The following is an 85,469-nucleotide window of genomic DNA, read 5'->3' on the forward strand; positions in this document are numbered from 1 at the left end:
GGCGACCGTCTGAGGGGATGAGTCGCCGCCGCCCGCCGTCACCCCGACGGCCAGGGCGGTGAGGAGGACACCGGCGGTGATGCCCGCGACGACCGGGGACGGGCGGTGGGACCGGAGAATCGTCGCGACCGCCAGCAGGACGAACGCGGTCAGCGTGGCGAGGACGACGATCCATCCGGCCCGGTCCGCCCATTCGGGCACCGGGAGGACGAGCAGCGGCACCGCGACGTTGATCGCCGCCACGCGGACCGGCCAGCCGCGTTCGATCAGGGCGGCGTTGGCCTTCAGCGCGGCCGGTCCGCCGCCCAGGACGACGGGCAGCAGGAACGTCAGGGCACCGACCAGGATCTGCCCCACGAACCCCACCAGGATGAGCGGAAGCAGCCCGGTCAGGCTCTGCCGGGACGCGTCCGCGACCAGGGTGACGGCGAACCAGGCCGTTCCGGCGGCGAGCATCCAGGACGCGGCCGTGTGCGGGCGGCGCCGCCTGAGCGTCCGGACGAAGGGCACGAGGGCCAGCGCGGCGGCACCGGCGTACACCAGGAGACCGGCGGCGACGGCCCACCGCGACTCGGTGAGCAGGCCGCCGACCGCGAGTCCCAGTCCCGGCACGGCGGCGCGGAGGGACCAGCGCGCGATCCGGCCCGTCCCGTCCACCATCCGGGTGCGCAGGACGGTCGGCCAGAGCGTGAACAGCGTGCCGAGCACGGCCAGCCCGATCCAGCCCAGGATGTTGACCTGCTCGTGGGCGGCGTGCATCGGCTCGTGCCGGCCGGGCGGGACGCGGCCGGAGGCCATCAGCCCGCCCAGCGTCCCGCCGATGATCAGCGCGACGCCGGCCCACAGGTACCAGGCGATGACGTGCGCGAACCGTCCGCTCAGGGCGCCCCGCCCGCGCAGCGCCAGCACGGTGATGTGCGCGGCGACGGCGGCGACGACCGTCACGGCGCCGCCGGCGGCGAGCGCCGGGAACCCTTCGGAAACGCCGCACAGCACCGCGGCGATCCCCGCGTTCAGCACCGCCAGCCGGGTCAGCGGCCACCAGTGCGGGGCCGCCGGGACGCGCAGCAGCGCGGCGGCGAAGTGCTCGGTCCAGGTCACGATGGCGTTGGTCACCGCGCCCAGCAGGAACACGTGGATCAGCAGCCACCGCGGCGCGGGCAGTTCGTGCCGGGCGAGGGCGGCGGCGACGGTCAGCGCCAGCCAGCCGAGCACCACCCCGTTGGCGACGGCGTGCCACACCGACCGCGAGCGGCGCGGTGCGGGGGACGGGCCCACCTTCGGGCGGGTGCCGATGGACGTCATGACCGTTCCCTTCCGGCCAGGCGGGTCGCCGCCACGGCGCAGCCACCGAAGAGCAGGAGCGACACCTCGCCGAGCACGCCCCCGGTCGCCCGCGCGGGGGTCACGCCGGACAGGTCGCCCGCGACCCGGAGCAGAAGCGAGGCGTGCAGCAGGACGAGCGGCGCGTACAGGACGGGGTGGTACGGAAACCGGATGCGCAGGACGGCGGGCAGGATCACCGGCGCGTGCCCGAAGACCATCGACATCACGAAGCCGAGGAACACCGCGTGCAGGGCGGCGTCGTAGGCGCCGGTCGCGGACGGGCGTCCGGCGGCGAGCCAGATCGTCCCGGCGGTGGCGAGCCAGGCGTATCCGGTGAGGAGGCAGGCGGCGGCGAAGCGGGGCAGGCCCGTCCCGCGGATCGTGCGGCGCGCGACGTCGTGGCGGGCGAGCCAGCCGGCGAGCGCGACCATGCCGAGGCCGGTGAGGCGCCAGCCCGGTTCCGGCCACCAGACGGAGACGGCCGCGCCGGCGGCCAGGACGGCCGCCGCGGCGACCAGGCCGTCGGAGGCGCGGCGGCCGAGGAAGGCGACGCGGGCGAGTTCGAGGCGTTCACCGGCGATCGTGAGGATGAGGAACGCGGCGAGCCAGGGAACGATGTCGCCGACCGTCCGGCCGCCGATCCACAGCATTCCGCCGGTGTACCAGGCGATGGCGCCCGCGATCTGGACGGTGAGGTCGCGTCCCGTCCGGCGGCCGAGAACCGTGATGTATATCGCGATGAGCCAGCCGCCGGCGGCGGTGAGGAGCAGGCGTCCGGGGACGGTGAGGCCGGCGGCGGTGACGAGGGCGCCGAGGCCGGCGAGGGCGGGGGACGCGTAGGCCCAGGGGCGCCCGAGGGCGACGGCGCGTTCCAGCGCGATCAGCGTGCCGAGGAAGCCGAGGGCCATCAGCGGGCCGTGCTGCTGGGCGAACGACGTGCGCGGCAGCGGGACGGCGAGGTCCAGCAGGCCGAGCGCGCCCCACAGCCCGGCGACGAGGGAGAGCAGCGCGCCGACCACGAGCGGAAGTCGGCGCGCCGCCGGGCGGGGCACGGCCCGGGGGCTTCGGCCGCGTACCCCGGTGACCTGATTCTCCATGTCAGCTATTATAAATACAAGTAGTGTTGTGAAAAACAGTCCGGCACGAGGAGTGCAGTGCTCATGACCACATCGACCGCGGACCCGCAGCAGGAGACGGTGCGGGCCATCCTGGACCATCACGAGCGGCTCGGCCGGGCCCTGGCCGACCACACGCTCACCATCGCCCGCGCCGCCGACCAGCTCGCCGCCCCCTTCGAGCGGCGCGACAAGCTCGTCGCGTTCCTGAAGGAGGAGATCGTCCCCCACGCCGCGGCCGAGGAGGAGACGCTCTACAAGGCGGCGCAGGACGTGCCGGAGGCCCGGCTCCTGCTGCGCGCGATGCTGCGCGAGCACGTCGTTCTGCGCGAGAAGGTCGCCGAACTGGAGGCGGCCCGGACGCCCGCGGAGGCGGTCGGCGCCTCGGCCACCGTGAACGCCCTGTTCCAGACGCACCTGGAGAAGGAGAACGAGCTGATCCTGCCGGCGCTCGTGGGCGCGGGCGTCGACCTCGGCGCGCTGCTCGCCGGGATGCACGACATCCTCGGCGAGGGGGCGTCCCACGGCGAGGCGTCCCCGGGCGAGGGGCACCAGTGCACCTGCGGCGGCCACGACGAGGCCGGCGAGCCGGGCGGCACCGCCGAGGTGACGGACGGGGAACTGGACGTGCGGGTCATCGCCCACGGGCAGCGGCACCCGCAGATCTTCGCGACGTTCGAGGCGCTGACCGCCGGGACGTCGTTCGTCCTCGTCAACGACCACGACCCGAAGCCGCTCTACTACCAGTTCGCCTCCCAGTACCCCGGCGAGTTCAGCTGGGACTACGAGGAGTCGGGCCCGGAGGTCTGGCGCGTCCGCATCGGCCGCCCCTGACCTCGCGCGAAGACACGCCTGACGGCCGCGGCGCGGTGGCCGTCAGGCGTTTTCTCCGTTACGCGGGTCTCCGTTACGCGGGGTCGTAGGCGAGGTTGGGGGCGAGCCAGCGCTCGACCTCGGCGACGGGCAGGTCGCAGCGGCGCGCGTAGTCCTCGATCTGGTCCCTGCCGACGCGCCCGACCGTGAAGTAGCGGGACGCGGGGTGGGCGAAGATCAGGCCGCTGACGCTGGCGGCGGGCGCCATCGCGTACGACTCGGTGAGCTTCATGCCGAGGCGGCCGGCGTCCAGCAGGTCGAACAGCGCCCGCTTCAGGCTGTGGTCGGGGCTCGCCGGGTAGCCGAGCGCGGGACGGATGCCGCGGAACCGCTCGGCGTGCAGGTCCGCCAGCGCGGGGTCGGCGTCCGGCTCGAACCAGGCGCGGCGGGCCTCCAGGTGCGCGTACTCGGCGAACGCCTCCGCCATCCGGTCGGCGAGCGCCTTCACCATGATGGCCTTGTAGTCGTCGTGCTCCGCTTCGAACTTCGCGGCGAGGTCCTCGGCGCCGAGGATCGTCACCGCGAAACCGCCGAGGTGGTCGCCGGACGGGGCCACGTAGTCGGCGAGGCAGCGGTTCGGGCGGCCCTCCGGCTTGGCCGTCTGCTGCCGCAGCATCGGGAAGCGCGGCCCGCCCTCCAGGACGATGTCGTCGCCCTCGGAGTGCGCGGGCCAGAAGCCGTAGGCGCCGCACGCCTCGAACGCGCCGTCCGCGATGATCTGGTCGAGCAGCCTGTTGCCGTCGTCGAAGAGTTCGCGGGCGACCGGCTGGTCCAGGATCGCGGGGTACTTGCCCTTCAGCTCCCAGGCCAGGAAGAAGAACTGCCAGTCGACCATCTCGCGGATCGCGGTCAGGTCCGGCCGGATGACCCGGACGCCCTCGAACGCGGGCGCCGGCAGGTCGCCGAAGTCGACCCGCTCCCGGTTCTCCCGCGCCTGCCCGATGGTGAGCAGCGGGCGGCGCTGCTTCTTCTCGTGCTGCTCGCGCAGGCGGGCCTGCTCCTCGCGGTTGGCCTGGGCGAGGGCGGCGGCGCGGCCCTCGTCCAGCAGGTCGGAGACGACGCCGACGACGCGGGAGGCGTCCAGGACGTGCACGGTCGTCGCCTCGTAGGCCGGGGCGATCTTCACCGCGGTGTGCTGGCGGGACGTGGTGGCGCCGCCGATGAGCAGTGGCAGCCGCATGCCGCGGCGCTCCATCTCGGCGGCGACGGAGACCATCTCGTCCAGCGACGGGGTGATCAGCCCGGACAGCCCGACCGCGTCGGCGTTCTCCGCGATCGCGGTGTCGAGGATCTTGGCGGCCGGGACCATCACGCCGAGGTCCACGACGTCGTAGTTGTTGCAGCCGAGGACGACGCCGACGATGTTCTTGCCGATGTCGTGCACGTCGCCCTTCACCGTCGCGAGGACGATCTTGCCCTGGCCGCGGTCCTGCTGGACGCGCCCGGCGCGCAGGGCCTCCTCCTTCTCCTTCTCCATGAAGGGCTCCAGGTAGGCGACGGAGCGCTTCATCGCGCGGGCGCTCTTCACCACCTGCGGCAGGAACATCTTGCCGGACCCGAACAGGTCGCCGACGATCTTCATCCCGTCCATCAGCGGGCCCTCGATGACGTCGAGGGGGCGGGCGGCCTTGCGCCGGGCCTCCTCGGTGTCCTCCTCGATGAAGTCGACGATGCCGTGGACGAGCGCGTGCGACAGCCGCTGCTCGACCGGCGCGTCCCGCCAGGACAGGTCCACCTCGCGGACCGTGCCCCCGCCCTTGACGTTCTCGGCGAACGCCACGAGCCGGTCGGTCGCGTCCGGGCGGCGGTCGAACAGGACGTCCTCGACGAGTTCGAGCAGGTCGGCGGGAATGTCCTCGTAGACGGCGAGCTGCCCGGCGTTCACGATGCCCATGTCGAGTCCATTGCGGACGGCATGGAACAGGAACGCCGAGTGCATCGCCTCACGGACGACCTCGTTGCCCCGGAACGAGAACGACAGGTTGGAGATGCCGCCGCTGGTGCGGGCACCGGGGCAGCGCTCCTTGATGAGGGGCAGCGCGTCGATGAACGCCTTCGCGTACCCGTTGTGCTCGGCGATGCCGGTCGCGACGGCGAGGACGTTCGGGTCGAACACGATGTCCTCGGCGGGGAACCCGGCCTTCCGCGTGAGCAGGTCGTAGGCGCGCCCGCAGATCTCGACCTTGCGCTCGGTCGTGTCGGCCTGCCCCGTCTCGTCGAACGCCATGACGACGACGCCCGCACCGAAGTCACGGATGCGGCGGGCCTGCTCGAGGAACGGCTCCTCGCCCTCCTTGAGGGAGATCGAGTTGACGACGCCCTTGCCCTGGACGGTCTTGAGCCCGGCCTCCAGCACGCTCCAGCGCGAACTGTCCACCATGATCGGGATGCGGGCCACCTCGGGCTCCGTCGCGATCAGGTTCAGGAACGTCGTCATCTCCCGCTCGCTGTCGAGCAGGTCGGCGTCCATGTTCACGTCGAGGAGGTTCGCGCCGCCGCGCACCTGCTCCAGCGCCACGTCCACCGCGGCCTGGTGGTCGCCCGCCTCGATGAGCTTGCGGAACCGCTTGGAGCCGGTGACGTTCGTCCGCTCACCGATCATGATGAAGCCGGTGTCGGGGCCGATCTCGAACGGCTCCAGGCCGCTGAACCGGCTGGCCTTCGCGGGCCGCACGACCTCGCGGGGCGCCATGCCCCGGACGGCCGCGGCGATCTCGGCGATGTGCGCGGGACTCGTCCCGCAGCAGCCGCCGACCAGGTTGACCATGCCGGCCGCGGCGAAGTCGCGCAGATGGCCGCTCGTCTGCGCGGGCGTCTCGTCGTAGCCGCCGAACGCGTTCGGCAGGCCCGCGTTCGGGTGGCAGGCGGTGTAGGTGCCGGCGATCCGCGCCAGTTCCTCCACGTGGGGCCGCATCTCCTCGGCGCCCAGCGCGCAGTTCACCCCGACGACCAGCGGCTCGGCATGCTCGATCGACCGCCAGAACGCCCCGACGGTCTGCCCGGACAGCGTCCGCCCGGACAGGTCGACGATCGTCACCGAGATCCACAGCGGCAGGTGCGGGGCGACCTCGCGGGCCGCGGCGATCGCGGCCTTGGCGTTCAGCGTGTCGAAGATCGTCTCGATCAGCAGCAGGTCGACGCCGCCCTCCGCCAGCCCGGCGATCTGCTCGGCGTAGGCGTCCTTGACCTGGTCGAAGGTGACGGCGCGGTAGGCCGGGTCCTCGACACGGGGCGACAGCGACAGGGTCACGTTGAGCGGCCCGACGGAGCCGGCGACGAACCGTCCCCCGTACTCGTCGGCCGCCTGCCGGGCCAGCCGGGCGCCCTGCACGTTCATCTCGTGCACCAGGTTCTCAAGGCCGTAGTCGGCCTGGCCGATGCTCGTCGCGGTGAACGTGTTGGTCGTGGTGATGTCGGCGCCGGCGTCGAGGTACTGCCGGTGGACGTCCAGGACCACGTCCGGCTTGGTCAGGTTCAGCAGGTCGGGGTCGCCGGTGACGTCCTTGGAGTGGTCGCCGCCGACGCGGTCGCCGCGGTAGTCCTCCGGGGTGAGCCCCGCGCCCTGGAGCATCGTGCCCCAGGCGCCGTCGAGCACCGCGATCCGCCGGTCCAGAAGCTCGCGCAGATTGTTCTGAGTCATATTTCTTCGAGCACCTCCCATTCGCGTGGGAGGCGCCCTTGCGGAAGTCGGTGTCGGGGGCCGAGCGTGGCGGGCTCTCGCCCGTTGCAGCGCCTCTCGGCCTCGCACCGAGGTTACCTTCCCCGGCTCCGCGATGTCAGTCATGTCCCACCATGCGGACCGAAACGCCTTGCCCGTAAGGCTTTCCGGCGGCGCAGCCGCCGGACGGGTCAGTGCTTTCGATGCGGGTCATTTCGCATCGAGCCGGGCGGTCGCCGTGCGGCCTTTCCATACGCCGCCGCGGCCGGTGTGGTGCCTGCGCGCGGAGTCGACCGTCATGGCGGCGTAGAGCAGCGCCACGAGCGGCAGACCCAGAGCGCGCAGGGGCGACAGGGCGTAGAAGCGGAGCATGGGGACGTAGGTGAGCGTCATGAGCCCCCAGGCGAGGGCGCCCGCCGCGAGGGCGATCGGGTCGCGGCCGATGAGGCCGGTGAGGGTCGCGGCGGGCGGTATCGCGTAGAGGAGGAGCAGGCCGAGGACGGTGCCCGCCAGCAGGACGGGCGAGTAGCGAAGCTGGTGGTAGGCGCTGCGGACGATCATCATCCACAGGTCGGCGAGGCGGGGGTAGGGGCGGCGGCTGAGCACGTCCCGGCCGAGGTCGAGACGGCAGCGTCCGCCGGCGCGCTTGATGAGGCGCCCCATCGCGACGTCGTCGATCAGCGCGTCGCGGATCGCGGCGACGCCGCCCGCCTTTTCGAGGGTGGTGCGGCGGACCAGCATGCAGCCGCCGGCCGCGGCGGCGGTGCGCGTCCCGTCCCGGGTGACCCGGCGGAACGGGTAGAGCTGCGCGAAGAAGTACACGAACGCGGGGACGATCACGCGTTCCCAGCGGGTCCGGGTGCGGAGCGTCGCCATCTGCGACACGAGGTCGCGCCGGCCGGTCACGGCCTCTGCGACCAGCCTTTTCAGGGTTCCGGGCCGGTAGGCGACATCGGCGTCGGTGAAGAGGAGGAAGTCGGGCCGGCCGGCGGCCCTGACGCCCTCCGCCATCGCCCAGACCTTGCCCGCCCATCCCCCGGGACGCTCTCTCGCGGATATGACCTGCGTGTCCTTGGCGAGGCCGGTGGCCGTTTCGGCGGTGCCGTCGGTACTGCCGTCGTCCACGAGGACCACGCGGAATTCACCCGGATACTCCTGGCCGAGCAGCGTCGGCAGGGTCTCCGGGAGGACGGCCGCCTCGTCACGGGCCGGGATCACGGCCACGACGTCGGGCCATCCGGGCGGCTCCCGGCCGTCCGGGAGGCCGGGCCCGGTCCGCCAGAAACCGCCGTGGGCGAGGGCCAGGTAGAGCCATCCCGCCAGTGCCACCAGCGCCAGGACGTCCATGACCACCATGGTTCGCAGGGTCGCACCGCGCCGTGCGGTCCGTCCACGGGACGCGTCGCTGGGCTAGAGTCTCGCGGCGTCGAGCGTGAGGGGGCAGGCGATGAAGGAGGTTCTCTGGAAGGCCGCCGACAAGCTGCGGGGGTCGGTCGACGCGGGCCAGTACAGGGACTTCGTTCTGGGGCTGGTGTTCCTCAAATACGTGTCGGACTCGTCCGGCGGAGGGGCTTTCCAGGTACCGGACGGGGCGCGGTGGGAGGATCTCACCGCGGCGCCCGGGTCCCTCGGTGAGCGGATCGACTCGGCCATGGACGCGGTCATGCGGGCCAATCCGCCGCTCGACGGCGCCCTTCCGAAGATCTTCAGCGGGGTCGACCAGCGGCGGCTCGGCGAACTCGTCCAACTGATCGGCCAGGTTCGTTTCGGCGGAAAGGCCGCGCGGGACGTGCTGGGCGAGGTCTACGAGTACTTCCTGGAGAAGTTCGCTCGCGCGGAGGGAAAACGCGGCGGCGAGTTCTACACGCCGCCCAGCGTGGTGCGGCTGCTCGTCGAGATCCTGGAGCCGTACAAGGGCCGGGTGTACGACCCGTGCTGCGGTTCCGGCGGCATGTTCGTGCAGGCGGAGAAGTTCGTCCTGAGCCACCGGGGACGGCTGGGCGACATCGCGGTCCACGGGCAGGAGGCGAACGAGCGGACGTGGCGGCTGGCCAAGATGAACCTCGCCGTTCACGAGATCGCCGGGGATCTGCGCTGCTCGGACACCTTCCATGCGGACGCCCATCCCGGACTCCGGGCCGATTACGTGCTGGCCAATCCCCCGTTCAACATGTCGGACTGGTATCGCGACCCCGGCGACCCGCGCTGGAGATACGGCGTCCCGCCGGCCGGGAACGCCAATTTCGCCTGGATCCAGCACATCCTCTCCAAGCTCGGCCCGGACGGCCGCGCGGGCGTCGTGATGGCGAACGGGTCGATGTCGTCCCGCCTGTCGGGGGAGGGCGGGATCCGCGCGGCCCTGGTGGAGGCGGGCCTTGTGTCGTGCATGGTGGCGCTGCCGGACCGGCTCTTCCGCAGCACCCCGATTCCCGCGTGCCTCTGGTTCCTCGACCGGGCCCCGCGGGACCGTGTGCTCTTCGTCGACGCCCGGAGCATGGGGACGATGATCGACCGCACCGAGCGCGTCCTCACCGAGGACGACATCGCCCGGATCGCCGGCGCGTACCGTTCCCGGCGCGGCTCCGGCCATGCGGACGTCCCCGGGTTCTGCCGCTCCGCCGGCCTGGACGAGATCCGGTCCCACGACCATGTCCTCACGCCGGGCCGGTATGTCGGCGCGGCCCGGACGAGCCCCGACGGCGAGCCCATGGCCGACAGGGTCGAGCGCCTCACGAAGGAACTCTTCGCGCATTTCGAGGAGTCGGCGCGGCTCGACCGGGTCGTCCGGGACGAACTGGGGCGCCTGGATGGCTGACGTGACGCTCGGCGAGATCGTCACCTTCTCGAACGGGCGGTCACGCCCCGCCGAGGGCTCCGCCTACCGGACGTACGGCGCGAACGGCGTCATCGGGACGGCCGGTGACTTCAACGCCGGCCCCCACAGCACCATCGTCGGACGCGTGGGGTCTTACTGCGGCGCCGTCCACTACAGCGCCGAACCGTCCTGGGTCACCGACAACGCCATCATCGCCGCCCCGAAAGAGGGGGTGAACCCGCGCTACGTCTACTACCTGCTCACAAGGCTCGACCTGAACCGGTACCGCATCGGGTCGGGGCAGCCGCTGCTCACCCACGGGATCCTGAACCGCCTCACCACCGGGCGCCTGACCCGGGCGCGGCAGGACGCGGCGGCGTCCGTCCTCGGGGCCCTCGACGACAAGATCGCCGTGAACGACCGCATCGCCGCGTGCGGCGACGAACTGATCCGCGCCCGCTACGCATCGTCCGGCGCCCGGGGCGCGATACGGATCGGTGCACTCGGGGATCTCGTCCGGGCCGGCGTTCCGGCCGGCCGGATCGGCCACGGCGAGAACTACATCGCGCTGGAGCACATGCCGAAACGGCACATGTGGCTCTCGACATGGTCCGACGCGTCCGGCGTCACCAGCGCGAAGAGACGCTTCGCATCCGGCGACATCCTCTTCGGCAAGCTCCGCCCCTATTTCCACAAGGTCGGCCTGGCCTTCGTGGACGGTGTCGCGTCAACGGACATCCTCGTCGTCCGCCCGAAGGACCCCGCCCACCGGGGCTGGCTGCTCGCGGCCCTGGCGAGCGACGAGGTGGTCGCCCACGCGTCCGCCATCGGCGACGGCACCCGGATGCCCCGCGCGAAATGGCCGGACATCGCCGCCTTCCAGATCCCCTGGCCCGGCACCACCCGCGCCCGCGCCTTCAACGACTTCGTGACCCCCCTGGCCGCCCGCGTCCAGGCCGCCACCTCCGAAACCAGGGCCCTGACCGCCCTCCGAGACACCCTCCTCCCCCACCTGATCCCCTGACCAGGTGAGACCGGTGCCCGGCTTCACCGTCCGCTGTGTTCGCGAGCAAATCCGCGTTCAGTGACAACCTGAGGGCACAGAGCAATGGTGCGCAGGTCGCGGTAAGGCTCTTGCATGCGCGCAAGCCTTGGTGACTCCGCTGCGGGCACTGCGTCAGAGTGTGTGTTGTTTCACTTCCACGTCCGACTTCGACCAGGCCGAAGAGCACATGTTCGCTTACAGCCCGACACGGAGACGTGAAGCCGACGCCGCCATGAACCCATCAGACGCGTGGTGCGGGTCGCCCGCGCTATTGCCCGCTCCCTCACTCGAACTTGGAATCCCGTCCGCCTGGCCCAACGGCAAGTCGTCCGGACGGCTCATCGGAGAGATCGAACTCGCCGCCACGGCACCGGCCGTGCGGCTCGCCCGGTCCTACGTCCGGGAACTGGTCGGCCAGCACTTCGTCGCCGACCGGTCCGAACTCGTCGACCTCGAACTGCTGACCAGCGAGGCCATGACCGACTCGGTGCTGCACGCGCGGCCGCGCCGGGACGGGACGATCATGCTGGCCGTCCTGCACCTCGACCGGTACGTCCAGGTCGAGATCACCGACGGCGGCGCCGCGCCCGGGCAGCCGCGCCCCGCGGACGGGGCGCTGCCCCTGCACGGGCGGGGGCTCTCCCTGATGAAGGCGCTCGCCACCGACTTCGGCACCCGCGAGGGCAGGAACGGGACGTCCACGTTCTGGTTCGGGGTGGGCGTCCCGGAAGGATGGCGGCTGCCGTGACGCCGGGGTCGACCCTGAGCCCGGCCCCGCGGGCGGAACCGCCCGCGGCCGGGACCGGGACGTCGGCCCCGAACATCGCGAGGATGTGCGACTACCTGCTCGGCGGCAAGGACAACTACGCCGCGGACCGGGAGTCCGCTGAACGGGCACTGCGCAGGTGCCCGATCGTGCCGCGGCTCGTCCAGGCGAACAGGGGCTTCCTGGACCACGCCGCCGCACGGCTCGCCGGGGACGCCGGGCTGCGCCAGTTCGCCGACATCGGCTGCGGGCTGCCCGCGTCCGTCAACGTCGGTGACGTGGTCCGGCGAACCGACCCTGCCTGCCGCGTCGCCTACCTCGACAACGACCCGATGGTGCTCGTGCACGCGCGGGCCCTGCTCGCCGTCGACGAGAACACGGGCGTGGTCGAGGCGGACGTCCGCGATCCCGCCGCGCTGCTCGCCGACCCGGCACTGCGGCGGCTGATCGACCTCGCCGAGCCCGTGGGGGTGTTCCTGCTCGGCGTGCTGGACTTCGTCGCCGACGAGGACGACCCGCGCGGCATCGTGGACGCGCTGGCCGGCGGCCTCGCGCCCGGCAGCCACATCGTGATCAGCCACACGGAGCGGTCGCCGGAACTGGACCCGATCTCCCGGCCGCACCCGCGGCTCGGCACCCCGTTCCGGCCGCGGAGCATGGAGGAGATCACCGGCATCTGCCGCGGCCTGCGGTTGATCGAGCCGTATCCCGTCCGGCTGCCCCACGCCTCGCACGTCACCCGCCCGATGCCGCTGATCGGCTGCATCGGGCGCGTGCCGGGGTGACGCGCGGCCATGCCCACCGCAACGCTCGCCGCCATCGGTGACGGGACGGACACATCCGCGGATCGTCCGGCTCGGGCGTTCGGCGCTTCGCTAAGATCAAGGCGTCGACGACTGCCGCATCGAGGGCGAGTGATGACAGCGGACGGTGAGCCGAAGTCTCTCTCCGACATCACCAGGGACATGGGCCTGAACATGTCCGACGTCGCGGCCTTCTCCGGGCTCGACGAGAGCACGATCTTCCGGTTGTGGGACAACGTCGAATGGCTCGACCGGGTCAGCGGACGGTCGCTGCAGAGCCTGATGTCGTCCGTTCCGGGGATCGCCGAGTACTCGATGGCGCACGCCGTCCGCAAGAGACGCGACGGGCTCGTCGACAACCTGCACCGCGAAGGGCTGGCCGTCGACCTGGGCGCCCTGGAGAACTCGACCGTCCCGCAGCAGCACCTGCTGAACGCCCTTGAGGCGGCGCTGCACATCGTCCGCGGGCAGGCGACGCAGAAGACGTCCTCCTTCATCGCCCGGTTCTGGGGACGCGACCAGGACCGCGCGCTCTCCGCGCTCTACTCCACCGACGCCGGCCACGGCCTGCTGGTGGACCCGCAGAAACTCTTCGACTCCTCGGTCGACCTGGCCCCCCGCCTGAACCGCAAGACGTACTCGTTCCACTCGATCCTGGCGCTCAACATCCTCACGCACCAGGTCAGCAAGGTGACCGGGACGCTGGAGACCGACCTCGGCTTCGAAGTGCCCGGACGGCAGGCCGCGTTCATGATGCGCGGCGTCGTGATGGGAACCCTGATCGGCTCGAACGACTTCGAACTCGCCGAGCGGTACCGCAGGGAACTCGACGCCACGCCCGTGTACGCGGCACTGGAGGAATGGGCGTTCCCGACCTACACCAGAGACGGCCGCATCAGCAGCGACTTCACCTTGCCGAGCTCCCTGTCGCTGCGCAACACGGCGACCGAGGTGCTGCGCGAGATAGCGGTCTACAACGACGCCTACCTGTACTACCTGGTGTCGACGTACATTCCGCTGGCGTTGAAGCGCGACCCCGCGTTCGGTGGCAAGATCACCGAGTTGATCCAGGCGCTGGAACTGCGCGGGGCCGACTGCCAGGACAGAAGGACACGACAGGCCTGTAACACGCTGGTGCGGCGGCTGAAGGTCAGCGCCTGAACCGGTGTGGGACACGGCCGCACGGAGAAATGGGGAGCCGGTGGAGGACACGGCGCAGGCCATCGCGAATCTGACCCGCGAAAGGTGGGAGGCCAACGCGCAGTATTGGGTCAAGGTGATCCGGGAGCGCCGCGACCGGTACCGGACCGAACTGACCGACGCCGCCGTCCTCGACGCCGTCGGCCCCTGCGCGGGGCTGCGCGTCCTGGACGCCGGATGCGGCGAAGGCTACCTCTCCCGCACGCTCGCCTCCATGGGCGCGGACGTCACCGGCGTGGACGCCGCGCAAGGGCTGGTCGACGCGGCCTCGTCCCATCCGTCGCCCGGCGCCGAATTCCTCCGCGCCAGTGTCGAGGACCTGCCCCTGGACGACGATCAGTACGACCTCGTCCTCTGCAACCACCTGTTCAGCCACCTGCAGGACCCGTCCCGCGCCATCGGCGAGTTCGCACGCGTCCTGAAGAGCGGCGGGCGGCTGATCCTGCTGACCCTGCACCCGTGCTTCTACGTCGAGAACTCCGAGCAGGGCGCGATGAACAGCGTCCCGGCGGCGCAGTACTTCGCCCCGCGCGGCATCGACCAGCGGTTCATGGTGGACGGCATGGAATCCCCTTCGATGATCACAAGCTGGCTCCGGCCGCTGGAGTACTACGCTGGAACGCTCCGAGACGCCGGATTCGTCATCGCGGACCTCCGCGAACCGCATCCAACGGAAGAGCAACTGCGGGACGACCCGTGGTGGCGCAAGGGCTTCCCCATGGCGATGTTCCTGCTCCTGATCGCGGAGCGCCGCTAGGGTCCTCCCCCTGGCCGCTAGGGTCCTCCCTATGGAGGACGTGCCATCCGGGCTGGCCGGGCATCCGGACAGGCTCCGGTGGAACAGCAAGTACGAGGCCGCGCCCGGCCTGTCACCCGTCCATCCGCTGGCGGAACGGGCGCTGGCGCTGCCGATGCCGGACGGCGGGGTGCTCGACCTCGCCTCCGGGCCGTCCGGCAGCGCGCTGCTGGCCGCCGCCGCGGGACGGCACGTGACGGCCGTCGACATCTCCGAGATCGCGCTCGGGCGGCTCGGCGCGCAGGCCCGGCGGCGCGGCCTCGGCTCGCTGATCACGCTCGTCCAGGCCGACCTCGGCGGCTGGCGGCCGGAGCCGCCGGGATACGCGCTCGTCCTGTGCACCGGGTTCTGGGACCGCGCCGTGTTCGGGCGCGCGGCCGGCGCCGTCCTGCCGGGCGGGCTGCTGGCCTGGGAGGCGTTCACCGAGGACGCCCGCCGCGACCGGCCGCGGATGCCCGCCGAATGGTGTCTCGCGGCCGGCGAGCCCGCCTCTCTCCTGCCCGGCGGCTACACCGTCCTCTCCCAGGCCGACGACCCGGCCACCGCCAAACGGCACCTCCTGGCCCGGCGTCACTCCGGGCCGGCGCGTTAATCCAGATCGACCACCACGGGGGCATGGTCGGACGGCCCCTTGCCCTTGCGGGCCTCCCGGTCGACGTAGGCGGAGCCGACCCGCTCGGCCACGGGGGCGCTCGCATAGAACAGGTCGATGCGCATACCGAGGTTCTTGTGGAACATCCCGGCCCGATAATCCCAGTACGTGTAGGGGTGGGGGCCCTTCATCGGGGTGGGGACGACGTCGTCCAGGCCCAGGGCGCGCAGGTCGGCGAGTACCCGGCGCTCGGCGGGCGTGACGTGGGTGGAGCCGGCGAACGCGGCCGGGTCCCAGACGTCGTCGTCGGTGGGCGCCACGTTGTAGTCGCCGCACGCGACCAGCGGCGTCCCGCCGGCCAGTTCGGCGGCCAGCGCGTCGCGGAGGGCCGCGAACCAGTCGAGCTTGTAGGCGTAGTGGGCCGACTCCGGGGTGCGGCCGTTCGGCGCGTAAAGCGACCAGATCCGTATCCCGCCGCAGGTGGCGCCGATCGCGCGGGCCTCCGGAGTCAGCAGGACCGGCTCGGTCAGCTTCGTCTGCTCCTCCGCCTCGCCCTCGTACACGGGTTCGCCGGGAAAGCCGTTGGAGACGTCCTCGATGCCGACCCGGGAAAGAATCGCCACCCCGTTCCACCGGCCGTCGCCGTGCGCGGCGGTGGTGTAGCCGAGTTCCGCGACATCGGCGGACGGGAACATGTCCGCGGGGCACTTGGTCTCCTGCAGGCAGAGGACGTCCGGCTTGGTCTCGTCCAGCCAGGAGAGAAGGCGCGGCAGCCGGGCCTTGACCGAGTTGACGTTCCACGTCGCGAGTCGCATCCCCCCAGCCTGCCATCCGGCGGCGCTATCCTGGCGGCTTCCCCTGTCCCCTGCCGGACGGCACCGTAGACGTCGCGTGACCGGTAGATTGCGGGTCGGCCTCCTTTACACGGTTTTCACGCTGTGCTTAGCCCGGCCCTGGAAGGGTGGTCACGTTCTTGATGTCGTCAAACCCGGAGCAAGTGAGGAACCATGTCCGAGGATGACAAGCCCCGGGGCAAGCCGGCGGTCAAGGCGAAGGCGAAGATCCCGAACGCCCAGAGCATCCGCAGCCCCGAGTTCACCCCCCACGGCATCAGCGCGGGCCGCGGCAGCGGGCTGAACCGGCCGTCCGCGCTGACCGCCAAGCAGGCGCGCAAGCGGCGGCTGATGATGATCGCCGGAATCGTCGTGGCCGCGCTGGCGATCTCCGGGGGCGTGGCGTGGTGGGTCACCCGCCCCGGCCCCAGGCTTGAGGTGAGCGGCAAGTTCGGGGCCGAGCCGAAGGTGGAGATCCCCACCAAGCTGGAGCCGGCCAAGACCCTCAAGGTGACCACCCCCATCCGGGGCACCGGTCGCGCGCTCGCCGACGGCGACACCGTCTACGTCCAGTTCGCCACCTACAAGTGGGCCAAGGACAAGGACGAGGAGAACTCGCGCGTCAAGAGCAGCAGCGAGAAGGTCAGCTCCACCTATGAGCAGCAGGCGCAGCAGCCGAGCGGCCCGCGGCCCCTCGTCGTCGGCAAGAGCGGCCTGAAGGACATCGACAAGAACCTGGTCGGCAAGACCGTCGGCAGCCGGGTCGTCCTGCAGCTCCCGCCGTCCAAGGACCTCAGCCAGCTGAGCCCGCAGCAGATCGGCAAGACCGACGCGGTCATATTCATCCTGGACATCCAGGCCGCCGTGCCGAAGGACCCGCAGCCGCAGGGCACCGAGAAGAAGCTGGACGACAAGAACCTGCCCAAGGTCGAGGACAAGGGCGCCGGCAAGGAGCCCAAGGTCACGATCCCGGGCCGGGACGCGCCGGACAAGCTCCAGGTCAAGACCCTCGTCGAGGGCACCGGGCCCGCGCTCGCCAAGGGCGACGACGCCATCGTGCACTACGTGGGCAAGATCTGGAAGAGCGGCGACAAGTTCGACTCCAGCTGGGACAACAAGCAGCCGGCGAACTTCCCGATCGGCACCGGCGCGACCATCCCCGGCTTCGACAAGGGCCTCACGGGCGCGAAGGTCGGCAGCCGCGTGCTGCTCGTCCTGCCGCCCGCCGACGGCTACGGCAAGCAGGGCAGCCCGCCCAAGATCAAGGGCGACGACACCCTGGTGTTCGTCGTGGACATCCTCGCCAAGATCCAGAAGTAGGCGGGGGCGCGGCACGGCCGCGGGCGGACTCGCCGGAGAACGGGAGAGCGGCGGGGGACCCGATCGGGACCCCGCCGCTCGGCGTTTGCGAAAAGTCGCGTTGCGACATCCGTCACGACAACCGGCGGAGCCGATCGCCCGTCTCCCTATTGGGAGGCCATGGGTTGCGCATTGGGCGGCCGGCGCACGGATCCCCTCCAGGTATCGTCCGGTGAAAGAATTGATCACGGGGGGCTTGTGAGCGACAGCGGAAAGACCCCGGAGGGCGGCGCGCCCACCGGGCCCGGCGAGGCGGACCTGCCCGACACCCAGGTCGGGGCGCCGGCCGGGGCGGACGGTCCGGCGATCGGCACGCTGACCGCGCAGACCGAAGAAGCCGCCCAGAAGCCGGAATTCCCGGCCGAGGACGACATATCTCAGAACGGCGGCAAGGACCGCGAAGCGCGCGAGTCCGCCGGGGACGCGGCCGAATCGTCCGGCACCGAAACGGCGCACGAAGCATCCGGCGGCAAAGCGCCCGAGGCCGAAGCGACCGACGCCGAAACGGCCGGAACCGAAACGGATGAGGCGGGTGAAGCCGCGCCCGCCGGGGTTGAGGCACCGAGCACGGGTGATACCAAGGCCATGCCTGCCGCCTCGTCCAAGCACGGCTCCGAGCACGGCTCCGAGCACGGCGGGCCGCCGCCCGGAAGCGGCGGGCCCGGCGGTGGCGGCGGACGGGGCCGGGGGCCGCGCAAGCCGCGCAGCCGCAAGGCGCGGTTCCTGCGCCGGACGCTGTTCCTGCTGTTCGGGCTCATCGGGTTCTGCATCGCCGCGTTCGTCCTCGCCTACGTGTTCACCCCCGTGCCGTCCCCGCAGGAGAAGGCGATCGCGCAGGGGCCGACGTTCTACTACTCCGACGGCAGGACGGAGATCGCGAAGACCGGCATCAACCGGGACGCGGTCAAGCTCGACCGGATCCCGAAGAGCACCCGCAACGCGGTCATCGCCGCGGAGAACGGCAGCTTCTACGACGACCCGGGCGTGTCGGTGGCGGGCACGGCGCGGGCCTTCTGGTCCACGGTGACCGGACGGCAGTTGCAGGGCGGGTCGACGATCACGCAGCAGATGGTCCGCAACTACTACGGCGGCATCGGCAAGGAGCGGTCGCTCACCCGCAAGCTCAAAGAGATCATGGTCGCGCTGAAGGTGGACCGGGAGAAGCCCAAGGACTGGATCCTGGAGCAGTACCTCAACACGATCTACTTCGGGCGCAACGCCTACGGGGTGCAGGCCGCCGCCCACGCCTACTACGACAAGGACGTCTCGGACCTGACGCCCGCCGAGGGCGCCTACCTCGCCGCCGCCATCCAGCAGCCGAGCAACTTCTCCGACCCGACCGGCGACCAGCGCGTCCGCGCCGAGCAGCGGTGGCGCGCCGTCCTCGGCAACATGGTCCGGGACGGGTTCCTGACGTCCGCCGACGCCGCGTCGATGAAGTTCCCCCTGCCGGTCAAGCAGAAGATCACCGACGTCCTCAAGGGCCAGAAGGGCTACATGGTCAACGTGGCCAAGAAGGAGCTCACCGAGCGCCGCGGCTACAGCGAGGACGAGATCAACCGCAGCGGGCTGAAGATCACCACGACGTTCGACAAGCGGCTGATGGACGCGATGAAGCAGGCCGTGGCGGGCAACACCCCGGACGGGATGAGCAAGAAGATCCGCACCGGGGCGGTGTCGGTCGATCCGTCCACCGGGCAGGTGCTCGCCTTCTACGGCGGCCGCGGCTATCTGGAGGAGGCGCTGAGCAGCGCCTTCGGCGACCACGCGCAGGCCGGGTCGGGGTTCAAGCCGATCGCGCTCGCCGCCGCGCTGCAGGACGGCCGGTCGCTCGACGACACCTACGACGGCAGCTCACCGCAGACGTTCGGCGGCTCGCCCATCCACAACGACAGCGACGAGAACTTCGGGATGGTGGACCTCGTCACCGCCACCCAGCACTCGATCAACACCGCCTACGTCAACCTCGGCCAGGACATCGGCAACGAGAAGATCGCCGAGATGGCCGAGAAGATGGGCATCCCCCGGTCGCAGATGACCGCCGACCAGCGCCACGCCGCGACGTTCCCGCTCGGCATCGTGTCGCTGCATCCCGTCCAGCAGGCGGGCGTGTACGCGACGTTCGCGTCCGAGGGCCTGCACCGGACGCCGTTCGTGGTGAAGTCCGTCACCGGCGGCGAGAACGAGAAGCGCACGTTCACCGAGGAGGGGGAGCGGGCGCTCAGCGTGCAGAACGCGCGGGACGCGACGTATGCGATGCAGCAGGTCGTCCAGGGCGGTACCGGGACGAACGCGCAGCTTCCCGACGGCCGTGAGGTCGCGGGCAAGACCGGCACCACCGACGAGGGCCGGGCGATCTGGTTCAACGGGTTCATCCCGCAGATGGCGACGTCGGTCGCGATGTTCCGCAGCGACGGCAAGCCGCTGAACATCCCCGGCTACGGCGCGTACGGCGGGCAACTGCCCGCACAGATCTGGCGCTCCTACATGTCGGACGCCGTCAACATCAAGGACTACGCGCCCAAGTCGTTCGGGTCGCCGTCCACCACCCCGGGCGGCGGCTACGACACGCCGCCCCCGCAGGACTCGCCCGGCACGCCGGAGCCGCCGCCCACGACCGTGCCGTCCGAGCCGCCGCCGACCACCGAGGAACCCGACATCCCGCTGCCGCCCACGCCGACCGTGCCGCCGACCATCGTCCCGCCCGAGCCCGGCGGAGGCGGCGGGGGCGGCGACCAGCCCGGCGGCGGAGGCGGTGACGGCGGGGGCGGCGGCACCGGCGGTGGAGGCACCGGCGGAGCCGGCCCGGTCTCCTCCAGGTAGCAAGCCCGGTCGCGGGCCGGCTCAGTCGCAGGCCGCGCCGATACTGGCCGGTGTCTCCTTCATCACCGTGTTGAGCTGGGAGACGTCGCCGGTGCCGACGGCGGGCGCGGCGGCGCGCAGCCTGTCCGCCTCCGCCGTCAGCGCCTTCCGCAGCGCACTGTCGTCGGCCTTCTTCGCCAGCCCGTCGACCCGTCCGGCGAGCTGCTCGGTCGCCTGCCGCCACTGCACGGGCTCGGCCGCCGGAATGCTCCTGACCTGGGTGATGTACTGCTGGAACACCTTCTTGGCGTCGGTGCACACCTGGCCGGAGTTGCCGCCCAGCATCCCGCACCCGCTCAGGGCGCCGAGCATCACCACGCCTCCGGCCAGCGCCCGAACCACCCCGTACCGCATCGCACCCTCCCGCTTGATCCCCGACCGGACCCGCATATGATTCCGCACGAGGTCATGAGCGCCAGTGTCAAGCCCCGGCTTGCCGGCCGGCAAGCCTTCGCCCGCGACGGAGTGCCCCGGGTGAGGACCTGGCCGGACGCGGCACCGCGTCCCGGCAAGCGCGGATCCCGACCTTCGCCCGGGGTCCCTGACCCCGGAAGGATCCGGCATGCCCACGCTGCTCGCCCATTCCCTCATCACGCCTGCTGTGACGCACCCCGAGGGGGTCCGGGTTCGCCGCATCCCCCGCGTTGTCGGGGCGGGCCTCCCCGTCCCCCTGCGGGCCGCCGCCCCCTGTCCGAGGGGTGGCGGGGCCGGCGCATCGGCCGGCTCGACGACGCGGTGGGCGGCGTCCGCCGAGCAGCGGCACGAGGCCGGGTCGCCGAACGTCCTCGGCGCGATCGCGCTCGCCGGGCCGGCGGCCCGCTGACCTGCGAACCACCGCGGACAGTCAGGTGAATATGCTTTTTGGTCCTGTTCGCCCATGTAGCGTAAGCAGTCGCGCGGGGACGAGCACGGAGGAAACAGGGGGTGGCGACCGTGGCCGACGCGTGGCGACCCACGTCGGAGCTTGAGCACCGGTTGCAGGAGACCGTACGGGCCGGGGACCAGGAGGGCTACTTCCGCCTCCTCGCGGACAGCGAACTCGTCGTCCCCGTCGCGCCCGATCTGGTGGACGGTGTCCTCGCCAACGAGACGCAGCCGCCATGGCCGACCCAGGAGGAGGACGGCCGTGTCCACGTCCTCGCCTACACCTCGGCGTCGGCGATGCGCGCCTGCCTCGGACCGTCCTACCGGCACTTCATGACGCTCCGGTTCGGCGACCTCGCGGAGACCTGGCCGGACGCCCGCTGGTGGCTCGCCGTGGACGCGCCCGCCCACGGCGCCGGCACCGTCCTGCCCATCGAGGCGCGGCTGCCGGCCTGGTTCGTCCGCCAGGTCGCCGAGGGCGACGGCCGCCCGCCCCGGGTCGGCCGCGCGCCCGCCCCCTGGGAGGAACTCCGCGACCAGCACCGCGACCTGCCCCGCCGGTCGCCGCGCCCCGAGTTCCAGCCCGCCAACGACGTCGAACGCGAACTGCTGCGGGCCGCCGCGAACAACGACCACGACCTGTTCCTGCAGACGCTCGCCGACACCGACGTCCTGCTGCCCGTCCCGGACGACATGGACTACGCGCTGCGTCCGGGCCGTCCCGGTTTCCCCTGGCAGACCCGGGAGGTGGACGGCGCCACGGTCGTGCCGGTCTTCACCTCCCCCGAACGCCTCACCGAGGCGTCCGGCCCGGGCGCCGAGTACATCAAGCTGCCGTTCACCGTCGCCCTGCGCTACTGGCCGAACCACGACTGGCTGCTCGCCATCAACTCCGGCTCCCCCGCCGGCGGGACCGTCCACGCCCAGCAGCTTCCCGGCCTCGCGACCTGGGCCGACCAGCGCGCCGCCCAGCGCATGACGGACCGCTTCGAACCGCAGAACGACATCGAACAGCGCCTCTTCGAGGTCGCCCGCCGACGCGACACCGACACCTTCTACACGCTCCTTCTCGGCGCCCAGGTCCTGGTGCCCGCCGACGCGGACACCCCGTGGGGCATCGTCCCCGGCGACCCCGACTTCCCGTGGCGCCCCGTCCCCGTCCACGGGCGGACGTCGATCCAGGTCTTCACGTCCCTGCGGTGGATGAACGAGGCCATCGGCTCGTCCCGCTTCATCATGCCGAGCCTGCACGAGATGATCGCCGCCTGGCCGGACACGGACTGGACGCTCGTCCTCAACCCCGGGACCCCGATCGACGCGTCCATGCCGGGTGACCAGATCCGCACCCTGCGCGGCCCGGCGACCCCGCCGTCGGCGTCCACGCCCCCGCCCCCGGAGACCCCGGCGGTCCCGGTGGCCCCCGCCGTCCCCTCGGCCGGCGAAGAGCTGCACGGCACCCTGGGACGCCACGCGGGCACGCCGCACGAGGACGCTCCGGGCGATGCGGGCCCGCCCCCCGTACCGAGCAGCTCGGGTCCAGCCGGCGGGCCGGGCCTTGAGCCCACGACGCCTCCGGGCGGAGTGCCCCAGGCGGAACACCGCGCGCCCGACCTGCCCGGCCCGGCCCGGCCCGGCCGCCACGCTGGCCTCCCCGCCGAAGAAGCACTGGGCAGTGGTACACCCGATGGCCCCGCCCCAGCGGAGCCCGGTCTCCCGCCGGCCGGCGCCGAGGGCGTTTCCAGCGAGCCGATCGATCTCGCAAACCCCGGTTCAGGCGATGAGCCTGCGGCAGGACGTGAACCCACGGCCCACCCCACCCCGCAAGCGTCCGGCGGGCCGCAGAACAGCGCCCCACCTGTCGAAACGGAAGATCCCACCGGTACCACCGGTGAGCCCTCCAGCCTCCCCCCAAGCACTCCTCACGACCCCGCTTCGGGCGGCACAGGCACATTCCACACGCAGGGCCTCGCCAGTGAGCCCGATAGCGTCCCGAACGCCGCTCCAGGCGGGGAGCCTGGAACGAGCCCTGAACCCACGGCCCACCGCGACCCCCGCCCGTCCGGCATGTCCGGCGCCCCGGAAGAACCAGGCCGCCACACGGGCATGCCCGGCCGACCGCATGGCAGCGCCGCACCCGCCGGAACGGGCGACCCCACCGGCGAACTCTCCGCCCCGGGCACAGCCCACGAAGCCGCTCCGGGCGGCGCAGGCGCGTCCAGCCCGCCGCAGGATCTTGCGGGCGGCGCGAACACCGGTCCGGACGTCCGGCCCGGCACGAGCCCGGAAGCCGCGGCGCACGACGCGCCTCTGGCGCCTGACCCGTCCAGTACGACGGAAGACATCGGCATACCGGGCGTTCCCCAGGAAGGCGTGCCGATCAGCGTTATCGCCACCGAGGCGGCGGGCGGGCACGGCGCAGCAGACCTCGGAGGCCGGCACGGAAGTGAGCCGGGCGGTTCGGGCGCGTCCCCCACGCAGGACATCGGCGGCGAGCCGGGCGCGGGACGTGGACCGGTGCCGCACACCGGCCCTCGCGCGCCTGACACACCGGGAGCGCCGGAGCCGCCCGCGGGCATGCCCGGCTCGCCGCGCACAGGTGCGCAGGGCAGCATCGCCGGCACGCCCACCGGCCCCGGCACGGAGGACCTCAGCCGCCGCCCGGGCTCAGCACACGAGCCCGCTCCGGGCGGCGCGGGCGCGGCCGGGACGGGGGACGTTGACGCCGATCCCGACGGTGAGCCCGGTGCGGTCCTGGAAGCCCCGGCACAGGACGCCCCACGCACGCCCAGTGCGCCGCACGAAGGCCCGCAACCCGGCGAGGCCGGTGAACGCGGCACGGACGAGTTCGGCCGGCACCCGGGCGCACTCCATGACAGCGGACCCGGCGACGGCGCGGGCAACGCGCGGAGCGTTGGCGGGGCCGGCACCGAACATCCCGGCGAGGCCCGGCGGGAGGGGGCCGCGGCCGTGCCCGGCCCGCGGGCCCTGCGGGCCGTCGAGGAGCCGGAGCCGGTGTTCGAGCCGGGCAACCGGGTCGACCAGGAACTCTACGAGGCCGCGCTGAGCGGGGACCCCGACGCGTTCCTGCGGGTGCTGCTCAACGCGAACGTGCTCGTGCCGATTCCGGATGAGGCGCCGCTCGAAGTGACGCCGATGCAGCGGGAGTTCCGGTGGGACGCGGCGCTGCGCGGGGAGTCGGCGGTCCAGGTGTTCACGTCGCTGGTGCGGCTGCGCGAGGTGCTGCCGCAGTCCCGGTTCGTCTACGCGGACTTCCGGGAGCTGATCGGCGCATGGCCCCGGGACGACTGGGCGATGCTGCTCAACCCGGGGACGCGCATCGGGGCGTCGCTGCAGGGCGACCAGGTGCGGGCGCTCAGCGAGTGGGCGATGCGGATCGGGCTCGTCCCGGCGCGGCCCGAAGTGCCGCTCCCGCCGCCGCGGCCGGAGCCGTCCGCGGCGCAGCTGCCGTCCGACCCCGACGACCGCGTCTCGGCCCCGACGATCATGCAGAAGGTCGTCCCGCACGGGCACGTCGCCTGGTACCTGGAGCAGGGCTACGACCGGGTCGGCGGCTTCGTCCACTCGACCGCGGACGTCGCCGAGCTGCAGACGCCCGTCCAGTTGTACGAGGCACTGGGGCTGCTCTACGCCGACTCGTCGTTCTCACTGGCCGACGAGGGCGTGTACGTCATCCGGTGGCCCGCGTACTGCCCTGATCTGTACCGGGTTCCGTTCGGCGGACAGGACGAGGCGGAGATGGCCGCCTGGGGCGAGGCCGGCTGGGTCATCGAGCGGCCGCCGTTCCTGGGCGGCGGCTTCGCGCCGGGAAGCGCCGGGTCGATCCGCGAATACAAGGTCGACAGCGTCCGGCTGCCGTACGGCGCGGAGATGTACTACCTCGGCCGCGACCGTTCCGAGCGGTTCGTGGCGATGTACGACCCCGACCGGCTCGCCTGGCTGCGGCCGGAGCCGAGTCCGGAGGTCCGGGACGGGTGGACGGAGGCCACGCAGTGATCCGGGACGGGTACGTCGCGCGCTGGCTCGGACGCGACTTCGAGGCCGCGCCGGGCGCCGACGGCGAGGTCAGGCTGTACGCGCCCGGCCCGACGGACGGGTTCGAGGAACTGCGGCCCGGACGCTTCCGCCGCATCGTCCCCGCGTCCGAGGTCGAGGACCTCCGGTACGTCCGGACGACGTGCCGCTGGCGCGGTGAGCGGTTCGTCATCGTCGGCGAGCACGAGACCTGGGTGCGCGTCGAATACATGGGCGGGCGGGCCCCGGTCGCCGAGGCTCTCGGGCTCGACCGCGTCGACCAGGGCATCTGGCAGGCGTGGGCCCCCGGCGCGGAGATCGAGGACGTCCGGGAAGAGTTCATCTGACCCCGGATGGACTTGATTTGCCCCGGTGATCCGTGTTCGCATGATTCCCGAGGCGATCCCTCAGTAGTGAATATCTGGCACAGGCGCTCAACGGCGAGGCGACGGAGGTGCTACGGCAGTGCTCTGCCGATCGGCGGTCAAACCGGTGTTCATCGGTCTCGGTGCGGCGGCCGTCCTCGCCGCCGGCGGCACATCAGCCATAGCCGCACCCCCGTCCCCCTCAGGCTCGGCCTCACCGTCCGCCTCCCGGCCGGCCACCACGGGCAGGCTCGCGGTGAGCATCAGCCCGCATGCTTCCGAGGCGGGCCCCGGTGACAGGGTGACGTTGCGGACGCACATCGAGGCCGTGGACGGCAGAGTCTCCGGCATCAAGGTCGAGCGCATCGTGGCGACCCCGCAGTCGGCGGACGCGACGGTCGAGAGCAGGTGCCTCTCTCCGTTCCAGGCCTCCGACTGCACCATCGAGAAGCTCAAGAGCGGCGAGTCCGCGAACGTCGAGTCGACGGTGTCCGTCCCCAAGTCCACGAAGAAAACGGTGACGGTGACGGTCACCGTGATCGTGAGTGCGACCGGGCTGAAGGACTCGACTCCGACCGCCACCGTCACCTACGTCGTGCCGGAGCAGTCCCCGACCCCGACCCCGACCAAGTCGCCCACCGCCTCACCGACGAAGAAGCCGACGCCGACCAAGAAGCCGGCCAAGCCGTCACCCAGTCACACGTCGTCGTCCGGGACGTCCCACGGGGGCTCGGGTGGCGGCGGCGGGTCCTCGTCCAGTGGCGGGTCGTCGTCCAGTGGCGGGTCGTCGTCCACCGGGACGGGGACCAGCACGAGCGGATACGTTCCGCCGACACCGAACTCCTCATTCGACGCCAAGCCCCCCGAGGTGGCGTTGCCGCAGATCCAGGCGCCCAGCCCGTCGGTCGCACCGAGCCCGGTGCCCGGGTCGGGGACACCGCAGAGCCGGTTGCAGGGCAACAAGGCGCCCGTCGCGCAGGACCTCACGTTCGAGCGGATGGCGAGCACGCAGATCGCCTGGCTCGCCGCCCTGCTGGTCGCGTTCTCGCTCCTGCTCACCCAACTGCGGCTCGGGCGGCGGCACACGCCGGCCGCCGCCGCGAAACGCGTGCGGGGAACCCACCGCCGCCCCCGCCGCGGCATGTTCGGCAAGTAACCGCACCGCGTCACGTTCGCACCGTTACCTGGCCCATCCGTCACGGGAGTCCCGGGTACACACAGGAATGACGACCGGCCCACGACGATGGTCTCTTCACCGTTGTCAAGCAATGCCAATCCAGCCAGACCAATTTCTCGGGTGGACAGGAAAGGCCGGGGCCACGCAAATCGCCTTGCGGGTCTTCGGGGGCGGTCCAGGAGAGTCAAGCCGCGGGCGCGGACACGGGTGTTCCCGGTGCTGGTCACCCACCCCTCCATCAGGGCGAAATGACTGGTGGATGCGCCCGGCCGGCCGGGCGGAGAACGGAGCGAGTGCGTATTATCCGCTTTTCAAAAATGCTCTCAGTTGATCAATCTTTGGTGAGGGTGTAGCAGGCTATTGCGGCGGCGGCCACGACATTGAGGGAATCGACGCCGCGGGCCAGGGCCGTTTCTTTCATGGGAATGCGGACGCGGTGATCGGCCTCGTTCAGCCAGCGGGACGAAAGACCGTCCCCCTCGGCGCCCAGGAGCAGCGCCCGGCGATCGGCCGTTTTCACCTCGTCGATGGGTTCCGCGTCCGGGGACGGAGTCAGGGCGAGGAGTTGGAACCCGGCGGCGCGGATCAGGGCCAGGTCGTTGTGCCAGTCGGTCATGCGGGCGTACGGGAGGGCGAAGACGGCGCCCATGGAGACCTTGACCGCGCGGCGGTAGAGGGGATCGGCGCAGCGGGGGGCGAGGACTGCGGCGTCGACGCCGAGGGCCGCCGCGCAGCGGAAGATCGCGCCGATGTTGGTGTGGTCGACGATGTCCTCGCAGATGATGAGGCTGCGGGCGGTGGTGAGGACGGTGCTCAGCGGGGGCAGCGGGAGGCGTTCGAGGGACGCCAGGGCGCCGCGGTGCACCTGGAAGCCGGTGATCGACTCCATGGTGGCGTCGTCCGCGACGTAGACGGGGGCGTCCAGGCCGTCCAGGACGTCCGCGAGAGGGGCGGCCCAGCGGCGCGCCATCAGCAGGGACCGGACGGGGTGGCCGGCACCGATCGCGCGGCGGATCACCTTCTCGCCCTCCGCGACGAACAGGCCGTGCTCGGCCTCCAGGCTCTTGCGGAGGTTCACGTCGCGGAGCCGTACATAGTCGGCGATCCGCGGGTCGGCGGGGTCGGAGACGGGGATCAGATCGGCCATGCCCCCAGTCTGCCGCCGCCGGGCCACCGGACGGTTCGTACCAGCTTGATCGCAGGATGTGAGAGCTGAGAGTAATGCCAGGATCGTCAGGCCATACGGTGATGACCTGCGTCATTATCACTTTTGATCTCTTTGTAACCTCTGGTTCGTACTACTACAGTGCCGGGGAGCATCGGCGGGTTTCGGGTGAATCGAGGGCAGGGCATGAGCGGACGTCATCGCAATGACTTCCCCGAGGGGATGGACGGCGGCTACGACCCGTCCAGACCCGTCTTCGGCCCGGCCAACGATGGGTCGTCCGACTGGTTCGGACCGCGGGACGGCCAGAGCGGGCCGCTCTCCCAGCCCCCGGCCGGGCCGCAGGGCGCGCCGCCCGGCGCGCCGGGTGAGGCGCCGGAGTGGTTCACGCCGCGCCAGTCGTCCGAGGAGCCGGTCTACGGTTCCGGCGGCACCTCCGATGCGGGCGGCTACGGGCTCGGACGGTCCGGTGGACACCCCCAGGGTGAACCGCGCTCCGCGTCCCCGCAGGGCCCCCCGCCCGAATCCTCGCCGCTCGCCGGCACCGGGTACAGCGAGTACGACTCGATCCGGAGTTCGGACGGCGGCCCGCCCGGTGCCTTCGGCGGTGGTTCGGGCGGCTCCGGCGGTTACGGCGGCGGTCCCGGTGGTCCGGGGCGTTCCGGCGGCTATGGCGGGGGCGGTTCGGGCGGCTATGGCGGGGGCGGTTCGGGCGGCTACGAGTACGGGCGCCGCAGGCGCAAGCGCAGCGCGACCGCGCTGATCGGGCCGATGGCCGGGGCGGTGGGTCTCGCGGTGCTGCTCGGCGTCGGCGTCTACGCGTTCGCCGAGAGCGGCGGCGGCTGCTCCGGCGACGACGCGATGAACCTGTCCGTCGCGGCGGCGCCCGACATCGCGCCGGCCGTGGAGAAGGCCGCCGGACGCTTCAACGACACCAAGCACAAGGTCGACGGCAAGTGCGTCAAGGCGACGGTGAAGAAGACCGAGTCGTCGGCGGTGACGACCCTGCTGTCCGGGCAGGCCGTGACGAACGAGCGCCCGGACGTGTGGATCCCCGACTCGTCCATGTGGATCTCGCTGGCCCAGTCGAACGCCGAGAAGGGCGCCGACCAGGGCGGCGTCGTCTCCACCAAGACCTCCGTCGCGACGAGCCCGATCGTCATCGGGCTGCCGCGGTCGCTTGCGATGCAGTTGAAGCAGCAGGGCATCACCGCCAGCCCGTCCTGGGACAACCTGCTGAAGGCCGCCGGCGGTGTCGCGGGCGGCGCGGTGACCAAGAACCAGATGATCCCGGCCGGTTCGGTGCGGCTGGTCGTGCCCGACCCGATGAGGAACGCGGCGGGCATGGGCTCGCTCATGGTCACGAGCACGCTGCTGGCGAACGACCCCAACCGCGACTCGATCTTCACCGGCATCGTCCGGACGGTCCGGGAGAGCACCGTCCCCACGGTGGAGGCGGAGTTCGCGGCGTTCCGCAAGGAGGGCGGCGGCAAGAAGCCGATCTCGCTGTCGTCCGAGCAGTCGCTCTTCCAGTACAACAGGACGAAGCCGGACGAGCCGGCGGTGGCGCTGTACCCGATCGAGGGCACGCTGTCGATGGACTACCCGTTCGCCGTCACCAGCAAGGATTCCGGCAAGCAGAAGGGCGCCCGCCTGCTGGAGCAGGCGATGACCACCGAGGCCACCCGCAAGGACGTCCACGAGCTGGGCTTCCGCACCCCGGACGGCAAGGCGCCGACCGGCTTCACCCAGGCGGCCGGGGTCAGCCCGGCCAGGCCGCGGCAGTTGCCCGCGCCGAAGCGCGAGGACGTAGCGAAGGTCATGCAGGCGTGGGCGAAGCTGTCGCTCGGGCTGCGCATGGTGACGCTGGTCGACGTGTCCGGCTCGATGGCGGAGAAGGTCGGCCCGAACGTCGACCGGCTGCAGGCCATCGCGCAGGTGTCGCAGGGCGGCCTCAGCATGATGTCGAACGACACCGAACTCGGCCTGTGGCTGTTCTCCACGAACATGAACGGCGACCTGCCGTACAAGGTGGCGGTGCCGATCGGCTCGCTCGGTGAGCGGATCGGGTCCAACACCCGGCGCGGCCTCGTCCTGTCGGCGCTCAACCAGATGCGGCCGAAGGCGACCGGCGACACCGGCCTGTACCGGACGATGCTGGCCGCGTACAAGGAGATGAACAAGACCTACAAGCCGGAGTTCGGCAACTCGATCCTGCTGCTGACGGACGGCAAGAACGACGACGACGGCGGTCCCACGCTGGCGGAGACGCTGAAGCAGCTGAAGGCCATGCAGGACCCGAACAAGCCGATCCAGGTCAACATGATCGGGTTCGGCAAGGGCGTGGACCGGGGCGAGCTGGAGCAGATCGCCGCGGCGACGAACGGCAACGTCCAGGTCGCGCAGACCCGGCAGGAGATCTCCAGGATCTTCCTGAAGATGCTGTCCCGCCGGATCCAATGATCACTCTCCGGTGATCTTACGGATGCGTCAGGTAGTTTCTGAATTTTTCCTGCCGGTCGCTGTGAACCCGGCACGGGAGTCGATCGTCAATCTAGTGGAGGCCCGACGGGGAGCGGGGCCGTCGGGCCTCCGACCTACTTTCCCACCCGGCTCGTCACGGGGAAGTGGCCGCCGGTGCGGCGGCGGGAAAGTCTTGTCGCTCCCTTTTCTTGGATCTTCCAGCCCGTCCCTGATGATGCGGACGCGGAATCCGAACACAGCCCGCGGGAGGACCTTGTGTCCGGTTGGCCCACTCTCGATCGCGCGGACGACGAACGCCTGGCACGGTCGCTGGCCGCAGGCGATCCCAGCGCGCTCATCCAGGTCATGGACCGCTACGCGGCGCGCCTGTACGACTACTGTCACGCGCTGCTGCGCGACCAGGAACAGGCGGCCGGCGCGCTGCACGACGCGCTCATCGCCGCCTACGCGCACGTGCCCGTCCTGCGCGAACCCGAGCGTTTCCGCGGTTGGGTGTACGCGCTCGTCCGTAACGAGTGCATGCGGCGGCTGCGCGACCCGGACCGTCCCCCGACGCGGCACGAGGCGCCCGAGGTCGAGGACGGCTTCCTGGACGAGGCCGAACGCGCCCGGCGGGAGGACGCCCGCCGGCTCGTGCACGGCGCCCTGTCGGGGCTGCGCGGCCGCGAGCGCGAGTCGCTCGACCTCATGCTGCGGCACGGCCTGGACGTCCTCGAAATCGGCGGCGTCCTCGGCCTCGGCGCGCAGGAGGCCGCGGATCTGACCGAGGCGGCCCACGCCCGCCTCGACGACGCGCTCGCCGCCGCCTACATCGCCCGCGCGGGGCAGGACTCCTGCCCCGCCGTCACCGCGATCGCCGGCGGCGGGGAGTGGCCGCTGCCGCCGCAGGTCGTGCGCGACCTCGTCCAGCACATCGAGTCCTGCCCGGCATGCGGGGCGCTGCGCGACCGGTCGGTGTCGGCGGCACGGCTGCTGCAGGTGCTGCCGGTCGCGATGATGCCGACCGACCTGCGCGGGCACGTCATGGCCACCGCCACCGATGCCGCGCTGGCCGCGGACATGGCCCACATCGCGAACCGTGCCGGGCCTCTGGACGAGTGGGGCTGGCCCTACACCGCCGACCGGACACCCGCCCAGGAGCCTTCCGAACGGCGCACTCCGCGCGCGCTCTGGCCGGCGCTGGCCGCCGCCGCCGCGGTCATCGTGGTCGTGGCGGGGGCCTTTTATGTGATGTCGGGCTCGCCCAGTAGAGGGGCGAGCGCGCAGGGGCCGACCGACAGGACGTCGGCGACGGTGCTCGACCCGTCCTCGCCGCCCGAGTCCGAGGAACCGTCGGATACGCCGACGCCCACGAAGAGCGCCACCCCCACGCCCACACCCACGACGACCTCCCCGACCCCGACGCCGACGGTGTCGCGCACACCGTCGTCCCGCCCGCCCGAGCCGCGCCCGACCCGGACCACGAAGAGGCCTTCGGCGGGGACCCTGTCGGTGGGAACTTGCACGGTGTCCCGGACGGGAGACAAATGCCCCATGAGCGTGACCGCGAGCGGCGGACCTGTGACCTGGGCGGTTACGGGGTACTCGGCCAACGTCAGGGCCGGTGGGAGCGGCACCCTTCCGAGCGGCGGCTCCACGCGCGTCCTGGTCGAACTCACTGGGCCGTGCACACCGGGCGGCTCCGGGACGGTGTATTTCTCTCCGGGCGGTAAGGCGGGCACCGTTACGTTCGACTGTGAGTCGGGCAACGGGAACGGCAACGGCAACAACTGGTGATCAAGTGTGGCCTAGATCACTTTTGAGCGGGCGAGTGCCGTCCGACTAGGAGAGACAGACACGCCGCGTACCGGATCCATCACGGAAACCCGCCCATCAGGGAGAAATTCCAGAAACTTGGTGGCAAGATCAGGCAACCAGAGTCGGCCGACAGGCGTCGGGGCTCACCAGGGGCATGATCGACAACACCACCGAATTCGACTGGGAGGGTTCCCGTGGCCGGTGAGCCAGGGGCCGGGCGGAACGACGACCTCAGGCTGGCGGAGGCGCTGCGAGCCGGGGACGTCATCGCCCTGACCGAGGTCTACGACACCTACGCGCCGTTCCTCTACGACTACTGTCACGGCCTGCTCCGCGACCGGGTCGAGGCGACCGGCGCGCTGCGCAACGTCATCATCGCCGCCCGCGAGCACGTGGAACGGCTCACCGAGCCGGACCGGCTGCGTGGCTGGCTGTACGCGATCGCGCGCAAGGAGTGCATGCGGCGCCGCGACAGCCCGAACCGGCACACCGGCCAGGAGGCGCCGGAGGCCGACGACGACCTGACGCCCGAGCAGCTGGCCCGCCGCGAGGAGCGCCGGCTGCTCGCCTACAGCGCGGTCGCCGCGCTGAACGGCCGGCAGCGCGAGGCGATCGACCTGTCCGCCCGGCATGAGCTGGACGAGGTCGACCTGTGCGGCGTCTTCGGGATCCCGCTGGAGGAGACGCTCGCGCTCGTCGAGAAGGCCCGCGCGGACCTCGCCACCGCGCTGCGCGCCGCCATCATCGCGCAGAACCACTGGAAGGACTGCCCCACCGTCGCGTCGCTGGCCGAGTCGTGGCCGCTGTCTCCGCAGACGGCCGCGTCGCTCGTCCGGCATGTGGCGAGTTGCCCGGTGTGCGAGCGGCAGGAGACGCCGCCGCTGCCGCCGGACCGGCTGCTGACCGTGCTGCCGATCGCGGCGATCCCCACCGACCTGCGGCTGGACGTGCTGACCGCCGCGACCGCCGAGGACCGCGCCGGCAACCGCCGCGCGATCGCCGCGTGGATCGAGCCGTTCGACGAGTACGGCTGGCCGCTCCCCTACGAGCCGACCGCCCCGCGCGCCCGCGACCGGGCGCCCCGGCGGCGCGCGCCGCTGCTCGCGGCCGCCGCCGTGGGCGTCGGGCTCCTGGTGCTGTTCGGCGGCGCGATGTCCTGGCTGAACAGCGGCAACAACGGGTCGAACGCCGCGGCGACCGGTCCGCGGACACCCGGGGACAGCGGCTCGCCCGAGGACTCGCGCGTGCCCGAGGAGACACCGACCGACCCGTCCCCCACGGTCACGTCCCCGTCCCCGACCGAGTCGAAGACGCCGTCGAAGTCCCCGTCGCCGTCGAAGTCCCCGTCCAAGACGCCGTCGACCAGCCCCCCGGCCTCACCGACGACGCGGGCGCCGAAGCCCTCGAAGCCGGGCACCCTGCGGGTGACGGGGTGCGACATGGACGACGAGGACTCCTGCACGGTCAGGTTCACCGCGGTCGGAGGCCCGGTGAACTGGCGGGTGACCGGCACGTCCGGGCCCGTCCGGGCGGGAGGCGCCGGTCATCTCGACGCCGGGGAGACGGGCGGCGTGTCAGTGTCGCGTTCGTCCGGCTTCTGCCTCGGCCGCCAGAGCGGTTCCGTGACGGTCTCGCCCGGCGGATCCGTGACGGTGTCCTACAGGTGCTGACGGGCCGCTAGGAGAAGGCGCCCGCGTCCAGGGTCCGGTGGGCACGGTCCAGCAGGAGGGGAACGGCGCCGCCGATCTGGTCGAACCCCTCGCCGACCGTCGCGTTCTGCAGGAAGCGGGCGTGGATGCCCTCCAGGATGACCGCGAGCTTGAAACACGCGAACGCGACATAGAAGTCGAGGCCGGCGAGGTCGAAGCCGCTCAGCGCCGCGTACCGGTCGGCGAACTCGCGGCGGGTGAAGAAGCCCGGCGCCGAGGTGATCGTCGCGCCGACCGGCAGTTCCTCGGCGTCGGTGGCCTCGGCCCAGTAGACGAGCGTCAGCCCGAGATCGGACAGTGGGTCGCCCAGGGTCGACATCTCCCAGTCGACGACGGCCGCGATCTCGGGACGCGGCTCCAGCCGGGCGAGCGCGTTGTCGAGCCGGAAGTCGCCGTGGACGAGCCGGGCCGGGGAGTCCGCCGGCAGCCGTTCGGCGAGCCGCGTGCCCGCTCGGGCGTGATGTCCGCGGCGTCCTCGCGGGTGCGCAGGACGCGGCCCTCGACGAAGTCCATGAGGTGGAAGCGGGCGCCGATGACGTCCTCGTCGTCGCAGAACGCCAGCGTCGCCGGCACCGGCACGGCCGTCCCGCCGCCGAGCGCGGACAGCACCCGGTACTCGCGCCCCATGTCGTGCGCCGTCGGGAGGACGTGCCCGAGCGGCGGCCTGCGGAGCACGATGCGGCGGCCGCCGTCCAGGGTGATCCCGTACGTCAGGTTCGAACGTCCGCCCGCGATCAGGTCGACCGCGGTGATCCGTCCCGTACCGGGCAGTTCCCGGGCCAGCCAGGCCGCGAGGCGGGGGACGTCGATACCGGGGACCCCGGCCGGGAGTTCTGCGTCAGCGGTCATGACGTCCTATTAGAACGCCGCTCGGTCCGGCTGTGAACCCCGCACGTGCACCTGCGGTCCCGGCCGGTGCGCACGCTCCCCCCGGCCACTTCCGGCCGACTTTCAGGAAGGCTTCACCCTGTCTCCAGGGACGCGATTGACCTGCGTGAACATCGCGACGTCCGGACCTGGGCGCCCGATTCGCCGAAACTTCCAGAGGAAAAAGGTGACACAAGGTGGAATCCTCGTACACCACGGGTATGCGTCTGCGGCGACACCTTCCGCAGGGCGGGGCTCAACCTGTCCGGTGTCGGCAGCCGTCATCCCGGCCCGTGAGACGGCAGGCTGGACTTATGAGTCTCGCTGGGCTAAGAGAATAGGACTAGACCATTCGGGACTAGATCGCCCGATTTGGGGGGACACACCGTGGCAGACGCATGGCTGCCGGGAGCCGGCCGCATGCCGGCGCGACAGGACGGCGGAGCGTTGCAAGGAGGTGCTCCCCGCGCCGTCTGGTGTACCGGAGAACACGATCCGCGTACCGTCTCCGCACGCTCCGTCGCCGCCGACCTCGTCAAGGAGGACCGGCCGGCGCACCTGGTGTGGCATCCCGGCACCGGCGAGATCGTCCAGCTCGTCCCGATCACCCGCGCGGCCCGGCTGCTCGGCCGCGTCGGCCGGGAGGGCCGCGTCTGCGCGCAGATCATGGTGATCGGCCAGGCCCGGACGCCGTTCACCGGCTCCCTGCTCAGCGGCGTCGACGCGATCGTCCAGTGGCTGGACGCGTGGGACGTCGCACGCCGCTGGCCCGCCGGCCCCCCGCTGCCGTCGCCGCAGTCCTACCACGCGCTCCGCGTGCGCAGGGACTGGGCGCGCGGCGGGCACTACGGTGCCTCCCAGGTGCCGACGCTCGACCGCCCCGACCCGGGCGGCATCGACATCCGGCGCATCACCGGGCCCGACACCCCCGTCGCCCCCATCCCGAAGCCGCGCGCGCCGAACGCTCCCGGCGGGGCCCGGCTGCTGCCGCCGCGCCCGCGCACGCCCGACGACGTCCGGTCGCCGCACGACCCGACGCCCGTGCCGTTGCGGCCCGCCTCCGAGCCCGTGACGGTCGGCCAGTCCGCCATGTCGCGCTGAGCGCGTCAGGCGCCGAGGCTCCGCACGATCTCGCAGCCCCTGCGCAGCTGGGCGGGGGTCGCGGCCGAGCCGTAGCCGATCACCAGGCCGGACGCACGGTTCTGCCCCATATGGTGGCGTTCCAGGGTCTCCACGAGCACGCCCCGTTCGGCGGCCTCCGCCGAGATCCGCCGGGCGTCGGACGCCGGGACCTCGACCACGAGATGGAGGCCGGCCGTCTCGCCGCGCAGCGCGAGCCCGTCCAGCGCCCGCACCACCACGGCGCGGCGGCGGGCGTACTCGGCGCGCATCCGGCGGACATACCGGTCGAGATCGCCTCGTTCCAGGAGGAGCCGCAGCGCGTCCTGCGGGACGGCGGCCGTGCGGTCGTTCAGCTCCTCCCGGCGCAGCGCGACCTCGCCGACCAGGCCGGGCCGGCCCACCAGCCAGCCGACGCCCATGTCCATGGTGAGGATCTTCGCCGTCGTGCCGAGATAAACGACGACCTCCGGGTCGAGGCCGTACAGGGCAGGCAGCGGGGCGACATCGAACCGGAACTCGCCGTCGTAGTCGTCCTCGGCGATGAGCGTCCCGGTGCGCCTCGCCCACGCCAGCAGGGCCTGCCGGCGCGGAACGGGCAGGACGCCGCCCATCGGGTACTGGTGCGACGGCGTCGCGTAGACGATGCGGAGATCGTCGGGAAGACCGTCGACGATGAGGCCGTGCTCGTCGACAGGGCACGGCACAAGCTCCGCACCACGTCCCTTCAGAACGGCGCGTGCCCTTCCGTAGCCGGGTTCCTCCAACCCTACGCGGTCACCTGGGCGAAGCACGGTCGCGGCCAGCAGATCAAGCCCGTTCGTCGCCCCGCGCGTGATGAGGAGGCCGTCCGCAGGGCAACTCACGCCGCGGCTACGTCTGATGTAGTCGGCGAGCGCCTCTCTCAGGCCCGGGAGACCATGAGGATCTTGGCGCTGCTGAGGAGGCATTCCCGCCGCCAGCCGCCAGGCCCTCCGCCACGCGGGCGTGTCCAAGGCCCCGATCCAGGCGAGCCCCGGCCTCAGATCGATCTCATGTGGGGCCGCCGCCCTTCGCGCCGGTCTCGTCTTCGTCTTCTGCGGTCTCGGCGTAGGTGCAGCGGCCACACCTTCGGTTACGTACGTGCCGGACCCGTGCCGTCCTTCCAGCCAGCCCTCCGCATAGAGCTGCTCGTAAGCCTCCGTCACCACCGTCCGGCTGACGCCCAGCAGACCCGCCAGCGCCCTGCTGGACGGAAGCCGTTCGCCCGCGGCGAGTCGCCCCTCCCCCATCGCCTCCCGCAACTGGCCCACGAGCTGGGCGCTCATCGGCTCCTTGGCATCACGGTCAACGACGAGAGGAAGCTCGATCGGCAAAGTGGTCTCCGGCTATACGCGCCAAGTGGCCATACCGACCAGGCCACTTTCCTCCTAGCGTAAACGGACATGACCCCACTCTCTTCGACCACCCGCACGCGCCTGGGCCGGCACGCCGAACGCTCCAGCACCGACCGTTCCGTCCTGTACGAGATCCTCGACGCCGGCATGATCTGCCACCTCGGCCTCATCCTGGACGGCACACCACGCGTCATCCCCACCGGCTACGGCCGCTTGGACGACACCCTCTACATCCACGGCTCGACCGGTGCGAGCAGCCTCCTGGCAGGGCCGTCCCAAGAGGTCTGCGTGACCGTGACCCACCTGGACGGGATCGTCCTAGCCCGCTCCGTGTACCACCACTCCATCAACTACCGCAGTGCGGTCATCTACGGGACGCCCCAGGCAGTGACCGACCCCGACGCGAAGCTGACCGGACTCCGCGTCATCACCGAGCAACTGGCCCCCGGCCAGTGGGACGTGGCCCGTGAACCCACCCGCAAGGAACTCGCCGCAGTGGCCGTACTGGCGATCCCCCTGTCCGAGGCGTCCGTCAAGATCCGCCAGGGTCCGCCCAGCGACGAGGACTCCGACTACGCCCTGGACGTCTGGGCAGGCGTCCTCCCCGTCCAGCAGACGTTCGGCCCCCCGTCCCCCGATCCGCTGCTGCGCCCCGGCATCCCCGTCCCGGGACATATCGCCCATCGCGTGACCTCCTAAATCGAACGGACTCCATGCCCCGCACAGTCGTTCATGGTCGTAGGGTGAAGCCATGAACGAGCGGCTGGTCTGGATCGACTGCGAGATGACAGGACTCGACCTGCGCAACGACGCGCTCATCGAGATAGCCGCACTGGTCACCGACAGCGAGCTCAACATCCTCGACGAGGGCGTCGACGTCATCATCAAACCGCCGCCCGAGACGGTGACCCAGATGTCCAAGGTCGTCCGGGACATGCACACCACGTCCGGCCTCCTGGAGGCCCTGCCCGGCGGCATCACCCTCGCCGAGGCCGAGGACATCGTCCTGACCTACGTCCGGAGCCACGTGAAGGACGCCAAGAAGGCGCCCCTCTGCGGCAACTCCATCGCCACCGACCGGTCGTTCCTCGCCCGCGACATGCCCGCACTCGACGACCACCTCCACTACCGCATGGTGGACGTCTCGTCCATCAAAGAGCTGGCCCGCCGCTGGTACCCGCGCGTCTACTTCGCCAGCCCGGAGAAGAAGGGCGGCCACCGCGCCCTCGCCGACATCACCGAGAGCATCCAGGAACTGCGCTACTACCGCGCCGCCGTCTTCGTGGCGCAGCCCGGACCCGACTCCGACACGGCCCGCGCCATCGCCGCCAAAGTGTCCTCCGGCTGACCCACCCGCTCGGAGCCGCTACACTACTGGGAGCCGGGAGCGATTCCGGCCGTGGTGGGTGTAGCTCAGCTGGCAGAGCACTTGGTTGTGGTCCAAGATGTCGGGGGTTCAAGTCCCCTCACTCACCCCAGTGCAAGGCCCCGGTCACTCGGCCGGGGCCTTCGTCATGTGCGGCGCGGTCCATCGACTCTCGGAGATCGGCCGGTTATGCTCCGTTCCTATAAATGTCAACGACACGCCAAGGGCAACGGATGAGTGTCGACGAGAGGGCCCCGCTGCGCGTCCTCGTGGTGGACGATGATCCCCGCGTCCGCGCGGACGTGATCTCCCTGCTGGACGCCAGCGACGAACTCCAGGTCGTCGCCGACACCCCCGACCCCGCGGCCGCCGTCACGCTGGCCGAGCGCCTGCGCCCCGACATCGTCCTGCTGGACGCCGCCTCCGCCGGCCACACGCGCCCCCTCAGCGGCACGTCCCGCGTCTTCCTCCTCTCCGACGACCCGGCCGCCGCCGAGACCGCCCTGCGCGCCGGCGCCTGCGGCCACCTCGCCCCGGGCTCCTTCACCGTCCCCGAACTCATCCGCCGCGTCCGCGACGCGTCCCGCACCACGCTCGGCCTGTCCGCCCGCGAATCGGAGGTCATGGACCTCATCGCCACCGGCCGCTCCAACGGCGAGATCGCCCGCCAGCTCTTCCTCAGCGAGAAGACGGTGAAGAACCACGTCAACCGCATCTACGCCAAGCTCGGCGTCAGCTCCCGCGCCACCGCCATCGCCCTCTGGCGCGGCATGGTGAGTGTCCTCCCCGTCCGGGACTAACCGATTCGCACTGCTCCGCAGGTCCTGATACTGTTCTTCCTGTCGCAAGGGACCCCGGCCCCGGCCGGGTGCCCCACAGACAGGCGCCGTTAGCTCAATTGGCAGAGCAGCGGACTCTTAATCCGCGGGTTCGGGGTTCAAGTCCCTGACGGCGCACCCCACAACCAGCAGCGACGGTATCCTTCGGGGCCGTCGCTGTCGCCTTTCGGGCAACACGCCGCATCACTCCGCACCCGGCGTCATGCGGGGACGCTCACTGCGGGTCGTCGTGCGGGGCGCATTCGAGAAGACAGACACCGTCCGGGTTGCGGCTCGCGGAGAGCATGCGCATTCCGGCGGCGTGGATCACACTCTCGAACTGGTGCACGGTGCGCGCCCGCCCGCCGACGAGCAGCAGGATGCGCAGGTCCTCGTCGGCCGCGGCGGCCCCGTCGGGGGCTCGCTGCTCGGCGATGACGACACGGCCGGCCGGCCCCGCCGCCTCGGCACAGCGGCGCAGGATCGCGGTGGCGTCGTCGTCGCTCCAGCCGATGAGGACGCCGCTGAGCATGTAGACGTCGCCTCCCGGCGGGAGCGGGTCGAAGAAACTCCCCGGAACCACCTCCGCACGATCCTCGACACCGGCGCCGGCCAGGGCCTGCACGCCGCCGGATTCGGCGGGGACCCGCGGTTGCGGCCGACCATCGACTGGATCAAGTCATCGCAGCGCCGGGAGCCGCTCTTCGCGACGGGCTGCCCCGCGGGCGGCTGGGGCTGGGCGATGCCCTCGTCCTGGCCGGACGTCGACGACACCTCGCTGGCCGTGGCCACCCTGGCCCGGTTCGGCGTCCCCGCGGACGATCCGCATCTCCGCGACGGCGTGTCCTGGCTGCACGCGATGCGGAACGGCAACGGCTCCTGGGGCTGCTTCATCCGCAACGGCCGGACCATGTTCGACGCACCCTGCTCGGCGCTGACGGCGCACGCCATGCTGGCCCTGGACGCCGTCGGCGGGCGGGAGCACCGGCTGGACCGGGCGGTGCGCTGGCTGGGGCGGCGGCAACGGCCGGACGGCTCGCTGTCCTGCGTCTGGTTCCGTGACACCGTGGCGGGCACGGCTCACGTGCTGGAAGCCCTTGGGGAAATGGGGCTGAACGACCATCCGGTCGCCCTGGGCTGCGCCCGCTGGCTGCTCGATCACCAGTCGCCCGACGGCGGATGGGGCAACGGGCACGGGGCCGCGTCGTCGGCGGAGGAGACGGCCTGGGCACTGCTCGGACTGGTCTCGGCGGGGATCACCGGCGAACCGGCCGCGGCGGCCGCACGCTGGCTGGCCGGTCACCAGCGTGAGGACGGGCTGTGGAACGGCGGCCAGGTCGGCTACTACTACAACGGGCTGACGTACTGGTGCGACGCCATGGCCAACGGCTACGCCCTGCGGGCCTTGGCCGCCTACCAGACCCGATAGCCGATACGAGGCACCGCCAGGGGGCGGACGGGGCGGGCGGATCCGAGCGGGACCGGATGGGACGCGACCCGAGCGCACTGGAGCGGCCTGGGCTCACCGAATAGACTCGCTGCGTCGACATCGCATGGACGAAGACATCGATCAGCCGCAGTGCAGGAGTGACGCCGCTGATCGGGCCTGTGGAAGGATCCACACGTCATGGAGCTGTGGTCGGTGGTGCGCCCGGTCCGCGCGGCGATGTTCGCCACGACCTGCACCGGGCTCGCAGCCGGCGGCCACCTGGCCGCGGGCGGGACGGTGGAACCGCTCATTCTGGTCGCCTGTTTCGTCATGATGTTCGTCCCGGCGCTGGCGCTGACCCACCGTGAGCACTCGATCGTCACGATTCTGCCCGCCGTCGCTTCTTGCCAGGTGGTCCTGCACCTTGTGCTGTCCCGATGCTGCGTCATGCATGGGATGAGCACAGCCCCGGACACCGTGGCAGCGCATGGCGCTCTCCCAGGTGAGATGGCCGCGCACGGCATGCCCGCCGAAGCGGATGGTTCGCCGGGTTTCAGCATGTTGCTGATGCATGCGGTCGCGGTACTGATCACCTCATGGTGGCTCGAACGCGGTGAAGCGGCGCTGTGCGCCTTCGTCTCCTGCGTGGCCTCCTGGGCGCTGCGATCGCTGGTCTGGCTGCGGCCCGCCGCCGCGCACGGCCCCGCGCGGCCCAGGCCGGTCCTCTGGGCGCGCCACCCTCTTCCCGCCCAGGTGCTGCAGCACGTCATGGTGCGCCGGGGGCCTCCAGCGGTGACCGGCACCCTCGTCTCGGTCTGACCACGGCCCGATCCTCTTGGAGCGCGCACGCCGTGCCCGTGAAGGCACGGGTACCTGTACGGCGCTCGATCATGGCCGGTATCTCGATCTCTTCGATGGTCAGGGCGCTCCGATGCCCCGATGAGGATGCATCACGCCACCGGCCGGCCTCGCCACCCGGCCGTCCGCCGTGTCCCTTTTCCTGGAGCCGTTGATATTTCCCTTGCCTGCCCGCCGCCGTGGCGGCGCCCTCATGGGGCGGTCCTTCCGTGCCGATGAGATCGGGCGATACCCGCAGATCTGCAGCAGAGGGTCCAGGCGAGCCCGGGGTGCGGATGGAGCCGGGCGCGCAGGTGACGCCAGTGGCGGGCCGCACGCCACTTGCGCACCGGGCGGTCCCGCCGGTGATCCCCGCCGTTCCCGGCCGGTTCGCGGGGCCTCCTTCCCGGCCCCGGCATCCGGCCGTGCCGATCCCGCAAAGGAACGAACAGCATGAAGTCCGTCATCGACGACCAGCAGCTCACCCGGCTCGCCCTGGCCGCGCGCCAAGGGGCGCCCGCGGACGTGGAAGCGTTCACCCGAGCCGTCTACGCCCACGTACAGCGCTTCATCTCCTTTCTGGACGGCGCCCACCGGGCGGAGGACCTCACCCAGGAGACCTTCGTGCGCGTGCTGCGCAGCCTGCCCGCGTTCGCCGGGCGCTCCTCTGCCCGCACCTGGCTGCTGTCCATCGCCCGGCGGGTCGTCATCGACCAGCACCGGTCGGCCGCCCGCCGGCCGGCGATCACCGACCTCGACAACTGGCAGCGGACCGTAGAACTACGTCAGCCCGGAGTGCCTCCCGGCTGGGAGGAGGGCGTCGCGTTGACCGCCCTCCTGGCGGAGGTTCCGTGGGAACGGCGCGCTCCCTTCGTACTCACCCAGGTCTTGGGGCTGTCCTACGCCGAGACCGCCGACGCCCTGCAATGCCCGATCGGAACGGTCCGCTCCCGCGTGGCCCGGGCCCGCGCCCAGCTGGTCGGTACCATCCGCGCGGCCGAGCGGTCGGCCTGACCGCGGTCTCCCGGGCGCATCCCTGGTCAGGGTGACATGACGCCGGGACGCTCTCCTATGGCCTTGGTGACTCAAATGAGGCCACGGCGATGTGGGGCCGCCCGGTGATCGGGTGGTCACCGATGTGCGCGCGGACGCCGAAGACTTCGCCGACGAACTCGGGGGTGAGCACCTCCAGCGGCGCGCCCGCGGCCCTGACCCGTCCGGCCTGCAGCACGACCAGGTGGTCACAGTAGGCGACCGCGTGGTCCAGGTCGTGCAGCGCCGCCAGAAGGGTCAGGCCAAGTGACCGGATCAGGTCGAGCAGCCCGAGCTGCGTCCGCACGTCCAGGTGGTTGGTCGGCTCGTCCAGCACCAGAAGCGGCGCTTCCTGGGCGAGCGCGCGGGCCACCAGGACACGCTGGCGTTCGCCGCCTGACAGCGTGGAGAAGAGCCGGTCGGCCGCCCAGAGCATGTCCACGCGTTTGAGGGATTCGTCGATGACGGCGCGGTCGGCGGCGTCATCGCGGTCGAACAGGCCCTTGTGCGGGGCGCGGCCCATCGCCACGACCTCGCCGACCGAGAACTCGGCGCCCAGGTCGCCGTGCTGGGTCAGGACGGCACGGTGCCGGGCGGCCTGCTTGGCGGGCATCCGCCACAGGTCCCGCCCGTCCAGGGACACCACCCCCGTGGACGGCCGCAGTGCCCTGTAGACGGTACGGAGCAGCGTCGACTTACCGCTCCCGTTGGGGCCGACGAGCCCGACGAACTGGCCGGGTTCGGCGGTCAGGTCCACGTCGGAGATGATGGGCTTGGCGTCGATCTTGGCCGTCAGGCCCGCGATGTCCAGCCGCATCAGGAGCCTCCCGTCGCACGCCGCCGCAGCAGCCACAGGAAGAACGGCACGCCGAGGGCGGTGGTGAAGATGCCCACCGGCAGCTCGTTCGGCCGGTCCACGGTGCGGGTGGCGATGTCCACGGCGACCAGGAACACCGCCCCGAGCAGCATCGCCACCGGCAGCACCCGCCGATGGTCGCCGCCGACGAGGAACCGCGTCGCGTGCGGCACCATCAGCCCGACGAACCCGATCCCGCCGACCACGCTCACCGCCGTCGCGGTGAGCAGCGATCCGACCACCAGCAGCGCGATCCGCAGTGCCCGCACCGAGGTGCCGAGCCCGGCCGCCGCGTCGTCGCCGGCCATCAGGGCGTTCATGTTCCGGCCCTGCAGCAGCAGGAACGCCGTGCAGACCGCGATGACGGCGGCCGGGACGCCCACGTCCGACCATGTGGCGCCCGCGATGCTGCCCATCAGCCAGAACATCAGCCCGTGCAGTTCGGTCGGACTCACCCGGAGCTGGATGTAGCTGGTGGCGGCCGAGGCCAGATAGCCGACGGCGACCCCGGCCAGGACCAGCCGCGAGTCCAGCAGCCGGCCGCCGCGCTGCGCGAGCACGTACACCAGCAGCACGCTCAGCACCGCCGTCAGGAACGCCGCGCCCGTCACGCCGAGGCCCCCCAAGGCGGTCGCTCCGAACGCCACGGTGAGCACGGCGCCAAGGGAGGCCCCCGAGGAGATGCCGAGGATGTACGGGTCGGCGAGCGGATTGCGCACCAGCGCCTGGAGGGTCACGCCCGCCACGCTCAGCCCGGCGCCGACCACCGCCGCCACCAGCACGCGCGGTGTACGGATGTCCCACACGACCTGCTCGCGCAGCGGGTCGCCGGAAGCGGAGCCGGTGAGCCGCGCGCCGACCACGTTCCAGACCGACCCGACCGGCAGGTTCACCGAACCGATCGAGATCGCCGCCATCGAGACCACGATCAGGGCCACGACGAGGCCCGCGACGAGGAACCAGGTCATCGTGCCGGACACCATGTGCGGGCCGGGCCTTCGCAGGGTGTGACGGTCAGGCATCCGGCTGCACCACCCTGGCGAGCTTCTCGGCGGCGACGGCGTTCAGCGGCCCGAGGAAGACTCCCTCGGCCACCGTGGCGTAGGTCCGGGTCTTGGACGCCCGCCATTGCGGGTAGCCGGCGAACAGCCCGCGAGCCGCGGCCGCCGGGTCCTCGTTCGGCTGGAACACGCCCACCACCAGCACGTCCACCTGGGCGGCCGCGAGCTGCTCCTTGTTGATCGTGTTGACCGCGTCCGGGGATCGGCCCTCGAACGCGTTGACACCGCCGGCCGCGCGGACGACCTGGTCGGCGACCCGCCCGGTCCAGACCGCGGGCAGGCCGTTCGCGTTCATCGCGGACATGCCGGGATAGGCGATCAGCACCCTCTTCGGGGGCCGTCCCGCCGTGCGCGCCCGCACCGCGTCAAGGCGGCGCCGCAGGTCGGTGGTGACCTGCGCGGCCCTGTGCTGGACGTCGAAGATCCGGCCGAGCAGCCGCAGGAACTCGAACGACGACTCGATCGACTTCTTCTCGTAGGCGCGCTTCTCCCCGGGCGTGGCCTCCGGTTTCCCATAGGCGCAGTTCACCGGGTTGACCAGCGTATTGATCCCGGCCGCGGCCAACTGCTCGCGCGTGGCCAGTCCCTTCCTGGCGTCGAACCCGCCCGACCAGTGCGAGACCACCAGGTCGGGCTTGGCGGCCAGCACCTGCTCGGCGGGCACCTCGAAGTTCCGGTTCGGTTTCAGGCCCCCGGTGGGGAGCGCCTTGATGGCCGACGCCATCGCGGGGTCGTCGGACACCCCGTACGACTGCGCGTTGGCGAGGATGTGCCGCTGCAGGCCGAGCATGATGAAGCTTTCGACCTCACCGACCGAGGTTCCGTTGAGGATGAGCACCCGCCGCGGGGGCCTGGTGAAGGCCACCTTCTGGCCGCAGTTGTCCAAGGTGAGCGGATACGACGTCTTGCCGGGCGTGGCGTCGGCTTCGACTCGTGTCGGCCCGGCGGCGGTGGTGCCGCACCCTGTGGCCGCCAGAGCGAAGACGGCGGCGCTGACCGTGGGCAGCATGAACTCGCGATCGAACATGGGAGACTTCCCTGTTTCCGGTGGTGGTCAAGGAGTGCGCGAAGGCACACCGGGCCCGCCCACCGGCTCACGGTGGGATCAGGCGGCGGCGTGCGGTCGCACCACCGGAGGCCCGCGGCGCCGTACGGCGCGGGCCAGCACGCTGCCCGACCGGGGCGTGACGGCGTCGGCCACCACGGGAGCCCACGGCGGCCGATGGGCCGAACCGGTCCGCAGGAGCGGCCAGCCGAACGCGATCGCGAAGATCGCGCCGAGCAGCCACCACAGGGCCCGCTCGGCACCCGCCAGGAGCACGGCCGCCGCGACCGCCGCCAACGCGTGGGCGAGCAGCATCGCCGGGCCGAGACTCGGCGCGGCCGCGGGCGCGGGGGCCGCGCCCATGTGGTGAGCCGTGCCGGAGGCCGTCATCGTGAAGGAGAGATGGAAGGCCGCCTGCGCCCAGCCGAGCACGATGAGGATCTTCCAGAACGAGAGCATCCGGTTCGCCAACGCGATGCTCAGGCCGCCCACGACGGCGCCTGTCAGTACCACGGCCCAGAGCGGTGGCAGGTGAGCGGGCGCCCCGCCCCCGCCCAGCGCGTGACCGGCGAGCGCGAGCGCCGTGCATGCGGCCGCGAGGAAACCGCCTCGCGCGCATTGCAGCATCACCGCATCCGGACCGATCACGGGGTAAGCCTAAATGGTGGTCACCGAAGACCCTCCGGCGATACCGGCCGTTGATCACGCCGCGACCGCGATCCAACCTTCCGAATGACGAAATCGAAGATACCGTCGCACGCGCGCTTGCGATTCGTGCGTTTCCGCGGGGACAGGCGTCCGACCCGGGCCATACCAAGGTTGCCGAGATCTGTGTGAGTGCTGTGGGTATCATTCGTTCTCGTGTGAGCAGGGCCCAGGCAAGAGATAGCGAGAGCCCCGCACCAGGCGGTGCCGTCCCATATCTTCTGAGAAGACGAACCTATGAGTGAACGTATCCGCGTGTTCTCGGCGGCAAAGCCGAGCGCAGCGATTAAGGTCGGCGCTTTCGTACTGGTCTTGACGGCCGTCTTCACCTCGTCCTTCTGGACCGGCCGCACGGTCGGACCGATCGGCCGGGTCGCGGGCACCTACGACGGGGACCCGGCGCCGGCGGGTTCGGCACCCTCGATCCCCTCGGGTCTGCAGATCTCGGAAGACGGCTACACCCTCGCCCGGACGATGTCCGAGATCACCCCGGGCGAGCGGACCGATTTCCGGTTCGCGATGATCGGACCGGACGGCCGGCCGGTGTCCCGCTACAGCCCGGTGGACGGGGCGCGGCTCCACCTCCTCGTGCTGCGCCGGGACCTGACCGGCTTCCAGCACCTGTATCCGGCCTACGCCGGCGGAGGGCAGTGGTCCGCCAAGCTCACCCTGGCCGAGGCCGGGACCTACCGGTTCCTCGTCCACGCCAGGCCCGAGGCGGCCGCGCGGCCGCTGACCCTCGGGACCGACGTCTTCGCACCGGGAACCGCCCGGGCCCACCCGTTGCCGCGACCCGAACCGGTCGCTCGCGTGGCCGGCTACGAAGTCCGGTTGACCGGATCAATGGCCGCCGGACGGGCGCGGACGCTCACGTTCTCGATCTCCGAACACGGCCGCCCCGTCACCGGCCTGCAGCGCCATCGCGGAGGGCTGGCGGTGCTGCGCGCGGGCGACCTCGCCCTGTTGCGCACGCGGCGCGGACAGGCGCTCGGCGAGGACCGGGGCGGCACGGGCCCGGACCTCCGCTTTCGCATCGCGCCCCCCAGCCCCGGGGCTTATCGGGTCTACCTGGAGTTCCGGCACCGCGATGTGAACCGCACCGCGGAGTTCACCATCCCCGCGGAGCAGGCCGCCTCCAGCTCACCGGACGGCCCGCTCCCCGGGGAAGACGCCCCTCACGACCACTGATCGCGGCGGTGACGGGGTGACGACGCCGCGGCCAGTCTCGTAACACGGTGACCAGTCCCGGAACGCCGAGCCTCGCGTGTCATCTCTGGGGCAGCGGAACCCGCAGGACCAGCCGGGTGCCGACGTCCACGCGCACGCGGACCGCCCCAGGCGCGCTGTCCCGCCCCTCGCCGTCCGAGACGCCGCCGGTGACGAGCGCCAGCCCCCCGCTCGTGATCAGCACTCTCTCGATCTGCAGACGCCGCTGAGGGAGCGGCTGCAACGCCAGCAGCGGGCTCAGCCGGGCCAGGATCCGGGCCGCGGCCGAATGGGTCACGGCGAACAGCGAGGCAAGTCGCCGGACGGTCGCGTCCGTCCGGTAATAGCAGGCGACCAGCAGTACGCGGTCCGCCAGCGGCAGAGACCACTGCCGGCCCGGCAGGCCATCGGCGACCTCCTCGCCGGCGCCGTGTTCCAAGTCGGCCATGAGCTCGGAGAACTCATCGCCGGACAATCCGGTGAAGAGCTCGATCGCCTGAGGGTTCGCTGCGCTGACCAGATGCATATAAAGAGGGTCGGCCGCAGGTCACGCCTAGTTCCCGACCCGCGGGAATCCTGCCGAAGGACGTTCCCAGCAGGCACCCATCAGATTCCGGTCGGCATGCAATTCCTCGTTGCGAGACAAGCCGTTGAGGTGCCTTGACACCGTCTTACTGCTCCTGTTTTGATCACCTTCGTGGCATCTCATTGCCAATCAATACGATTCATCCAGGGCCCGTTTCGGGGGTGGGTTTGTGGCCAGTGCGGGGGCGATCGAGCAAGATTCGCGTGATCCGGGAACCTTCCAACCGGGGAAACGAAGCCGCGAACGGGCGGCGGTGTTGTGCGGGGTGGGCGCCTATATTCCGCCGTCCGTGGTCACGAACGCGGACCTGACCGTCCGTTTCGATACCTCGGACGAGTGGATCCGGACTCGGACGGGCATCGTCAAGCGGCATGTCGTGGACCGGGGAACGGCCACCTCCGATCTCGCCGAACGCGCGGGAGCCGCAGCGCTCAAGGCGGCGGGCGTGCGGACCGTGGACGCGGTCGTCCTCGCCACGACCACGCCCGATCACCCCTGCCCGGGAACCGCTCCCATGGTCGCCGAGCGGCTCGGGATGAGCGGCACGCCCGCATACGATGTCAACGCCGTCTGTTCCGGCTTCGTCTACGGCATGGCCACCGCCGCCGGCCTCATCGCGGCGGGAGTGGCCGACGATCTGCTGCTGATAGGCGCGGACTCCTTCACCACACTGCTCAATCCCCATGATCGCGACACCGTCACGATCTTCGGAGACGGAGCCGGCGCGGTGGTGCTGCGCTCCGGTGGGCCCGATGAGCCGGGGGCGGTACACGCATTCGATCTGGGCAGCGACGGTGCTCTCGCCGACCTCATCATGGTGCCGGCGGGCGGCTCCCGGCGCCCGCCGCGCGCCATGGCGCACGGCGCCGACGACGCTCGGAGCAGCGCATACGACGATGCCTGGTTCTCCATGCAGGGCAGGGCCGTCTACCGGCACGCGGTCCGCCGGATGACCGGCTCCTCAAGGACCGCACTGCGCCGGGCCGGCTGGACGGCTGATGACGTGGATCTGTTCGTCGGCCATCAGGCCAACGTCCGCATCCTGCAAGCCGTGGCGGGCGAGTTGGGGATTCCGGACGACCGCGTCTGCGTCAACGTCGATCAGGTGGGCAACACCGCCGCCGCCTCGATCCCTCTCGCCCTGGCGCACGCGGTCTCGTCCGGTCAGCTGCGAGAAGGCGACAAGGTCCTGCTCACGGCATTCGGTGGCGGTGCAACGTGGGGATCGTGCGCGCTGACGTGGCCGAAGACCGATCCCCCGTCCGAAGGCCCGACGTCCTTCTGAGACCTGTCACATCCAGGCGCCGACCCCGGAGGGGACCGACGTGGACAAGAACCATGTGCTTTCGATCGTGACCAAGCTGATCCGCCGGGAGGCCCCGGAGATAACCGCCCCCATCCCGCCGGCGGCGAGTTTCGAGGCGCTCGGCGTGGACTCGATGACGGTAATGGACATCGTCACGACCGTGGAAAACGAACTCGGCATCCAGATCCCCGACGACGAACTGGCCCTGCTCTCAACCGTCGAGGTGCTGGTGGATCTGGCGCTCGCGGAGCTGCCGGCGGAGCGCCCCTCCACCACTTGAACCGTTCCAAACGTCCGCCCGAAGGAGCGATCTTGATCATCGAAGCGCAAGAGGGAAAGAAGCTCGGCATGGTGGTCCGGGGGTTCACCGCCGGCACCGCGTCCGACGACGACATCGCGCGGCTCAAGGAGATCGTCTACCGCGAGAAGATCCTTCTGCTGAAGGGCCAGGATCTGAGCCCCCGGGCGTTTCTCGAACTGGGCCGCCGGTTCGGGCGTCCCGAGCCCTATTACCAGCCCATGTATCACCACCCGGAGGTCAGGGAAGTCTTCGTCTCCTCCAACATCGAGGAGCAGGGGCAGCAGATCGGTGTTCCGAAGACGGGGAAGTTCTGGCACTCCGACTACCAGTTCATGCCGCGGCCGTTCGACATCACGCTGATCTACCCGCAGGTCGTCCCGTCGAAGAACCGCGGCACGTACTTCATCAACATGGCCCAGGCGTACGAACGCCTGAGCGACGATCTGCAGAAGGCCGTCGAGGGCACACGGGCGCGGCACAGCGTGCGGCGCTACTTCAAGATCCGCCCTTCGGACGTCTACCGCCCGCTGTCGGAGGTCGAGGCGGAGGTGGAGAAGGAGACGCCCCCCTCGACCCATCCGACGGTGCTCACCCACCGGTTCACCGGCGAGCGGGTGCTCTATGTCAGCGAAGGCTTCACCTATGCCGTCGAGAACGGTGATGGCGCGGCGCGCCCCGAGCTGCTTCAGGATCTTTTCGCGGCCACCGGGCAGCTCGACCTGACCTTCGAACACGACAACATCCATCTGCAGACCTTCGACAAGGGAGACATGCTGATCTGGGACAACCAGAGTCTCGTGCATCGTGCGCTGCACACCGCCACCCCGGAACCCGCCGTTTCCCATCGCGTGACCGTCTATGACGACTGAGCAGGGCGGTTCCCCGCGGCCCGTACCTGGAGCCGCGACGAAGCGGGGGCGTACAGAATGACGACACTGACCCATTCGATATACGGCGGAGACGTCGACCACGACTGTGATCACGTCATCTTGACCGAGGCACTTCGCTGCTACAAACCGCATTGCCGATACGTCACCTCGATCACCACCCGGGTGCGCGACGGCCGGCTGTCGGCAATCGCGGAGCTGCGGATCCCTGAATCCTGCTATATCGATGACACCGGCCACCTCAACGCGGTAGAGGTCAACATCTGCTACAACCAGATGCTCTACTACGTCATCGCCAAGTGCATCAAGGAGGGGCTGGTCCCGGAGTTCGGCGGCTGGACACTGCCGGACTACTGGAAGCGTCGGCTCGGCGCGGTCCTGATCGTGCGGCTGCAGAGCGCCTTCCAGCGGCCCATCGATCCGCGGCATTTCTTCGGCGAGTTCTCGCTCGGCCGCGTCCGAAGATTCCGGCCGCCCGGGCGGGCAGCCGGGGGAGACGAGAAATTGATCTCCATGGACACGTCCTTCCACTACTGGGATGAGAACAACGGCCGCTGCACGGGTCAGGTCAAGGTCTCGGTGATCGAGTCCTGACGCCCGGACCGGCGCTGCCGCCCGAAGGCTTCGAGACCCGCGGCGGTCTGGAGCCTTCGGGCGGGTCGAAGGGAGATTCCGTGTACTTCCCGCAATTGCGGACAGTGACGACCGCCATCGAATTTCATGCCGGGCGCATCCCCGATCATCCGGCGATCGTATGCGCGGGCCGGCGGCTCAGCTATGCCCGGCTATATCGAGAAGCCTGCCGGATCGCCCATGGCCTCCGCGCCGAGGGGCTGGGGACCCGCGCACGCGTCGCCTATCTGGGGCAGGAGTCCGTCCACTATTACGAGGCGTTCTTCGGGTGCGCGTTGAGCGGAACCGTCCTGGTTCCCATCAACTGGCGGCTGACCCCGGTCGAAGTCGAGCACATTCTGCGCGATTCCGGCAGCGAACTGCTGTTCGTCGACCGCGCCCTGCTGAGAACGGCCGGCAAGGTCGCGGCCGCGTCTCCGCAACTGCGCACGGTGGTGGTCTTGGACGGCACCGCCGGCGGCCGGGACGAAGACGCCGAGCAGGGCTTCGGCGGCGTCCAGGACTTCGGCGCCTGGAAGGCGGCGCAACCGGAGGGCGCTCCAGAAACCGTCACCGGTTCCGAGGATCCGATCGTGCAGCTCTACACGAGCGGCACGACAGGACTGCCCAAGGGTGTCGTGCTGGCGCAGCGCAGTCTTTTCAAGATCCGGGACGCGCTGGCCGAGGAGGGGCTGGACTGGATCGACTGGCGCCCCGGGGACGTGAGCCTGATCGGGATCCCCGGCTTTCACGTCGGCGGGATCTGGTGGGCGATGCAGGGGTTCAGCGCCGGTGTCACCAACGTGGCCATGCCGCGCTTCGACAGCAGGCGCGCGGTCGGTCTCATCCGGGATCTGGGCGTCACCACCGCGTGCATGGTCCCGTCCATGCTCCGGCTGCTCCTGGGAGAGCCGGCCGGCGGCCCGGACGCCTTCCGCGCGCTACGCAAGATCGTTTATGGCGGCTCCCCGATCTCCGAGACGCTGCTGGCCGAGTGCCTGGAGGTCTTCGGCTGCGAGATGGCCCAGATCTACGGCCTCACCGAGACCGGCAACACCGCGGTCTGCCTCCCGCCGGCCGATCACGTCCCGGGCAACCCGCGGATGCGCGCCGCCGGCCGCCCCTACCCCGGCGTCCAGCTCAAGATCATCGACTCCGGCGGGGCCCCGGTTCCCACGGGAACGGTCGGTGAGGTCTGCCTGAACAGTCCCGCGAACATGCTGGAGTACTGGCGGCGGCCGGAGGCCACGGCCGAGACGCTGGTCGACGGGTGGATCCACACCGGGGACGCGGGCTATCTCGACGCGGACGGCTACCTGTTCATCCAGGACCGGATCAAGGACCTCATCATCGTCACCGGGGAGAACATCTATCCCGCGGAGATCGAGAACGTCCTGGTCAAGCATCCCGCCGTCGCCGACGCGGCGGTCGTGGGCGTGCCCGACGACCGCTTCGGCGAGGCGGTGCACGCCTTCGTCGCGCTGCGTCCCGGCGCTCAGGCGGGGCCGCGGGACATGCTGGAGTTCCTGCGGGACAGGATCGCCAGTTTCAAGATCCCCAGCCGATTCGAGTTCGTCGACCGGGTGCCGCGCAATCCCAGCGGAAAGATCCTGCGCCGCGAGCTGCGCGACCGGCACTGGCGCGGCCGTGACCGCAGGGTGAACTGAGAAGGGTGGATCGTGGCTCAGAGCATGGACGCGGCGGACCTGCGTCGCGACGTGGCGGAACTGCTCTACCTGTCGCCGGACGAGCTCGCCGAAGATCAGGACCTGTTCGCCATGGGCCTCGATTCGGTCCGGCTGCTGGCACTCGTCGAACGCTGGCGCGAACACGGGGTGGACGTCAGCCTCATCGACCTGGCCGAGCGCCCCACCCTCGCGGCATGGTCGCGGCTGATCACCGGAACCCGGAGGGAGGCAGGCCGGGAACCCGACCGGGGCGGCGACGCGCGGTGGCCGCTGACCGAGGCCCAGCTGGGAATCTGGACGGGCCAGCAACTCGATCCGGCCAGTCCGGCCTACAACACGGCGGAGTACGCCGAGATCCGCGGGCCCGTGGAGGCACCGGTCTTCGAGGCGGCGGTCCGCCGCGTGGTGGGTGAGACCGAGGCGTTGAGCGCCGGTCTCACCGCCGATGACGAGGGACGGCCGTGGCTGGTGCCGGGCGAGGCTCCGGCCTGGCCGTTTCACGTGCTGGATCTCAGCGGCGAAGGCGACCCGATGGCCGCGGCGCGGGCATGGATGAACGAGGACGTGGCCACGCCGATCGACCTGACCGCGGATTCCCTCTTCGGCCATGCCCTCCTGAAACTCGCCCCTGACAGGTACGTCTGGTACCACCGGGTGCATCACATCGCGCTCGACGGCTTCGGCCTGGCGCTCGTCGCCCGGCGGGTCGCGGCCGTCTACACGGCCCTGGCCGGTAGAGAGCCCCCCGGCGAGGCGGACTTCGGTTCCCTGCGCGCCGTGGTCGAGGAGGACACCGCCTACCAGTCGTCGAGCCGGCGGGAACTCGACCGCGCGCACTGGCTGGAGCGCTGTTCCGGCGCACCGGAGCCGGTGACGCTCGCCGGCCGGCCGGCCAAGCAGTCGGCGACCTTCCTGCGCACGGTCTTCGACATCGCCCCGGCCACCGCGGAGAGCATGCGCACCCTGGCCCATGCGGCCTCGGTGGCCTGGTCCGATGTGTTCCTCGCGGCCTGCGCGGCCTACACCCACCGCTTGACGGGCGCGCGGGAGGTGGCGCTGGGCCTGCCGGTCATGGGCAGGCTCGCGTCGGCATCGCTGCGCGTGCCGGGCATGGTGCTCAACATCGTTCCCCTGCGCGTGCCGGTGGATCCCCAGGCCGGCCTGCGGGAACTCGCCGCGGCGGTCGCCTCCCGCATACGGGAGGACCGGCCGCATCACCGCTACAGGTACGAGCATCTCCGGCAGGACCTGGGGCTCAGCGGTGAACGGGGCAGGCTCTACGGCCCGGCCGTGAACATCATGCCGTTCGACTACGGCCTGGATTTCGCCGGCAACCGGGCCACCGTCCACAACGTTTCCGCAGGACCGGTGGAGGACGTCTCCATCAACGTCTACGACCGGGCGGACGGCACCGGCCTGCGGATCGCCATGGACGGCAATCCCGCATGCCTCGACGAAGCGGAACTGGCCGCGCACGGCAGCCGGCTGCTGGCGTTCTTGGGCTCTGCTCTCGCCGAGCCGGAGCGTCCGCTCCGCGATCTGGACCTCCTCCTGGCCGATGAACGGCACCGGTTGCTGGTGGAGTGGAACGACACCGCACGGGATGTGCCGCCCGAGACCGTCACGGAACTGTTCGAGCGGCAGGCCGCCCTCACCCCCGAGGCGATCGCTCTGGTCTGCGGTGAGGTCGCGCTCTCCTACCGGGAGGTCAACACGCGAGCGAACCGGCTGGCCCGTCTGCTCGTCGAGTACGGCGCGGGGCCGGAGCAGTACGTCGCCCTGCTGCTGCCCCGTTCGGCGGAACTCGTGATCGCGGTCCTCGCCGTCCTGAAGGCCGGAGCCGCCTATCTCCCCCTCGATCCCGGGCTCCCCGCGCGGCGGCTGCGCTACATGCTCGACGACGCCCGGCCCGCGCTGTTGCTCGCGCCCCGGGACATGGCCTCGGACGTGGCGGAGCCGGACGCCGTGCGCACGGTACTCCTGGACGACCCAGCGGTCAGGGCGGCCCTCGACGGCCGCGCCTCCCGTCGCCCCTGTTCCGCCCGCCCGGAACTCGACCTCACCGATGAGGATCGACGCGCCCCGCTGCGTCCGGCCGGTCCCGCTTATCTCATCTACACGTCGGGCTCGACCGGGCGTCCCAAGGGAGTGGTCGTTCAGCATGACGGTCTGAGCAGCCTCTACCACCACCACCGCCGGGAGATCTATCTCCGGGAGACCGCCGCGGCGGGAGCGGACCGCGTCCGGGCCGCGCTCACGGCGCCCCTGTCGTTCGACACCTCATGGGAGGGCCTGTTCTGGATGGTCGCGGGGCACGAGCTGCATCTCATCGAGGACGAGGTGCGGCGGGACCCGGAAGCGATGGTGCGCTATGCCGCCGACCACGCCATCGGTTTCCTGGACGTGACGCCGTCGTACGCCGAGGAGCTCATCGCGGCGGGCCTGCTCACGCCGGGGCGCCGGGCGCCGAAGGTGGTCGCGCTCGGCGGGGAGGCCGTCGGCAGAGCCCTGTGGGATCGGCTGCGCTCCACGCCGGGGACCGTGGGATACAACCTGTACGGCCCCACAGAGTGCACCATCGACACACTCTGGTGCCGCCTGGAGGAAAGCACCACGCCCATCGTGGGCAGGCCGGTCGCCAACACGCGCGCCCACGTGCTGGACGCCTCCCTGCGCCTGCTTCCGCCGGGTGCCGCCGGCGAGCTGTACCTGTCCGGGATCGCGCTCGCCCGCGGCTATCACGGCAGGCCGGAGCTGACCGCCGACCGGTTCGTCGCCGATCCCTACGGCCCGCCGGGCTCAAGGATGTACCGGACGGGGGATCTGGCCCGCAGGCGGTTCGACGGAACCCTCGAATATCTCGGCCGCGCCGACGAGCAGGTGCAGATCCGGGGGTTCCGCGTCGAACCCGGCGAGATCGAGGCCGTCCTCCTGGAGCATCCCGGCGTTTCCCAGGCCGCCGTCGTGGTGCGGGAGGACACGCCGGGTCTCGCCCGCCTGGTCGCCTACACGGCTTCCACGGACGACCTGGATCCGGCGGCGCTGCGCGCCCATGCGGCCGACCGGCTCCCGAGCTACATGGTGCCGGCGGCGTTCGTGAACCTGCCCAAACTGCCGCTGAACGCCAACGGCAAACTCGACCGCAAGGCCCTGCCGAAGCCGGACCACGCTCTCGACACGCCCAGACGACGCCCCCGCACCCCCCTGGAACAGCGTCTGTGCGAACTGTTCGCGGAGACCTTGGGGCTCGCCGAAATCGGCATCGACGACGACTTCTTCGACATGGGCGGTCACTCGTTGCTGGTGACCCGCCTGGCGGGCCGAATCCGGCGGGAACTGGGCGTCGACCTCCGCGCCGGGGCGGTGTTCGACAGACCCACCGCCTGCCGCCTGGCAGAACTGCTGGCCGACGGGCGTACCGAGGCGGAACCTCCCGTCCCCGCGGATCTGGAGGCCGAAGCCGTCCTCGATCCCGCCATCAGGGCCGGCGGCACGACGCCCGGCGGCCCCCTCGCGGCGGGCGGCGTACAACGCGTCCTGCTGACCGGGGCGACCGGCTTCCTCGGCGCCTTCCTGCTCCACGAACTCCTCGAACGGACAACGGCCGAGGTCTGGTGCCTGGTACGCGCGGCGACCCCGGGCGAGGCCCGCGAGAGGATTCACCGGGCGCTCCGGCGCTACCGTCTGACGGACGCTCCCGCGGCCCCGAACCGGATCATCGCGGTGCCGGGCGACCTGGAACGCCCACGGCTCGGCCTCGACGAGCCGGCCTTCGAGCGGATGGCCGAGCAGATCGACGTCATCGTGCACAACGGCGCCACGGTGAACCACCTCGCCCCCTATTCGCGCCTCAAGGCGGCGAACGTCGCCGGCACCCAGGAGATCCTGCGGCTCGCCGCCTCCACCCGGACAAAGCCCGTGCATCACCTGTCCACCTGCGACGTCGCGGCCGACGCGAACGGCGGCCCGCGGACGCTGCCCGAGGACCGGCTCGCTCCCGCCCCGGCCGTCCTGCCCAACGGCTACGTGGCCAGCAAGTGGGTGGCGGAGCGGCTGGTGCGGGCGGCGCGCGACCGCGGCCTGCCCACCTCGATCTACCGGCCGAGCCGGGTCGGCGGCCACAGCCGCACCGGGGCCGGGGGAACCGAGGACGCGCTCTGGAACCTCATCCGCGCAATGATCGTGCTCGGCGCCGTCCCCGCCGAGTTCATGGCGGACACGGCCTTCACCGTCGACCTCGTCCCCGCCGACTATGTGGCCGGCGCCGTGGTCCATCTGGCGCTGCGGGCGCCCGGCGGCCGCAGCTACCACCTGACCCATCCGCGGCCGGCGAGCATCGCGGCGGTCGTCGGCCGGCTCCGGGATCTCGGGTACGACCTGCCGCCCGTCTCACGACGGGAGTGGGATCGCAGGCTCGCCGAAAGCGCCGAGCGGGGAGCGCTTGCGGGTGACTACTCCCTGGCCCGAGCCTCGCTGACCAGCGCGAACTTCGGCGGGGCGCCATCGCGACGTCATTTCGTCCGCGCCAATGTGCGCAACGGCCTGGCCGGGTCCGACATAACCTGTCCCCCGATCGACGGCATGCTCCTGGGGCGGTACGTCGACTTTTTCGTGGAATCGGGATTCCTTCCGCCCGCCGCGAAGGGCCTCGGCGAGGCGCATGCCCCATCCGACGGGCGGACGACCGGCGACACCGGCGCGTCTGAGGGACAGTCCCCCGCATGACGAGCAGGACGGGCTCCGCGGAAGACGCCGTCGACGCCGGTGATGCGCGCCGGCGCGCGGTGCGCGCCTGGGTGACCATCGTCGCGCTGTCGTTCGGCTCGTTCCTGTTCGTGACCTCTGAGACGTTGCCGATCGGGCTGCTTTCGGAACTGTCGGCCGATCTGCGGGTCAGCGAAAGCGCGGCCGGGCAGCTGGTGACGGCCTACGCGTTCTGCGTCGCCGTCGGCGCCCTCCCGCTGACGATGCTGCTGTCTCCCCTGAACCGCCGATCGTCGCTGCCGGCCGTGCTGACGGTCTTCGTCGTGGGCACCGCCCTGTCGGCATGGTCGCCGGGCTTTGAGTTCCTGCTGCTGGCCCGCACGGTGGTCGCGATGGCCCAGGCGGCGTTCTGGGCCCTGGCGGTCTCCCTCGCCGCGCGGCTGGCGCCGTCCGGCCGGCAGGGGAAGGCGATCGCCATGGTGTACGCCGGCATCTCCTTCGCCCAGCTTCTCGGCGTACCGGGAGCAGCCGCCCTCGGTCACTGGCTGGGCTGGCGCAACGCGGTGCTGGTCCTGGCGCTGGCCGGGCTGCTGACACTGCTGGTGCTGGCGGTGAGCACTCCTTCGCTGGAAGGGCAGCCCGCCGTCAGACCACGGCAGGTGGCCGGACTGGCAACGCAGGGCCACGTCAGCGCAGCGGTCATCGCCATGGGGGTCTCCTTCACGGGAGCCTATGTGGCCTTCACTTATCTCAGCCCGCTCCTCCAGCGCATCGGCGGCGTCGAGGCCGGCATGATCTCCCTGTTCCTGCTCCTCTTCGGGATCGCGGGCGTCGCAGGCAACGCGCTGGCCGGGATGCTGGTGGACCGGCGGCTGAACTGGGCGATCTTCCTGGCCGTGGGCGGCCTGTTCGGCACGCTCGCGCTCTTCGGCCTGGCCGCGCGGTGGCTGCCCGTCGCCGTCATCTCGGTCGCCCTGTGGGGGCTGTGCGGATCGGCCATGCCGACGACCTTCACGGCATGGGCCCTCCGGCTCGCACCGGCCGACCATGAGGCGATGACCGCGCTCCTGGTGATCGCCGTGAACGCCGGCCTCGGTACCGGCGCCCTCCTCGGCGGCCGGATCCTGGCGGGGCCGGGCGCACACGCGGTCGTCTGGGGGGCCACCGCGCTGCTCGGGACAGCGCTCGTCGCCGTGACGCTCGTGATGCGGTGTGAAAGAACGCCGGGGGGCCGCTCTGCCGCGGGGCCGCATGATTGACGGTTCCCCGCCGCTGCTCACCGAACACCGGGCCGGTTCCTCATGCCCGGTGTTCGGTGAGCAGCGGCGGGCGGATCAGAGCAGGAACACGCCCATGCCGAGGACCACCGCTATCGCCACGAGGCCCTGCACGAGGGTCGCCGCGGTCTGGGCACGGTAGGCCGTCGAGATGCTCATGCCGGAGAACTGGGTGACGACCCAGAAGTAGGAGTCGTTGACGTGGCTGACCACCATGGCGCCCGCACCGATCGCCATGACCGCGAGGACCTGGCCCATGGGAATCCCGCCGAGCATGGTGTCCAGGCCGAGCGCCGGCAGCAGGGGCTGCGCCAGCGTGGAGGTGATGATGAGCGAGGCGGTGGTGCTGCCCTGCGCGGTCTTCAGCAGCGCGGCCAGCGCGAACAGCACCAGGAGCGCGAGGGGCCCGGCGACCGAGGAGCCGTCGCCGATGAGGCTCTTGACGTAGTCCGCGATGGGCGTCTCCTTGATCACCGAACCGAACGCGCCGCCCGCTCCGGTGATCACCAGGATGATGGCGGCGTCCGACAGGCCCTCGCCCACCCAGGTCGTCAGCGTCTGCGCGTCCCAGCGCGCCGGCAGCAGGGCCAGGGCGAGGACGACACCGATCAGCAGGGCGTTGACCGGCGAGCCGAGATCGGTGAGGACGTCGCCCAGCATGCCGCTCACCAGAGTGCCGTCACCGGAGGGGAACGCCGCGACCGACCCGATCGCCATCAGCACGATCGGCACCACGATCGGCGTGAGCGCGCGGCCGAGACCGGGGATGCGCTCGAACTGGGCCTTGTACTCCTCGAACGTTTCCTCGGCCTTGTCCAGGCCGCTCTCCAGGTGCGCTGTGCGACGCAGCGCCCAGACAAGGCCGGCGCCGGCCGCGGCCAGCGAGACCGGAATGCCGAACAGGATCACCCAGATCAGGCCGTTCGCGCCGATCCCGATGTTCCCGGCGGCGGCGATCGGGCCCGGTGTCGGGGGCACGAAGGTGTGCGAGGCGTACAGGCCGGTGGCGAGCGCGGTGCCGAGGACGACCGGGTTCTTGCCGGTCTTGCGGGCGATCGACCGCTGCAGCGGCGAAAGGACCACATAGCCCGAGTCGCAGAAGACCGGGATCGAGACGACCCAGCCCATCAGCGACATCGCGATCGCCGGATGCCGGCGGCCGACGAGCTTGAGCACCGCGTCGGCCAGCGTGACGGCGGCGCCGGTGCGCTCCAGCACCTTGCCGATCACCGTCCCGAAGACGATCACCAGCCCGATGCTCTTCAGGATGGTCCCGAATCCCTCGGCGATCGTCCCCCCGAGGTCGTCGACATAGGGCTTGTCGGATCCGGCGATGGCCCCGATGCCCATCGCCGCCAGCCCGAACGCGTAGGTGGACAGGACGATCGCCAGGAACGGGTGCAGCTTGAACCGGCCGCTCAGCAGGATGATCAGGCCGATGCTCGCGGCGAGCGCGAGCAGCAGGAAGGGACCGGAGGTTTCCATGGGTCTCCTTGACTTTCGTCAACCGGGGGTGGGATGGCGCTGCCGCTCGGGACGGCACGCACCGTTGGGGCCGGTCAGGACGTGCGCAAGCGCACGACGTGCCCGGCGAGATCGGCCAGCAGGGGACCGGCCGAGCCGATCAGCTCATCGAGTGTCCGAGGGCCGTCGGCGATGCTGAACGCGGCGGTCAGCCCGAGGTCGTACAGGTCGTCCAGCGGGGGCAGGACGGAGCCCGCGAGCGCCACGACCGGCAGGCCGCGCCGCCGGGCCAGCTCGGCGACCACGGACACGACCTTGCCGCCCGCGCTCTGGCCGTCCAGCCGCCCCTCCCCGGTGATCACCAGATCGGCGTCCGCCAGCGCCGCCGGCAGTTCGACCAGGTCGGCGACCAGGACGGCGCCGCGGGCGGGTTCGCCCCCCAGCGCGGCGACCAGGCCCCCGCAGGTGCCGCCGGCCGCACCGGCTCCGGGCAGGTCGTGGACCCGGACGCCGTAGTGGTCCGCCAGGACGTCGGCGAACCGGGCGAGTGCTGCGTCCAGCTCCCGCACCTGGCCCGGGGTCGCGCCCTTCTGCGGCCCGAACACCGTGGCCGCGCCGGACGGCCCGATGAACGGATTGGTGACATCGCAGGCGACGCGGAACCGGGTCCGGCGCACCGCGTCCGGGATCCCGGAGTCGTCGATCGCGGCCACCTCGGCGAGCGCGCCGCCTCCGGGCGGCAGCGCCACGCCGTCCGCGTCGAGGAACCGCATCCCCAGCGCGCGCAGCAGACCGGACCCGCCATCGGTGGTCGCGCTGCCGCCAAGGCAGACCAGCACGTCGCGGGCACCGCGCCCGATGGCGTCGGCGATCAGCTCACCGGTCCCGTAGGTGTCGGCCCGCGTCGCCGCCCGCTCCCCCTCGGCCAGCAGCGGCAGCCCGGACGCCGCCGCCAGCTCCACCACCGCCGACCGCCCGTCATCGGCGATCGCGTACCGGGCCTCGACCGGCCTTCCCAGCGGGTCCGCGACCGTGCGGACGATCTCGGAGCCGCCGCGGGCGCGCAGGAAGCAGTCCACCGTGCCCTCACCGCCGTCGGCCATCGGCACCGCGGTCACCGTCGCGCCGGAGACCGCGCTGTGGACGCCCGATTCCACGGCCGCGCAGACGGCGGCCGCGCTGAGGCAGCCCTTGAACGAGTCGGGTGCGACGACGATGCGCACGGGTCGTCCTCCTATGGTCTTCGCTGGTCACAATGGGTGTGGGGAGACCATAGGAGCGGCGGGCCGGGCCGATCATCGGCTGGACGACCAAAGTCCGCCCGGTGCGGGGCCCGCATTTTTGTGCGGGCCGCCAACCGTCCCGCCGGGAGGCGCGGGACGATCGTCAGCGAAGGTCCGACAGGTACAGCGCGACCCGGAGCACGACCGCGTCCTCGAATCTGCGCGGATCCCGCCCGGTCAGCTCGGTGATCCGGCCGAGCCGGTAGATCAGGGTGTTGCGGTGCACGTTCAGCTCCCGCGCGGCCTCGGTGGCATGCCGGTCGTGGGCGAAGTAGGCCGCCAGGGTCCGGCGCAGTTCGCCCGGCAGCCGCCCGAGGATGCGGTCCACGGCCGCACCGCCCACCTCGCGCGGGACCTCGGCCAGCAGGACGCTCACCTCCTCCTCGGGCAGGGTCGTCTCCGGCGGCAGCGTCCGGCGCCGCAGCGCGAGCCGGCCGAGCCGCACCTTCTCCAGCAACGCGTCGAAGTCGGTGGCGACACCGGCGTTCAGGAGACATGCGCCGGGCAGGTCCCGGCGCAGCTCCAGCAGCGGCCCGCGCAACGACGTGGCCGCCGGCGCCCCGGCGACCGCCCACAGGGTCCCGGTGACGTCGGGCGCCGCCAGCACCTGTTCCGCGGCGCGCCCCAGCTGCCGGTAGAGCAGGTCGGCGGCCCCCATCACCTCGGGGGAGGTCTCGTGTCCCAGGCGGAGCGCGAACACCGAGTACGGGGCCGCCGGCCGCACCCCGGCGAGGCGCAGGCGCTGCTGCCACTGCGCGGCGGTGAGGCGGCCCGCGAGAAGGTCGGCGACGATCTGGACGCGGGCGCGGGCGCGCCACTCGGCCTCGGCCCGCATCGCCTGCTGGGTGATCATCAGCTCGGTCATCAGGGCGACGGCGCCGGCCATGTCCCCGACCTCGCCGGGTTCCCCCGTCACGCCCACCACGCCGACGATCTCCGCGCCGATCCGGACCGGCAGGTTGACCCCGGCGCGGGTTCCTCGCATGCGGCGAGCCTCGGCGCCGGTCACCGCGAGCGGCGTCCTGCTGCGCAGCACCTGCACCGCGCCGTCGTGCGTCTCCCCGATCCGGCTCCGGTCCCCGCTGGCGATGATCACGCCCTTGCCGTCCATCAGGTTGACGTTCCGGCCCAGCCTCCGCATGATCTCGTCCACGATCGCCTGGGCGTCGGCGCTGACGATCACGACACCATCCTCAACGGCTCCCGCCACAGGTGACCCCCAGTCCGGCATCCTGCCCGCCGACCAGCCCGATGGAGGCAGGCTAGTGTCCCGATGCCGGCGGAGCGGGTGCTACGCGGTGATCCGGTGAGCCGTTCGCGGCGGACGATGCCCCCGATGGCGAGACTCCGCCGGGTGGGCGGGCGCGGCGCTTCACCGGCGCGGTTGGCGGTGGGAGCGGTATCCGGCCAGGTAGTCGGGGTGGCTCCAGCGGTCCAGGAAACGCGCGGCGGCCTCGCGGCCGGCGGCGTAGAGGCGGTCGCGGGTCTGCGCGTCGAGATCGAAGTCGGTCGCCAGGACACCGTCGGTGCGGGCGAACATCGTGCGGGCCACGATGGACGGCTCGTCCATCTGCACCCGGTCGGGCGCCTCCGCCATCGTCGAGACCAGCGCCCGCCCATACCCGACGGGGCCGCGGACGGCGCGCCACTGGCGGAACACGCCGTCGGACGCCGGAGGCCCGGACAGCTTCACGCCGAACGTCGGCCAGCGGGGCTCGCGGTCCTCCCGGTCGAAGATGGTGATCGGGTAGTTGGACAGCATTCCGCCGTCCACCTGCACGCATCTGCGGCCGTCCTTGCGGCATATGCGGCGCGGGCGGAAGAAGACCGGGATGGACGCCGAGGCGCGCACGGCATCGGCCACGGACTGGTCGTCGGCGTTCAGGCCGTAACGGTGGTACTCCCATGGCAGGCGCACCATGCGCCCGCTGCTGATGTCCGAGACGACGACCACCAATGCGTACGAATGCTCGGGCGGCAGCGCGGAATCCGGGTCGTGCAGTTTGAGCTGCCCGAACGTCTCGACACCGCATTCGCGGAGCCGCGCGGAGATCCAGCGGTGCAGGGCGTCGCCCTTGTGCAGGCCGAGGGTGGTGAGGAGCGACAGGCCGCGGACGACCGCGAACCGGGATCCGTCCTGGAAGGAGCGGTAGTCCAGCGCGCGCATCACCCGGACCATCTCGGGGACCGGCATGCCGGCCGCGAGGAGCGCCCCGACGATCGCGCCCGCGGACGTCCCGGCGATACGGGCGGGCGCGCCCATCCGGTAGCCCCGCGCCTCCATTTCCGCGATCGCGCCGACCAGCGCGATTCCCTTTACTCCCCCGCCTTCCAGGACGAGGTCCGCACAGCCGTTCATGGTCATTTCACCTCCGCCGATGGCGCACGGTTATTCGGCAGAGGAACGAGACGACCCCCAGGCATATGTTCCGCTTGCCTTCCTACTAGATGCCCACTGCACGCCCACGGCAAAAGACCTGCCGGAAAATTCTGACGGCCGGGATGGAGATCCACTATCACGAGTGGCCGGAGTAAACAGAAAATCATCCGCCGGGGGCACGTTCCGGCGCTCTCGGGCGGCCTGGGCACGCGGCGCCGGGGCGGCCACGACGGCCGGTGGATCGAGGCGACCGGCGTGTCCCGGCTCGTGCTCGCACGCGGCGCACCACGCCTCGTACGGGCTCGTGCGCTGGACGGGGATCGCCGGCCGCCGAGGGCGGACGTGGACGCGGGCGGACTCAACCTCGACATCACGCTGGACGAGTGACCACAATCGGACCGCACAAAAAAACCATCCGCAATAAAGGCGAATAAGTCGGGGCAAGGTGGACGGGTCCCGCAGGTGAATGAAGGAAAAGCCGTGCGCGGGATCGGGCTCTGCGGCCAAGATGCGGGCATGACCTTCGCGTTGATGCGCGGGTACGACCACATCAACGTGGCGTCCTGCCCCGATCCGGTCGCGGCGGTCCGCGACCGGGAACTCGCCGAGCGGATTCTGCGCTATCCAAAGATCTTCCCCACCGGATCCCCCGATTTCGGTCACGCGGTGCAATTCGGAGAAGAATGGCGTATCGGGTCACTGGGGGCGGACGACCCGTCCTCGGCCCGGTACGGCCTCGCCATGGACCTGCGGACGGCCGCCGCCGGCGAGCCGGACCCGGCCACCGCCGAGGCGATGCTGAGGGCGGCCGCCCGGCTCGACCCGGAGGACGGCGAGCAGCTCGCCAAGGACGAGTGGGAGATCGGCGACCGCCGGTACCGGATCATCCGGGTCACGAAGTACATCCAGTGCGGGGACCGGGTACTGGAGCCGCCCCGGTCGACCGACGCCGGCCTCGCCGGGGACGGCCTGCTGCGCGGCCACCTGATCGACCCGTCGGCGCCGTGCGGGCGGTGGGAGGCGCAACTGCGGCTGAACCTCGTCGGTTTCCTGGCGGTCGCCGAGGACGTTCCCGGCATCGTCCGGACCGAGGCGCGGCACGCGCTCCAGGCGCACCCCGGCGTCGTGCTGCTTCCGCCGACGTTCATGGTGGTGGAACTCGACGGCGACTCCTGGGGGCCGCTCGTCTGCGGGGACGATCCCGACGACGCCCGCAAGCGGCTGGCGCGGCACTTCACCGGCCTGCTGCCCCGGATGCGGAAGCTCCATGGCGATCCCCCGTCCGCCGAGGAGTGCGCCGAGTGGACGGCGATGGCGGAGGGGATTTTGGCCACGCCCGGCCACTCGTTCAGCGTCCGGGGCCGCGAGTTCCGCACCGTCCGGGTGTCGCGCATGCTGCGCCTCGGCCGCGACGGCCCGGAGGCGTCCCGCCCGTCCGACCAGGAGCGCTACGACCTCACGACGGGCCGCTGAAACATTCCCTTTCCCGGTGACGGGCAATAACTGACACCCTTATTTGACCAACTTCGTCACAAGTATCCGCTCTTATTTCGCATGCCCGGCGCGGGTAGGTTGAGAGGTGAATCAGGGCGTGTTCTGCGCCCGCCACCGTATCGATGGAATGGATGGATCGTGCAGTCTCCCGACGAACGGGACGGGTGGATCAATGAACTGTCCGGGACGATAGCAGGATCCAGCGTCCAGGCCAGGTCCATTGCGGGAGGCGTACATATCAACATGCCGCGGCAGCCGCCGCTTCCCGCCCCCGCACAACTCCCGGCGCCCGGCCTGTTCGTCGATCGCCGCGGTGAATTGGCGGAATTGCAGACACTCACGGAACGGACGGGGCTCGTGGTGCTCACGGGACCGGCGGGCATCGGAAAGACCACCCTCGCGCTGCACTGGCTGCACCGGCTGAAGGACGGCTTCGAAGGCCAGCTCTTCGTCGACCTGCGCGGGTTCTCCGGGACCGGGCCGCTCCCGCCGGACGAGCCGCTGGAACGTTTCCTGCGGGCGCTCGGGACCGGCGCGGAGAGCATCCCGCCCGGCGCCGACGAGCAGGCCGCGCTGTTCCGGTCGATGACCACCGGGCGCCGGCTGATCGTCATGCTCGACAACGCGGTCTCGGCGGCGCAGGTCCGGCCGCTGCTGCCCGGGGCGGGGGCGTCGCTGGTCGTGGTGACCTCGCGGCTGCGGCTGTCCGGGCTGGTGCTGGACGGGGCGCGTTTCCTGGACGTCCCGCCGCTCGGGGAGCCGGGAGCGCTGGAGCTGCTGGAGCACCTGGTCGGCCCCGACCGGATCGGGGCGGAGCGCGAGCACGCCCTGGCCCTGGTGGCGCTGTGCGGGACGCTGCCGCTCGCGATCTGCGCGTCCGGCGCCCGCCTCGCCGCCAGGCGGCGCTGGCCGATCGCCCGCGCGGTGGCCGAACTCGACGACGAGGCGCGCAGGCTCGCGGCCCTGCGCACCGGGGAAGGGGACATTTCGGTGGACGCCGTGTTCAACGCCTCCTATCAGGCGCTCGCCGACGCCCATGCGCGGGCCTACCGGCTGCTCGGCGTCCATCCGGGACCCGACTTCGACCTCGGCGCGGCGGCGTCCCTCCTCGAAACCGGCGAGGAGCGGGCCGGGGAGCTGGTGCACGCCCTGGTGGACGCGAGCCTGCTGCTGGAGGATGCGGACGAGCGCTACCGGTTCCACGATCTGGTCCGGCTGCACGCGCGCGACAAGGCCGCGCATCCGCGGTTCGAGGCCGATCGAAGACCGGCGCTCACCCGGCTGGCCGACCGGTACCTCAGCACCGCCGTCGCCGCGGACCTCGTCCTGATGCCGGGGCGGTGGCGGCTCGGCGACCGGCACACGACCGTGCGCGGGGCGGACGTGTTCGACGGCCGGTCGGCGGCGCTGGCCTGGCTCGACCGGGAGCGCGACAACCTGACGGCGGTGGTGCGGGAGGCCCACGGCACCGGGCTGCACGCCGTCGCCTGGCAGTTGTGCGAGGCGATGTGGCCGCTGTTCCTGCAGCGCAAGCACTACGCGTCGTGGATCAGGACGTACGAGCTGGGGCTCGCCGCCGCCGAGAGCGACGCCGACCCGCGCGCCCAGGCGCGGATGCTGGAGGGGCTCGGCGTGGCCCATCTCAACCTGGAGGACTTCGGCACGGCCCGCGAACGGTACGAGGCCGCGCTCGTCCTGGAGCGGCGGTCCGGTCACCGGCTGGGCGAGGCGGCGGCGCTGGAGGGGCTCGGCAGCGTCGCGCTCGGCGGCGGCGACCTGTCCCGGGCGATCGACCTGTTCGGCGCGGCGCGGGACGTGCACGCCGTGCTCGGCCGTCCGCGCGGGGTGGCGCTGATGGAACGGCACCTCGGCGACGCGCTCAGCGCGGCGGGTCGGCACGCCGAGGCGGACGCCGCGCTGTCCGGCGTTCTGGAGACGTTCAGGCACCTCGATGAGCCGTACCACCTGGCGCGCACCCTGACGTGCCTGGGACGGGCCCGGCTGCGGGCGGGACGTCTGGACGAGGCCGCCGCCGCCCTGCGGGAGTCCCGCCGCGTCGCGCACGACACCGGCGCGCCCCACGTGGAGGCGGGCGCGCTGGACGAACTGGCCCGCGTGGCGGCGCGGCGGGGCGACCCGGACGGCGAGCGCCACCACCTGGAGCAGGCGCTCGCCATCTACACCCGGCTGGGCTCCCCGCAGGCGGCGCCGGTCAGGGAACGGCTCGCCGCGGCCAGTCCCGCGCCGTCTCCCGATCCTGGACCCTGACCCGGGCCACCGTGTTCGCCCGGACGAGGGTGAGCCGGGTGAACGCGGTGAGCGGGCGTCCCGCCACCAGCCAGGCGTGCACGGCCGACGCGTACACCGCCGCGTCGTCGTCCGCGCACGTCCCGCCGAGGACGGGGACGAGCCGCACCGCGCGGTCGCCGGCCGCCACCAGGCATCCCCGCCGGGTGTTCACCGCGATGACGAGGCATCCCGGATGGTCCGCCCGGAGCCGGGCCGGTTCCCCGCCGCGGCGGACGATCACGTCCGCGCAGGAGAGCCGGGCCCGGGACGTCTCCTCGACGCCGGCCACGAGATGCTCGTCGCACGGTGTCCGGACCGGGCCGCCGGCGGCGGACGGCGAGCGCCACAGCACCAGAACCCGGCCGCCGATCAGCACGCGTTCCGTGCCCGGCGGGGCGGGGTCGCCGGGGTCGTCCCAGACCCGCACCAGCGTGATCATCACGCCGCCCGCAGGTCGCTGGGTGCCGCGCACGGCGCCGGGACGGGTTCCACGTCCGGCGGGTGCTCCCGGTCCGGCAGCCGCATCAGCCGGTACATCTCCGCGCGGATCAGCCGGGCCGCCTCCCCCGGGCGGGAGCTGAGGTCGTCCCGGACGGCGTCGTGCACCCGCGGGGTGAAGGCGTGCGCGGCGTCGTCGAGCTGGGGGACCAGCGGCCGGTCCCAGTCGACGTGCGGGGCCAGCGCGCCGAGCCGCGCGGGATGCGAGCCGGGCGCCACGCTGTCCTCCGGGAACGCGCCGAGCAGCACCGGGACCCCCAGCGCGGCGGCGTAGCAGGTCACCGAGCCGTGGTCGCCGATCACCCGGTCGGCGGCCACCAGCGCGGCCCGCCATCCCTCCTCGGGAGGCAGCAGCCGGACGCCGAGCCGCAGCGCGTCGGCGTGCCACGCCTGTATCTGGCGCCTGCCGTACCAGGTCCAGATGTGCGGGTGCAGCGCGGCGACGACCTGGTACCTCTCGCGCGGCAGCCCGGCCGCCACGCGCAGCGCCAGGTCGGGGCGGCGGCCGAGCAGCGAGTCCCGGTCCCAGGTGGAGCTGAGCACGACGAGCCGCCGTCCGGGCCGGACGCCGAGCGCCCGCCGGTACACCTCCCGGTGGGGCAGGCTCGCCACCAGCCGGTCCAGGCAGGGGTCGCCGCCGACGAACGCCACCGGCAGCGCCTCGGGGCACTCGCGGGCGAGCGTCTTCAGGTGCCGGTCGTGCGCGAGGACGAGCGAGGACGGCACGACCCGCCCCGCGGCGACGAGCCGTTCCCTGATCAGCCCGGTGACCGGGCGGGCGGCGGGCGGCCCGGCACCGCGGAGCCGGGCGAGCAGCTTGCCGGGGCCGGCGCCGTGCGCGACCGTCAGCACCGGGCCGTGCAGGTTCTCCAGCATGCCGTGGCTCGCCGCCACGATGAGGTCGAACCGCGTGGCGGCGGCCTGCCGCCAGGGCAGCACGAGGCCGCCGAGGTCGCGCAGATGCGCGTCCAGCCCGCCGGTGAAGGCCGAGGCGGGGGCGGCCGTGTAGGCGACGGCGACCCGCCGGTCGCTTTCCAGCAGCGGCATGACGTCCGCCAGCCGCGTCGCCGCCGTCAGATGGTGCGCGACGGCGAGGACCGTGCGCGGTGCGGGCACGGTCGCGCCCCGGTCGGCGTCCAGCCCGAACGGGCCCCGCACCCACGCGTCCGCTGAGCAGTGCATCTCAGCCTCCCCGGCACGCGTTCGCCGGCCGTGCGGCCGGGCTGGGGAGGCGGAACGGCGGCGAGACCGGGTCCGCGACGGGGATCGTGGCGGGCTGCGGCAGCCGCAGCAGCCCGTACATCAGCCGGCGCACGGCCCGGTTGAACCGTCCCGGCTCGGAGGTGATCCGCGCGACGACCGGCCGGACGCGGTCCGGCCGCCACCACGCGGCCGCCTCGGTCAGCTGCGGCAGGACGGGACCGGACGGCGCGAGCCGCCCGGCGCAGCGCAGCAGTCCCGGCCGGTCCCCGGCGGTGCGGGCGGCGTCGTCCGGCAGGGGTTCGGTGAGCAGCACCGGGACGCCGGTGATCGTGCCGTACCGGGTGACCGGGCCGGGCGGGCCGAGGATCCAGTCCGCGGCGACGAGGGCCGCGCGCCAGTCGGCGTCCGGCGGCATGAGCCCGAGACCGCCCCGCAGGTGGACGGCCAGGTCCGCGCCGCCGGTGCACGGGCCGGGCCCCGGTTCGGGAACGCCGAGGACGTGGTAGCCGCGCGGCGGCAGCTCGGTGAGCAGCCGGCGCAGGACCTCCCGCCACCGGCAGCGGGCACCGCCGCACGCGGCGGCCTCCGGGAGCGCCACGAGGACGAGCTTGCGATGCCGCCCGACGCCCAGTGCGCGCCGGTAGAAGTCGCGGAGCGGGAGGCTCGCGACAAGACGGTCGTGGGTGGAGTCGCCGACGACGGTGGCCGCCGGCCCGGTGCCGTCCCCCGCCGGCGCGGGACGGTCCGCCGCGTGGGCATAGGTGAACACGACCGGCGCCCCGGCGGGCTCGTCCGCGCCCGGGGCGCGTTCCGGGCCCGTCCCGGGCAGGACGATCAGCGGCGCCCCCACCCGCCCGGAGACCGGGGTCGCGGCGACGGCCAGGCCGAACCCGCCGCCCTCCGCCTCACGCCAGGGCAGCGGCGCGATGCCCGCGTCCCTGAGCAGCGCCTCGACCGCGGCGGCGCGGGCGCCCGGAGCCGCAGTGAAGATCACGTGCAGCCGCGGGTCGGTGCCCGCGAGCCGCGCCACGTCCAGGACGGGCTGCCCGGTGCCGGGCGCGCCCACCATCACCAGCACGGTGCGCCGGTCCCCCAGGCCGCCCCACCAGCCGGGGTCGAACCCGCTCAGGGCCCGACGCCATTCGAAGCCGGTCATCCCCGTCAACGAACCTCCTTTGACCGCGGATGCGAACATCCGTTCCTCCGTCACAGGTCGAAATGACCTATCCCTTCGGATTCGAGTGTCGATCGGGGAACTTGACGAAAACTTGCAATCGTCCTGACTTGCCGAGTAGTGGCGTCCCATGGTGGCCAAGTGAACGGTGACTCGACACTGGCCGATCAGGGCCGGTGATGCAAAAATGCCTTCAGGAGGAGATTGCCGAAGAGAGTCCCACAAAGGCGGCGGCGGTGGAGTTCCGCGTCATAGGTCCCGTTGAGCTGTGGATTGACGGTCGGCGGCGCGATCTCGGAACGACCAAGGAACGCTGCGTCCTCGCCGTCCTGCTGCTCAACCCGCGGCAGCCGGTGCCCGCCGAGGCCCTCATCCGGCGGGTCTGGGACGACGCCCCGCCGGCGAAGGCCCGGCAGAGCCTCTACTCCTACATGACGCGGCTGCGGCACCGGCTCGACGGGGTGGACGGCGCCGAGCTGGTCTCCCGGCAGGGCTCCTACCTCATCGACGTCGCGGACGAATCGGTCGACCTGCAGCGGTTCCGGCTGCTGCGCGACCAGGCGCGGGCGATCGCCGAGAGCGGGGACGAGGAGTACGCCCTCGACCACTACCGCAGGGCGGCGGCGCTCTGGCGCGCCGAGCCGCTCGCCGACCTCACCGGGGGCTGGGCGGCGCGTGCCCGGCACACCCTGGAGCAGGAACTGCTCACCGCCGCGTTCGAGCGCATCGACGTGGAGCTGCGCCGCGGCCACCACGCCGACCTGGTGCACGAGCTGTCGGACCTGGCCGAGCGTCATCCGCAGGATCAGCGTCCGGTGGAACGGCTGATGGTGGCGCTCTACCGCTGCGGGCGGCAGGCCGAGGCGCTGGAGGTCTACCGGCGCACCCACGACCTCTTCGTGCAGGAGTCCGGAACCGATCCCGGCCCCGGGCTGCGCGATCTCCAGCAGCGCATACTGCGGACCGATCCGGCGCTGCTGCGGGTGCCCGGCACCCAGCTGAACGTCGACCGGCCCCCGCACAACCTCCCGCACGACTCGCGCGCGTTCGCCGGACGGGACGCGGAGCTCCGGCAGCTCCTGGACATGGTGCCGAGTGCCCGTGAGCCCGGATCGGGGGTGACCGTCATCAGCCTCGACGGGATGCCGGGGGTCGGTAAGACGGCGCTCGCCGTCCGCCTGGCGCACCGGCTCGCCGAGCGGTTCCCGGACGGGCAGATCTTCCTCGAACTGCACGCGCACGACGCCCGGCGCGACCCGGTCGATCCCGCCGAGGCGCTCGACACGCTGCTCCGCATGATCGGGGTGCCGGCGACCCGTGTTCCGCGGACCCTCGGCGAACGCGCCGCGCTGTGGCGGTCCCAGCTGGCCAGCAGCCGCGCGATCCTCGTGCTGGACGACGCCGCCGGGCACGACCAGGTCAGGCCGCTGCTGCCCGCGTCCGCCGGCTGCCTGGTGATCGTGACCAGCCGGCGGCGGCTGACCGGGCTGCACGACTCGTTCCCGCTGTCGCTGGACGTCCTGCCCGTCCGGGACGCCGCGGCCCTGTTCACCGGCATCGCCGGGGCCGGGCGGGCCCGCGGCGGCGCCGACGTCACCGCGGTGGTCGAACGCTGCGGCCGGCTGCCGCTCGCGGTGCTGATGGCGGCGAGCCGGCTGCGGCACCGCCGCGCCTGGGACGTCGGCGACCTGCTCGCCCGGCTGGACGCCGACGACCGGCGGCTGGACGAGCTGCGGGACGAGAGCCGCGAGATCACGGCGGTGTTCGAGGTGTCCTACCGCGGGCTCCCGGCACCGCTGCGGGACGCGTTCCGCGTGTTCGGGCTGCATCCCGGCCCGGACCTGACCGCCCACACCGCCGCGGCGGCGCTCGCCCGTCCCGTCCGGGAGGCCGAGCGGGTGCTGGAGGAACTCCTCGACCGGCATCTGATCACCGAACCCGTCGGGGGCCGCTACCGCTTCCACAACCTGGTGCACGACTACGCCCGGCGCCTCGCCGGCGAACTGGACCCGCCCGACGCGCGGCGCGGGACCGTCCACCGCATCCTGGACTTCTACCTCGCCGCCGCGGACCTCGCGAACCGGCGGCTGTCCAGGTCCGGCGGGACCCCCGCCGGGCGGCCGCCGGCGGACCTGCCGCCGCTGGCGGACGAGGCGGCGGCCGCCGCGTGGTTCTCCGCCGAGCACGACTGCCTGCTGAACGCCGCCGCCGAGGCGGAACGGACCGGCCTGCCCCGGCACGTCACCGGGTTCGCCCGGCTGCTCGCCGGCCACCTGGAGTCGCGGGGGCGCTGGGACGAGGCGGAGCGGCTGCACACCCGCGCGATCGCCGTCCTGCGCACGCAACAGGACCGCCGGGGCCTCGCCCGCGCCCTGGCGGACCGCAGCCTCGTCCGTTTCCGCAGCGGCGAATACGACCTCGCGCTGGAAGACGCCGAAAAGGCATTGATGATCTTCCGGTCGCTCGGTGAACGGCGGGGCGAGGCCGATATTCTCGGGCATATCAGCCTCATCCACTGGCACCGGTCCAGGCTCCCCGAAGCGCTGGCCCGCTGCCGGGAGGCATTGGACATCCGCCGCTCCATCGGCGACCGGCACGGCGAGGCGCGCAGCCTCGACCACGCGGCGATATTCCTGGAGTTCGCCGGCGAATACCGGGAGGCCGAGCGGCTGCGGCTGCGCGCGCTCGCCATCTTCACCGAGCTCGACGACCCGCGCGGCCGGACGATGGCGCTCAACAACATGGGTGACCTGGTCCTGCGCATGGGCAACGTCGAGACGGCCGTGGAGTACTACGAGCGGACGGCCGCCGCCGCCGCGGAACTGGGCCGCCAGCACCAGGCCATCGTCCTGATCAACCTGGCGAATGTGAGCCGCCACACGGGCGACCACGAAAAGGCACTGGAGAACTACCGCAAGGCACTCGCCATAGCGATGGAAATAGGCGACCGGAGAAACCAGGTAGAGACCCTGATCGGCATCGGCGCCACATTCCACGACATCGGCCGCCATGGCGAGGCCCTCATTCACTACGAGCGCGCACTGGCCATTTCCCGAATGATCAGTGAACGCTACGAGGAAACGCTCGCCCTCCGCCATCTGGGCGAGACCCTGGCCGCCTCGGGCCGCTACCCGGCGGCCGTCGACCACTTCCGCCAGGCTCATGATCAAGCCGCCCGGATCGGCGTCCCCTACGAGCTGGCCAAGGCCCTGGAGGGCCTCGGAGCCGCGTTACTCCACGTCCAGGGCAGGGACAAGGCCCGCGCCTGCTGGCAGCAGGCCGCCCGCGTGTTCGATTCCATCGGCCTCCCAGAAGCCGAGACCCTCCGAGCCCGCCTACGCGAACTGGACAAGGCCACCGGAACCTAGAACACGTTCCCATTCACCACCGGGCCTCGATTCCCCACCTCCCGGACTGACCGCACGAGAACCGGTTTGCTCCATGCCGAACCCCGTCCGCACACTAGAAATTTCCCCCATAAACGGACAATTCAAGCAAAGTTCGCATTTCATCTTCACTCGATCAGTTCCGAAATGCTCGACACATCCAGGGTTGTCGGCTGTAGAGTTTCTGTGCCCTCCCGGGAGGCATCGATTTGATGCACAGAAAAGGACAATGAAGCATGAAGCGGCTCCTGGTGACCACCACGGTCATCCTTTCTTCGGCACTCACAGCGGCACCAGCGGATGCGGCAGAGTCAGCGCCCAGGATCAAGTCTGTGCACATGACTGAGCGGGACCGCGCGCCCAGCGTGCACAGCACCGCCGACCGCGCGGAGCGCGTTCATATGACAGCGGTCTGACCAGGTCGTGCGGGGGCCGGGCGAGGTTTGCGGCATCCGCCTCTCCGTCCCCACCGCCAGGGGCACCGCAGTAGCGGCGCCCCTGGCGGATCCACCTTGGTGGACGAGGTGACACCTCACATGCGCCCTCTTCTGTACGTTGGCGCCATGATGGCATCCACCTCCCCCAAAGATCGACAGAAGGCGCGGCGGCACGCCGAGGAGTACGAGCGCGACGCCGTTGCCTACCCTGACGAGCGCGGCGAGATCCTGCTGGAGGCAGCCGCGCAGTGGGCCATCGCCGGGGACCCCGAACGCGCGCTGCGGATCTACGAGGACCTCATCGCCACCGACCCCGGCGAGGACGCCGACTATGCGGCGGTGGAACGGATCTCACTGCTCTTCGACCTCGGCCGGACGGACGAGGCGGACGCGGCGCTCGCCGGGCTCGACCGGGCGCGTCTCCCCTCGGGCCCGGCCGCCCTGATCGCCGAGGGGCTGGAGGCGCTCGGGCGGCTGGAGGAGGCTCTCACCTGGTTCAACATCGCCTGCCGGGACCTGCTGGCGGGCGACGCGGAGGAGCCCGCCGACCTCCTGCTGTTCACCCGGCCCGAGCTACAGGGGCGGCAGCGCGTCCGCCGGGCGCTCGGCCTCCCGTCCGACCCCGTCGACCTGAGCGTGGACGAAGGAGAGGACCGGCTCACCGACACCCTGGACCAGGTCGCTTCCAGCGGGCGGCCGTACGCCGGCTCGTTCTTCGTCCGCTCCGACATCGCCAGGGCCTTCGCCGAAGGTCTCGTGCACGCCGCCCCCGACACTGACGAATCCACCTACTACTCCGACGTCGAACGCGGATGGCGCGCCTCCGCCGAGGAGATCGGCGCGGCAAAGTTCCGCGTCCTGCCGACCACGGTGGACGACCTCCTCCGATACGCGGACGAGCAGGGCCGCGACCCCGGGGACGAGCAGACCCGCGCCGACCACCTCCGGGACCGGCTCGACGAGAACGCCCCCGCCCTCGACTGGCCGCCGGAACGCAACGCCCCCTGCTGGTGCGGCTCCGCCCGCAAGTACAAGAAGTGCTGCGGCTCCCCCGCCAACCGCTGACGAGAGCGGCGGCTTGTCAAACGACCGGGTTGTCCGGCGAATCCAGCCAGATCCGTTGACCCGCAGGCGTCACCGTGACTCCGAACCGGGAGGCTTCCGGCTTACCGGCCGCCGCCCACCGTTCCTCGGTTTCCTGGACGCTCCGGGCACTCACATGCTGAGCGCGCAGCGGCATGAAAGGCGAGGGACCCAGACACCTGCCCTGTGCCGTTCCGTCGTCCTGGACCTTCAACACCGCAAGAGGCCAGTCAGGATGGACCGTCGCCGCCAGGGGAACAACGATCAGCCCACCCGGCCGAACCTGCCGAACCCATGCGTAGGGCACCGTGTGGGCCGACGCCGTGACGATGATCCGTTCATAGGGCGCCCCCGGCGGGTAACCCGCCTCCCCGTCCCCGGTGACCACCTTCACCGGCAGGCCGACAGTCTTCAGGGCCTCCCGCGCCGACGAAGCGGCCACCGGGTCTATCTCCACACTGATCACATTCCCCGCCCCGGTGATCCGGGCGAGGACGGCGGCGTTGTAACCGGTACCGGTACCGATCTCCAGAACCCGCATACCGGGCTCCAACTCCATGGCCTCGATGAGCCGGGCCATGATGAAGGGCGCACTGCTGGAACTGGTGGAGATCATCCCCCTTCCCGTCACCGGATCGCATACCTCACCGGGCAGAGCAGGATCGGGCTCCGCCCGAGTCACGATCGGGCCGTCCACCTCGACCCGCTCCCGCCACTGCTCCGGATCATCAGAGCGACGCAGCGGCACCAGCCAGCCCGCTTCGTTGCGTACGAAGATCTCCTCTGGGATGAACGGTTCCCTGGGAACGGAAGCGATGACGTCGCGGACGTTCACTGCTTCCCCGTCCCCTTCCACATCAACCGACCGGGTTGTCCGGCGAATCCAGCCAGATCCGTTGGCCCGCAGGCGTCACCGTGACTCCGAACCGGGAGGCTTCCGGCTTGCCGGCCGCCGCCCACCGTTCCTCGGTTTCCTGGAGCGCCGTTTGCGGGAGGCGCTGGCCGCGTAGCGGCATGAACCGGACCGGGGCCGTGAATCGCCCTTCAGCACTCCCGTCCGCCCGGACCGCGAGCACCGCCAAGGGCCCGGCCGGATGGAACGTGGCCGCCCAGGGCACCACGATCAGCCCGCCTGCCTCCGTCTGCTCGATCCACGCGTAGGGGACCGTGTGAGCCGCGGCAGTGGCGAGCACCCGAGCAAACGGGGCGTGCGATGGCGCACCGCGCTCCCCGTCCCCGGTGATGACGACCACATCGGGATGGCCTGCGGCGCGCAGAGCCCTGCGGGCATGGTCGGCTGCCGCGCGCTCGATCTCGACCGACACCACCTCGGCCCCCAGCGCTGCCAGACACGCGGCGTTGTACCCGGTGCCCGTCCCCACCTCCAGCACGCGCATGCCGGCCTTGAGCTGCAAGGCAGTGATCATCTGAGCCATCACCGACGGAGCAGACGAGGAGGACATGGGCCACATCCTGTCCTTTACCTGCGTAGCAATCGCCTCATCCGACGTCACCAGCTTTTCCCACTCTTCCGGCGCGTCAGTCCGCGACAGCTCTACGAACCGGCCGTCCCGAACCACCCAGACCGTTTCGGGGACGAACAGCCGCCGATCAACGGGCGGGAGCCCGGAGAACTCACTCATCCTTCCCCAGATCCGTTGCACGAGCCACAGGTGATCTTCTCCTCCTTGTTGTCCAGATTGACCTTCACCCACCCTTTCCCGCCACACGCCCCACAAGACTGCTTCTTGTCATGCTTTCCCATTTTTCAGCCCTTTCCAGCCAACCCGGCGCTCTCTACATTGACAGGACGGCTGCGGCCATTCAATGGCCGCAGCGTATTGGATATTTTGAGCGAATTACGTTAGTTCGTTCCTCTTAACTCACGCTCGGCAGCCGCTCGAACCCCGCCGCGTCCGTGTCGATCGCCTTGCACACCCATCTGTGACGCGACCTCCTTTGGTCGATCTACCGCGGTGCGGCGCACCACCCTTGCAGGCGAGCCGCAAGCTCCCCGGCCGGGACAGCGTGTTGTTCCCCCGATTCCATGTCCCGCACCGTGACAGTTCCGGTTTCCTGTTCCCGCTCCCCGTAGATCAGCACGAACCGCGCGTGCCTGTCCGCCGCCCATTTCAGTTGCCTGGACAGCTTACGACTCGCCCCCAGATAGATTTCCGTCCGCAACCCGATATCCCGCAGTTGGTTCGCGAACTCCATCACGCTTGTGTCTGACTCTTCCGCCATTGCTGTTATCGCCACGTCCAGTGACTCACCCGCAGCCGCGCCGCTTTCCATAAGCCCGATGATCCGCTCGACTCCCAGCGAGCCGCCGCACGCCGGAACGTCCGGCCCTCCCAGCGCCGAAATAAGGTGATCGTAACGGCCGCCGCTGGCGATGGACCCCGGCATTCCGGCCGCGACCACTTCAAAAATCACGCCCGTGTAATAGTCCAGGCCACGCACCAGACTCGGCGTGAATGCGATGCGCTCGGTGCCCACGCTCGGACCCGCCAGCGTGACAAGCCGGTCGATTTCGGCGATACCCGCCCGGCCCTCCTCGCTGTCTTTCAGGCTGGCCCGCATACGCTCCACCGAATCGTCTGCCACCAGGTCCGCGACAAGCCTCTCAGCGGTCGCCGCCGCGAGCCGGCGCACATCGGTCAGCTCACGCGCCACCGCGTCGGGGGACAGCTTGTCCAGCTTGTCCAAGGTGATCAGCACACCCCCGCCCACCTCGGCCGGGACCCCGTAGACCTCCAGCAGCCCCGACAGCGCACGCCGGGAGTTGACCAGGACACGAAAGTCGCTGACCCCCACCGCGTCCAACGCCGTCGCCACCGCGCTCACCACTTCCGCATCAGCCAGCGGCGATGACGAGCCGACCACATCGACATCGCATTGCGCGAACTCCCGGAAACGCCCTTTTCCCGGCCGGTCCGCGCGCCATACCGGTCCCATCGCATACCGCTTGTACGGTGCCGGAAGCTGAGAACCGTACGCCGCTACCACCCGTGCCAGCGGAACGGTCATGTCGTACCGCAGCGCCAGATCAGCCTCTCCGCTCGCCTCATGCTCCCCACGCCGCAAAATCTTGAAGATCAGCTTGTCGCCCTCATCACCGTACTTGCCCGTCAGCGTTTCAATCCGCTCGAACGCAGGCGTTTGCAACGGCTCGAATCCGTAACGCTCGAAGACCTCCCGGATCACACCGAATACGTGATTGCGGATACGCAGATCATCCGCGAGCAAATCCCGCGTACCGGAAGCGGGCTCGAACCGCTGAGACGCCATGATGTGACTTCCTTCCCTGAACCGAGAGAAACGACCCGACCCGGCGCGAAATTGACCGCCCTAGGACATACCGCCCAATGCTTGCACTCCACAAGCCGGCGACACGCCCGGATTCGACCTGATGCTATCGGCCGTGCCCGCACACCCCACGCCACAAGGACACGCCAACCACACCGGCCTCTCAGATGTGGGCGGTGAGCGAATTGCGTTAGTTCGCTCCTCTCAACTCGCGCTCGGCCCGAGCTACCGCGATCACCATCGTGGTGACCGGAGGCCCGTCCGCTCCGGGAACCCCTGTCGTGTTTCACGGGTCGGCGCAAGCGTGGCTTGGGGCACGTGGCCGGGTCGCCCGAATCCCCGGCATTGTCACTGCCACGCCGGCGTCCTAGTCTTCGCCGCGTTCTACTGTCAGCAGATCCCCGCGCCCGATCGACAGCAGATGCCGGGCCGCCATCAGCCCGTCACACCCGCAGGACAGATGCACGCCGACAGCTTCCAGGCGTTCCCGGCTCGACCCGTCCCGCCGCTCGGTCACCTCGCGTTCCGCCACCTGCTCCACCCGGTCGGTCAGCCGTCCGAGCATCTGCCCGAGCAGGTCCAGCACATCGGTGACCGCCTCCACCGCCGCCCCGGCCTCGGCCAGCGTCAGCCCATCGGCGGTGCCGCTCATCACCCGCGACGCCTTGCCCGCTCCTTCCAGGAGCATGTCCAACGCCGGTTGAAGCCCGCTCCCCGGAACCTGTGTCACCTGCTGCTCCTCTCCCGATCTGTCGTCATCGCCGTCTTTCAGCCGACGGCGCAGGGTGATGTAGGACACCCCCGCCGCCGCTGCCAGATCCCCGATCGTCTCGCCGCGCTCATACCGCCTGCGCAGTTCCGCCACCGGCACCGCGACCGGCACCCGCGGCGGCCCCGGCCGCCGCAGCACCACACCGGCACCGGCCAGCCGCGCCCGCACCGTCCCCGCCGACACCCCCGCCAGCGCCGCCAGCACGGTCGTGGACGCGCCCGCCTCATACCGCTTCCGCAGTTCTTCCAGCGGCACCGCCAGTTCCCGGCGCGGACCCCGGCCCCGCAGCACCACACCGGCGCTGACCAACCGCGCCCGCACCGTGCTCAAGGACTCCCCCGCCCACCCCGCCAGCACGGTCAGGGACACGCCCGCCTCATACCGCCTGCGCAGCACCTCCACCGGCACCGCACGCTCCACGCCGTACCCGCCACCCGAGGTTCGGCCGCCCCGAGCCGGAACGCCGGACGTCACTGCGCGCCACCGCCGTGCATCAGGTGCTCGATCTGCTGGAGGCTGAACCTCCGCCTACCGCCCGGCGTGCGGATGGAGGCCAAGTGACCGATATCGGCCCAGCGCGCCACGGTCTTGGTGTCGACGCGGAACATCCTGGCCACCTCTGCGGGGGTGAGAAGCTGCTCAGGGCTGAAATCCCATCCGTGCAGGATCGTCTTGCTCACTTGGGGGTTCCATCTCGTTGAAGGTGGCTTCGGCGGGCGGCGGTACGTCCAGCCCGCGCTAGCCCGCCCACGGATCGGGCACCACCCCGACGCCGCCAAGGACCGGGATCGCGGTCAGCGGCCCCGCCTCATGCGGCCAGTGCTGCACCGGCACCAGCCCCGGCGGAACCAGCTCCAGCCGCCGCCCGAACAGGCCCGCGATCTGCTCACGGGTCCGCGCCACACCCGGTGCACTGGCACCCTGATAGACCTTCTCCACCTGCGCGAGCGCCGCCGGGTCCGCGCCCGTCGAGCATCCGTGCGACAGCGCCACCACCGAGCCCGGCACCATCCGGCCCGTGAACGCCCGCACGATTCCCGCCGGGTCGTAGTCGTCGGTGACAAAGTGCAGCACCGCGATCAGCAGCACCGCCACCGGCCTGTCCCAGTCGATCCACGCGTCGAGATCAGCGATCAGCGCGTCCACCTCGCGCACGTCCCCGCGCACGATCGGCATCCCCTCCAGCAGCGCCCGATCATGCGCCAGCACCAGCGGGTCGTTGCAAGTCGGGTTGTGCGCACGAACGCGGGGCGTGAGGTTGGCCGCGTGTTGGTCTGCGGAGTTGGCCGCAGGTTTCCGGGGGGTCATCGGGTCCACTCCGCGTACACGAGCTTTCCGCCCGAGACGCCGTCCAGGACGCCCCAGTTGCCGGATAGGCCCTGGACGAGCCACAGGCCCCGGCCGGCCTCGGCGTCGGGGCCGGGGGGCGGTTCGTGCAGTTCGGGGCGGCTCTGGTCATCGCGGTCCCAGACCTCCACCGAGTACAGGCCGCGGCCGTCCTTCTCGATGGCCCACGCGCCGACCTGGATCACATCGGTGCTGGCGTGCCGCAGGGCGTTGGTCACCAGCTCAGAGGTGACCACGAGGACGTCATCCAGGTCGATGGGCCACTTGCCCGCGATCGCGGCGACGTGGTCTCGCGCGGCCTTGACGGCGTGATTGCCCGTGTTCTTCTCGAACGCGATCACGACGGGTCCCTAGTATCGGGGGTCATGGGTCGTTCGCCTCCTAGCGGCGTTCGGTCCAAGGCCCGTCCGGCGGTGCGAACGCCGGGCGGGCCGTCTGGTGTCTGCGTGGGTTCTCCAGCCAAAACCCGTCACACGCGCAGGCCAAGAGGGCACTATGGGGAACACGGAGTGTGTTCCCCCCGGTACCTTGGGAGAGCGGAAGGTGAGTGTCCCCCCATGACCACCGACGACGCGCGGCGCGCGCAGGCGGCGCGCTTGAAGGCCGAACGCGAACGGCGCGGTTGGGGCGTGCGGAGAATGGCCCGATTCCTGCGCGATGCCGTGGACGATCACCAAAAGCCGGAATTGCCATCGTTCGTGACCTACGTCAAGCGGTGGGAATCCGGAAACGTCGAGATCACCGACACGCGTTACCGAGCCGCGTATGCCCGCGTACTGGACATCCCCGAAACAGACCTATTCGGCCCGGAACCGGACATCGAAGCGACGACGCTCCCACGTTCCCCAATCAATGAATCCTTCAACGCTAGCGAATGGCGAGAGTTGAACGAACTATTGCGACGCACATTCCTAAAGCGAGGACTTGCAGTTGCCGCGGTTCCTGCCATTGGAGTTGGCGATATTAGGCACATCACGGCCGCCTTGCGCGATGCCCGGAAATATGCAGACCGTGAAGTTGTTGCGCATTTTAAACGCCAGCTATCTAACTGTGTCGAAAATGATCGAATGCATGGCCCGAAGCATAGCATTCCGATTTCCCTGGGACTGGTAGCGGCAATTGAGGAGATTGCCGTAGAAGCAAAATCGGATATACGTAAATTACTGCTTCAGGTTGGCGCGCAAGTGGCCGAGTTTCTTGGTTGGCTATATCGAGATGCAGCCGCCCCAGAACTAGCCGAATACTGGCGTGATCGTGCAGTCGAGTGGGCGCAATCAGCGGTCGACTACCCAATGCAGGGGTACGTTTTGCTCAAAAAAAGCCAAGCGGCATGGGATGATCGCAATGCATTTCGAATCCTGACATTGGCTGAAGCGAGTCAAAAGTTCCCAGGGCGTTTGCCAATTCGAGTGCAGGCCGAGGCCATTCAGCAGGAGGCGCGCGGACATGCCATGCTGAGTGGGGATCTTAATTTGATTGAGCAAAAGCTCAATCGTGCGCAACAATTACTGACGGAGGACATGGAGGAGCCTCGAATTTCAGGGCACTATAATGAGGCCCTATTTAACCTTCAAGTGGCTATCTGTTACTGCGAATCAGGACAATTAGATCGCTCCATTGAGGTGTATGATAAGTGGCTAAATCCGGAAGCTTTCTCGCGTCGCGACTATGGATACTTCCTTGCGCTCAAGAGCCATGCATATCTAAAGGCGCAAGCGCCCGATAAGGCCGCTACTACTGCTCTAAATGCACTGTCTGTAGCGCGGAAAACCGAATCGGCGCGCACACAGGAGGAGATATTTCGCCTCATCCCAGGGCTGCAACGATGGCGAGATAGAGAGAGTGTTCACGAGCTAGAGCGTTCACTCCTGGCTTAGCCAGTCAGAGGCGATCCTAATGACGTAAGCTTGCCATTCTTGTGTTTGCGGGTTCGCGTATTGTGGATCGTCATGGACGGCGAAGCCATGCTGAGCGCCGTCAATTTCAAGCAAGTTAACAGCGCCACCAAAATGACCTATCGCATCACGCGATGATTGGATTGGGATAAATGTGTCACCTGTCCCATGCACTATAAGCGTCGGGGTCAATATAGTGCCAAGCTCCCGGTCGGGACGGAGATGGAATAGTTCATTCAGTAGAGGCCGGCCAAGTCTAAAGGTTGGCGAATGTTCCACGAAACCATCATCCTTCAAATGGCGTGCCATCTCCTCGTCAAGTCTATCATTATTCCAATACGGCTTGTCGTCTATAAAGCGTTTCTTGTAGTTGAGTAGAGGATTGAAGAGAACCAGTCGTCTCACCGATAGCGGGTATCTGGAAGTGAAGAGCGCAGAGATTCCACCACCAAAGCTCGTTCCAATGATGTTCACCTGTTCACCTCCCGTCTCACTTCTCAAATAATCGACCGCCGCACGAATATCGTTGGTAATGGATGAGAGCGTGAGATCTTCTTGTCGACCATCACTTTCTCCGTGACCGCGAAAGTCGAAGCGAAGCGAACAGAGACCTTTCTGGGCTAGACCAAATGCCAAGCGAGTAAAGAAACCTCCCTCCTCTCGGGTGACACCCCCGCCGTGTACGAGCACGGTTGGCGTTCCAGCAGGCGTTTCAGGAGTCATGAGAATTCCGCGAAGGGTAAGCCCGTCGAGGGAATTAAAGGCAACATAGTTGCTGGTGATGGACACTTCCAGGCCTCCAAAAATTGGGATTCTTTCTTAAATATTACCCCACAAAAAGTGGTCTTAATCATTTAAGCTAGGAGGAACGGTAAAGCCTGACGGGTGAAAGCTCCGCCAACTCGCTTTTGTTGGCGGAGCCTTCACTTGTGCAGGGTGGTTCATCTTAAGAGGGGGAGGGACCAGCATGATCAATGACAGGCGTAAGCGGTTTGGTGCGTATCTCGCGCGCCTGCGCCGGGACACGCGTAAGAGCCAACAACAGCTTGCGGAGATCTTGTGCCGAATCTCGGGTGTCGCTTCTCTGACCCGAAACGAGATCAGTAGATGGGAACGTGGCGAGCGTGTGCCTGATGTGTGGCTCCCGGCTCTCGCCCAGGCGCTCAGTGTGCCAATCGATGATTTAGAATGCGCGGCAGCCCACGCACGGGGCGACGACGCTGCCCTTGAGGGCCGAAGCCCCGCCGAGGCCATCGCCTTCTTCCTGCCCGCCAAAGCTGATCAACTCGCAGCCCCGACGAGAGCAACAGGCCGCCGCGTCGGCACCATGGAAGCCGCCAACCTTGTCTCCCGTGCCCACAGTCTGCGACTTGCGGATGACGTCATCCCCGGAGGGGATCTCCTCGATCCCGCGATGCGAGAGCTTGACAAGGCCGTGCTTCTCTACCGACGAACCAGCCACACCGAGGACGTTGGCCGTACTCTCCTCGGCGGCATCGGTGAACTGGCGCAGATTGCGGGATGGATAGCCAGCGACGCCGGTCAGCATCACCAGGCTGAACGCGCATACACGCTTGGTATCTCGGCGGCACGAGCGGCGGGCGACAGCACTTTGGTTGGCAACCTGGCAGGAAGCCTCGCCTATCAGCAGTCCAACACGGGTCGTGAGACCGAGGCTGTCAGCCTCGCTCAGGCCGCACTAGAGGAAGCGGGGACGGATGCTCCAGCGAAAGTCCGTGCCCTCTATCTTGACCGCATTGCCTGGGCTCAGGCAAAAACAGGTGACGCCCAGGCGGCCATGCGGTCGCTCGCCGAAGCGCATCAAGCCTTGACTGCTGAGGACACTAGGCCCGCCCCTAGTTGGGCATATTGGGTCTCGTCCGAGGAACTCGATGTGATGGATGCCCGCGTCTACACAGAGCTGAGAAAACCTCTGCGCGCCGTCCCCCTCCTGCAAGAGGTTCTCAGCCGGTATGACACCACGCACACACGGGAACTGGCCCTCTACCTTTCATGGCTAGCGGTCGCCCTCATAGACGCCAATGAACCCGAGGAGGCTGCCCAGACAGCGCACCGGATGTTGGAACTAACCAGGGACTTCGCCAGCGAACGAACATCAGAGCGCGCCCGTCTAGTCCTCACGAAGCTAGAGCCTTACCGCGACCTCCCCGAGGTGCGGCACGTGCTCGACATACACGCAGCCTAAGCGACGCCACTCTGTGGAGCTCTCTACCTGGGTCCGTGTAACGATTCTTCCTACGCAGGTCGAGGACTAGGAGGTAGGCGTTTCACGGTGCTTGATCGGGTGCGCGGGTGGCCGGCCGCCCTCACTTCACCGGAGCATCAGCGACACTGGAAGCACATCCACCAAAAGGGAGCCGTGAGCCACGACCAGTACCGAGCCGCGCAACTGGCCGATCCCTCTGCGCGCATCCTTCACCTGACCACTCCAGCCGTAGGCGCTACCGGTCCCCGACCAGTGCGTGCAGCTCTTCCATGACTTCTTCCCAGGTTGGCATCCGAGCATGTGCGGGCGCAGCCGGATCGAACAGCACCCGTACCCCCATCTCACGCAGCGTTTCAACGTTCATCTCGAACGCACGATGCCGAGCCAATGCATCCTTGAGCAGCGGGGCGGCCACGATCGGCACCCCAAACCCCATCAACTCGCACAGCAAGCCGACAGCGAACGTGTCCGCGATGCCAGCCGCCCACTTGTTGATCGTGTTGAAGGTCGCCGG

At 70.7% G+C, this 85,469-nt stretch carries 68 protein-coding genes, 2 tRNA genes, 3 pseudogenes and 1 riboswitch; of the genes and pseudogenes, 41 read left to right on the plus strand and 32 right to left on the minus strand.

Going from position 1 to position 85,469, the window contains the following annotated elements; translation table 11 throughout:
- Together AF1_RS04020 and AF1_RS04025 are read right to left on the minus strand one after the other, a co-directional pair.
- Nucleotides 1-1,305, minus strand: a pseudogene (locus AF1_RS04020) (multicopper oxidase domain-containing protein); the annotation flags it as partial.
- The gene (locus AF1_RS04025; protein ID WP_067793635.1) at nt 1,302-2,423 is read right to left on the minus strand and encodes a hypothetical protein; all 1,122 of its coding nucleotides are present in this window, start codon (nt 2,421-2,423) and stop codon (nt 1,302-1,304) included. The pseudogene AF1_RS04020 and the gene AF1_RS04025, both read right to left, overlap by 4 nt.
- Nucleotides 2,424-2,486: 63 nt before the next feature.
- On the opposite strand from AF1_RS04025, the gene AF1_RS04030 reads away from it, so the two are divergent.
- The gene (locus AF1_RS04030) at nt 2,487-3,275 is read left to right on the plus strand and encodes a DUF2249 domain-containing protein (protein ID WP_131732589.1); all 789 of its coding nucleotides are present in this window, start codon (nt 2,487-2,489) and stop codon (nt 3,273-3,275) included.
- A gap of 73 nt (nt 3,276-3,348) precedes the next feature.
- On the opposite strand, the gene metH is transcribed toward AF1_RS04030, so the two are convergent.
- Together metH and AF1_RS04040 are read right to left on the minus strand one after the other, a co-directional pair.
- The gene (gene metH / locus AF1_RS04035; RefSeq protein ID WP_067793637.1) at nt 3,349-6,954 is read right to left on the minus strand and encodes a methionine synthase; all 3,606 of its coding nucleotides are present in this window, start codon (nt 6,952-6,954) and stop codon (nt 3,349-3,351) included.
- Between the two features lie 228 nt (nt 6,955-7,182).
- Nucleotides 7,183-8,328, minus strand: a complete 1,146-nt coding sequence (locus AF1_RS04040; protein WP_067793638.1) for a glycosyltransferase — start codon at nt 8,326-8,328, stop codon at nt 7,183-7,185.
- 91 nt (nt 8,329-8,419) lie between these two features.
- On the opposite strand from AF1_RS04040, the gene AF1_RS04045 reads away from it, so the two are divergent.
- The 7 genes from AF1_RS04045 to AF1_RS04075 all read left to right on the plus strand — a co-directional run bounded on the left by AF1_RS04045 (nt 8,420) and on the right by AF1_RS04075 (nt 14,989).
- Nucleotides 8,420-9,787 carry a class I SAM-dependent DNA methyltransferase gene (locus AF1_RS04045; RefSeq protein WP_084262434.1) on the plus strand — a complete coding sequence of 456 codons (1,368 nt, stop codon included), beginning with the start codon at nt 8,420-8,422 and terminating at the stop codon, nt 9,785-9,787.
- Nucleotides 9,780-10,811, plus strand: coding sequence for a restriction endonuclease subunit S (locus tag AF1_RS04050; RefSeq protein ID WP_131732590.1), 1,032 nt, complete (start codon nt 9,780-9,782; stop codon nt 10,809-10,811). The genes AF1_RS04045 and AF1_RS04050 overlap by 8 nt, the downstream gene beginning before the upstream one ends.
- Nucleotides 10,812-11,064: 253 nt before the next feature.
- Nucleotides 11,065-11,580, plus strand: coding sequence for an ATP-binding protein (locus AF1_RS04055; RefSeq protein ID WP_165488371.1), 516 nt, complete (start codon nt 11,065-11,067; stop codon nt 11,578-11,580).
- Entirely contained in the window at nt 11,565-12,383 is an 819-nt protein-coding gene (locus AF1_RS04060; protein WP_084262436.1) for an SAM-dependent methyltransferase, read from the plus strand. Before AF1_RS04055 ends, AF1_RS04060 begins: the two co-directional genes overlap by 16 nt.
- Before the next feature lie 132 nt (nt 12,384-12,515).
- A complete protein-coding gene (locus AF1_RS04065) occupies nt 12,516-13,562 on the plus strand; it encodes a hypothetical protein (RefSeq protein WP_067793643.1) in 1,047 nt (348 codons plus the stop codon).
- A 40-nt stretch (nt 13,563-13,602) separates the two neighbouring features.
- Nucleotides 13,603-14,358, plus strand: coding sequence for a class I SAM-dependent methyltransferase (locus tag AF1_RS04070; protein WP_067793644.1), 756 nt, complete (start codon nt 13,603-13,605; stop codon nt 14,356-14,358).
- A gap of 31 nt (nt 14,359-14,389) precedes the next feature.
- Entirely contained in the window at nt 14,390-14,989 is a 600-nt protein-coding gene (locus AF1_RS04075; RefSeq protein ID WP_067793645.1) for a methyltransferase domain-containing protein, read from the plus strand.
- Here AF1_RS04075 and AF1_RS04080 read toward each other — a convergent pair.
- Nucleotides 14,986-15,804, minus strand: coding sequence for an exodeoxyribonuclease III (locus AF1_RS04080; RefSeq protein ID WP_067793646.1), 819 nt, complete (start codon nt 15,802-15,804; stop codon nt 14,986-14,988). The two genes, AF1_RS04075 and AF1_RS04080, sit on opposite strands and share 4 nt — an antisense overlap.
- Before the next feature lie 192 nt (nt 15,805-15,996).
- Here AF1_RS04080 and AF1_RS04085 point away from each other — a divergent pair, with 192 nt between their 5' ends.
- Together AF1_RS04085 and AF1_RS04090 are read left to right on the plus strand one after the other, a co-directional pair.
- Complete coding sequence (locus AF1_RS04085) at nt 15,997-17,142, plus strand: FKBP-type peptidyl-prolyl cis-trans isomerase (protein ID WP_067793647.1); 1,146 nt, start codon at nt 15,997-15,999, stop codon at nt 17,140-17,142.
- 237 nt (nt 17,143-17,379) lie between these two features.
- Nucleotides 17,380-20,004 (plus strand): transglycosylase domain-containing protein, encoded by a 2,625-nt coding sequence (locus AF1_RS04090; protein WP_275938305.1) that lies wholly within the window; start codon nt 17,380-17,382, stop codon nt 20,002-20,004.
- Between the two features lie 21 nt (nt 20,005-20,025).
- Here AF1_RS04090 and AF1_RS04095 read toward each other — a convergent pair whose 3' ends face one another.
- Complete coding sequence (locus AF1_RS04095) at nt 20,026-20,397, minus strand: hypothetical protein (protein WP_131732591.1); 372 nt, start codon at nt 20,395-20,397, stop codon at nt 20,026-20,028.
- A gap of 50 nt (nt 20,398-20,447) precedes the next feature.
- Nucleotides 20,448-20,564, plus strand: a riboswitch (SAM riboswitch).
- 41 nt (nt 20,565-20,605) lie between these two features.
- Here AF1_RS04095 and AF1_RS04100 point away from each other — a divergent pair.
- The 4 genes from AF1_RS04100 to AF1_RS34105 all read left to right on the plus strand — a co-directional run bounded on the left by AF1_RS04100 (nt 20,606) and on the right by AF1_RS34105 (nt 26,460).
- Nucleotides 20,606-20,866: a hypothetical protein gene (locus AF1_RS04100; protein WP_067793649.1), complete on the plus strand. Its 261-nt coding sequence runs from the start codon at nt 20,606-20,608 to the stop codon at nt 20,864-20,866.
- Nucleotides 20,867-20,967: 101 nt separating this feature from the next.
- Nucleotides 20,968-24,921 (plus strand): SseB family protein, encoded by a 3,954-nt coding sequence (locus tag AF1_RS04105; protein ID WP_067793650.1) that lies wholly within the window; start codon nt 20,968-20,970, stop codon nt 24,919-24,921.
- Nucleotides 24,918-25,286, plus strand: a complete 369-nt coding sequence (locus AF1_RS04110) for a hypothetical protein (RefSeq protein ID WP_067793651.1) — start codon at nt 24,918-24,920, stop codon at nt 25,284-25,286. The genes AF1_RS04105 and AF1_RS04110 overlap by 4 nt, the downstream gene beginning before the upstream one ends.
- 118 nt (nt 25,287-25,404) lie before the next feature.
- Nucleotides 25,405-26,460, plus strand: coding sequence for a hypothetical protein (locus AF1_RS34105; protein WP_131732592.1), 1,056 nt, complete (start codon nt 25,405-25,407; stop codon nt 26,458-26,460).
- A gap of 352 nt (nt 26,461-26,812) precedes the next feature.
- Here the strand turns inward: AF1_RS34105 and AF1_RS04130 are convergent, their stop codons facing one another.
- Nucleotides 26,813-27,628 carry a TrmH family RNA methyltransferase gene (locus tag AF1_RS04130; protein ID WP_067793655.1) on the minus strand — a complete coding sequence of 272 codons (816 nt, stop codon included), beginning with the start codon at nt 27,626-27,628 and terminating at the stop codon, nt 26,813-26,815.
- Between the two features lie 204 nt (nt 27,629-27,832).
- Between AF1_RS04130 and AF1_RS04135 the strand changes: the two genes are divergently transcribed.
- The 3 genes from AF1_RS04135 to AF1_RS04145 all read left to right on the plus strand — a co-directional run bounded on the left by AF1_RS04135 (nt 27,833) and on the right by AF1_RS04145 (nt 33,597).
- Nucleotides 27,833-30,109 (plus strand): substrate-binding and VWA domain-containing protein, encoded by a 2,277-nt coding sequence (locus AF1_RS04135; protein ID WP_067793656.1) that lies wholly within the window; start codon nt 27,833-27,835, stop codon nt 30,107-30,109.
- Between the two features lie 276 nt (nt 30,110-30,385).
- On the plus strand, nt 30,386-31,906 hold the full coding sequence (locus tag AF1_RS04140) for an RNA polymerase sigma factor (protein WP_067793657.1): 1,521 nt from the start codon (nt 30,386-30,388) through the stop codon (nt 31,904-31,906).
- A gap of 215 nt (nt 31,907-32,121) precedes the next feature.
- The gene (locus tag AF1_RS04145; RefSeq protein WP_067793658.1) at nt 32,122-33,597 is read left to right on the plus strand and encodes an RNA polymerase sigma factor; all 1,476 of its coding nucleotides are present in this window, start codon (nt 32,122-32,124) and stop codon (nt 33,595-33,597) included.
- Between the two features lie 7 nt (nt 33,598-33,604).
- Here AF1_RS04145 and AF1_RS04150 read toward each other — a convergent pair whose 3' ends face one another.
- Together AF1_RS04150 and AF1_RS37170 are read right to left on the minus strand one after the other, a co-directional pair.
- A complete protein-coding gene (locus AF1_RS04150) occupies nt 33,605-34,189 on the minus strand; it encodes a phosphotransferase (protein WP_456151177.1) in 585 nt (194 codons plus the stop codon).
- Nucleotides 34,168-34,485: pseudogene (locus tag AF1_RS37170) on the minus strand (phosphotransferase family protein); the annotation flags it as partial. The pseudogene AF1_RS37170 and the gene AF1_RS04150, both read right to left, overlap by 22 nt.
- 438 nt (nt 34,486-34,923) lie before the next feature.
- Between AF1_RS37170 and AF1_RS04155 the strand changes: the two are divergent.
- Nucleotides 34,924-35,604 (plus strand): hypothetical protein, encoded by a 681-nt coding sequence (locus tag AF1_RS04155; protein WP_067793659.1) that lies wholly within the window; start codon nt 34,924-34,926, stop codon nt 35,602-35,604.
- 5 nt (nt 35,605-35,609) lie between these two features.
- Here AF1_RS04155 and pdxR read toward each other — a convergent pair whose 3' ends face one another.
- Entirely contained in the window at nt 35,610-36,929 is a 1,320-nt protein-coding gene (gene pdxR / locus AF1_RS04160) for a MocR-like pyridoxine biosynthesis transcription factor PdxR (RefSeq protein WP_067793660.1), read from the minus strand.
- Nucleotides 36,930-37,046: 117 nt separating this feature from the next.
- Between pdxR and AF1_RS04165 the strand changes: the two genes are divergently transcribed.
- From AF1_RS04165 to AF1_RS04185, 5 genes are all read left to right on the plus strand, one after another.
- Nucleotides 37,047-37,697: a pyridoxamine 5'-phosphate oxidase family protein gene (locus AF1_RS04165; protein ID WP_067793661.1), complete on the plus strand. Its 651-nt coding sequence runs from the start codon at nt 37,047-37,049 to the stop codon at nt 37,695-37,697.
- Between the two features lie 52 nt (nt 37,698-37,749).
- Nucleotides 37,750-38,346, plus strand: coding sequence for an oligoribonuclease (gene orn, locus AF1_RS04170; RefSeq protein ID WP_067793662.1), 597 nt, complete (start codon nt 37,750-37,752; stop codon nt 38,344-38,346).
- A gap of 54 nt (nt 38,347-38,400) precedes the next feature.
- Nucleotides 38,401-38,476 (plus strand) — tRNA-His (locus AF1_RS04175).
- 121 nt (nt 38,477-38,597) lie between these two features.
- The gene (locus tag AF1_RS04180) at nt 38,598-39,164 is read left to right on the plus strand and encodes a response regulator transcription factor (protein WP_067793663.1); all 567 of its coding nucleotides are present in this window, start codon (nt 38,598-38,600) and stop codon (nt 39,162-39,164) included.
- Between the two features lie 83 nt (nt 39,165-39,247).
- Nucleotides 39,248-39,320 (plus strand) — tRNA-Lys (locus tag AF1_RS04185).
- A gap of 97 nt (nt 39,321-39,417) precedes the next feature.
- Here AF1_RS04185 and AF1_RS04190 read toward each other — a convergent pair.
- Nucleotides 39,418-39,807, minus strand: a complete 390-nt coding sequence (locus tag AF1_RS04190) for a methyltransferase (RefSeq protein ID WP_067793664.1) — start codon at nt 39,805-39,807, stop codon at nt 39,418-39,420.
- A gap of 27 nt (nt 39,808-39,834) precedes the next feature.
- Here AF1_RS04190 and AF1_RS04195 point away from each other — a divergent pair, with 27 nt between their 5' ends.
- The 3 genes from AF1_RS04195 (at nt 39,835) to AF1_RS04205 (ending at nt 42,462) form a co-directional block, all read left to right on the plus strand.
- Nucleotides 39,835-40,611, plus strand: coding sequence for a prenyltransferase/squalene oxidase repeat-containing protein (locus AF1_RS04195; protein WP_067793665.1), 777 nt, complete (start codon nt 39,835-39,837; stop codon nt 40,609-40,611).
- A gap of 198 nt (nt 40,612-40,809) precedes the next feature.
- Nucleotides 40,810-41,430: a hypothetical protein gene (locus tag AF1_RS04200; RefSeq protein WP_067793666.1), complete on the plus strand. Its 621-nt coding sequence runs from the start codon at nt 40,810-40,812 to the stop codon at nt 41,428-41,430.
- A gap of 471 nt (nt 41,431-41,901) precedes the next feature.
- Nucleotides 41,902-42,462: a sigma-70 family RNA polymerase sigma factor gene (locus tag AF1_RS04205; protein WP_067793667.1), complete on the plus strand. Its 561-nt coding sequence runs from the start codon at nt 41,902-41,904 to the stop codon at nt 42,460-42,462.
- A gap of 55 nt (nt 42,463-42,517) precedes the next feature.
- Here the strand turns inward: AF1_RS04205 and AF1_RS04210 are convergent, their stop codons facing one another.
- From AF1_RS04210 to AF1_RS04225, 4 genes are all read right to left on the minus strand, one after another.
- On the minus strand, nt 42,518-43,297 hold the full coding sequence (locus AF1_RS04210; protein WP_067793668.1) for an ABC transporter ATP-binding protein: 780 nt from the start codon (nt 43,295-43,297) through the stop codon (nt 42,518-42,520).
- The gene (locus AF1_RS04215) at nt 43,297-44,358 is read right to left on the minus strand and encodes a FecCD family ABC transporter permease (protein WP_067793669.1); all 1,062 of its coding nucleotides are present in this window, start codon (nt 44,356-44,358) and stop codon (nt 43,297-43,299) included. The genes AF1_RS04210 and AF1_RS04215 overlap by 1 nt, the downstream gene beginning before the upstream one ends.
- The gene (locus AF1_RS04220; RefSeq protein ID WP_207394028.1) at nt 44,351-45,424 is read right to left on the minus strand and encodes an ABC transporter substrate-binding protein; all 1,074 of its coding nucleotides are present in this window, start codon (nt 45,422-45,424) and stop codon (nt 44,351-44,353) included. Before AF1_RS04220 ends, AF1_RS04215 begins: the two co-directional genes overlap by 8 nt.
- A 78-nt stretch (nt 45,425-45,502) precedes the next feature.
- Nucleotides 45,503-46,090 (minus strand): hypothetical protein, encoded by a 588-nt coding sequence (locus tag AF1_RS04225; protein WP_067793670.1) that lies wholly within the window; start codon nt 46,088-46,090, stop codon nt 45,503-45,505.
- Nucleotides 46,091-46,459: 369 nt separating this feature from the next.
- Between AF1_RS04225 and AF1_RS04230 the strand changes: the two genes are divergently transcribed.
- Entirely contained in the window at nt 46,460-47,335 is an 876-nt protein-coding gene (locus tag AF1_RS04230; protein WP_067793671.1) for a hypothetical protein, read from the plus strand.
- Between the two features lie 79 nt (nt 47,336-47,414).
- Here the strand turns inward: AF1_RS04230 and AF1_RS04235 are convergent, their stop codons facing one another.
- The gene (locus AF1_RS04235) at nt 47,415-47,879 is read right to left on the minus strand and encodes a transposase family protein (protein ID WP_067793672.1); all 465 of its coding nucleotides are present in this window, start codon (nt 47,877-47,879) and stop codon (nt 47,415-47,417) included.
- 229 nt (nt 47,880-48,108) lie between these two features.
- Here AF1_RS04235 and AF1_RS04240 point away from each other — a divergent pair, with 229 nt between their 5' ends.
- The 7 genes from AF1_RS04240 to AF1_RS04270 all read left to right on the plus strand — a co-directional run bounded on the left by AF1_RS04240 (nt 48,109) and on the right by AF1_RS04270 (nt 58,696).
- On the plus strand, nt 48,109-49,224 hold the full coding sequence (locus tag AF1_RS04240) for a beta-ketoacyl-ACP synthase III (protein ID WP_242608783.1): 1,116 nt from the start codon (nt 48,109-48,111) through the stop codon (nt 49,222-49,224).
- A 40-nt stretch (nt 49,225-49,264) separates the two neighbouring features.
- Nucleotides 49,265-49,525, plus strand: a complete 261-nt coding sequence (locus AF1_RS04245; RefSeq protein ID WP_067793674.1) for an acyl carrier protein — start codon at nt 49,265-49,267, stop codon at nt 49,523-49,525.
- Nucleotides 49,526-49,557: 32 nt separating this feature from the next.
- Nucleotides 49,558-50,415: a (3R)-3-[(carboxymethyl)amino]fatty acid oxygenase/decarboxylase gene (gene scoE, locus AF1_RS04250; protein WP_207394029.1), complete on the plus strand. Its 858-nt coding sequence runs from the start codon at nt 49,558-49,560 to the stop codon at nt 50,413-50,415.
- 57 nt (nt 50,416-50,472) lie between these two features.
- Nucleotides 50,473-51,027: an FcoT family thioesterase gene (locus AF1_RS04255; protein ID WP_067793675.1), complete on the plus strand. Its 555-nt coding sequence runs from the start codon at nt 50,473-50,475 to the stop codon at nt 51,025-51,027.
- 104 nt (nt 51,028-51,131) lie between these two features.
- Nucleotides 51,132-52,712: a long-chain-fatty-acid--CoA ligase gene (locus AF1_RS04260; RefSeq protein WP_207394030.1), complete on the plus strand. Its 1,581-nt coding sequence runs from the start codon at nt 51,132-51,134 to the stop codon at nt 52,710-52,712.
- Between the two features lie 12 nt (nt 52,713-52,724).
- Nucleotides 52,725-57,458 (plus strand): non-ribosomal peptide synthetase, encoded by a 4,734-nt coding sequence (locus tag AF1_RS04265; protein WP_131732593.1) that lies wholly within the window; start codon nt 52,725-52,727, stop codon nt 57,456-57,458.
- A complete protein-coding gene (locus AF1_RS04270) occupies nt 57,455-58,696 on the plus strand; it encodes an MFS transporter (protein WP_067793678.1) in 1,242 nt (413 codons plus the stop codon). Before AF1_RS04265 ends, AF1_RS04270 begins: the two co-directional genes overlap by 4 nt.
- A gap of 75 nt (nt 58,697-58,771) precedes the next feature.
- Here AF1_RS04270 and AF1_RS04275 read toward each other — a convergent pair whose 3' ends face one another.
- From AF1_RS04275 to AF1_RS04290, 4 genes are all read right to left on the minus strand, one after another.
- The gene (locus tag AF1_RS04275) at nt 58,772-60,199 is read right to left on the minus strand and encodes a GntP family permease (protein ID WP_067793679.1); all 1,428 of its coding nucleotides are present in this window, start codon (nt 60,197-60,199) and stop codon (nt 58,772-58,774) included.
- Between the two features lie 74 nt (nt 60,200-60,273).
- Complete coding sequence (locus AF1_RS04280) at nt 60,274-61,401, minus strand: glycerate kinase (protein WP_067793680.1); 1,128 nt, start codon at nt 61,399-61,401, stop codon at nt 60,274-60,276.
- Between the two features lie 163 nt (nt 61,402-61,564).
- Nucleotides 61,565-62,644, minus strand: coding sequence for a CdaR family transcriptional regulator (locus tag AF1_RS04285; protein WP_067793681.1), 1,080 nt, complete (start codon nt 62,642-62,644; stop codon nt 61,565-61,567).
- A gap of 189 nt (nt 62,645-62,833) precedes the next feature.
- A complete protein-coding gene (locus tag AF1_RS04290) occupies nt 62,834-63,820 on the minus strand; it encodes a patatin-like phospholipase family protein (RefSeq protein ID WP_165488372.1) in 987 nt (328 codons plus the stop codon).
- Nucleotides 63,821-64,096: 276 nt separating this feature from the next.
- On the opposite strand from AF1_RS04290, the gene AF1_RS36140 reads away from it, so the two are divergent.
- The 3 genes from AF1_RS36140 to AF1_RS04300 all read left to right on the plus strand — a co-directional run bounded on the left by AF1_RS36140 (nt 64,097) and on the right by AF1_RS04300 (nt 67,603).
- Nucleotides 64,097-64,228, plus strand: a complete 132-nt coding sequence (locus AF1_RS36140) for a hypothetical protein (protein ID WP_255218774.1) — start codon at nt 64,097-64,099, stop codon at nt 64,226-64,228.
- Between the two features lie 129 nt (nt 64,229-64,357).
- A complete protein-coding gene (locus AF1_RS04295; protein WP_131732594.1) occupies nt 64,358-65,314 on the plus strand; it encodes a DUF5954 family protein in 957 nt (318 codons plus the stop codon).
- A 348-nt stretch (nt 65,315-65,662) separates the two neighbouring features.
- A complete protein-coding gene (locus tag AF1_RS04300) occupies nt 65,663-67,603 on the plus strand; it encodes an ATP-binding protein (protein WP_165488373.1) in 1,941 nt (646 codons plus the stop codon).
- On the opposite strand, the gene AF1_RS04305 is transcribed toward AF1_RS04300, so the two are convergent.
- From AF1_RS04305 to AF1_RS04315, 3 genes are read right to left on the minus strand one after another with little or no spacing between them, the layout of a single operon-like run.
- Nucleotides 67,548-68,063: a hypothetical protein gene (locus tag AF1_RS04305; protein ID WP_131732596.1), complete on the minus strand. Its 516-nt coding sequence runs from the start codon at nt 68,061-68,063 to the stop codon at nt 67,548-67,550. The two genes, AF1_RS04300 and AF1_RS04305, sit on opposite strands and share 56 nt — an antisense overlap.
- Nucleotides 68,063-69,304 carry a hypothetical protein gene (locus tag AF1_RS04310; protein WP_067793686.1) on the minus strand — a complete coding sequence of 414 codons (1,242 nt, stop codon included), beginning with the start codon at nt 69,302-69,304 and terminating at the stop codon, nt 68,063-68,065. The genes AF1_RS04305 and AF1_RS04310 overlap by 1 nt, the downstream gene beginning before the upstream one ends.
- Nucleotide 69,305: 1 nt before the next feature.
- Nucleotides 69,306-70,490 (minus strand): hypothetical protein, encoded by a 1,185-nt coding sequence (locus AF1_RS04315; RefSeq protein WP_131732597.1) that lies wholly within the window; start codon nt 70,488-70,490, stop codon nt 69,306-69,308.
- Nucleotides 70,491-70,735: 245 nt separating this feature from the next.
- On the opposite strand from AF1_RS04315, the gene AF1_RS04320 reads away from it, so the two are divergent.
- On the plus strand, nt 70,736-73,867 hold the full coding sequence (locus tag AF1_RS04320) for an AfsR/SARP family transcriptional regulator (RefSeq protein ID WP_067793688.1): 3,132 nt from the start codon (nt 70,736-70,738) through the stop codon (nt 73,865-73,867).
- A 581-nt stretch (nt 73,868-74,448) separates the two neighbouring features.
- Nucleotides 74,449-75,387 (plus strand): SEC-C domain-containing protein, encoded by a 939-nt coding sequence (locus AF1_RS04330; RefSeq protein ID WP_067793690.1) that lies wholly within the window; start codon nt 74,449-74,451, stop codon nt 75,385-75,387.
- Between the two features lie 16 nt (nt 75,388-75,403).
- Here the strand turns inward: AF1_RS04330 and AF1_RS04335 are convergent, their stop codons facing one another.
- The 7 genes from AF1_RS04335 to AF1_RS04365 all read right to left on the minus strand — a co-directional run bounded on the left by AF1_RS04335 (nt 75,404) and on the right by AF1_RS04365 (nt 81,174).
- A complete protein-coding gene (locus AF1_RS04335) occupies nt 75,404-76,240 on the minus strand; it encodes a methyltransferase domain-containing protein (protein WP_067793699.1) in 837 nt (278 codons plus the stop codon).
- Between the two features lie 22 nt (nt 76,241-76,262).
- Nucleotides 76,263-77,048, minus strand: a complete 786-nt coding sequence (locus AF1_RS04340; RefSeq protein WP_067793691.1) for a methyltransferase domain-containing protein — start codon at nt 77,046-77,048, stop codon at nt 76,263-76,265.
- A 325-nt stretch (nt 77,049-77,373) separates the two neighbouring features.
- Nucleotides 77,374-78,696, minus strand: coding sequence for a histidine--tRNA ligase (hisS, locus tag AF1_RS04345; RefSeq protein ID WP_067793692.1), 1,323 nt, complete (start codon nt 78,694-78,696; stop codon nt 77,374-77,376).
- 385 nt (nt 78,697-79,081) lie between these two features.
- Entirely contained in the window at nt 79,082-79,894 is an 813-nt protein-coding gene (locus AF1_RS04350; protein ID WP_067793693.1) for a helix-turn-helix domain-containing protein, read from the minus strand.
- 62 nt (nt 79,895-79,956) lie between these two features.
- Nucleotides 79,957-80,166, minus strand: a complete 210-nt coding sequence (locus tag AF1_RS04355; RefSeq protein ID WP_084262442.1) for a BldC family transcriptional regulator — start codon at nt 80,164-80,166, stop codon at nt 79,957-79,959.
- A gap of 58 nt (nt 80,167-80,224) precedes the next feature.
- Nucleotides 80,225-80,794 carry an SAM-dependent methyltransferase gene (locus AF1_RS04360; protein WP_255218775.1) on the minus strand — a complete coding sequence of 190 codons (570 nt, stop codon included), beginning with the start codon at nt 80,792-80,794 and terminating at the stop codon, nt 80,225-80,227.
- Nucleotides 80,791-81,174, minus strand: coding sequence for an ATP-binding protein (locus AF1_RS04365; RefSeq protein ID WP_067793695.1), 384 nt, complete (start codon nt 81,172-81,174; stop codon nt 80,791-80,793). The genes AF1_RS04360 and AF1_RS04365 overlap by 4 nt, the downstream gene beginning before the upstream one ends.
- A gap of 216 nt (nt 81,175-81,390) precedes the next feature.
- Here AF1_RS04365 and AF1_RS35615 point away from each other — a divergent pair, with 216 nt between their 5' ends.
- Nucleotides 81,391-82,710: an XRE family transcriptional regulator gene (locus AF1_RS35615; RefSeq protein ID WP_174548815.1), complete on the plus strand. Its 1,320-nt coding sequence runs from the start codon at nt 81,391-81,393 to the stop codon at nt 82,708-82,710.
- Here the strand turns inward: AF1_RS35615 and AF1_RS33005 are convergent.
- Nucleotides 82,696-83,517, minus strand: coding sequence for an alpha/beta hydrolase (locus tag AF1_RS33005; protein ID WP_242608784.1), 822 nt, complete (start codon nt 83,515-83,517; stop codon nt 82,696-82,698). The genes AF1_RS35615 and AF1_RS33005 overlap by 15 nt on opposite strands.
- Before the next feature lie 178 nt (nt 83,518-83,695).
- Here AF1_RS33005 and AF1_RS04370 point away from each other — a divergent pair, with 178 nt between their 5' ends.
- Nucleotides 83,696-84,934 (plus strand): helix-turn-helix domain-containing protein, encoded by a 1,239-nt coding sequence (locus tag AF1_RS04370; RefSeq protein WP_084262444.1) that lies wholly within the window; start codon nt 83,696-83,698, stop codon nt 84,932-84,934.
- 256 nt (nt 84,935-85,190) lie between these two features.
- Here AF1_RS04370 and AF1_RS04375 read toward each other — a convergent pair.
- Nucleotides 85,191-85,469, minus strand: a pseudogene (locus AF1_RS04375) (flavoprotein); the annotation flags it as partial.

The organism is Actinomadura formosensis NBRC 14204 (assembly GCF_001552155.1).
Taxonomy (GTDB): Bacteria; Actinomycetota; Actinomycetes; order Streptosporangiales; family Streptosporangiaceae; genus Spirillospora; species Spirillospora formosensis.

Bases quoted from the DNA above. Each gene is read 5' to 3' on its own strand.
- AF1_RS04025 (WP_067793635.1), bottom strand. From the start codon at position 2,423: ATGGAGAATCAGGTCACCGGGGTACGCGGCCGAAGCCCCCGGGCCGTG.
- AF1_RS04030 (WP_131732589.1), top strand. From the start codon at position 2,487: ATGACCACATCGACCGCGGACCCGCAGCAGGAGACGGTGCGGGCCATC.
- metH (WP_067793637.1), bottom strand. From the start codon at position 6,954: ATGACTCAGAACAATCTGCGCGAGCTTCTGGACCGGCGGATCGCGGTG.
- AF1_RS04040 (WP_067793638.1), bottom strand. From the start codon at position 8,328: ATGGTGGTCATGGACGTCCTGGCGCTGGTGGCACTGGCGGGATGGCTC.
- AF1_RS04045 (WP_084262434.1), top strand. From the start codon at position 8,420: ATGAAGGAGGTTCTCTGGAAGGCCGCCGACAAGCTGCGGGGGTCGGTC.
- AF1_RS04050 (WP_131732590.1), top strand. From the start codon at position 9,780: ATGGCTGACGTGACGCTCGGCGAGATCGTCACCTTCTCGAACGGGCGG.
- AF1_RS04055 (WP_165488371.1), top strand. From the start codon at position 11,065: ATGAACCCATCAGACGCGTGGTGCGGGTCGCCCGCGCTATTGCCCGCT.
- AF1_RS04060 (WP_084262436.1), top strand. From the start codon at position 11,565: ATGGCGGCTGCCGTGACGCCGGGGTCGACCCTGAGCCCGGCCCCGCGG.
- AF1_RS04065 (WP_067793643.1), top strand. From the start codon at position 12,516: ATGACAGCGGACGGTGAGCCGAAGTCTCTCTCCGACATCACCAGGGAC.
- AF1_RS04075 (WP_067793645.1), top strand. From the start codon at position 14,390: ATGGAGGACGTGCCATCCGGGCTGGCCGGGCATCCGGACAGGCTCCGG.
- AF1_RS04080 (WP_067793646.1), bottom strand. From the start codon at position 15,804: ATGCGACTCGCGACGTGGAACGTCAACTCGGTCAAGGCCCGGCTGCCG.
- AF1_RS04085 (WP_067793647.1), top strand. From the start codon at position 15,997: ATGTCCGAGGATGACAAGCCCCGGGGCAAGCCGGCGGTCAAGGCGAAG.
- AF1_RS04095 (WP_131732591.1), bottom strand. From the start codon at position 20,397: ATGCGGTACGGGGTGGTTCGGGCGCTGGCCGGAGGCGTGGTGATGCTC.
- AF1_RS04100 (WP_067793649.1), top strand. From the start codon at position 20,606: ATGCCCACGCTGCTCGCCCATTCCCTCATCACGCCTGCTGTGACGCAC.
- AF1_RS04130 (WP_067793655.1), bottom strand. From the start codon at position 27,628: ATGGCCGATCTGATCCCCGTCTCCGACCCCGCCGACCCGCGGATCGCC.
- AF1_RS04135 (WP_067793656.1), top strand. From the start codon at position 27,833: ATGAGCGGACGTCATCGCAATGACTTCCCCGAGGGGATGGACGGCGGC.
- AF1_RS04155 (WP_067793659.1), top strand. From the start codon at position 34,924: ATGCCGGCGCGACAGGACGGCGGAGCGTTGCAAGGAGGTGCTCCCCGC.
- pdxR (WP_067793660.1), bottom strand. From the start codon at position 36,929: ATGAGCGCCCAGCTCGTGGGCCAGTTGCGGGAGGCGATGGGGGAGGGG.
- AF1_RS04165 (WP_067793661.1), top strand. From the start codon at position 37,047: ATGACCCCACTCTCTTCGACCACCCGCACGCGCCTGGGCCGGCACGCC.
- orn (WP_067793662.1), top strand. From the start codon at position 37,750: ATGAACGAGCGGCTGGTCTGGATCGACTGCGAGATGACAGGACTCGAC.
- AF1_RS04180 (WP_067793663.1), top strand. From the start codon at position 38,598: ATGAGTGTCGACGAGAGGGCCCCGCTGCGCGTCCTCGTGGTGGACGAT.
- AF1_RS04200 (WP_067793666.1), top strand. From the start codon at position 40,810: ATGGAGCTGTGGTCGGTGGTGCGCCCGGTCCGCGCGGCGATGTTCGCC.
- AF1_RS04205 (WP_067793667.1), top strand. From the start codon at position 41,902: ATGAAGTCCGTCATCGACGACCAGCAGCTCACCCGGCTCGCCCTGGCC.
- AF1_RS04210 (WP_067793668.1), bottom strand. From the start codon at position 43,297: ATGCGGCTGGACATCGCGGGCCTGACGGCCAAGATCGACGCCAAGCCC.
- AF1_RS04215 (WP_067793669.1), bottom strand. From the start codon at position 44,358: ATGCCTGACCGTCACACCCTGCGAAGGCCCGGCCCGCACATGGTGTCC.
- AF1_RS04220 (WP_207394028.1), bottom strand. From the start codon at position 45,424: ATGTTCGATCGCGAGTTCATGCTGCCCACGGTCAGCGCCGCCGTCTTC.
- AF1_RS04235 (WP_067793672.1), bottom strand. From the start codon at position 47,879: ATGCATCTGGTCAGCGCAGCGAACCCTCAGGCGATCGAGCTCTTCACC.
- AF1_RS04255 (WP_067793675.1), top strand. From the start codon at position 50,473: ATGACGACACTGACCCATTCGATATACGGCGGAGACGTCGACCACGAC.
- AF1_RS04270 (WP_067793678.1), top strand. From the start codon at position 57,455: ATGACGAGCAGGACGGGCTCCGCGGAAGACGCCGTCGACGCCGGTGAT.
- AF1_RS04275 (WP_067793679.1), bottom strand. From the start codon at position 60,199: ATGGAAACCTCCGGTCCCTTCCTGCTGCTCGCGCTCGCCGCGAGCATC.
- AF1_RS04290 (WP_165488372.1), bottom strand. From the start codon at position 63,820: ATGAACGGCTGTGCGGACCTCGTCCTGGAAGGCGGGGGAGTAAAGGGA.
- AF1_RS04295 (WP_131732594.1), top strand. From the start codon at position 64,358: ATGACCTTCGCGTTGATGCGCGGGTACGACCACATCAACGTGGCGTCC.
- AF1_RS04305 (WP_131732596.1), bottom strand. From the start codon at position 68,063: ATGATCACGCTGGTGCGGGTCTGGGACGACCCCGGCGACCCCGCCCCG.
- AF1_RS04310 (WP_067793686.1), bottom strand. From the start codon at position 69,304: ATGCACTGCTCAGCGGACGCGTGGGTGCGGGGCCCGTTCGGGCTGGAC.
- AF1_RS04330 (WP_067793690.1), top strand. From the start codon at position 74,449: ATGATGGCATCCACCTCCCCCAAAGATCGACAGAAGGCGCGGCGGCAC.
- AF1_RS04340 (WP_067793691.1), bottom strand. From the start codon at position 77,048: ATGAGTGAGTTCTCCGGGCTCCCGCCCGTTGATCGGCGGCTGTTCGTC.
- hisS (WP_067793692.1), bottom strand. From the start codon at position 78,696: ATGGCGTCTCAGCGGTTCGAGCCCGCTTCCGGTACGCGGGATTTGCTC.
- AF1_RS04360 (WP_255218775.1), bottom strand. From the start codon at position 80,794: ATGACCCCCCGGAAACCTGCGGCCAACTCCGCAGACCAACACGCGGCC.
- AF1_RS35615 (WP_174548815.1), top strand. From the start codon at position 81,391: ATGACCACCGACGACGCGCGGCGCGCGCAGGCGGCGCGCTTGAAGGCC.
- AF1_RS04370 (WP_084262444.1), top strand. From the start codon at position 83,696: ATGATCAATGACAGGCGTAAGCGGTTTGGTGCGTATCTCGCGCGCCTG.